Source organism: Halosimplex halophilum (assembly GCF_004698125.1).
Lineage (GTDB): Archaea > Halobacteriota > Halobacteria > Halobacteriales > Haloarculaceae > Halosimplex > Halosimplex halophilum.
Genome location: NZ_ML214297.1, coordinates 1,648,891 through 1,759,598, shown reverse-complemented (window position 1 = coordinate 1,759,598; position 110,708 = coordinate 1,648,891). Strand labels below are relative to the sequence as shown.

The window sequence follows — 110,708 nt, the reverse complement described above, 5'->3', positions numbered from 1 at the left end:
GGGCCTTGATGTCCTGCTCGCGGCTCTCGTCGTACTCGCCCAGTCCCATGAACCCCGGCCGCTCGTCGCGCCGGGCGAGGCTGGCCTTGGCCTCCGCGCGCGGGAGTTCGTAGCGCAGTTCCGCGAGTTCGACCTGCAGCTGGGCCTTGCGCGTCTGGGCGCGCTGGCCGAAGATCTCGAGGATGAGCCGGAACCGGTCGACCAGCTTGACGCCCTCGGGGAGTTCGTTGCCGATGTTGTACGTCTGGTAGGGGCCGAGCTGGTTGTCGAAGACGACGACCGTCGCATCCGTCTCGACGACCCGGCGCGCCAGCGTGGCGACCTTCCCCTCGCCGATGTGGGTCGCCGGGTCCTCCTTCCTGGTCTGGGTCACCTCGCCGACCACCTCGTAGCCGGCCGCGCGCGCGAGGTCGCGGATCTCCGTCGTGTCGGCCCGTCCGCTGTCGACGCGCTTGGCGACGACAGCCCGCCGTTCGGATCCTGTCTCCGTCACTCGCGCGTGGCTACGGCGCCCGCGTATTTAAACTCTGGTCGCTCGGGGCCGGCGAGCCGGCAGGTCTGACGACTCACCCGCTCAGACGGCCGATCTGCCGGGCGGCGGACACGTGGCCGACCGCGGTAAGCCGTGGCTACCCGCGCTGGCCGGCGGGCACAAGAGCCTTATCCCGCCGCCGTCACCGGGACGGATATGGTAGACATCGGCTTGCAACAGATCGGGCTGGAACTCGGCTCGGGCGCCGTGATCGGGGGGCTGATCGGGTTCACCGCCAAGAAGGTCGCGAAGATCATCGCCATCCTCGTGGGCCTCGAACTGGCGCTGTTCAAATTTCTGGAGTCGCAGGGCATCCTGATCGTGGACTGGGACCGCCTCTCGGCGGGGCTCGTCAACGCGAGCAGCGCCGCGACCGACGCCGCGACGGGGGGACAGCCGCCGGGGATCGTCGTGAGCCTGCTGTCGGTCATCCCGGTCAGCGCCGGCTTCACCGGCGGGTTCCTCGTCGGCTTCAAGAAAGGGTAACCGCACGGCCGTTTTTATCTCCGCCGGACCGAACGAAGCGTCGGACCGGGGAGCGACACTGCGGGAGTTACGGTGACGGGGTGATCGGCGTGGTATCGCCGCCTCCGCCGCCACCGTTTTCGCCGCCGCCGTCACCGCCGAAGCCGCCGTTACCGCCGCTCCCCCGGGGCACGTCCTCGTCCTTGTCGCCGGAGACGAGGAACTCCAGGAGGTTGCCGGCGAACCGCTCGTTGTCGAGGTCGTACAGCTCGGAGGACTTGAGGAACGAGGTGTCCGCGACCATCACGAAGTTGCCGTTCTGGGCCGCGACGGGGTACTGCCCGGCCTGCCGGCGTTCGAGCGTCCGCGTGCCCGAGAGGGCGCGCATCCGGATCTCCGGGGCGTCGCCGGTCCGGACGACGTAGCCGGCGGAGTCGAACGTGACGTTGGAGACGCCCTCCGTCAGCGCGCTCGACCCGTCCGGGCTGGCGATGATGCTCTCGTAGTTGTTGTCGTTGCCGCCGTCCTCGATGTTGTAGAGGCCCTCGGTACCCATCCGGAGCCCGAACGTCTGGGTCAGCTCCTGCGCGCCGAACCGGACCTCGGAGATCTGGGCGCTCAGGCCGCTGCCGACGGACAGCTGCGGCGGCTCGGCGAGCACCGCGATCCGGCCCCCGCCGTCGGCGTAGGCCTCCAGCCCGGCGATCTCGCCGTCGGAGAACGAGGCGGTCGGCTGGACGATCAGCACCGCGTCGTACGCCCGCAGCGTCGCGTTGTAGCTGCTCTCGCCGAACCCGCCGCCGTCGCCCGGCACGTCGGGGGTGAAGTCGACCTCGTGGCCCGCCCGCGCGAGCGCCTCGACGAGCGGGGCCAGGTCCGACTGCGAGTACCGGTTGCTGTGGCCGCTGTCGACGAGGATCCGCTTGCTCTCGCCGGAGCTATCGAGCGATATCTCGCCGTCCTCGGGCGCGCTGGTCGCCAGCACGTTCTCCGGGGCGAACTGGCCGGGGGCCTGTCCCTCGATCTCCTCGCCGTCGGCCGGTCCCGCGGAGCCGGACCCGCCGAGGGTCCCGACCAGGGCCGTGCCGGCGAGGATGACCGCGATCACGACGACGAAGACGCCGAGCGGCTTGAGTATCTCACTCGCTCTCATCGTTCACCTCCTGTGCGTCCTCGGTGACCGGGACGCCCCAGACCGCGTGGAACTGGTACGGTTCCTGGAACTGCGTGTCCTGTTCCCCGGCGCCGTCCACGTAGACGACGTTCCCGTCGACGCGCTCGACGTCCTTCGAGAGGACGATCGCACCGCCGGAGGGGCTGACGGGCGCGTTGTAGTCGACGTTGTACTGGTCGCCCTCGATGCCGTCGGCCCGCGTCGCCGCGAACTCGATGGCCGAGTTGAGGTCGCCCATCTCGTCGGCGAAGCCGTTCCGGACCGCGGTCGGGCCGATGTAGGCGTCGCCGTGTGCGACCTCGCTACGGCTCAGCGACAGGTTCTCGCCGCGGTGTTTCACGATCGTGTCGACGAAGGCGTTGTGGAGCGTCTCCATCTGCTCGCGCAGCTGGTCTTTCTCCGTCGTCGCCTTGTCGGGACCCGTCCGGAGGTAGGTCTTGCTCTGGGCCTCGGCCTGTTCGACCGTGCTCAGCGGCGCGCTGACGATGACGCCGATGGAGCCGACGGTCGAGCTGGGTTTGACGAAGATGTGGTCGGCGGGCGCGATCCCGAAGTAGCCGCCCGAGGCGGCCGTCCCCTCGACGTAGGCGACGACCGGCATCTGGGCGGCGGTCCGGTTGACCGCCAGGTAGAACTCCTCGCTCGACGCGACGGCGCCGCCGGGGCTGTCGATCCGCAACACGACCGCCTCGACGGAGTCGTTGGTTCTCGCCTCTCGGAGGTCTTCCTTGAGGTCGTTCACCGGGCCGGCGTCTGTCCCGGCCCGCAGCGTGACGACCGATACGGTCGACTCCCCCGAATCGCTCCCGGACGACTGGGTGGCGCTCCAGACGACCGGCGCGAGTACGGTGCCAATCAGGACGGCGACGACCACGACGATCACGTACAGCACCGTGGTCGTCCTGGTCGAGTCGGCTCTGTCCACCATGCACGTCGGGGAACGGACGACCCCCTCATCAAGGTTGGTCAATCTCAAATTCTGTTTGACATACCCGTCGGTCGTCCCCGGACCGCGGGGAGCCGCCCGCCGACCCCCGTTCCCGGCGGTAGCCGCGCCTTACCGGGATCGGCGACCCGGCGGGTGCCGCCACGCTCCGACCGGCCGTTCCGGGCGCCGCTACTCCTCGACCAGCCGCTCGGCGCGGTCGCGGTCTTCGGGCGTGTTGACGTTGACCCGCCGGCCGTCGAACGCGACCGTCTCGACGCGCCGGTCGGCGCGCAGGAAGAGGTCGATCGCGTCGGTCAGCTCGTACTCGCCCCGCTCGGAGGGCTGGACGAGGTGACAGGCGTGGAAGATGTCCGGCGAGAAGGCGAACAGCCCGGTCAGCACCCGCGTCGACGGCGGGTTCGACGGCTTCTCGACGACCGCGTCGAGGCGGCCGTCGTCGTCGGTGACGAACACGCCGGTATCGGCCGCCTCGTCCCGGGAGACCTCGTCGACGAGCAGCGTCGCGTCCACGCCGTCGGTCCGCTGGCGCTCGACCACCTCGTCGAAGTTCCCCGTCATCACGTTGTCGGCGTTGAACACCAGGAAGTCCTCGTCGACCTCGGTCTCGGCACGCAGGACGGCGTCGGCCAGCCCCTTCGGCTCGCGCTGGTGGACGTACGTGATCGGGACGCCGTCGAACTCGTCGCCGTAGTGGTCGATGATCGCCTCCTTCCGGTAGCCGACGACGACCACGAACTCCGTGACGCCCAGCTCGGCCAGCGCGTCGAGCCCGTGGGACAGCAACGGACGGTCGCCGACCGCGACGAGCGGCTTCGGTCGGTCCTCGGTGCGCGGCCGGAGCCGCGTCCCACGCCCGGCCGCCGGGATGACTGCTTTCATCTTGTCCGGGCCCACGCCGCCCGCCCACTAAACGCTGCCGCGAGAGAGTCAGAAGATGTCCTTGAGGTCTTCGAGTCGCCCGACCAGGTCGTCGATCCCGTCGTTCATCTCGTCGACGCGCTCGCCGAGGCCGTCGGCGGGGATCGCGCCGTTCGGCGTCGGCTCGATCAGCCCGTCGTCCTCCAGCATCCGCAGCGAGTAGCGCACCTTGTGTTCGGGCACGTCCGTCTCCTCGGCCAGCCGGACGATCCCGATCGGTCCCGACTCGATCACCGCCTCCAGGATCCGCAGGTCCCGTTCCTCCTTCTCGACCTGTTTGGTCAGTCGTTCCACCATGAAAGCCCACCGGGTCTATTCCCCCCGTCGGTAATAAATGTCGCAGATGCCGAATTCGGCTCCCGCACGGTCGACACGACTGCGGCCGCGCCCCCCCGCCCACGACCCTATTCGTCGCCGACCGGCGTCCGCCGCAGCTCGTCGATCTGGTCGCGCAGCCGGCCGAGTTCGCTCTCCAGTTCCTCTTGGCGGTCGATGAGCGCGCCGAGCTCCTCCGTGTTGACCGAGTAGTCGTGGTCCAGCGCGCTGTCCAGCGAGTCGGTCGTCGCCTGGACGAGATACGAGGCGAACTGCAGCACCTCCTCGGGCGAGCCCTGCGCGTCGAACAGCTCGACCGCCCCCGATTTCGGCGTGTAGCTCACCACGGGAACCTCCGCCTCCGCGTGGTAGGTCGTCGTCGCTTCCAGCTCCGTCACGGGGTTGCGCCGCTCGCGGGTCTGCTCGGTCCGGACGACCCCGAACGGCTCCGCGAGGGCGGGGTAGGTGTCGCCCAGGTCCCGGAGCACGTCCGCGGCCTCGACGCCCAGCTGGGACTCCACGTCGCCGTAGAACTGCTTCGAGCCCGACAGCGACAGCGCGACCGCGTAGAAGACGTGCTGGTTGTTCTCCGCCAGGTCGCGGATCCGCTCGCGGACGCCCTCGTGGTTGCCCTCCAGGGTCTCCCGCTCCAGGTCGTCGAGCAGCGCGCGGGTCCCCTCCTCGCGTTCGAGGAACTCCTCGACGAGCACCCGCGGCATCGCCTGACTGTCGATCTCGTCCATACCTGCCCATTCGCAGCCAGCCATATCGCTCTGGCGGACCTGCACACCCGCCGTCGCCGGGCCCCGGCGGCTACCACCCCTCGACGGTCCGCTGCGAGAGGACGTGCGCCGCGACGAAGGCCGCCGACGCCAGGAACACCCCGCTCGCCACTCCCGACAGGACGGGCTGGGGCACCCCCACCACGTCGCGGAGGACCCAGGCGACCGCGACGAACGTCGCGATCAGCGCGACCCCGACCAGCGCCCCGCCGCCCCGGGACCACTCCCCCACGCGCGCCGCGAGCGACGACTGCGCGACCGGCCCGAGGACCACCGCGGTTGCGACGAACCCGCCGGCCACCCACGGCCAGTCGAGCCCGGGCAGGGTCGTCAGGTTGCTCAGGAACAGCACCGCCCCGAGGATTCCCACGAGTACGTCCGTCCACGTCGGCGTCCGTTCGGGCAGCCAGCGACCGGGGACCGTGTCGGACTCCATACCTCGACGGAGACGGGCCCGCCACATAGTTCGTTCGACCGACAGGAACCCGGACCGCGACCGGTCTGCTCCCACCGGCGACGGCCGTGAAACCCCCGAATCGGCGCGCGCTGGAGCGCGCTTTCATGCGCGCGACCGTAGCCGCGCGAGGGATGAGCGACGCCAGGAGCGAATCGGTTGGGGAGGTATGTGGCTGTCTGCGGTGTTGTGCGGGGTGGGTGGTGCGGCCGCGATACTGTGCTGTCCTGGCGGACTGAAAGGGCGAGGCGCGCTCGCGCCGGGAGTCGCCTGAGCGGGCCACTATCCGCGCGGGCGGTGCGGAGAGCGCGGATATCCCGCTCAGCGACCGCGAGCGCGGCGAGGGCTTTCAGCGCCTGCTGTCCCCTGCAGTAGAGACTCCAGGTAGCGAGCGCGGTGAGGGCTTTCATCGCCTGCTGTCAGTTGTAGTCGCGGTCACTGCTGAGCGCGTCGAGGGCGTTCAGCGCTCACCGTCGAGTGCGGTCGAGTCGGATCGAGTGCGACAATCTCTTCCGGCACTTGAGATGGCGCGACCGCTGGCGAGTCGATATCGACAGAAGACGCCCGAGGCGGGATTTGAACCGGAATCAGACGTGCTCGCTCGTTGCACTCGCTGCGCGCGACTGATAGGGTTCAAATCCAGTACTGCTGCTCTCCGATTTCGAGAGAGACGCGGAGATGAAACTCCGCGTCGGTGAAATCGGAGAAGCGCCCGAGGCGGGATTTGAACCCGCGTCACGACCGTGACAGGGTCGTATGATGGGCCACTACACCACCCGGGCTACACTCACACCTGGGGGGAACACACGGAAAAGGCTTTCCAGTTACGACGGCGCCATCGCCCGATCCCGCCGCCTCGACCGTGCCAATACCTCCCGTACCCCAACACCTATCAGGGACTTCCGCGTATCCCTGGGCACGAACCGACAACGTCGCGGCCCCACGACGGTTGCTCGCGGTGCGAGTAGCCGTGCTCGGCCGACTTGGTAAGCGTTTTATAGCTCGCGGTTATAGGCGCCTGTAGTATCTCGTGACAGCAACTTCTCCCAGACAGGCCAACACATGGTAGACGTAAGCCAACACGAACTCGTTCCCGACCACACGGTCCTCGACGGCGAGGAGATCGAGGACGTGCTCGAGGAGTACAACGTCAAGAAAACCGACCTGCCGAAGATCAAGCGCACCGACCCCGCGCTGCGGGACCTGGAGGCCGACGTCGAGACGGGCGACGTGGTCCAGGTGACGCGGGACTCGCGGACGACCGACCGGGCAGTCGTATACCGACTCGTAGTGGAATAACATGGACATTCAGGACAGACGCGACATATCGCGCGAGTATTTCTCGAGGGAACGGCTCGCAGAACACCACTTCCGCTCGTTCAACGCGTTCCTCAACCGGGGGATGCAGGAGGTCGTCGACGAGAAGGCGACCATCGAGACGGACATCGGCGACAAGGAGGGCGAGGAGCCCGTCTACGTCGAGCTCGGGGACGTTCGGGTGGTCACGCCCCGCGTCCGGGAGGCCGACGGCTCCGAGGAGCTGCTCTACCCCCAGGAGGCCCGGCTGCGCAACATCACCTACGCCGCGCCCGTCTTCATGGAGATGGCGATCATCAAGGGCGGCGAGGAGGAGGAAGAGCGGGTCGTCGACCAGACCGAGACCAAGATCGGTCGCATGCCGGTCATGGTCGGCTCCGACAAGTGTAACATCGCCGGGTTCACGCGCGAGGAGCTGATCGACATCGGCGAGGACCCCGCCGATCCCGGCGGCTACTTCATCGTCAACGGCTCCGAGCGAGTGCTGATGACCAGCGAGGACCTCGCGCCGAACAAGATCCTCGCCGAGACCGACACGAAGTACGGCGACACCATCGAGGTCGCGAAGACCTTCTCCCAGCGCCGCGGCTACCGCGCCCTCGTGCTGGTCGAGCGCCAGCGCGACGGCCTGCTGGAAGTCTCGTTCCCGTCGGTCTCGGGCAGCATCAACTTCGTGACGCTCGTCCGGGCGCTCGGCCTGGAGAGCGACGAGGAGATCGTCCACCGCGTCTCCGAGGACCCGGAGATCGTGAAGTTCATGCTCGAAAATCTGGAGGCCGCGGAGGTCCAGACGACCGAGGAGGCCATCGAGGAGCTCGGCAAGCGCGTCGCCTCCGGCCAGGGCAAGAACTACCAGCTCAAGCGGGCCAACTACGTCATCGACCGCTACCTCCTGCCGCACCTCCACGAGGACGGCGTCGAGGAGGAGGACGTGCGCATCAACAAGGCGTACTACCTCTGTCGGATGGCCGAGGCGTGTTTCGAGCTCGCCCTCGACCGCCGCGAGGCCGACGACAAGGACCACTACGCCAACAAGCGCCTGAAGGTCTCGGGCGACCTGATGAAGGACCTGTTCCGGACGGCGCTGAACAAGCTCGCCCGGGACGTGAAGTACCAGCTGGAGCGCGCCAACATGCGCAACCGCCAGCTCTCGGTCTCGACGGTCGTGCGCTCGGACGTGCTGACCGAGCGGCTGGAACACCCCATCGCGACGGGCAACTGGGTCGGCGGCCGCTCGGGCGTGAGCCAGCTGGTCGACCGGACCGACTACATGGGGGTTCTCTCCCACCTGCGGCGGCTTCGGTCGCCGCTCAGCCGTTCGCAGCCGCACTTCGAGGCGCGGGACCTGCACGCGACCCAGTGGGGTCGCATCTGTCCCTCGGAGACGCCCGAGGGGCCGAACTGCGGCCTGGTGAAGAACTTCGCGCAGGCGATGGAGCTGTCACAGAACGTCGAGGACGAACAGGGACTGAAACAGGAACTGGCGGCGATGGGCGTCTCGGGCATCCCGGGCATCGAGTCCATCGACCAGCAGCCAGCGGACGACTAACATGAGCCAGCAAACACGAGAAGCCAAAGTCTACGTCAACGGGAGCCTGGTCGGGACACACCCCGACCCGCATCAGCTCGCAGACCAGATCCGACAGGCCCGCCGCAGGGGCGACGTGAGCGAGATGGTCAACGTCTCGGTCAAGGACCGCACGCGCGAGGTCATCGTCAACGCCGACGCCGGCCGCGCGCGCCGACCCCTGCTCGTCGTCGAGGACGGCGAGCCGCTCGCCTCCGACGAGGAGATCGAGGCGCTGAAGGACGGCGACCTCGAGTTCGAGGACCTCGTCGAACGGGGCTACATCGAGTTCATCGACGCCGAGGAGGAGGAGGACATCTACGTCGCGGTGAACGAGGACGAGCTGAACGAGGACCACACCCACCTCGAGGTCGACCCGCAGCTGATGTTCGGCATCGGCGCGGGGATGATCCCATACCCCGAGCACAACGCCTCGCCCCGGATTACGATGGGGTCGGGGATGATCAAGCAGTCGCTGGGCCTGCCCAGCGCGAACTACCGGATCCGGCCGGACACGCGCCAGCACCTCCTGCACTACCCGCAGCTGTCGCTGGTCAAGACCCAGACCACCGAGCAGATCGGCTACGACGACCGGCCGGCCGCGCAGAACTTCGTCGTCGCCGTGATGAGCTACGAGGGGTTCAACATCGAGGACGCCCTGGTCATGAACAAGGGGTCGGTCGACCGCGCGCTCGCCCGGTCGCACTTCTTCCGCACCTACGAGGGCGAGGAGCGGCGCTACCCCGGCGGTCAGGAGGACCGCTTCGAGATCCCCGACGAGGAGGTCCGGGGCGCCCGCGGCGAGGAGGCCTACACCCACCTCGACGAGGACGGCCTGGTCAACCCCGAGACGGAGGTCGACGAGAACGCCGTCCTGCTCGGGAAGACCTCGCCGCCCCGGTTCCTCGAGGAGCCCGACGACATGGGCGGGCTCTCCCCGCAGAAGCGCCGCGAGACGAGCGTGACGATGCGCTCGGGCGAATCGGGCGTCGTCGACACCGTGACGCTGATGGAGGGCGAGGACGGCTCGAAGCTCTCGAAGGTGTCGGTGCGCGACGAGCGCATCCCCGAGCTGGGCGACAAGTTCGCCTCCCGCCACGGCCAGAAGGGCGTCGTCGGCCACATCGCGCCCCAGGAGGACATGCCGTTCACCGAGGAGGGCGTCGTGCCGGACCTCATCCTCAACCCCCACGCGCTGCCCTCCCGGATGACCGTCGGGCACATCCTCGAGATGATCGGCGGCAAGGTCGGTTCGCTGGAGGGGCGGCGCGTCGACGGCACCGCCTTCACCGGCGAGGACGAGGACGAGCTCCGCGGCTCGCTGGAGGAGCGCGGCTTCAAGTCCAGCGGCAAGGAGGTCATGTACTCGGGCATCACGGGCGAGCAGATCGAGGCGGAGATCTTCGTCGGGACCATCTTCTACCAGAAGCTCTACCACATGGTCTCGAACAAGCTCCACGCCCGCTCGCGCGGGCCGGTGCAGGTGCTGACCCGCCAGCCCACCGAGGGGCGCGCCCGCGAGGGCGGCCTCCGTATCGGTGAGATGGAGCGCGACGTGTTCATCGGACACGGCGCGGCCATGACCCTGAAGGAGCGGCTGCTCGACGAGTCCGACCGCGAGTGGATCTACGTCTGCGGCGAGTGCGGCATGACGGCCGTCGAGAACGTCGAGCAACGGCGCGTCTACTGCCCCAACTGCGAGGAGGAGACGGAGGTCCACGAGGTGGAGATGAGCTACGCGTTCAAGCTCCTCCTCGACGAGATGAAGGCGCTGGGCATCGCGCCGCGCATCGAACTGGAGGACGCAGTCTAACATGTCAGTACAAGGAACACCACAGGAGATCGGCGAACTCAGCTTCGGGCTGATGGACCCCGAGGAGTACCGCGAGATGTCGGCCACGAAGGTCATCACGGCCGACACCTACGACGACGACGGCTTCCCCATCGACATGGGGCTGATGGACCCGCGGCTGGGCGTCATCGACCCCGGCCTGGAGTGCAAGACCTGCGGCAAGCACTCCGGCTCGTGTAACGGCCACTTCGGCCACATCGAGCTGGCCGCGCCGGTCATCCACGTCGGCTTCGCCAAGCTCATCCGCCGCCTGCTGCGGGGGACCTGCCGCGAGTGCTCGCGGCTGACCCCCGTCGACGGCCGCCGCGTCGCCGACGCCGAGGAGAAAGCGGAGGAGCGCAAGCGGGAGTACCGCGAGAAGCTCGACCGCGCGGGCGAGCTCAACGAGGACCTCTCGGACGTGCTCAAGTCGGCCATCCGCGAGTGCCGCAAGGTCGACTACTGTCCCTACTGCGGCGCCAAGCAGTTCGACATCAAACACGAGAAGCCGACCACCTACTACGAGATCATCGAGGTGCCCCACGGCGAGCTCTCCAAGCGCCTCGAACGCGCGATGGACCCGCCGGAGGGCGAGGCCGTCCGGCCGAGCGACATCGCCGAGGAGCTCGACGACGGCGACTTCGACGCCGAGCGCATCCGCGAGCTGCTCTCCGGCACCTACCGCCCGGACCGCAACGACATCGAGCGGCTGAAGAACCTCGGCCGCGCGCTGGGCCGGCTCAACGACCTCGACGAACTGGAGGAGGACGTGAGCTCCGCCGCCGAGTACCTGGTCGAGGAGGACATGGACAAGCTGATGCCCTCGGACATCCGCGACTGGTTCGAGGAGATCCCCGACGAGGACATCGAGGCGCTGGGGATCAACCCCGACCGCTCCCGGCCGGAGTGGATGATCCTCACCGTCCTGCCCGTGCCGCCGGTGACGGCCCGTCCCTCCATCACGCTCGACAACGGCCAGCGCTCCGAGGACGACCTGACCCACAAGCTGGTCGACATCATCCGCATCAACCAGCGGTTCATGGAGAACCGCGAGGCGGGCGCGCCCCAGCTGATCATCGAGGACCTCTGGGAGCTGCTGCAGTACCACGTCACCACCTTCATGGACAACGAGATCTCGGGGACCCCGCCGGCCCGGCACCGTTCGGGTCGCCCACTCAAGACGCTCTCCCAGCGCCTGAAGGGCAAGGAGGGCCGCTTCCGCGGGAGCCTCTCGGGGAAGCGCGTCAACTTCTCCGCCCGGACGGTCATCTCGCCGGACCCGACCCTCTCGCTCAACGAGGTCGGCGTCCCGGACCGCGTGGCGACGGAGATGACCCAGACGATGAACGTCAACGAGCGGAACCTGGACGAAGCGCGGCGCTACGTCGCCAACGGGCCCGAGGAGCACCCGGGCGCCAACTACGTCCGCCGCCACGACGGCCGCCGTCTCAAGGTCACCGAGAAGAACTGCGAGGAGCTCGCCGAGAAGGTCGAGCCCGGCTGGGAGGTCTCCCGGCACCTCATCGACGGCGACATCGTGATCTTCAACCGGCAGCCGTCGCTGCACCGGATGTCCATCATGGCCCACGAGGTGGTCGTGATGCCGTACAAGACGTTCCGGCTGAACACGACGGTCTGCCCTCCGTACAACGCCGACTTCGACGGCGACGAGATGAACATGCACGCGCTGCAAAACGAGGAGGCCCGCGCCGAGGCCCGCGTGCTGATGCGCGTCCAGGAGCAGATGCTCTCGCCGCGGTTCGGCGAGAACATCATCGGCGCGATCCAGGACCACATCACCGGCACGTACCTGCTGACCCACACGAACCCGCAGTTCAACGAGACGCAGGCGCTGGACCTGCTCCGGGCGACCCGCATCGACGAGCTGCCCGAGCCAGACGGCGTCGACGACGGGACGGAGTACTGGACCGGACGGACGCTGTTCTCGGAGCTGCTCCCGGACGACCTCGACGTCGAGTTCACCTCCTCGGCGGGCGACGAGGTCGTCATCGAGGACGGCCAGCTCCTGTCGGGCACCATCGACGAGGACGCGGTCGGCGGCTTCGGCGGCGAGGTCGTCGACACCATCGCCAAGCAGTACTCGAAGACCCGGGCGCGCATCTTCGTCAACGAGGTGTCGACGCTGGCGATGCGGTCGATCATGCACTTCGGCTTCTCGATCAGCATCGACGACGAGTCGATCCCCACGGAGGCCGAGGAGCAGATCGACGAGGCCATCGACGACGCCTACAGCCGCGTCCAGAAGCTCATCGAGACCTACGAGGCCGGCGAGCTGGAGTCGCTGCCCGGCCGGTCGGTCGACGAGACCCTGGAGATGAAGATCATGTCGACGCTCTCGAAGGCCCGCGACACGGCGGGCGACATCGCCGAGGACCACTTCGGCGACGACAACCCGGCGGTCGTCATGGCCGACTCCGGGGCCCGCGGCTCGATGCTGAACCTCACGCAGATGGCCGGCTGCGTCGGCCAGCAGGCGGTCCGCGGCGAGCGGATCAACCGCGGCTACGAGGACCGCACCCTCTCCCACTACAAGCCCGACGACCTCTCCGCGGAGGCCCACGGCTTCGTGGAACACTCGTACCGTAGCGGCCTCGAACCGCGGGAGTTCTTCTTCCACGCGATGGGCGGCCGCGAGGGGCTGGTCGACACGGCGGTCCGGACCTCGAAGTCCGGCTACCTCCAGCGCCGGCTGATCAACGCGCTCTCGGAGCTGGAGACGCAGTACGACGGCACCGTCCGGGACACCAGCGACACCATCGTCCAGTTCGAGTTCGGCGAGGACGGCACCTCCCCCGTGGAGGTCTCCTCGAACAGCGAGGGGCCGGCCGTCGACGTCGACGAGATCGCCGACCGCGTCGTCGACGCGGAGTTCGACTCCGAGACCGAGAAAGAGCGGTTCATCGGGCGCGAGCCCGAGCCGACGAACATCTCCGAGCACGCCGACGACTGGTGGATGGAAGCGGCCGGGGGTGACTGACCATGGAGGTCACCGAGGACGTGCGCGCGCTGGTCGAGGACACCGAGCTGCCGCGCCGGCTGAAAGACGAGGTGTACGACGCCGTCGAACAGCGGGGGGACCTGACGCTCGAACAGGTCGACGACATCGCCACGGCCGTCGAGAGCGAGTACGTCGACACCCGCGTCGACCCGCTGGACCCCGTCGGCACCGTCAGCGCCCAGTCCATCGGGGAGCCGGGCACCCAGATGACGATGAACACCTTCCACTACGCGGGGGTCGCGGAGATCGACGTGACCCAGGGGCTGCCCCGGCTCATCGAGCTGGTCGACGCCCGGAAGGAGCCGGACACCCCGATGATGACGATCCACCTCGAGGACGAGTACGCGGAGCGCCGCGAGCGCGCCCACGAGGTCGTCTGGGAGATCGAGTCGACGAAGATCCTCCAGCTGGGGGACGTGTCGACGAACGTCGCGGACATGCTCGTCCAGGTCGACCTCAACGAGGACACCCTGGAGGAGCGGTGGCCGACCGCCGACAACCTCGAGTCGGTCGTGGCCGACATCGCCTCGACCATCGAGTCGAAGCTCGGCGTCGAGGTCCAGACCCCGGCGCCGACGGTCGTCCAGTTCGGGCCCGACGAGCCCAGCTACCGCGAGCTGCTGCAACTGGTCGAGGAGCTGCGTGAGATCGTCTTCAAGGGGATCGAGGAGATCTCCCGGGTCGTCATCCGCAAGGAGGAGACCGACGAGGGCGAGGAGTTCGTCCTCTACACCGAGGGGTCGGCGCTGGGCGACGTGCTCGACCTCGAGGGCGTCGACGCCTCGCGGACGACGTGCAACAACATCCACGAGATCCACCGCAACCTCGGCATCGAGGCGGCCCGCGAGGCGATCATCAACGAGACGATGAACACGCTCGAAGAGCAGGGGCTCGACGACGTGAACATCCGCCACCTCATGCTCGTCGCGGACATCATGACCAACCGCGGGAGCATCGAGTCGATCGGTCGCCACGGCATCTCCGGGAACAAGGACTCCGTGCTCGCCCGCGCGGCGTTCGAGGTGACCGTGAACCACCTGCTCGACGCCGCCATCCACGGCGAGGTCGACGACCTCAACGGCGTCACGGAGAACGTCATCGTCGGCAAGCCGATCAAGCTGGGCACCGGCGACGTGGACCTGCGGATGGCCGCGGGCCGCGACGGCGCCGAAGAGGCCGACTGAGGACGAGACGGATGACCGTCACCCTCTCGGACGAGGCGATGCGGCTGATCGCGCTGTTCGAGGACGAGACCGGCGCGACCGCCCGCGACTGCGTCGTCGACGAGGAGTACGACCGGCTGGTCTTCCTCGTCGCCGCCGGCGAGATGGGCGAGGCCATCGGCCCGGGCGGCCAGCACGTCCAGGCCGTCGAGCAGCAGCTCGACCGCGAGATCAAGCTCGTCGAGGACGCGCCGACCGCCGAGGACTTCGTCGCCAGCGCGCTCGCCCCCGCGGCGGTCTACAACGTCACGATCAGCGAGAACGACGACCGGGTCGCCTACGCCGAGGTCGCCGACGAAGATCGGGGCGCCGCCATCGGCAAGGGCGGCCGCAACATCGACGCCGCCCGCGAACTCGCCGCCCGCCACTTCGACATCGACGAGATCGAACTGACGTAGGGCGGCGCTTCCCATCTCCCAACTCTTTCGGCCCCGTCTCCCGACTTCTCCAGCCCGCTCCAAATCGCGCTACCCGTTTCCCGATTTCTCGGGTCCGTCTACCGACGCCAGCGGCGTCACCCGCCCCGCGGGCTCCCGTCCGCTCAGCCGACAGCGGCCGGTCGTCGGCTCTCGGCGTTCGCCCCGTCGTCGGTGGCGTTGCCGACCCGGAGCGTCCAGACCGCGAAGTATTCGAGCTGGCCGTCGGCCCGGAGGTCCCGACTGCCGAGCTGGTCGCCGATGACGCGGCGCTGGTCGCGGTCGGTCCGCCACTGCGAGATCAGCAGCCAGACCTGTTCGCCCCGCGCGCGCCGCTCCGCGATGACTTCCCCGAGGGTGTCCGCCTCGCTCGCCTGGACGGCGGTGGCCGACTCCTCGCCGGCGACGTGGACGGCGGGGTAGAACCGCTCGGGCACGTCGCCGCCGACGACGACGATGTGCGGGTCGTCCCCGTGTCGCTCGACGCCCTCGACGGCGCCCTCCCACTGGGGGTTCTGCGGCGACCCGTGGAGCACGGCGACCGAGGCGGCCATCGCCAGCAGGAGCAGTCCGGCGACGGCGAAGCGGCCGGCGCCGATGTTCGTCCACCGGAGCTCGGCGATCCCGCGGGCGACGAGGAGGAACAGTCCGATCGACGCCGCGGCGGTGTACTTCGCGCGGTAGATCGGTTCGACCGTCAGCGAGACGGCGAACGGCACGACGACCGGCACGACGAGGACGAAAAGCAGGAAGGTCGCCCGCCGCGACGGGAGCAGTCGGTCGAGCCGTCCCGCGGGGTCCTCGGGGTCGGTGTCGCTGCGGAGTGCCCAGCCGCCGAGCACGAGCGAGGCGGCGATGAACCCGATCGCCCACGAGTCCCACAGCCAGCCGTACTCGTAGTAGCGGGCGACCGTGTCGACGAGCAGGCCCGGCTCGGGGACCGGGATCCAGGTCGGCGAGGCGCTGTCGAACGGCGGGTAGCCGAGCAGTCGCATCCCGAGGACCGCCAGGAACGGGCCGAGCAACAGGGCCGTGGCGGCCTGGAGGCCGACCCAGTTCCGGAGGAGTTCGACCCCCGTCGAGCGTTCGGTCCGGAGGACGTGGACCAGCAGGTAGCAGTTCTGGGCGAGGACCAGGAACAGCCCGAAGACGTGCGTGTAGCCGAGCAGCACCGTCGCGGCGACGTAGCCGGCGAGCGTCCGGCGCGAGCGGTCGCCGTCGAACACGATCCGGACGTACCAGTACAGCGAGGCGACCGCCAGCGCGGTGTACAGCGAGTACATCCGCGTGTCCTGCGAGAAGTAGAGGTGCATCCCCGACAGCGCCAGCATCGCCGCCCCGACGGTGGCGGTCTCGCGGTCGTAGAGGCGTCGGCCGAGCGCGAACAGCAGGGCGACGGCCGCGACGCCGAAGACGACCGACATCGAGCGGGTCGCGGCCTTGCTCGCGCCGAAGACGGCGGTCCACCCGCGGAGCAGGAGGTAGTACAGCGGCGGGTGGGGGTCCTCCAGGGGCAGCTCCGTCAGGATCGCCAGGGTCGACCGCTCGGTGGCGTACGTGATCGAGTACACCTCGTCCATCCAGAGGCTCTCGGCCGTCAGCGCGCGGAGACGGACCACCAGCGCGACGACGACCACCGCGCCCGGGAGCCCGACCGACTCCAGGTCGTCCACTCGCTCGGTCACACCGTCGGGGAGCGTCGACTCCACCGAATCTGTCACACCCATGACCCTACCGTTTTGTCGGAGGGTGATAAATTTTCGTTGAGATATCGTTCGAACCGACGGGACGAAACCGGCGACGTGGAGCCGTCGGAAACCGGGACGGGCGGGCCACGTGGGAGCGTCACAGGCGACGGGCCGAAAGAGGACGCTTAAGTACCTCCGTCGGGTATCCACGGCCACTATGGCGAACGGCAAATACGCCGCCCGCAAACTGAAGAAGGACCGCCAGCAACACCGGTGGTCCGACTCCGACTACGCGCGCCGCGAGCGGGGTCTCGGACAGAAGTCCGACCCGCTGGAGGGCGCGCCGCAGGGACGGGGCATCGTCCTGGAGAAGGTCGGCATCGAAGCGAAACAGCCCAACTCCGCGATCCGGAAGTGCGTCCGGGTCCAGCTCATCAAGAACGGGAAGCAGGTCACCGCGTTCTGTCCCGGTGACGGCGCCATCTCGTTCATCGACGAGCACGACGAGGTCACCATCGCCGGCATCGGCGGCGCGAAGGGCCGCGCGATGGGCGACCTCTCGGGGGTCAACTACAAGGTCGAGAAGGTCAACGGCGTCTCGATGATCGAACTCGTTCGCGGTAACGCGGAGAAACCGGTCCGATAACCATGAGTGCCGACGACGAAGCGCCCGAGCCGGACGCCCCGGCCGGGACGGACGACGAGGACGCGCCCGCCAAGCTGTTCGGCGAGTGGGAGGTCACCGACATCGAGTACTCCGACCCCTCGACCGAGCGCTACATCACGGTCACGCCCATCGCCCACACGATGGGTCGCCACGCCGGCAAGCAGTTCCAGAAGTCGGAGATCAGCATCGTCGAACGGCTGATCAACCGGCTCATGCAGACCGAGGAGAACACCGGCGACAAGCAGAAGGTCATGCGCATCACGCGCGACGCCTTCGACATCATCCACGAGCGCACCGACGAGAACCCCGTCCAGGTGCTCGTCTCCGCCGTGGAGAACGCCGCCCCGCGCGAGGAGACCGTCCGCCTGAAGTACGGTGGTATCTCGGTCCCGAAGGCCGTCGACGTCGCGCCCCAGCGCCGCGTCGACCAGGCCCTGAAGTTCATCGCCGAGGGCGTCTACAACGACTCGTTCAAGACGCCGACCGACGCCGAGGAGGCGCTGGCCAACCAGCTCGCCTCCGCCGCCAACGACGACGTCTCCGCCTACGCCGTCAACCAGAAGGAAGAGAAGGAACGCGTCGCCGCCGCCGCCCGGTAATCTCTCTCCGCTTTTCCGTCTTCGCTCGCCCGGGAGCCGCGGGTGCGTTCATGCGTCGGGTGTCTTCCCGCGTCAGTGTCCTCACGCGTCCGGGCGCTCGACCGTCGTCGCGAACTGTTCGGTCTCGGGGTCGGGGACGTGGCGAACCTCGGTGACGGTCGGCAGTTCGTCGGCGAAGACGACTTCTACCCGGTAGTGGATCCGCTGTGCGATGTCGAAGACGAACTCGTCGCCGTTGCGGACACTCCCGACGTCGACGCGGAGCACGCCTCCATCTGGAGCGAACTCGACGCGGCGAGCGCACCCCTCGTGATCCGACGGCCCGTCGTGGAACACGCCCTCGACCAGGACCCGCCGGTCGTCGGCGTCGTACTCGACGCTCGCCTCGTCGTCGACCGGCCACGGCCCGTCCCCGACCTCGTAGTCGCGCGTGAAACTCCACCGCCGGATCCCCGAGACGACCATGGCCGGGGCTTGGGCGGACCCGTCAATCAATCCCCGGTCGGCGTGCGGACTGTTTGCACACTGCGGCGACTGAACGCCCACAGTGTAGCGCCACGTCAAACAGCCACGGTGATCCGTGTTCACGAGTCCGCAAGACCGAACCGATCGGCGGTTCCACCGTCGGGCATGGTCCCGCTCCAGTCCGGCGGCTCCGCGGAACTGCTGACCGTCCTGCTGTTCGCGACCGTACTGTCGGTCCCTGTGGTGCTTCTCGTCGGCGCTTCCTGAAGCGCGCGCTTCGCCGGGGCCGGGAGATCGACGAACTGCAGGAGCGCGTCGAGGGGTTGGAGTCCGAACGGGAGTGAGCTTGAGCGCGATCGGTGGGTGATTTCGCGCGCTGGAGAAGCGACTGCAGGAGACAGCGGGCGATGAAAGCCCTCGCCGCGCTCGCGGTCGCTGAGCGACATATCCTCGCGGCCGAGAGCCGCTTCGGATAGGGGTCGCTCAGGCGACTACATAAACGCGAGCGCGTCTCGCCCTTTCAGTCCGCCAGGACTGCACGGCACCGCGGCCGCACCGCCCGCCCCGCACAGCACCGCAGACGGCCACGAGCCTCCCCAGCCGATTGCACTTCTCGGCCTGCGGCCTGCGATGGCTCATCCACCGTCAGAGACAAGCTCTGACGAGCCTTCTCTCACGAGTTCGAGAAGACTTCGCGCGGCTACGTCGCGCGCATGAAAGCGCGCGACAGCGCGCGCCACCGCAGACTCTCTCGTTCGGTCTCCGCTCAGATCCCCATCTCGTTGCGGAGAAAGAGGCCGGCGGACTTCAGGTAGGACGGGCGGGTGATCCGGTCGCGCTCGTCGTCGGTGAGCTCGAAGTCGAAAATTTCGATGTTCTGGCGGAGGTGCTCGCGGGAGGTCGTCTTGGGAATGGCGGCGACGTGCTCGAAGCCGGTGGCCCAGCGGAGCGCGACCTGGGCGGGCGTCTTGTCGTAGCGCTCGCCGATCTCGGCGAGGACGGGGTCGTCGATCATCCCGCCGTGGGCGAGCGGGCTGTAGGCCGTCAGCATCGTGTCGGCCTTCGCGCAGTACTCCCGGAGGGCGCCGTGGGGGTAGAAGGGGTGGAATCGCACCTGGTCGGCGAGGATGGGGATGGTCGACTTCTCGCGGGCGCGGCGCAGGCGCCAGCGCCGGAAGTTGCTGACGCCGGCGTGACGGATCAGGCCGTCGTCGCGCAGCTCGGCCATGCCGCGGGCGGTGTCGCGGAAGGAGACGAGGGGGTTCGGCCAGTGGAGCAGGAGCAGATCGACGTAGTCGGTGCCGAGGCGGTCGAGACTCTCCTCCGTGCTCTCGACCACGTCCGCCCGGCGGGCGTTGCCCGGCGTGACCTTCGTCGTGATCCACACGTCGTCGCGGTCCACGTCCGAGTCGGCGATCGCACGGCCCACCTGCTCCTCGTTGTCGTACATCTGGGCGGTGTCGACGTGGCGGTAGCCGAGTTCGAGCGCGGTCGAGACCGTCTCGTAACACTCCTCGCCGGTGAGTTGCCACGTTCCGAGGCCGACGGCTGGGACCTCGGCGCCCTGCACGGTGACGTGTTCCATGGGTCGACCGCGACCGGACGGGTGGTAAATCCCCCGCTCGCGGCGGCCGGGACCGGCTCCGATCCGGTTCCGGGTTCGGCTTCGACCTGGCCCCGAGCCGGGACCGAACGGGGTCGAAGTCGCGTAAACCAGTGTCTATTTATCGGTTGACGGGGCACGGAGAGGTATGGCACAGGAGTACGAGTCCGTCGAGCTGGTGGACGACGACACGGTTCGGAACCTGGCGGGGGCGGCGGTGCTGGCGGCGCTGACGGCGGCGCTCGCACAGCTGTCGATCCCGATCCCGAGCGTCGGGGTCCCGTTCTCGCTGCAGCCGTTCGGCCCCTTCTTCGCGGGGCTGCTGCTCGGGCCGCTGTGGGGCGGGTTCGCGATGGCGCTCTATCTGGTCGCGGGCGCGGCGGGCGCGCCGGTGTTCTCCAACGGCGCGGCGGGCATCGGCTACTTCGGCGGCCGGACCGGCGGATTCCTCGTGGGCTTCGCGCTGTCGGCGGTCGTCGTCGGCGCGGTCGCCCACCGCGGGATCGAACCGCGACCCGTCTCGGAGCTGTCCGTCGCGGTCGAACTCGCGGCGGTGGCCGCCGGGCTGGTCGTCGTCTACGCGGTCGGCCTCCCGTGGATGGCCGAGGTACTGGGCATCTCGATCGGCGCGGCCGCCGGGATCATGGCGCCGTTCGCCGTGCCGGACGTGGTGAAGGTGTTCGTCGCCGTCGCCGTCGTCGAGGGCGGCGCCGTCGCCCTCCGGGAATGATCGAGACCGAGGGGCTCGTCCACCGCTACGGCGGGGTCGCGGCCGTCGACGGCGTCTCGCTGTCGGTCGCCGACGGCGAGGCCGTCGCGGTCGTCGGCGCGAACGGTAGCGGGAAGACCACGCTGGTCAGACACTTCGACGCGCTGCTGGAGCCCGACGAGGGGACGGTCCGCGTCGACGGTCGGGACGTGACGGACGACCCCGTCTACGCCCGGACGCGCGTGGGGATGGTGTTCCAGAACCCCCGCGACCAGTTCGTCGCGGGGACGGTCGGGGCCGACGTGGCGTTCGGCCCGGAGAACCTCGGGCTCGACCGGGCGGCGATCGACCGCCGGGTCGACGAGGCGCTCGACGCAGTCGACATGAGCGGTCGCGGCGACGAGCGGATCGACCGCCTCTCCGGGGGCGAACAGGCGAGAGTCGCCATCGCGGGCGCGCTGGCGATGGAGCCCGCCCACCTCGTGCTGGACGAGCCGCTGGTCGGGCTCGACCGGTCGGCCCGCGAGTCGGTGCTCGCTCGCCTCGACGCGCTGTCGGCCGACGGGACCGGGCTCGTGGTGGTCACCCACGACCTGCGCGACGTGGTCGGGCTGGTCGACCGCGTGGCCGGGATGGCCGACGGGCGAGTCGTGCTGGACGAACCGACGCCGGCGGCGCTGGACCGGCTGGACGAGGTGGGCGTCCGCGACCCGCGATGCTGACCTACGAGCCGGGCGACTCGCTCGCCCACGGGCTCGACCCGCGGGCGAAACTCGCCGTCCAGTTCGGCCTCGCGGTCGCGGTGTTCGGCGACCCGACCGTGCGGGGCTTCGCGGTCGGCGGCGCGGTCGCGGTCGGCGCGCTCGCGGCCGGGCGGCTCTCCCCGCTGCGAGTCGTCCGCGCCTACTGGCCGGTCTTCCTGTTCCTCTCGGTCGGGCCGGTCGTCGGCGGCGTGGCCCTGGGCGAGCCGTGGTTCCGGGTCGGGCCGGCCGTCGAGTCGCTGCGGTCGGTCGCCCGGGTCGTCCCGGTGGTGTTCGCCAGCGCGGTCTACGTGCGGACGACGCCCGTCCGCGAGACGCGGGCGGCCATCCAGCTGACGGTCCCCGGGAAGGTCGGCCGGCTGTTCGGCGTCGGCGTCGGGCTGGTCTTCCGCTTTTTCCCGGTGGTCCTGCGCGACGTGCGGGCGACCCGGCGGGCGGTCCACGCGCGGGCCGGCGAGCGCCGGCCGCTCCGCGACCGGGTCGAGCGGATCCTGACCCGGAGCCTCCAGCGGTCCTTCCTGCGAGCCGACCGGCTGACGCTCGCGATGCGGGCGCGCTGTTTCGCCTGGAACCCGACGCTCCCCGCGCTGGCGCTCCGACGGCGCGACTACCTCGCGACCGCGCTGGGCGTCGCGCTCGTCGCCTGGCCCGCGGTCGCCCGCCTTCCCGGAAGATTCATTCCGGTCGCGTAATAGGACTCGGACATGGACCCCGACTCGACCGAGCGCGACGCGGCGGCCCCTCCCCGCTCGCGGCGCCGCTTTCTCGCCCTGACCGCCGCCGGCGTCGCCGGCCTGGCGGGCTGTTCGACCGAGACCGCGACGCCGACCGACGGCGGTGGGGACGGTTCCGGCGACGGGAGCGACGGCGGTGACGGCGGCGATAGCAGCGACGGCGGTGCGGACGGTAGCGACGGCTCGGACGGCGACACGAGCGACGGTTCGACCGGCGACACGCCCACGCCGGAGTCGGTCGGCGGCCGCCCGATCGAGGAGTGGTCGGGCTACGACCCCGAGTGGGAGGCGCCGACGAGTTCGCCGCTGGAGGCGTCCCTGGGGACGGAGGTCCTCGTCGAGAACCTGGAAGTCCCGTGGGACATCGCGTTCGCGCCCGACGGGGATATGTTCGTCACCGAGCGCGTCGGTCGCGTCCTGCGGTTCGACGGCGGGGACGTGCGCACCGTCGCCGAACCGGCCGGGGCCATCGACGCCGGCTCTATCGAACCGGGGTCGGACAAGCGACCCTGGTGGGTCAAGGGCGGCGAGGGCGGGACCCTCGGTATCGCCGTCCACCCTGCCTTCCCGAACCCCTCGCACATCTTCGTCTACTACACGTACACGAACGACGAGGGGACGAAGTACAACAAGGTGGCCGCCTTCGACGTCGAGTCGGAGGCCCCGGGCGAACCGGTCGGGACGGTCGTCGACGAGATTCCGGCGAACAACTACCACAACGGCGGGCGGATCACCTTCGGCCCGCGTAACTACCTCTGGGTCACCTGCGGCGACGGCGGCCAGCCCGAGGACGCCCAGGACCCCGGCAGCCTCGCCGGGAAGATCCTCCGCGTGACTCCCTCCGGGGACCCCGCACCGGACAACCCCGACCTGGGCGACGGCGCCGACCCGCGGGTGTTCACCTACGGCCACCGCAACCCCCAGGGGATCGTCTGGCTGCCCGACGGCACGCCGGTCGCCTCCGAACACGGTCCCTCGGGCCGCGACGAGATCAACCGGCTCGTCGCCGGCGACAACTACAGCTGGCCCGAGGTGTACGAGCCCGACAACTACCCCGGCAGCGGCTTCCACCCGCCGCTGTTCAACACCCGTGCCACGAGCTTCGCGCCGACGGGCTCGCTGTTCTACACCGGCGACGAAGTGCCCGCCCTGCGGAACCGGATGGTCACCGGCGGGCTCATCAGCCAGCAGCTGATCGTCACGACGCTGACCCCCGAGGGCGGCGAGCTCCCGCCGGCCGAGAACGCCTACGACCAGGTGACCGGCGACTGGGCGGACCAGGCCTACACCGCGACGGTCCACACGACGATGAAGAACGAACTCGGCCGGATCCGCCACGTCGAGCAGTCGCCAGACGGCGACATCTACGTCGTCACGTCCAACCGGGACGGCCGCGCGAAGGGGGAGTTCCCCCGCGAGCGCGACGACGTGCTCGTCCGGCTGACTCAGGAGTGACCCGGCCGGCTACAGCCACTCGCGCCCGACCACGTTCATCCCGCGCAACTCCGCCGGTGGGTAGATTTCGAGGATCCGGAGGATCGTATCGGCGACGTCGGCCGGGTCCCAGTCGTTGTCCGTGAAAAAGAGTACCCCCAGTACTCCGACTCGCCGTAGTGCGTCTCGAAATCGTCGTCGTAGGTCACGATCAGAGCGTCGTTCTCCAGCGAGTACTGCGCGAGCGCTCGGTCGGAGTCCCCTTTCCCGAGCCGGTCGTGGAAGTCGACGTGGTCGGCGTCGTAGCCGTCGCTCCGGAGCCGGTGACACACCTCGTGCTCCACGTTCTCGTCGAGGAGGACCGACACCGCCATTACTCGTCGGGCGGTGAGATAGTGGTCCGCTCCCGCGCCGACTCGATCGCCGCCTCGCGCTGTCGCTCGACCTCCGCCATCTCCTCGGGGTGGTCGTGGTAGTAGGCGAGCGCGTGGTACACGTCCGCGAGGTCGAGGCCGTGGCGGTCGGCGACCGTCTCCGGGCGGAGCCCTCGCCCGTGGACGCGCTCGTAGACGTGACGAACCGTGATCCGGCTGCCCTCGATGTGCGGTTCGTCGTGGACTTCGCGGACGATCCGCGACGACTGCTGTGCCATCTACGACGAACTAGGTCGCCGATCGTACTTGAACCTGCGGGCGAGCACTGTCGACCGCTTCGATCCAGCCCTGGGTCGTCGGGTGACGCTCCGTCCCCGGTCAGTCCGCGGCCCGCTCGCCGCCGGTCGCGTAGGCGCGGGTCACGTCGACCAGCGCCTTCCGGTACTCGCTGTCGTCGGGGTCGCGGGCGAGCGTCCGGAACTGGCGGGTGAACGCCGCCACGTCGATCTCCGGGGCGTCCTGTGCGGCCGCGTGCGCCAGGTCGTAGATCCGGTGGTCGTCGTCGACCAGGTCGTGCCGTTCGACCAGCCCGAGCGCGAAGGCGGCGTTGACCGCGGTGATGTCCGGGTCGGCGGCGGGAGTTAGCCGGTCCCACGCGGGCGGGTCCCGCGGTCGGTCCGCGACGGCGGCGGCGAGGCTGGATTCGAGGAAGGCCACGAGTTTGTCCGCCGGTGCGACCTCCAGCCACACGTCGTCGGCGTAGATGTCCTTCATATGGTTGGCGATCTGGTAGCAGTGGGTGAGCTTCCGGCGCTCGACCGACCGGCCGGCGAGCGCGAGGAAGATGACCTCCTCCATCGACTGGGTGTGGGAGGGGTGGTCCCGTTCGTAGTGGTGCATGTGGGCGAACTCGTGGAGCGCGAGTTCGCGGGCCATCGCCGACGTGGCCGCCTGCCGGGAGATGACGAACAGGTGGCCCTCCTCGTCGTGGCTCACGCGCGTCCGTTCGTCGGGGTCCTCGCGTATCTCGACGGTGACCGGCCGCTTCAGCGTCCGTTCGGTCTCGAACAGGTCGCGCGCCCCGAGAATCGGACCCTCCGGGCCGGGGCCGCGCACTCGCACGTCCATACGCTCTCTCCCAGGGTTTCCCCGAGTATTACTCTTGCGGGCGTTTGGCACGGTTCGGCCTCCGCCGGAGCGGGCGGAGAACTCGGGGACTCGACCGGTGTCCGCGTGCCGGCGGTTGCCGCACGCGAATGGAAACAGCACCCTTTTGACGCCCCCATTGATAGAGTGCCGTATAATGGGCCGACGTAAGAAAATCGTACAGGAATGTGAGACGCTGATGGACAAGCCGGAGAACATCCGGAACATCGCCATCGCTGCTCACGTCGACCACGGGAAGACGACGCTGACAGACAACCTGCTCGCCGGCGCGGGCATGATCTCCGACGACACCGCGGGCGAGCAGCTCGCGATGGACACCGAGGAGGACGAGCAGGAGCGCGGCATCACCATCGACGCCGCCAACGTCTCGATGACCCACGAGTACGAGGGCACCAACCACCTCATCAACCTCATCGACACGCCGGGCCACGTCGACTTCGGCGGCGACGTGACCCGCGCGATGCGCGCCGTCGACGGCGCGCTCGTCGTCGTGGACGCCGTCGAGGGCGCGATGCCCCAGACCGAGACCGTCCTCCGGCAGGCGCTGCGCGAGGGCGTCAAGCCGACCCTGTTCATCAACAAGGTCGACCGCCTCATCTCCGAGCTCCAGGAGGGGCCCGAGGAGATGCAGGAGCGCCTGCTCTCGGTGATCCGCGACGTGAACGAGCTCATCCGCGGGATGACCGAGGAGATGGACGACATCGACGAGGACTGGACGGTCTCCGTCGAGGAGGGGACCGTCGGCTTCGGCTCGGCGCTGTACAAGTGGGGCGTCTCGATGCCCTCGATGCAGCGGACGGGCATGGACTTCGGCGAGATCATGGAGCTCGAACGCGCGGACAAGCGCCAGGAGCTCCACGAGCGGACGCCGCTGGCCGACGTGGTGCTCGACATGGTCTGCGAGCACTTCCCGAACCCCATCGACGCCCAGCCCCGCCGCATTCCGCGCATCTGGCGCGGCGACGCCGACTCCGACGTGGCCGAGTCGATGCAGCTGGTCGACGAGGACGGCGAGGTCGTCCTGATGGTCACCGACATCGGGATCGACCCCCACGCCGGCGAGATCGCCGCCGGCCGCGTCTTCTCGGGCACCCTCGAGAAGGGCCAGGAGCTGTACGTCTCCGGGACCGCCGGGACCAACCGCGTCCAGTCGGTCGGCATCTACATGGGCGGCGAGCGCGAGGAGGTCGACCGCGTCCCCGCCGGGAACATCGCCGCCGTCACCGGCCTCAAGGACGCCATCGCCGGCTCGACCGTCTCCTCGGTCGAGATGACCCCCTTCGAGTCCATCGAGCACATCTCGGAGCCGGTCATCACGAAGTCCGTCGAGGCCCAGAACATGGACGACCTGCCGAAGCTCATCGAGACGCTCCAGCAGGTCGCCAAGGAGGACCCGACCATCCAGATCGAGATCAACGAGGACACCGGCGAACACCTCATCTCCGGGCAGGGCGAGCTCCACCTCGAAGTGATCGGCCAGCGCATCGAGCGCAACCAGGGCATCCCGATCAACACCGGCGAACCGATCGTCGTCTTCCGCGAGGCGCCCCAGACCGACTCCCGGGAGGTCGAGGGCATCTCCCCGAACCGTCACAACCGCTTCTACATCACCGTGACGCCGCTCGACGAGGACATCGTCGAGGCCATCCAGCACGGCGAGGCCTCCATGGACATGCCCGAGCTGGAACGCCGCGAGGCGCTCCAGGAGGCCGGCATGGACAAGGACACTTCCCAGAACGTCGAGCACATCCACAACACGAACGTCATCATCGACGACACGAAGGGTATCCAGCACCTCAACGAGACGATGGAGCTGGTCCTCGAAGGGATGGAGGAGGCGCTCAACGACGGCCCGCTGGCCGCCGAGCCGGTCCAGGGCTCGCTCATCCGCCTCCACGACGCGCGGCTCCACGAGGACGCCATCCACCGCGGCCCGGCGCAGGTCATCCCGGCGACCCGCCAGGCCATCCACAACGCCCTCATCGACGCCGAGGTGCGCCTGCTGGAGCCGATCCAGGAGGTCCGCATCGACGTGCCCAACGACCACATGGGCGCCGCGTCCGGCGAGATCCAGGGTCGTCGTGGCCGCGTCGACGACATGTACCAGGAAGGCGACCTGATGGTCGTCGAGGGCGTCGCGCCCGTCGACGAGATGATCGGCTTCTCCTCCGACATCCGGAGCGCCACCGAGGGTCGCGCCTCCTGGAACACCGAGAACGCCGGCTTCCAGGTCATGGCCGACAACCTCCAGCGCGAGACCATCATGGAGATCCGCGAGCGCAAGGGCATGAAGCAGGAACTGCCCGAGAGTATCGACTACTTCTAAACCATCTTTTTCGCGGAGGGGTGGGCAAACCGCGCCCACCCCTCCGCCAAAAACATGGGTGAAAAAGGCCGCCTCCGCGGGGCTTCGCCCCGCTTCGGCGGATGAACCGCGCGCCTGCGGCGCGCGGACGTTCTTCCGCCTCTCCGCTCTCTCCGTCTCTTCCGTGCACTCGACGACTCGCCGCAGAAGCGGACCGCAGTCGGCGACTTACGGATCTTTCTCGCGGGCCTTCGAGGCCGCGGTGTTCACCGGATCTCTCACCTGGCTCTCGTCGACCCTGTCAGTGCGCTTGCTGACCGCCTTCGCGATCCTGTCGTCGTGTCTCTCCGCGAGGCCGAGGAGTTTCTTCAGCTTCGAGAGCGCGCCCGTGCCTCCGGGACGGCGCTCGCGGTCGAAGCGGATTTCGCGAACGGGCGAGGAACCGTCGGGGGTCACTCGACCAGGTCGCGATAGATCGCCCGGTAGTCGTCGCTCCCGTCGACGCGCTCGTCGAAGCGCACGTCGCCGTCGGCGAGGACGGTCAGTCGGTCGAGCGACGGGCCGAAGGCGTCGAGGTGGTGCGTCGAGACGACCACCGTCCGGTCGTCCCCGCAGTAGTCGGCGACGAACGCCACTACTCTGTCCCTGGCCGCGTCGTCGAGTTCGTCCAGCGGTTCGTCGAGCAGGACGAACGGGGGGCGGCGGACGAACGCCAGCGCCACGTCGAGCAGGCGCTGGTAGCCGCCCGAGAGTTCGCCCGCGACGCGGTCGCGCACCTCGTCCAGCCCCAGCTCCGAGCGAACGGTGGCGAGCCAGTCGTCGCCGGCTCCGCCCATGGCGGCGAACACGCGCAGGTTCTCGTCGACGGTCAGGTCGGGGTAGACGCTGGGGGTCTGGAACCCGCAGCCGATCCGGCACTCCGGGCGGGTGATCGTCCCCGAGGTCGGCCGGTCGAGACCGAGCACGAGCGACAGCAGCGTGGACTTGCCCGAGCCGTTCGGACCGGCCAGCGCGTGCAGGTCGCCGGCCTCGATCTGCAAGTCGACGCCCGCGAGCGCCGTGACACCGTCGTAGTGTCTGGCCACGCCGTCGATGCGGATCTCGCGGGCGGAGTCGCGGTCGGCCCCCTCGCCGCCGTCACCCATCGCGACCCCCCCGTTCGTAGGCGACGACGCTCGCCGCGAGCCAGCAGACCGCCGCCGCGGCGACGCCGCCGAGCAGGAGCAGCCGGTCGGTGAACAGCCCCGGCGACAGACCCTTCAGGACGAGCGCGCGGACGACGACCGTCGCGTGGTAGACGGGGCTCCAGCCCGCGATAGCTCGGCGGACCGCCGAGAAGAACCCGGTCGGGTAGACGGGGTTCGAGAAGGCGACGACCGCCCCCAGCAGCGCGACGTTGGCGAACCGGCCGGCGACGGAGAAACGGGTGGCGAAGGAGACGCCGAGGCTCACCGCGACGAGGGCGGTGCCGACCAGCCCGAGGACGCCGAGCGCCGCCGGGTCGGCGAGCGCGACTCGATATCCGAGCGCGACGCCGGCCACCCCCATGCTCGCGAGCGCGGCGGCGCCGAGCGCGCCGAACAGCGCGGCCTTCGCGGCGAGCAGCGCCCACAGCGACGACTCGACGCGCACGCGGTCGAACACGCGCCGCTCGCGGGCGAGGTGGTAGGGGACGTAGGTGAACGCGTATATCGCCAGCAGGTAGACTAGGCCGGTCGTGAAGAGGAACTCCGGGAGCGTCCGCTCGGCGCCGAGGACCCGCCGCTCGACGGTGACGGTCGACGGGAACACGCCCGCCCGCTCGCGGAGCGTCCCCGTCACCGCCCGCGAGGGCTCGACGTAGGTCACCATCCCGCCGTCGACCGCCAGCGAGAGCGTGACGTTCGCGCCCGACTCGTAGAGGCCGTGGCCGACGGTGAGGACGCCGTAGACCCGCTCCCGGTGGAGCGCGGTCGTCGCCGACTCGGGCGAGTCGAACTGTCTGGGCGCGGAGACCGTCCGCGCGAGCCCGGCGACGGCCTGTAGCTCGTCCTCGGTCACGGCGTCGTCGGCGGGCGCGACCGCGACCGGCACGTCCTGCGGGACGGTCCGGTCGAACGACGCGGTGGCGACGCCGAACAGGGCGGGCGCCAGCAGGAAGACGACGGCGACGGCTCGCCAGTTGCGGCGGAGCCAGAACAGTTCCTTCTCGAGGAGCGGTGCGGCCATTCGGGAATAGCGAGACGGGGGGCCGTCTTAAGCGCTCTGTGCCGCGGCCGCCGCCGTGGTCGTCCCCGACGCGACGCCGGTCGCCGCGCCGCCCTGGCCGCCGGTCAGGATGTCCGCGTACCAGCGGATGAGCGTCTCGGCGGTCTCGATGTCCGTCTGCCGCGAGACGGTGACCGTCGTGCCGTCACGGGTCACCTCGGTCGCGCGGAGTTCGGACTCGAGCGTCTCGTTCTGGATGGCGCCCGCCTGGATGGAGACGAACCCCTGCGCGAGGTCCTTCACGTCCCGGGCGGTGTCCGTCGAGTTCGTCATGATGCGCGACTCCATGCCGAGGGTCTCGCCGTCCTCGCCGATGTAGTAGGTCCCCGAGGTGATGTGGAGGTCGTTGTACGCCTCCGCGTACGCGGTGACGTTCAGGCCGGTCGACTGGCCCATCGTCCGGTTGATCTGCGTGACGTTGACGTTCTGGGAGGTCTGGGCGTACCGGAGGTAGCCGTCGCGGGTGCTGTCGAACGCGCTGCGGAGGTCGCCGTCGACGGGGTCGGCGTCGCCGACCTCCACGTCGACGGCGTCGGCGACGGCCTGCTCCGTGCCGAAGACGTACTCGCCGTCACCGAGGACCGCGACCCACTGGTCGGGCTCGGGCGGTCCGAACGTCGTGACGTTCTCCTCCTCGCGCGGTTCGGGCTTGTAGACGGTCACGCCGTCGACGGTCGTGTTGCGGTACGACCGGTTGGTGTCCGCCTCGACCGCGTCGACCACGTCGGACTTCGCCCAGTCGGCCTCGACGATGGTGCCCTGGTAGGGCGGCGACGTGAAGTTCGCCTGGCGCTGGCTGTAGAGGATGACCTGTTCGGCCGCGCGCGGGTCGAGGCCGGTCTCGTTCTCGACCTCGTCGAGCGCGCCCGTCAGGTTCGCCGGAACCATCTCGACCGGCGACGGGGCGGTCTCCATCCCGTCGTCCATCGCCTCGTCGTCGGCGGGCGCCGACTGGTTCATCGAGCCGGCGGTGGCGTTGTAGCCGGTCGCGTAGAGCCGTTCGGCCGTGTCGGACTCGATGACGCTCGCGTCGAAGACGGCGACGCTGTCGACGCCGTCGGGGACCGACTCCAGGAGGGCGGAGTCCCGCGAGTCCGTGATCCCGTCGATCGCGCCCATCTGTGCCGCGGCGACGCCGCCGACCGCGAGGAACGCGACGACGACGACCGCCTTGGCCGCTGTACTACTCAGTGTGCCTGTCGGTATGGAGGGCATTCCATCGTTGCCTACACGGACATGTCAGTAATAAGTATCGGTCGGCCGCGAGCGGCGACACACTCGTCCGCGACGGCCCGCGGCGGCCCGCGGCGGCCGGCTGCGACCGGCGGGGGCGACGGACGGCCGAAATGGAGACGGACGGACGGCCGAAATGGAGACGGACGGACGGCCGAAATGGCGACGGACGGACGGCCGAAATGGCGACGGACGGACGGCCGGAATGGGCGACGGACGGACGACCGGAATGGCCGGATTGATATAGCCGCCCCCTGTGACGTTCCCCTAATGAGCGCACGCGAGCGCACCGGGGAGGTGATCGGGCGATGAGCGACTCGACCGACGAGGTACGCGCGTACACAGTTCGGCTCGAACTCGTCGACGAGCCGGGCGAGCTCCTGCGGGCGCTGGGCCCGATCGCCGACAACGGCGGGAACCTCCTCTCGATCTTCCACGAGCGGGGCAACCTCACGCCGCGCGGGCACATCCCCGTCGAGGTCGACCTGGAGGCGACCCCCGAGCGGTTCGACGAGATCGTCGACGCGCTCCGCGGCGCCGGCATCAACGTCATCCAGGCCGGCGCGCAACACTACAGCGAGTCGGTGACGATCGTCCTCTCGGGGCACATCGTCGACAGCGACCTCTCCCACACCCTCTCGCGCATCCGCGAGACGACGGAGGCGACGGTGACCGACCTCTCGCTGTCGGCCCCGGAGGGGACCGACGACGTGTCGAGCGCGCGCCTGCGGCTGGCCACCGAGGAGGGGGAGACGGAGTCGACCCTGGCGGCGCTGCGCGAGATCGCCGCCGAGAAGGACCTTCGGCTGGTCGAGCCGCTCACGGCGGGTGATGCGGCGTGAGACTCGCCGTGCTGGGCGCCGGCGCCGTCGGCGCCTCGGTCGCGGAGCTGGCCGCCGACTACGGCCACACCGTCACCGCGCTGGCCGACTCCTCGTCGGCCGCCGTCGACCCCGAGGGGATCGACGTGGCGACCGCCCTGGAGTCCAAGCGGACCGACGGCGTCGTCGGGAGCGACGACCCCGGGGACGCGCTGGACGGCGCGTACGACGTTCTCGTCGAGGCGACGCCGACGACGCTGGGCGACGCCCAACCGGGCTTCGGCCACGTCCGGACGGCCCTGGAGCGGGACCGCCACGTCGTCCTCGCCAACAAGGGCCCCGTCGCCGAGCGCTACGGGGAGGTGCGCGAACTCGAACGGGCGAGCGAGGGGCAGGTGCTGTTCGAGGCGACCGTCGGCGGCGCGATGCCCGTGCTGTCGACCATCGCCGACTTCGACCCCGACCACATCACGGCCGCCCGCGGCGTCCTCAACGGGACGGCGAACTTCATCCTCACGCGGATGGCCGCCGAGGGGCTCGACTACGAACACGTCCTCGCGGAGGCCCAGGACCTCGGCGTCGCCGAGGCCGACCCGGCCTTCGACGTGGAGGGGACCGACGCGGCGCTGAAATGCGTCATCGTCGCGAACGTCCTCGCGGGCGACGAGCGCGAGTACACCCTCGACGACGCCGAGGTGCAGGGCATCGAGGAGATCCCGGGCAGCGCGCTCGACCTGGCGACCGAGGACGGCCGCACCGTCCGACTCATCGGTGAGGTCACGTCGGACGGCGAGGTGCGCGTCGGCCCGCGACTGGTCCCCGCGAACGGCACGCTCGCCGTGACGGGCACCGAGAACATCGTCCAGCTGGAGACCGAACACGCCGGCCGGCTCAACATCTCCGGGCGCGGCGCGGGCGGGCCCGAGACGGCGAGCGCGGTGCTGGCCGACGTTGGCCGGCTGGACGGCGACTGACCGCCCCCGGCGACCCGTTCTCCGCGCTCTCGCCGACCGTCAACCGCCACTGTCTCCGTCCCGGCCGCCGACCGCCGCCTGTCCGTCGCGATCCCCGGCGGGAGGGCGCGCGTCGCGGTCCGTGGGAGCGGTTGGCAAATCGCAAGACGGCACCGGGATCGCGTGGAGTCGCTATCGAAATGGTTTTAACACTAACCGCCAAAGGATTCCCACATAGCGCCTCTGCGCGTGAGATACAATGAGTGAGGACAAACCGCACCAGAACCTGGCCATCATCGGCCACGTAGACCACGGGAAGAGCACACTGGTCGGGCGACTGCTGTACGAGACCGGCAGCGTCCCCGAGCACGTCATCGAGCAGCACAAGGAGGAAGCCGAGGAGAAGGGCAAGGGCGGCTTCGAGTTCGCCTACGTCATGGACAACCTCGCCGAGGAGCGCGAGCGCGGCGTCACCATCGACATCGCCCACCAGGAGTTCGACACCGACGAGTACTTCTTCACCATCGTCGACTGTCCGGGCCACCGCGACTTCGTCAAGAACATGATCACGGGCGCGTCCCAGGCGGACAACGCCGTGCTCGTGGTCGCCGCCGACGACGGCGTCCAGCCCCAGACCCAGGAGCACGTCTTCCTGGCCCGCACGCTGGGCATCGGCGAGATGATCGTCGCCGTCAACAAGATGGACCTGGCCGACTACGAGGAGGGCCGCTACCACGAGGTCGTCGACGAGGTCGAGGACCTGCTCAACCAGGTCCGCTTCGACACCGAAGACGCGAAGTTCATCCCGGTCTCGGCGTTCGAGGGCGACAACGTCGCCGAGCGCTCCGAGAACATGGACTGGTACGACGACGAGATCCTCCTGGAGGCCCTCAACAGCCTGCCCGAGCCGGAGCCGCCGACGGACGCGCCGCTCCGACTCCCCATCCAGGACGTCTACACCATCTCCGGCATCGGGACCGTCCCGGTCGGACGCGTCGAGACGGGCATGCTCAACACGGGCGACAACGTGAGCTTCCAGCCCTCCGACGTGGGCGGCGAGGTCAAGACCATCGAGATGCACCACGAGGAGGTCCCGCAGGCCGGCCCCGGCGACAACGTCGGGTTCAACGTCCGCGGCATCGGCCAGGACGACATCCGCCGCGGTGACGTCTGTGGCCCCGCCGACGACCCGCCGTCGGTCGCCGAGACCTTCCAGGCCCGCATCGTCGTGATGCAGCACCCGTCGGTCATCACCGCCGGCTACACCCCGGTCTTCCACGCCCACACGGCGCAGGTCGCGTGTACCATCGAGTCCATCGACCAGAAGATCGACCCCGCGACGGGCGAGGCCGAGGAGGAGAACCCGGACTTCATCCAGAACGGCGACGCCGCGGTCGTCACCATCCGCCCGCAGAAGCCGCTCAGCATCGAGTCGGCCAACGACATCCCCGAACTGGGCAGCTTCGCCATCCGCGACATGGGTCAGACCATCGCGGCCGGGCAGGTCATGCAGGTCAACGAGCGCGAGTAACTCATGCAGCAAGCACGCGTCAGGCTGGCCGGCACCAGCCCCGAAGACCTCGACTCGATCTGCGGCGAGGTCCGCGACATCGCCAACAAGACCGGCGTCGAGCTGTCGGGGCCGATCCCGCTGCCGACCAAGACGCTCGAGGTCCCCACCCGCAAGTCCCCCGACGGCGAGGGGACGGCGACGTGGGAACACTGGGAGATGCGCGTCCACAAGCGGCTCATCGACATCGACGCCGACGAACGCGCGCTGCGCCAGCTGATGCGGATCCAGGTCCCGAACGACGTCTCCATCGAGATCGTCCTCGAGGACTAGAGGGGTCGACGGCCCCGCCGTCGCAGTCACCCGGTCGCCACGCGGCGCCACCGTGTGACTGATTCCCGAAGCCGCTCTCACGCGCAGGACTTATCCCCTCTGCGCTGCGAGCGATACACGCGGGCTCGTAGATCAGTGGCAGATCGCTTCCTTCGCAAGGAAGAGGCCCGGGGTTCAAATCCCCGCGAGTCCACTACACCGTTTCTTCCCCGCGAACTATCCGGTTAGTCGCCGGTATTGCGGTTCTCGCGGGAACTTTCTCGCACAGGGGTGACGAGATGATCAGCAGCTCAGACGAACTATGCGTTGCGGTCGATCCAGTCGCAGAACGCATCGAAGTCCTCCGCACCCGCATCACTGGCAACATCCCGAAGCGTTCCGATCCTGAGTTCGTCGTGGAGTGGGACCGTGACCTGTCGTTTGTCGTCCTCGTTGGTTGGATGCTCGTAGTAGAGTTGCGCGTGGTCGCCGACCGTTCGGCGCCATTCGAAATCGCCCACGTTGACGAGCACCTTCGCCACTTCCATACCGGAGAACGTCCGCCGACCCATTTACTGCAGAAACTCCGGCGGCTCTTCGTTGCCGGTGGTGTTGTCTTCCGGGTCGATACCCAGTTCCCTGAGTTCCTCGTCAGTCGGTTCACGGCCGATCTCTCCCTTGTGGAGTGCGACGGCCTCGTCAAGCATCTCCAGCGCGTGTTCCCGCGTCTCACCTTGGGTAGTCACGCCGGTCTCGACGTCGGTGATGACCCAGCCGTCACCCTCGCGCCACATCCGGATCTCGTCTTCGTGGTCGAGATCGCCGTCGCGCGTGGAACTAGCCATGTGAGTGACGGTAACGCGCACTGCCGAATAAGCGTTCGGGGACCCAGGTCCGTTCCGAATGTTCGGTCCGATGACTGCTCCGAGGACGTTCAGGGACCGATCCGTTCCGCAAATTGCGATCCTCCTGCCCCGCGAGTCCACTACCGACTTTTTCCGGACTGGGTTTCCTCGCGAGCCGGAGGCTCACGGACGGTCCGCGCCCGGAACAACGGGGCGACCTCAGGACCCCGATCCGGGTTGCCGGTTCGCTTCCGAGTACGTTCCACCCGCTTGTCACACCCGCCGTTCGGTCCCACGCGGTCGCTTCCCTCGGCTACCGACCGCGGGACCGCCGATCCCTCGAATGACCATGATTCTTATATAAATTTTCGGCCCGTTCCCGAACCGCCGGACCGGAGCGCACGCCGCCGCCGTCTGCCCGGTCATATAAGAACAATTATACACATGGATCCGCACTCGCAGTCGACGGGGATCGGGGACGGACCGCCCCGATCTCCAGCCGAAACCCCCGATCGCTTCCACTGCAGATCCGCCCGCTATCACTCGGTTCGCGTCGGTTCGGAACTACTTTCACTTCGGTCCACCTACGTTTAAGAGGGATTCGCCGTATGACACGGAACGCGCGGTTACATCGCCGGAGAGGCACGTAGCGACGCGACCTCTCGAAGTTCGAACACATGAATCGAGCGACGAATACCCGCAAACCAAAGCGTTATTTGGGACCCAAACAAACAAGATTTCCGTCACAGATGATAGGTATGAGGCCACAGCGGACACGCTCTCGATCCGGCGCCGGTATCGTTCGTGGGAGGGGCGCGACACATGAGTAGCGGCGATCTCGGGGTCGACGACATCGACCTGCCGATCAAGCGCACCGAGGGGGAGACACTGGAGGAGCGGCTCACGGGGAACGCGTACCACAACATTCTGCCCGCGCGCTATCTCCGCAAGGACGCCGACGGGGAACTGATCGAGGAGCAGGAGGATCTCTTCGACCGCGTCGCGAAGAACATCGCACTGGCCGAGGCCGTCTACGAGGCCGAGAAACGCGACGTGGAGGTCACGGTCACGCCCGACCAGCTCAAGCCCGACCACCCGCGCCGCGACGAGCTGGCCGCGGAGGTCTTCGGCACGGGGACGACGGCCGACGACGACGCCGAGACGACCCTCGACCAGTACAACGTCAACAAGTTCGCCTACGAGACGGTCGTCCCGGAGCTGCCCGAGGGGGTACGCGAGCACGTCGAGGAGACCGCCGACGAGTTCCAGCGGCTGATGGAGGACCTGTCCTTCATGCCGAACTCGCCGACGCTGATGAACGCCGGCGACGAACTCCAGCAGCTGTCGGCCTGTTTCGTCGACTCGCCGGAGGACGACATCGACGACATCCACCAGACCGCCAAGGAGGCCGCGCAGGTCTTCCAGAGCGGCGGCGGCATGGGCTACGCCTTCTGGCGGCTGCGGCCCTACGGCGACGCGGTCGGCTCCACGGGGGGTATCGCGTCGGGGCCGATCACGTTCATGCGGACGTTCGACCAGATGTGCGAGACCATCGCGCAGGGCGGCGCCCGGCGGGGCGCGCAGATGGGCGTCATGCGCGTCTCGCACCCGGACGTGATCCAGTTCATCCACGCCAAGAACAAGGACGTATCCCTGGCGCACACGCTCCGGCTGAACGACCCGGACGACTTCACGCACAACTCCTTCGCGGACGCCCTGGAGGAGGCCCGCGAGCTCATCGACGAGGACGGCAAGGTGCCGAAACACCTCCGCAACGCCGTCGAGGGCCACCTCTCGAACTTCAACATCTCCGTGGGGATCACCGACGACTTCATGGACGCGGTGAAAAACGACGAGGAGTTCACGTTCACCAACCCGCGGACCGAGGAACCCCACGTCGCCACCGAGGAGACGAAGGAGCTGTACGAGATGTTCGACCTCGGCGAGTACGTCGAGGTCGGCGAGGTGCTGTCGGTCCCCGCCCGGAAGGTCTGGGAGCGCATCGTCGACGGCGCCCACGAGAACGGCGAACCGGGCGTCATCTACCTCGAACGCGTCAACAAGGAACACTCCTTCGACGTGGAGGAACACCCCGACCACCGCATCCTCGCGACGAACCCCTGCGGCGAGCAGCCCCTGGAGGAGTACGAGGCCTGTAACCTCGGTCACATCAACCTCTCGACGCTCGCGGCGAAGGACGCGCCGGACTGGCGCGTCTGGTCGGCCGAACACGCCGACGAGTACGACTCGCTGGAGGACGCCGTCGACGCGTTCCTGCAGGAGGCCATCGACTTCGAGGCGTTCGACCACCGCATCGAGATGGGGACGCGCTTCCTCGAGAACGTGGTCACGATGTCGGACTTCCCGGTCCCGAAGATCGAGGAGACCGTCCGGGAGATGCGCAAGATCGGCCTCGGCATCATGGGCCTGGCGCAGCTGTACATCCAGCTCGGCATGCAGTACGGCGACGACGTGTCCAACGAGGTCGCCCGCCAGCTGATGCGCCACATCAACCACGAGTCGAAGTGGGCCAGCCACGAGCTCGCCCAGGACCGTGGCACCTTCGAGGAGTGGGACAACTCGAAGTTCGCGAACCCCACCGAGTACCGCGAGTGGTTCGAGAAGCAGACCGGCCTCGACGCCGACGAGTGGGCCGACGGCTTCGCGCTGCGCAACCACAACACGACGACCATCGCGCCGACGGGCACCACCTCGATGGTCGGCAACACCACCGGCGGCTGCGAGCCCATCTACAACGTCGCCTACTACAAGAACGTCTCCGACGACGTGCAGGGCGACGAGATGCTCGTCGAGTTCGACGACTACTTCCTCCGCGTGCTGGAGGAGAACGATCTGGACATCGACGCCGTCAAGGAGGAGGCCCAGGAGCAGATGGCCGCAAACGAGTTCGACGGCGTCGACGGCCTCTCGACGGTCCCCGACGCGGTCGGCGAGCTGTTCGTCACGACGGGTGACCTCTCCGCGAAGGAACACGCGGGGATCCAGGTCGCCTGCCAGGAGGGCGTCGACTCCGCCATCTCGAAGACGGTCAACGCGCCCAATGACTCCACCGTCGAGGACGCACAGGAGGTCTTCGAGTACATCTACGACCACGGCGGCAAGGGCGTCACCTACTACCGCGACGGCACCCGCAGCAAGCAGGTGCTGACGACGCGCGCCCAGAACACGGAGTTCGCCGACATGGACGCCGAGGAGGTCGTCGCCCAGATCGAGGAGGTCTTCGGCGGCTTCGACGCCTTCCTCGAGGAGGACGCGGTCCAGGCGGCCATCGAGACCGAGACCGAGGAGATCCTCGGCGCCGCCGACGGCGAGCGGCCCGACTACGCACAGAAGCGCTCGCGGCCGGACGTGCTCCACGGCGTCACCCAGCGCATCGACACCGGCTACGGGAAACTCTACGTCAACATCAACGAGGACCCCGAGGCCGAGCGCCCCTTCGAGCTGTTCGCCAACATCGGCAACTCCGGCGGCTTCACCGCCTCCTTCACGGAGGCGCTGGCCAAGACCATCTCGACGGCGCTGCGCGCGGGCGTCGACCCCCGCGAGATCGCCGACGAGCTCCAGGGCATCCGGTCGCCGAAGGTCGCCTGGGACAAGGGCGAGCAGATCCAGTCCATCCCGGACGCCATCGGCACGGCCCTGCGGCGCTACCTCGACGACGAGATCGACAAGGGCTACCCCCAGCAGCAGACGCTGGAGGAGACCGCCGAGGAGCGCGACGCGCGCCGCGCCGCCGAGAGCGCGGGCGAGGACGACAGCAACCCCAACCAGGACGTGGGGGCCGTCGAGCCGGAGACGGACGGCGGCGCCTCCGTCTCGATGGGCGCCGGACCCGGCAGCGACGCGGGCGAGCCCGGCTCCGAGGCCGGACAGGCCGCCGGGGGCGACCAGCAGGAGCTGATCGACGCCGGCGAGAGCCCGGAGTGTCCGGAGTGCTCGTCGATGTCGCTGTACTACTCCGAGGGCTGCAAGACCTGCGAGTCCTGCGGCTGGTCGGAGTGTTGAGGTAGATGGACGAGGCCCCCGCGCTGTCGCGGGGCCTCCGCTGGCTGCGGACCGTTCCGACGACTCTCTCCCTCTGTGCTCTCTTCGTCTTCGTCTTCGCCGCCGAGTGGTACGTCTGGGAGCGGTTCGGGTACGCGACGTTCGTCGCGCTGTTCGTCGCGACGCCCGAGCCCTCCGTCGGGTGGCTGCTCGCGCCGCTGGCGCACCTGCCGACGGACCCGCGCCACCTCGTCTCGAGCGTCGTCCAGTTGCTCCTGTTCGGCGGCGTCGTCGAGCGCCGGCTGGGTCGCCGGCGCTTCCTCGCGCTCGCCGCCGTCGCCGGTCTGGCGACGACGGGCGCGCAGGTCGCCTGGTACGTCGCGCTCGGCGCGTCGGGCCGCGTGGCCGGGACGCTCGGCGCCAGCGGGGTCGTCCTCGCGATGACGGCGCTGGTCGTCGTCGACAGCGTCCGCTACCGGGCCGCGACGGGCGGCTGGCACGGCGAGTTCACCCCGCTGTGGGTCCTCTTCGGGGCCGCCATCGCCGGCCAGGCCGTCTTCGGCCTGCTGGCGCTCGCGGCCGGGACCGCGCAGGTCGGCGTCGTCGGCCACCTGACCGGCGTGGTGATCGGTCTCGGTGTCGGCCTCGCTCGCCCGACCGGGGCCGTCCTGCTGTCGGGCGACTAGTCGGTCCGTCGACCGGCGCGACCGCGAGAACAAGACTCAAGCGCCCCTCGTCCGATCGTCGGGTATGAGCGACGCCGGCGGCCGGCCCTGTCCGGTCTGCGAGCGGCCGATGACCCACCGCCACTGCAAGTACGTCTGCCCGGAACACGGCGTGGTCTACGACTGCGCGGACACCTTCTACTGAACGTCGACGCCGAGGTCGTAGCGCTCGCGGACCAGCCGGTAGGTCGGCCCGGCGAGCAGGAGTCCGGAGACGGCCGTCGCGCCGGCGACCAGCGCGATCCCCTGGTCCAGCCCCTCGACCGAGAGCGTGTGCATCGACGCGCCGGCGACGACGGCGCCGACGATCCACGGCGTCTCGCCGACGAGCGTCCCCGCCAGGTACGTCCGCGGGGAGATATCCGAGAGCCCGGCGGCCGAGGAGATCACGTCCGAGGGGATCGGGGCCAGCCGCGCGGCCACGAGCCCGCGGAAGCCGCCGGTCGCCGCGACCACGCGGTCGCCGACGCCGGCGGTCCGCCCGAGGATCCCCTCGTCGGTCCGGAACCGACGGGCGACCAGGAACGGCGTCGCCGTGGAGACGGCGAGCCCCGCGGCGGCGACGGGGATCCCGACCGCCACGCCGTAGACGTACCCGACCGTCAGCGAGAGCAGGCTGACCGGCCACAGGACCAGCGGCCGGGCGACGTAGAGGACGGCGAGCACGGCGAGAAAGCGCCAGGGGTCCCCCGAGAGCGCGACGAGCGACTCCAGCACCGCGGCCGGCGAGAAGACCACGGCACCGGCCGCGAGCGCGACGGCCAGGGTCGCGAACCCCCCAAGCTGCCGGCGCGTCGCTCGACTGACTGCCATCGTTCGCCGTCCAGTCCCCGCCGGCACAAGTCTTGTGGTCGACGCACACCGCGGGCGCTCGCGGCCGGACCCGGAAACGCTTAGGTCCCCTGGGACCCCACCGGCGAGCGTGGACGACCGCGTCGAACTCGGCGTCGAACTGCTCGCCAACCTCGAACACGCCGAGCTGTCGCTGGCCGAGGCCGTCGACCGCATCGAGACGGTGACCAGCGACCCGGCGGTCACCCGCGAGATCCTCGAAACCGCCGAGCGCCGGGGGATCATCGACCGCGAGGGCGACACCGTCGTCCCGACGACCGGCGACTACGTCAGCTTCGAGGGCGGCGACGTGGTCAGCAAGGACGGGGAGTTCACCTGCCAGCGCTGCGGCGCCGGCATCACCACCGGCTACTTCATCGAGTTCGACGCCGGCGAACACGGACCCTTCGGTTCCTCGTGCATCAGGAAGGTCACCGGCCGCGAGGACTGACCGACTTCAGGTCCGTCGGAGCGTCGTGCGCCACTCGGGGGCTGCCGGGCTACTCGGAGTCCTGCTGGACCAGTCGCTTGAGCGCGCGGTGCTGGCGCTTGAGCAGTTCGTTCTGCCGGTCGACGGCGTCGGTCAGCTCCTCCAGCCGCTCGGCCATCGCCTCGAACTCCTCGCGGGTGATCGGCGCGGGCTCGACCTCCCCGCCGGTCCCGCTCGCCGACGCCGCGGACGCGCCCGCGGTCGAGGTGCCGCCCGACTCGGTAGCCGTGGTGTCCGCGGTGTCGTCGACGGTGCGGTCGGCGGTGTCGTCGACCGTGGTGTCCGCCGTGTCGTCGACGGTGCGGTCGGCCGACGCGTCCGCGCCCGCTGTCGAGTCGGCCGTCCCGTCGGTCGCGCTCGTCCGACCAGCGGTATCGTCCGTCCCGCCCCGGCGGTCGGTCGTCCCCGCGGTGTCGGCCTGCTGGGTGTCCGACCGACGGGTGTCCGCCTGCTGTGTCTCTCCCCGTCCGGTGTCGGCCTGCTGCGCATCGGGCTGCCGGTCGGCCGTCGCCTCCGTTTCGGTCTCCCGGTCCTCACTCCCGCCGGAGCCCGCTCCGGAGCGGGCGACCGGCTCGCTGGACCCGCCGGTCGCCGGGTCGGCGGTGTCGCCTCCCGCATCGGCCGTCTGGCCGTCCGCGGCGTCGGCGGCCCGACCGGTCGCCGGGTCGTCGGACCGGCCGCCGGGCTGGCCCTCCGGCTGGCCGCCCGGCTGTCGCGGGGGCTGTCCCGCCCCCGGGTCGTCGGCGAGTCGCTCCTCGCCCTCGACGGACTCGGCGAGGTCCGCCTCGTCGCTGACCAGCGGGTCGAAGTCGTCGCCGAACGAGAAGCCGTCTCCGGTGTCCTCGTCCGCGGGTTCGACGCCGCCCGCGTCCGTCTCCGGCCCGACGACGCGATTGAGTTCCTCGACGTTCGCCACGTCGTAGTAGTCGAACAGCGCCCCTTCGAGCGTCTGGCGGACGACGGGCGCCTTGTCGTTGGGCACCTTGATGCGCTGGGGACGACCCTCGACCGAGAGCGCGATGCTCGTTGCGACGCTGGCGCGCTCGAACTCGAGACCGGTCACGTCGTCGTAGGCGTAGACCTCGTAGTCCTCGGACCAGACCTGGCTACCGATGTGTTTGATCAGCCGCCCCTCGGCGATGATGAGCGTGAGTTCGCTGAACCGGTAGACGCCGGCCAGCGACTCGCGGTCCCCGATGACGCCGTCGAGCCTGAGCACGCCCTCGAGGAACAGTTCGAGCACCTTCTCGCCGCGGTTGGCCGGGACCGTGAACGACTCGGTGCCGTCGATGTACTGCATCGTGAACTTCGTCTTGCGGCGCCCCTCCGAGACCGCCAGCTGCTCGATGTCGTGGGAGTACTCCTCGACCGTCTCGTCGCTGAGCAGGCCTTCGCCGCGGTAGACGAGCGTTCGCGTCGGTGTGAGACAGACCGCGTCCTCGTCGCCGAGCGAGACGCCGGCCTGGATCTCCTCGCCGTCGAGTGCCCCCTTGACGAGGTCCGGGATGTCCATGCGTGAGGTGTACCCGTCCGAGTGTATAAATCCGGGGGTGGGCAGTCTCCCGACCGTCCGACTCCGCGCCCGCCGAACGATCACTGAAACGACGGGACGGCGGGCGGTCGCCGGCGGAGATGAGAAGGTTAAAGGCCGACACCACAGTATCGACGAGTGCGCCCGGGTGGCTTAGCTGGACATAGCGCCGCACTCATAGGGTTTCCTTGCGCGGCAGCCGGCATGCCCCCACGAGGCCCGTCAGCCTCGGACCTGGGACATGCGGAGATCGAGGGTTCGGAGCCCTCCCCGGGCATCCATATTTCACGTTCCCGAGTCGTAACTCTCTGGCCGGGAGAACACGGAAGGATCGCGAAGAACCGCCGCTCAGGCGTCGCCGGGGAACTCCTGGAAGAGCGTCTCGAAGTCCTCGGCCTCGCCGAGGTCCGAGACCGTCCGGTCCGCCTCCTGCCGGAGGTCCTCGACCGCCGATTCGAGCCGCTCGTACTCCTCGCTGTCCTGGAGTTCGACGAAGTCCTTCTCGGCTTCGAGCGTCGCCTTCTTCGAGGCGAGCGAGAAGAACTCCTGCATGCGCTCGTCGTAGTCCTCGCGGTCCAGCATCCGCTCGGCCGCCCCGTGGAGGTCGTCGAGCATCACCGGCTTGGTCAGGTAGTCGTCGAACGGCATCTCGACGATGTCGAAGTCGGGGTCCACGGCGGTCACCATCACGACGCGGCAGTCGATCCGCCGCTCGCGCAGGGCCTCGAGCACCTCGTCGCCGTTCATCTCCGGCATCTGGCGGTCGAGGAAGACGATGTCGACCGCCTCGTCTGCCTGCTCGAGCGCCTCGTGGGGCCCGTACGCTGTCCTGACCTCGTACTCCTCGGCCAGCCAGGTCGAGTACAGGTCCGCGATGTCGCGCTCGTCGTCCACGACGAGTACGGTTTCGTCTCCTGAATTGCGCGTTGTCATCGTGAGTCCCGTGGTTCGAACGGACGGATTACCGGTAATCCGATGAACCAGCGCATAAAACCATCCCACTGATTATCATGTGTGAAAACAGGGCGGACCGGCGAGCCTGTCCATCGACGGCGTTATGTCGGCGAGCGCCCTGGTACCCGGCGGATGGACCACACGTCGGACGACCCGCGGCGGATCCGGACGCTGGCGGTGACCGCGGAGGACGTGGTCGCCGCGCTGGAGGCCCGGGCACAGCGCGACCGGCCGGTCGTGCTGCGGGCGACGCCGCCGTTCAGCGGGCGGATGCGCGCTCGGCTGCACGTCGAGACCGGCGAGTACGACGAGTCGCCGGCACCGCTGCACGTCGACCCGGTGGCGCTGCTCGACGACGCGGCCCCGACCTACCCGCGGCCCGCCGACACGGAGGACCGGCTCCGGGCGGACCCCGACACCGAGTACACCGTCGAACGCCACCACGACCGCCACGAGGACGCCGTGGCGACCTGGCGGGAGACGGTCACCGACCACGTCCGCGACACCGCGACCGTCGAGACCCCCCACGGTCCACATGAGGTCGAGGTCTCCCTGCTCGGCTGAACCCCCGACCGAAGGCGTACGTTTGGCAACTGATCGCACAGTACTCGTCAACTGATCGACGAGAACGACGCAGCGCGCTCGATAAAACGTCTCGCCGTCTCTCGGGCGTCGATGAAACGAAATCGGGGTTCGTAAAACATCCACTACGTGCGGGGCGTTCGTCTGAAACGTTGTGAAATGACCGGAAGCCTCGGACGGTTATAAGGTAATGCCGGGCTATGGTGAAAGTACGAGGGTTCCCCGCATGTCAAGTCGCTCGTCCGACCTCACGCCATCGCTCGACACGGCCGACATCGCCGTCCCCGACGTCGGCAGGAGCGTCGTCGCGCCGATCACCGGCGCCGCCTTCTGGGCGGCCGTCGCGCTCCCCTTCCTCCACCTGCCGCTGTTGCTGGCGACCGGGCTGTCCGCCGAGCCGTACACCGACGCGTTCCTCGCCCTGCTGGCGCTGAACGTCGTCGCGCTGCTCGTCGGCCACCCCCACTACCGCGACTGAACCGCCGACCGCCGGGCCCCGCCGGGCCCCCTCCACCCCGGCGACGCCGACCGAGGTCCCCGGACCGCGCTTCGCCCGACCGCCTATCGACGTTCTCGGCGCCGTCCATCGCCGCCGGCCAGCGCCGCTCTCAGCCGCGGGATCTCCCTGCGGAGCGCCCGACGTTTGATCAGGACGAACCCGACGAAGATACAGCAGAATCCCGCCGCGGTCCAGGCGTCGACCACCTCCTCGAGGAGGAGGAACCCGGTGACTGCGGCGAACAGCGGCGCGACGTAGGAGACGAGGTTGATCTCGACGGGGCCGAGCCGCTCCAGCAGGTCGAAGTAGACGAGGAAGCCGACGGCGCTGGCCCCGACCGAGAGGTACGCCAGCGACCACAGCGCCGTCGGCGACCACGTGATCGCCGCGAACGACTCGCCGAGCCCGAGGCTGACGAGGTGCATGAGGCCGGCGCCGCCGAGCATCGACCACGCCTCCATCGTCTCGATCTCGACGCCGGCGTCGATGTAGGTGGTGAGAACGCTCCCCAGCGCGAAGGATAGCGCCGCGGCGAACACCAGCAGCTGCGGGAGCGTCTCGCTGCTCAGCAGCGTCGCCGGATCCGGCTGGGCGACGGCGACGACACCGACCAGCCCGAGCAGGATACCGACGACGCCGACGGCCGACAGCCGCTCGTCGGGGAGCAGCCCGCGGGCGAACACCGTCGTCAGCACGGGCGAGAGGCTGACGATGACCGCGGCGGCGGCGCTGGTCGTCCCCTGCTCGCCGACGAACAGGAACGCGTGGTAGGCGGCGATCATCAGCGCCGCGCCGACGGCGACGGTCGCCCACTCGTCGCGGCCCCGCGGGCACGGGTTGTCGGCCCGGACGGCCGCGTAGCCGAGCATCACGACGCCGGCCACGTCGTAGCGCAGCGCCGCGAACAGGACCGGCGGGAACGCAGCGAGCCCGGCCTTGATCGCCACGAACGCCGACCCCCACAGCGCCGACAGCACCAGAAAGAGTCCGAGGTTCCGGTACGTGGACACGCCCCGAGGTTCGGACGGCCGACCCTGAACCTTTCGGGTTCCGTCCCGCTCGCCCGGCCGAGGATGCCCGTCGGAGCGGGCGAACGGGCGACGACGGCGCGCCGGGTCGGTAGACCGACGGAAACCGGGCGACCGGGGTGGGACCGACCCCCGAAGCCCCCCTACGTTTAAATTACCGCATCACCAAGGCATCGTATGGCCGCATACGGCCGGCCGACGCTTCGGGACCTGTTCGACGAGGCACCGACGCCCCACATCGCACACCCGCCGCGGACACACCACCGGGACTTCTATCTCGCCACCGACGGCTCCTACCGGGCCGCCGGCGGCACCGCGCCGGGCGACGACGCCCGCGAGTTCACCGGCGGGCTCGGCGTCGTCATCGAGACGCGCGACGGCGAGCGCGTCGCGCGGCTGTCGGTGCCCGACCGCGCCCCCGACAACAACGTCGCCGAGTACCGGGCGCTGCACCTCGGCCTCGACGTGCTCGCCGCCCGCTCGCCAGCCGACGCGAGCGTGGGCGTGCTCATCGACCACGACACCCTCGCCGAGAACGTCAACGCCAGGGTCCTGACCGAGCGCGACCCCGAGCTGGAGCCGACCCACTCGGTGACCCACCCGCCCGCCATCGGCCTCCACTGGCGGGGCATCAGCTCCCGGCTGCGCGACTTCGCGGAGATCCGCGCCGCCCGCATCGACAGCGGGTACAACCCCGCCCACCCGCTCGCCAACGCCCCCGACGAGTACGCCCACGTCAACGGCGAACCCGACCGCTGTCTGCTCCCCGACGACCCCACCACGGCCGGCGACGACCGCTACCCGCCGCCCTCCAGGGCCGACCGCGGCAGCGCGAGCGACTAGTCGCGGTCGTCACCGTCGTCGTACAGCTTGTCGACCGACCGCTCCCAGCTGTGTCGGGCCAGTCCGCCGTAGCCGGCGAACCGCCCGAGGTACTGCTCGCGCGGGATCGGTCCCCACCAGTCGCCGTCGGCCGCGCGGAGGTGCCGGACCCACTTCCCCGTCAGGACCGCCCAGAGGACCGCGAAGACGACCGGCCAGACCGCTCCGTTCGGGCGCGGGACCGTGATACCGAGTGCGAGCAGTCCCTTCCAGAGCGCGAACGCCCCGACGAACAGCACCGCGAACACGAAGGAGCCGGACAGCAGATACTGGTAGGCCCGCGTCGGCCAGCCGGAGATGTCGACCGTCTTGTCCATCGCTCTACCCGGGTCGACGCGGATCGCACACGTATGTTTTGTGTCGAGCGGGGCGGTCGGAGGGAGGCTCGGATCCCGGTCGGGGCGCTGCCCCGCGACGGCCGATCACCGAAGACATTTATCGCACCGTTGACGACTGTCGACCATGGTCTCCCGACGGCGCTTCCTCCGAGGCGCAGCGGTCCCGCTTTCCGCGATTCCGCTCGCCGGCTGTCCCGGACGAGTCGCCAGTCCCGGCACCGGGACGGCCGGTGAGTCGGACCGCGGGGACCCGAACGGAGACGGGACAGGCGGACCGCCGACCACCCAGTACCAGTACGACGCGGCGAACACGGGCGTCGTCGACACCGCGGCACCGGACTCGCCCGGGCGGCGCTGGCGGACGCGCCTCGACCCTGCCGAGGGCGGCGTGGCCGTCGCGGGCGACACGGTCGTCGTCGCCGCCAGGGACGTGGTCGCCCTCGACCGCGACGACGGCGAGCAGCGCTGGAGTGCCGACGTGGGAAACAGCCTCGCCGCTCCGCCGACGGCGACGGCCGAGACGGCGTACGTCCCGACGTGGAACGGCGCGGGCGGCACCGAACGGGGTGTCGTCGCCGTCGACCTCGCCGACGGGAGCGAGCGGTGGCGAGCGGCCCCGTGGACCGAAGTCAGCGCACCGCTGACGCTGGCCGACGGGACGCTGTACGCCGGCAACGGACTCGACGAGACCGAGGTGACCGCTATCGACGCCGACGACGGGAGCGAACTGTGGCGCTTCGAGGCGGGCGAACACGCCTCGACCGCCGCCGTCGCCGACGGGACGGCCTTCGTCTGCGGCGGCCAGCGCGGCGTCGCCTACGCGCTGGACGCGGAGAGCGGCGAACAGCTGTGGCGCTTCGAGGCCAGCGACGAGGTGTGGGCCGCGCCGACGGTCCAAAACGGCGCCGTCTACGTCGGCGCCCGCGACGGGCGCGTGTCGGCGCTCGACCCCGCGAACGGCGACGAACTGTGGCACGTCGACACGGGAGACCCCATCAGACACTCCGTCGCGGCCACGGACGAGGCCGTCTACGTCCCCACCGAGCAGTCGCTCGTCGCGCTGGACCCGGACGGCGACCGCCGCTGGTCCGGCTCGCTCGGCTACGACGGCCGCGCGCCGACCGTCACCCGCGAGGGGGTCGTCTGTACCGACCGGGAACGGCTGTACTGTTTCGACACCGACGGGACCGAACGCTGGCGGTTCGACGTCCGCGACCGACCCATCGCCGACGCGACCTACGGCGGGGTCCGCAGCCCGCCGGTCGTCGTCGACGGGACCGTCTACTTCGTCTCGTTCGCCGGCGACGTGTACGCGCTCGCAGAGGAGTAGCCCCGGGCCGGTCCGATGAACCGGCGGCCCCGGCGCCGGACGCCTACTCCTCGTCTTCCTGCTGCTGGGCGTCCACCACGGCGGCTGCGCCCAGGTTGACGATGTCGCTACCACCTTTTTCTCGTCGGATTTCCCCGTTCGCTCCGCTCACTGCGGGAATCGCTCCTCGAAAAAGATGGGGCAAAAAGCCGCCCTCACTCCCCTCGGGCGGTGAACCGGCGGCCCCGGCGCCGGACGCCTACTCCTCGTCTTCCTGCTGCTGGGCGTCCACCACGGCGGCTGCGCCGAGGTTGACGATGTCCTTGACCTCGTCGCCGCGCTGGAGGACGTGGACGGGCTTGTCCATGCCGACCAGCATCGGGCCGATGGCGTCGGCGCCGCCGAGCCGCTGGAGCAGCTTGTAGCCGATGTTGCCGGCCTCGAGGTTCGGGAACACCAGCACGTTCGCCGGGTCCTCCAGGTCGGCGAAGTCGTAGGTGCCGTTGAGGATGTCCTCGACGACGGCGGTGTCGGCCTGCATCTCCCCGTCGACCGGGAAGTCGACCTCGGGGTCGTCGTGGAGGTCGCTCACGGCGTCGCGGAGCTTCGCGGTCCCCTCCGTCTCGACGCTGCCGAAGTTCGAATAGGAGAGCAGCGCCGCCCGCGGTTCGATGTTGAAATCGCGGGCGAGGCTGGCGGTGTGTTTGGTGATCTCCGAGAGCACGTCCGCCTCGGGGTCGAGGTTGACCGTCGCGTCCGCGCAGAAGACGACCTGGTTCTTGAACGTCAGCATGTAGACGCCGGCCGCGTAGTCGGCGTCGGGCGCCGTGCCGATGACCTCCAGCGGCGGGCGCAGGGCCGAGGGGTAGTGGTGCGTGAGCCCGGTCAGCATCGCGTCGGCGTCGTCCTGTTCGACCATCACGCTGGCGAGGTAGTTGGTGTCGTTCTCGACGAGTTCGGCGGCCTCGCTGCGGGTGATGCCCTTTCGCTGGCGGAGCTCGTGGAGCCGCTCGGCGTACTCCTCGTAGTCGCCGTTCTCGGGGTCGACGATCTCCGGATCGAACTCCAGCCCCAGGTCGGCCCGGGTGTCCTCGATCTCCTCGCGCTCGCCGATGAGGACCGGCTCGGCGATGCCCTGCTCCTGCAGCTGGAAGGCCGCGCGGATCATCTTCTCGTTGGCGCCCTCCGCGAGGGCGAGCCGCTTGGGGTCGCTCTGGGCCTTGTTCAGCACCACGCGCATCATCTCGCGGGACTTGCCCAGCCGGGCCTCCAGGCGCTCGACGTACTCGTCGAGGTCGAGTTCGCGGCGGGCGGCGCCCGAGTCCATGGCCGCCTCGGCGACGGCGGGCGCGACCTCGAAGAGGACGCGCGGGTCGACGGGCTTGGGGATGATGTACTCCGGGCCGAACTGCAGCGGCTGGTCGCCGTAGGCCTTGACGACCTCGTCGGGCACGTCCTTGCGGGCGAGCTCGGCCAGCGCCTCCGACGCGGCGCGTTTCATCTCCTCGTTGATCTCCCTCGCCCGGGCGTCCAGCGCGCCGCGGAAGATGAACGGGAACCCGAGGACGTTGTTCACCTGGTTGGGGTAGTCCGAGCGACCGGTCCCCATGATGACCGTGTCCTCGCGGGCGGCCTTGGCCGACTCGTAGTCGATCTCGGGGTCGGGGTTGGCCATCGCGAAGATGACCGGGTTCTCGTTCATCGACCGGACCATCTCCTGGTCGACGATCCCGCCGATCGACAGGCCGACGAACACGTCGGCGTCGTCCATCGCGTCCGCCAGGTCGCCCTCGGGCACGTCGCGGGCGAACTCCCGCTTGTACTCGTTGACATCGCCGGCCTCGGCGCGCTCCTCGGTGATGATCCCCGAGGAGTCGCACATCAGGATGTTCTCCTTCTTCGCGCCCAGCGAGACGTAGAAGCGGGCGGTCGCGATGGCGCTGGCGCCGGCGCCGGAGAAGACGATCCGCATGTCCTCGAGGCTCTTGCCCGTGAGTTCGGCGGCGTTGATCAGCGCGGCGCCCGAGATGATGGCGGTGCCGTGCTGGTCGTCGTGGAAGACGGGGATGTCCATCCGCTCGCGGAGCTCCTGCTCCATCGTGAAACACTCCGGCGCGCTGATGTCCTCGAGGTTGATCCCGCCGAAGGTCGGCTCCATCGCCGCGACGGCGTCGATAAACGCCTGGGTGTCCGTCTCGTCGAGCTCGACGTCGAACACGTCGATGTCGGCGAACCGCTTGAAGAGGACGCCCTTGCCCTCCATGACGGGCTTGGAGGCCTGGGCGCCGATGTCGCCGAGGCCGAGGACCGCCGAGCCGTTGGAGATGACCCCGACCATGTTGCCCTTCGCCGTGTACTCGTAGGCGTCGGCCGGGTTCTCGTCGATCTCCAGGCAGGGCGCCGCCACGCCGGGCGAGTACGCCAGCTGCAGGTCCCGCTGGGTGTTCGTCGGCTTGGTCGTCGCGATCTCCAGCTTGCCGGGCGGTTCCGTCCGGTGATACTCCAGTGCGTCCTCGTCGAGTCCCATACGCGATCCGCGAACGGCGCGGCCAAAAACTTTCGCGTTTGGCCAAATGACGGGTAGTTGTTCGCTGTTCGTCGAAGCTCCGATCGGCCGATTCTCACCGTCGAACGGCCCTGCGGAGACGCTCGCGGGGCAGGGGACCGTTCCGTGTCGGGGAACGCACCCGACGGGGCGTTCACCGGGTGCGAGCCGGTCGGACCGCGCCGTCGCAGTGGCGGCTCCGACTCCGGGGGGCTCCCACCCGGGGACGGTTCCGGTCCGGCCTCGACTCCGGTGGCAGGTCCGGTTCCAGCCCCGGGGCGGTCGCTCGCCGGGCGCCGGCGACGAAATGGGGGGAGTAAAGTCCGTGGGGACCGAAGCGGCGCGCATGACCCGTCGCCTCCGGACCCTCGCGGGCGTCACGACGGCGCTGACGTTCGTCCTCATCCTGCTCGGCCTGCACACCGGCTCGACCGGCGGCGGCCTCTCCTGCGGGACCCGGTGGCCGCTGTGCAACGGCTGGATGGGACTCTTTCCGGCCAACTGGGCGAGCTTCTTCGAGTGGTTCCACCGCTTCGTCGCGATGGTCGTCGGTTTCCTGTTGCTGGGCTGGCTCTACGGCGTCTGGCGCCGGCAGGACGACCGCCGCGTCCGCTACGCCGTCACCGCTGCCATCGCCATCCTCCCCGCTCAGATCGTCCTCGGCGGCGTGACCACCACCGCTGGCGGCATGTTCCCCCGCGGGTTCAACCCCGCCATCCAGACGGCTCACTTCACCACCGCGACCGTCATCTTCGCCCTGCTCGTCTACGCGACCGCCCGGCTGTTCGGCGCGCCCGGTTCGTACGCCGTCCGGTCGGTCGTCGGCCTCGGCGGCGGCCTCGTCTCGCTCGTCGCCGTCTTCGAGTTCGTCGCCGTCTTCGACCACCCGCCGACGAACCTCGTCGCCTACTACGCCGCCTCCTTCGCCCTGCTTGCGGTCCTCGTCGCGCTGCTGACCTGGAGCGAGGCCGCGGTCGACCCCGCGAACCTCCTGCGGTTCCGCTCGGTGGCCGCCCTCGCGACCGCGCTGCTGTACGTCGCCATGGTGTTGAGCCGCCAGAAGTGGGGCCTCCCCGACGGCGTCGGCGAGGCCGCGACGCTCCTGCTGGCGCTCGCCGTCGCCGCCCTCGCCGTCCTCGCCAACCGCGTCGTCGTCGACACCGGCGGGTTCGGGGCCCAGCGCGCCGACTGACGACCCGGTGCCCCGTTCGCGACCGTACCGATCGTAAACACCCTCTCAGAGTAGCGCACGGACGGGGAGTCGTGGCGCCACTCGGGTCCGTCTCCGCGTGGTCTCGCGAAGACTGTAGCAGTCACGAGCGGTCCCCGTCTCGGTCTCGACGCCGGCGCCAGCCGCTCGCGACGAGCGCGACGACCCCTCCGAGGAGCCCGAACCCTGGACCCGTCCCGTCGGTGGTCTCGGTCGGCGACGGAGACGGGACGGCCGTCGCCGTGGGTGTCGGTGCCGGTGCGGTCGTCGGGTTCGCCGTGGTCGTGGCAGGTTCCGTAGCCGCCGGTGAAGACGTGGCAGTGGATGCGGTCGTGGCCATCTCCGCTGGCGTCGACGTGGCGAGGGCTGGCCTGACCGTGAACCGCTCGCGCAGGAGGACGCGACCGTCGGTAGCGACTTCCAGCGTCGCGGTGGTGTTCGGCGCGACCCCGCTCGCGTCGAGCGTCGCCGTGGCCGACGTGATGACCGTGTCGTTGGCCAGTTCGGCGTTGTAGGCGTCAGACGAGGGACCGTCGCCGAACACGTCGGTCGCCGCGGTCGCGTTCGACAGCGGCGGGCCGCCGTCGGAGCGGTTCACGACCCTGACGGTCACGGGCGCGCCCGCGTCCAGGGTGGTGAGCGCGACGAGCCGCTGGTCGGACTGTGCCCGGACCGTCCGGTTCCACCCCCTGGGCAGCTCGAAGACGGTCTCCGCATCGTCGTCGGTGAACGCGACGACGGGCTTCAGTTTACGCCAACTCCTGTGATCCCCGTACGTGAGGTCGAAGACACTCGCGTTCCCGAAAAACCGGGCGGACTTGCCGTCGATGGTCACGTTCAACGCGTAGGGCCCAAGTCCGTCGAGCGCCCGCGAGAGGTCCCTGTCCGGCTGCCAGTCGACTCGCCTCTCTTCGTACGGACGGGTCGATCCGTACCGGAGGTTCGTCGGATCGGCGACGACGTAGTACGTGTCGGCGTCCCGGTCACTGTAGACGGTCGTCGCACTGGTCCGGTTGAAGAGGAGCACCGATATGGGTCTCATCGGTCCCGGACTGGACGCGGCCTCCAGTCTGAAGGCGTCGTCCGCGCCGTAGACCACGTCGAGAAAGCGCGCCGTCTCGTTGGGTCCGCTGGCGTTCGCGAGGCGGTCGGCCATGCCCGGCATCCGCAACTCCAGGACGAGGGTCCCGTTCACCGGCACCCGTCGGTCCCGGTGGAGACTCCCGTCGGCCATGGCCCGCTCGACGTCCGCACGCGAGGAGAACGCCTCGTGCAGCGGCCGCTCGTCGCTCAGGCCCGGATACGGCGACGGGTCGCTGCTCCAGACCCGCAGGTCCGTCACCGTCACGTTCGTCGAGGCTGTTCCGACACTGGGCTCGTCGGTCGAGGCCGCCGGCGGGGACAGACCGCCGGTCGCGGCCACGGGACTGACCACGAGCGTCAGCACGGCACAGACGGCGATCGCGTCGGAGAGACCGCGCTCGGAGGGCATCGCCCGGGTCGTCAACGCGGTGCGGCAAATCCCTTGTGGCCGCACGTCACGGGACCACCTCGCCGACCGAACCGTCGTCGACACCGGGGGCTTCGGCGCCCGGCGCGCCGACTGACGCGGCGCCGCAAAGCATTTGCTGTCGGCCTGCCGACGTTTCCGTATGACCCTCCGCCCCATCGTCGCCCTGAACCTCGCCGTCCTCGTCGCCGGCCCGGTGCTGTTCGCCGCAGTCTGGCGGTTCCGTGGCGGGGTGGCCGCGTGGAAGCGCCCGCTGGCCGCCGGGACGTACCTCGTTGCCCTCTCGGCCACCGTCCTCGAACTGACCGACGCGACCGCGGTCGCGTCGTACCCGCGGCTGGCCCTCGCCCTCGACGTGGGAGCGGGAGTCGCGGCGCTGGCCGGGATCGTCCTCATCGGGCGCTGCTGGCGGATGCGACGGTCGGACGGGTCCGAGTCGGCCGCCTGAGACCTACATGAAGTCCGTGAGACCCGCCTGGTCGTCGTCCTCGGCGTCCTCCGGGTCGTCCGCGTCGGCCGCGTCCTCGTCGCCGGCGTCCGCGTCCGCGGCTGCGGCCCCGTCTTCCGCGAGCGAGGCCTGGGCCGGTTCGTCCTCCACGTCTTCGTCGTCGCTTTCGGCGTCGGGTGACTCGCCGCCGCCGCCGGCGTGGGCGTCGTCGAACGCGCCGCCGGCGTTCTCGACGGCTCGTTCCTCCCGAAGGCGCTCGGCGTCCTCGACGATCGACTGGACCTTGTTGGTGTCCTCGCCGCTGCCGGTGACGAAGGAGACGTGCTCGGTGTCGAGCTCGTACTTCGCGGCCATCGCGACGGTCAGCTCGCGGTTCTTGCAGTGGTGGGTCATCACCGAGAGGTGCGGGAGGATCTCCCGGCGGGCGGTCGACATGCTGACGCCGCCGGCCTCGGCGATCCGCCGGGCGACGTAGTCGCGCTTGTTGCGGGTGCCCCGCGAGCGGCCGAGCTTCGACCAGTAGCTCGGCGGGCCGTAGCGGGTCCACCCGCCCTTGGGCTCGCGGCGGGCGGCCGCCACGCCGGCGGTCATGTTGTCGGTCGCGTAGCGCCAGAACGTGTAGTTCTGCGTGGCGCGCACGCGACCGAGCCAGCGGTCGGCGTTCGAGAGGAAGTCGTAGGCGACCGCCAGCTCCTCGCCCTCGTAGTCCTTGGGCATGTTGTCCTCGATCCAGTTGATCAGGTCGTCCGGCGTCTCGTCGACGTCGTAGGAAGCCTTCAGCGCCTCCTCCGCGCCGGCCTCCTTGATCACGGTATCGAGGTAGTCGAAGACGCCCTCCGTCCGGTCGCGCTCGCCGGTGACCACGTCGTCGGCGCCGATGCGGTCCCGCCCCTCGGCCATCGCCTGGAGGTCCTTGATCGCGCCCCGCAGGTCGCCGCTGTTCATCTCGGCGATCTGGTCGAGCGCTTCGTCGTCGTACTCGACGTCCTCCTTGCGACAGAGGTCCCGGAGAACGGGGACGATAGAGCGCTTGGACACGTCGCGGAACTCGATCTCCCGGCAGGCGTTGCGCAGGCCCGACGACATCTCGTAGAAGTCGTTGGCGATGAGGATCATCGGCTGGCTGGCCTCCTTGACCAGCGAGGTGATCGCCGCCGACCCGCCGCGGTCGACGTTGCCGTGGAGGTTGTCGGCCTCGTCCAAAATGACGACCCGGCGGCCGGCCTCGCCGGCGGTGAGCGTCCCCGACTTCGCGGCCTCGCCGGCGACCCGCTCGATCACGTCCTTGGTCCGCGAGTCCGAGGCGTTGAGTTCGATGGTCGCCCACCCCTTGTCGCTGGCCAGGGCGTGGGCCGCGGAGGTCTTGCCGATCCCCGGCGACCCGTGGAGCACGACCGCCTCCCGGTGGTCCTCCCAGGTGTCGGCCCACTCCTGCAGGGCGTCGCGGGCCTTGTCGTTGCCGCGGATCTCGTCGAGCGACGAGGGCCGGTACTTCTCCGTCCAGTCCATTGGGAGAGCGAAGGCGTGTGAGGGGGTTAGTGGTTTCGGAGCTACCGCCACTGGTCCAGCCACACGAGTTCACCGTGCAGTTCCTCGGGCGGATAGTGAGCGAAGACGCGTTCGAGCGTTCTACGGGCCGATCGTCACTTCGCGGGTTCCGGCGGGGAGAGCGACTCCTCGCGGAGCGTCGCGGCGGCCGATTCCTGTGCAGCCCGCACCTCGCGCATCTCCTCCGGGTGTTCGTGGTAGTACGCCAGCGCCGAATACACCTCGCCGAGCGAGATATCGAGCTGGTCCGCCACGTCGACGGGCGGATGGTCCCCCTCCACGACCAGCTCGTAGACGTGCAGGACGCTGACCCGAGTGCCCTCGATTCGAGGGTCACCGCCGAGGACGCCTTCGGTTCGAACGATATCGGCCATCACCACGGCCTACTACCCGTTCGGATATAAACCGCCGGCTGCGACTCGACGAAGGACACGCGTCCGCCGGCGCGCCGGTTTTCCGGCCGCGGGCCCAACGGGCGACATGGTCACGTTCGGCGGCGCGCGCGAGTTCGGGACCCGCGTGTATCGGGACTTCTCGGAGAAGAACGTGACGTTCATGGCCGCCGGGCTGGCGTACAACGCCTTCGTCTCGCTGGCGCCGCTGTTGCTCCTTTTGTTCGTCGTGCTCTCGGTCGTCGGCGGCGGGCTGGAACAGCGGGTCGTCGAGGCCGCCGAGGCCTGGCTCCCCGGGCCCATCGCCGACATCGTCGCGCAGCTGTTCGCGGGCGACGCCGCGACCGGCGGCGCGTCGGTCGTCGGGCTCGTCGTCCTCATGTGGGGGGCGCTGAAGATCTTCCGCGGGCTCGACACCGCGTTCTCGGAGATCTACGAGACCGAGTCGGACAACGGCTTCACGGACAAACTGCGGGACGGCGTCGTCGTCATGGGGGCGCTGGTCGTCGCCGTCCTCGCGACGGTCGGCGTCAGCGCGGCGTTCTCCGTCTTCTCGGATACCGTCCCGTTTCTCGGACTGGCGACGCCGCTGGTGCTGGTCGCCGGGCTGGTCCTCGCCTTCTTCCCGATGTACTACGTCTTCCCGGACACGGACCTCGGCTGGGAGGACGTGCTGCCGGGGACTGTGTTCGCCGCCGTCGGCTGGGCGGCCTTCCAGAGCCTCTTCCAGGTGTACCTCGCCTTCAGCGACCCCGGGTCGAGCAGCTTCTTCGGCGGCGTCATCGTCGTCGTCACGTACCTCTACTTCACGGCGCTGGTGCTTCTGCTCGGTGCGGTGATAAACGCCGTCCGGGGCGGCCACGCCTCGGGGCGGCCCGGCGGCGTCGGCCGGAGCGCGGGCGGCTTCGAGCGGAAGCGCCGAGAATCGCTGGATCGGGGGGAACTCGACGCCTACCTGCGCGGGCTGGACGAGCAGCTCACCGCCCGCTACGAGGCCGCGCGGGCCGACCCCGACCGGGAGCGCCGACCGAAACCGAGCGGCGAGGTCGACCTCCTGGAGTACGCGGCGGGCGACGGCGACGAGCGCCGGTGGACGGTCGAGCTGAGCTGGCCGGCGCCGAACGGCGAGTCCGGCGACGACCGCCTCGGTGACGACCGGTCCGCCGCCGGTCGACCCAGCGGCGACGGCCCCGGCGGTCGCCCGGACCGGGCGGACGACTGAGCGCCGGTCGGCGTCGACTAGCGGTTCGGCGCTCGGTGGTGCGGCGTCGGCCGGCCTTCAGCGGTCGTCGACGGCGATCCGCCCGCGGAGTTCGTGTTCCGACGCGGGACTGACCGTGATACCGGCCTCGTCGAACCGTCGTCTGACTCGCCGGGCGAACGCGGACCTGGCCTCGAACACTTCGGACTGGCGGGCGTCTTCGAGCCAGAAGTGGGCGCGCAGGCGGACCACCCCGTCGCCGAGTTCGTCGACGAACGCCGTCGGTTCCGGCCGGTCGGCGACGCCGTCGAGGCCGCGGGCGGCGGATTCGAGGATCGCGGTCGCCCGGTCGGGGTCGTCGCCGTAGTCGATACCGATCCGCTGGACGACGCGGTAGCGGTCGCGGCCGAACGGGCGGGTGATCGCCCCGCCCGTCAGGACGGTGTTGGGGACGGTCACCAGCGCGCCGTCCGGGCTCTCGACGCGGGTGACCCGGAGCGTGACCGCCTCGACGGTGCCCTCGCCGCCCTCCCACTCGATGTAGTTGCCGACGCTGAACTCGGGGTCGAACACGAGCACGAGGCCGCTGACCAGCGAGCCGACGACCGTCTGGGCGGCGACGCCGACCGCGAGCGTCGCCGCCGCGACGACCAGCGCCGAACTCGTGAGGACGGTCGTGAGCCCGGCCATCCCGGCGCCGACGACGGCCGCGACGACGATGACGACCACGCGGACGTAGCGGGTGATAGCGTCCTGGACCGTGGGGTTGCCGCGGTTGCGGCGCCGGACCGCGCGGCTGACCGCCGGTTCGACGAGGAACCACCCGACGATGACGACGACGGCCGCCCCGAGGAGGAACCACGCGGCGCGGACGACCGCCGGCGCGAGTTCGACGAGTTCCTCCGGGCCGACCCCCGGCGTCGGTGTCGGCGTTCCGGGCGTCGGCGTCTCGGCCTGGCGAGGTGCGGACGCGGCGGGCGCGACCATGGCGGGCCCCCCGTGCGCCACGCCCAAAGGTAGCCGCCGCGTACCGCGGTTCGACCGCGAAACTCCCGCGGCGCAGGTGGTCGTACGAGCGGTCCGCGGGCCGCCGGGCCGACCGGTCGTCCGGGGCCCGGTCGCCCCAGAAAGCATTTTCCGCGGGCCCCTGACGGTGGGGGTGTATGGTAGACACGGATGCGAAACGAGCGGCCGGTCGCGGGCTGGCAGGGGGAATCGCCGCCTGGATACTCGGGTACCTCGTCGTGTACGTGCTACACGGCACCAACATCGAGAACTCGCTGGGGTCGCAGATCCTGGAGTTCCTGACCGGCGACGCCGTGACGTGGAAGCTCGTCGGCTGGCTGTTCTTCAACGCGCACAACGTCACCGTTACCGTCCCGGGATTCCTCGGCGAGAGCGCCTGGAACTTCGTCGCACAGTCCGATGAGGCGGCGCTGACCGCCTTGTTCGTCCTCCCGCCGGCCCTGCTGATCCTGGCCGGGTTCGCGGCGGCCTGGAACGCGGCGGACGCGCCGACGACCGCGGCGCGGAACGGCGCGGCGGTCGTGCTCGGATACCTCCCGCTGTCGGTCGCCGGCGCCGTCCTGTTCACGATCGGGAGCGAGGACGCCACCGCCGGACCGACGCTGGTGACCGCCGTCCTGCTCGCCGGGGCGGTCTACCCGCTGCTGTTCGGTGCGGTCGGCGGGCTCGCCGGCGGACACCTCTCGGCCGACTAGGGGCGGGCCGTCCGCAGTGCCGGTGACCGACCGCGGAGCCGATGGCCGGCCGTCGACGGTGTCGGCGACGGAGGGGGCGCGTTCACCGGTTCGACACGCTTTTGTCGTCAGTCGTCGATACTCGGGCAAATGGGAGAGCGCCGCGAACTGGCGGAGAAGATCGCGGGCGAGATCGCGCTGAGCGACGACCCCGGCGGCACCCTCCGGAAGTGGCGCACCGACTTCGAGGTCGCCCAGACGGAGCTGGCCGACGAACTTGGCGTCTCGCCCTCGGTGGTGTCGGACTACGAGAGCGGCCGCCGCGAGAGCCCGGGCATCGGCGTCGTCAAGCGCACCGTCGAGGCGCTGCTGGACATCGACGAACGTCGCGGCGGCAGCCACATCCGCCAGCACGCTCGCGTCCTCTCGGCCGGGTTCGACGCCGATATCGTCCACGACCTCCGGGAGTACTCGGCCGCCGTCCCGATCGACGACTTCTACGAGGCCATCGGCGCCACCGAGATCGTCTCCGGCGCCCAGGAGAGCGTCGCCGGCCACACCGTCATCGACAGCATCCAGGCCATCTCGCGGCTGTCCTCCGAGGAGTTCTACCGCCTCTACGGCCAGTCGACCAACCGCGCGCTGGTCTTCACCAACGTCACCAGCGGCGAGGGCGCCATGGTCGCGCTCCGCGTGCTGAACCCGACGCCCAACGCCGTCGTCCTGCAGGGCCTGGACGACGAGAGCGTCTGGGAGCACGCCGGCGACCTCGCCCGCATGGACGGCTACTCGCTGGCCGCCTGTCCGACCGATCTCGACGAGATGCTCGCTCGCGTGCGCGAGCTGCCGTAGCGCGGGCGTTCGGACGGACTGGTGTGACAGCCAACCACACGACGGAGGAACGCTGAAGGGGCTCGCCGGAGTCCTCGCAGGCATGAGCGGACCGGTCTTCATGGCGGCCGAGCGGGTGACGTTTCACCCGGTCGAGGAGGCGGACCTGGAGTTCTTCCGCGACCTGATCAACCACCCCGAGGTGCGCGAGGGGCTGGCGGCGACGCGGCCGCGCAACATGGCCGACGAGCGCGAGTGGTTCGAGTCGCTCGGCGAGGACGGCGTCCAGTTCTGCCTGCGGGTCGACGGCGAGCGCGTCGGCACGGTCAGCTTCCGGCAGTTCAGCGAGGAGTGGGGGACGACCGAACTCGCCTACTTCTTCCACCCGGACCACTGGGGGAACGGCTACGCGACCGAGGCCGTTCGACGGATGACGACCTACGGCTTCGAACAGCGCCGCCTCGGCAAGGTCTGGGCGCGAGTCCTGGCGTTCAACGACGCCTCGGCGCGCGTGCTGGAGAAGGCCGGTTTCGAGCACGAGGCCACACTCCGGGGACAGGCGTTCGCTCGCGGTGAACGCGTCGACGTGGAACGGTACGGCGCGCTCGCCGACGAGTGGGAGGGGTGACCGGTGGCCGGACCGGTATTCCTCCGCGGCGACGGCGTGACCCTCCACTCCCCCGAGGACGAGGACGCCGAGTTCTGCGCGGATCTGGTCAACGACCCGCGCGTCCGTCACGGGCTCTCGGTCGCGCGGCCGAACGGGCCGACGAGGAGCGCGAGTTCCGGGTCGAGAGCGACGAGGACGATCGGGTCGGCGCCGTCGACCTCGTGGACATCGACGAGCAGTTCGGGACGGCCGAGGTCGGCTACTTCTTCGCGCCCGATGCGTGGGGCAACGGGTACGCGACGGCGGCCGTCGAGCGCGTCGTCGACTACGCCTTCGAGGAGTTGCGCCTCCACCGCGTCCACGCCCGCGTCTTCGCGTTCAACGAGGGGTCGGCCCGGGTGCTGGAGAAGGTCGGCTTCGAGCGCGAGGGCGTCCTCCGGGAGGCCGCGTACATGCACGGCGAGTACGTCGACGAACTCCGCTACGGCCTGCTCGAACCGGAGCGGTGAGTCGCCGCCGCGTCAGCGCCGCCCGATGTCCGGGTACTCGTAGCCGTCCGAGTCCGTCCCCGTCTCGGTCCCGGCCCCCGACTCCGCCTCGGTCGCGGTCGCGCTTTCGGTCCCCTCGTCGGTCGACCGGACGACCGACCCGTCGGGCCGGAGCACCCACCACACGTCGTTCGCGCCCTGGCCGTTCGCGTCGCCGGGGTCCTCGTCGCTGGCGAAGTAGTACAGCGGCCACCCGTCCGCCGCGACCTGCAGGGAGCCGTCCTCCCGCTCGAAGGTCGTCAGCTCCGCCGACACGTCCGGCCCCGCCGTCACCGCCGACTCGTCGTCGACGGTCAGCGGCGGCCACGCCCCGGCGCACCCGTCGTAGCACGTGCTCGCCCCCTCGCCCTGCGTGTCCGAGTCGAAGTTGTACAGCGTCATCCCCTCGGGCCCGACCAGTATCTCCCCGAGGTCCTCGTGGGAGCGGACCCGAACGAGCGCCGGCGAGTCGCCGCCCGGTTCCGTCCCCTGTCCGGGCGTCCCGGTCGACGCGTCCGTCGTCGCTGTCGACGCCTCGTCGGCGTCGTCCGCTTCCCCGTCGGTGTCGTCCGCTTCCCCAGGAGTGTCCGTTCCGTCGCTCTCGCCGGTACAGCCGGCGATGGCGGCGGTCGATACCGCTGCGGCCAGCATCTCCCGTCTCGTGGGTCGCATAGCCGTCCTACTCGGATCGGACAGTTGATGCTTTTCCGGACTTGCTCCGGAATCTCTCCGGGGTGCAACCGGGCTCGCTCCGAAGTCGTCGACCGTCGAATCGCTACAGCCCGAGTTCCCGCCCGAGGACGAGTCGCTGGATCTCGCTGGTCCCCTCGCCGATCTCCATGAGCTTCGCGTCGCGGAAGAAGCGCTGTGGCGCGAAGTCCGTGGTGTAGCCGTAGCCGCCGAGCACCTGCACGGCGTCCTCGGCGACCTCGCGGGCGATCTCGGAGGCGTCGAGCTTCGCCATCGAGGAGAGACGCGTCACGTCCTCGCCCTCGTCGTACGCGACGGCCGCCTTGTGGGTCAGCAGCCGCGCCCGCTCGATCTTGCGGTCCATCGCGACGAGCATGTCCCGGACGGCGTCGAACTCGCCGATGGGCTGGCCGAACTGCTCGCGCTCCTTCGCGTACTCCAGGGCGGCCTCGAAGGCCCCCTGCGCGAGCCCCACTGAGAGGGCGGCGATGGAGATGCGGCCGCCGTCGAGCGTCTTCTTCGTCTGGTCCCAGCCGTCGCCCGGTTCGCCGAGCAACCGGTCCTCGGGGACTCGGAGGTCCGACAGCCGGAGTTCGCAGGTCGGCGAGGCGTTCAGGCCCATCTTGTCCCACACCGTCGTCACCTCGAAGCCGTCGTCCTCGGGGTCCACGACGAACGTCGAGATGCCGTCGTAGCCCGCGCCCGGCTCAGTCACGGCCTTGACGAGCACCGAGCCCGCGACGTTGGCGTTCGTGATGAACTGCTTCGTCCCGTTCAGCACCCACTCGTCGCCGTCCCTCTCCGCGGTGGTGTCCATGTCCGAGGCGTCCGACCCCGATCCGGGCTCGGTCAGCGCCCACGCGCCCAGGCGCTCGCCGGTCGCGAGCGGTTCGAGCCACCGCTCCTTCTGGGCCTCCGTCCCGAACAGCTCGATGGGTTTGCTCCCCAGCGAGACGTGGGCGGCGTAGGAGAGGCCGATCGACCCCGACACCCGCCCCAGCTCCTCCGTGACGAGGGCGTACATCAGCTGGTCGCCGCCGAGGCCGCCGTACTCCTCGGAGACGGGGACGCCCATCACGTCCAGGTCCGCGAGCTCGTCGAACACCTCCGCCGGGAACCGGTGGTCGTCCTCGATCTCCTGGGCGATGGGCTCGATCTCCTCGTCGCAGAAGTCCCGCACCGTCTCGCGGATCATCCGGTGCTCGTCCGGGAGGGTGAAGTCCATACGCAAATATTGCCGGCGGCGAGAATAAAGGCTGTGTCGGCCGGGTTCGATATCCGTTCGGTGCCGGTGGCGGCTGTCGCGGTGCGGTCGGCGCGCGCTGTCGCGAGTCCCGCCACTCCGTGAGCGAGCGCGAACCAGCCAACAGCTCACTCGCTCCGTCGCTCGCGGATGGCGTCGGCGAGCGAGTCGGGGTCGTCCAGCCGCTCGACCACCCGCAACTCGTCGCCGACCGCGACCTCGCCGCCCTCCACGACGTCGGCGCAGATACCGCCGCGCTCCTCGGAGAGCGCCTCCGCGAGGTCCTCCTCCCCGGCCACTTCCTCGACGTGGGCGCAGGGCGGCCGTCGACGGGTCCCCTCGAAGACGGCCCCGCCGACGGAGAACCGGGTGTCGAGCAGCTCGACCACGTCGCGGTCGACCACCAGGTTCCGGCGGTGGCGCCCGTCGGAGAGGTCGATGTCGTACCGCTCGCGGACCGTCTCCAGCGCCGCGCTGTCGACGAGCGTGACCTGGCACACGTCGTACGGCGAGTAGTAGCCCCGGCCGCGGCAGTAGCGGTCCCCGCGCAGGCCGCCGTCGGCGAGAGCCCGGACGGTCTCCCGGGCCTCCATCGGTGCGCCGCCCTCGGGTGCGGTCCAGATCTGTCGGACGCTCGGCATGGCCGCGCTCGGGGCCGAGCGAGCAAAACGGTTCGGGCCGGCGGCCGGCGGCCACCGCGGAAGTACAGTCGCCACCGCGTCGCCGTCACTCCCCCTCGAAGGTGTGGCCGTCGTCGACCGGCGGGGCGCCGACGCCGATCACGCGGGCCGGCCCGCCGGCGTCGTCGGCGACGTGGGCCCGGTGGGGGCTCCCCGGCTCGGCGACGAAGAACTGGTCGGCCGCGACGCGGTAGGTCTCGTCGGGCGTCTCGACGCTGAGCGTCCCCGATATCACGTAGAACGCCTCCTCCTGTTCGTCGTGGTAGTGCATCCCCGAGAGGGGGATCTCCTCCCCCGGTTCGACGGCGTAGGTCCGCAGCCCGAGCCGCTCCATCCCCGCGGCCTCGCTGACGTAGCGCATCTCGGACGGTCGGTCCGGTTCCGGTTCCAGGTCCGCCGGGTCGACGACGTGGTAGCCCACGGATCGAGCGTCGGCCGGCGGGATCGTAAACGTTCGCCAGCCGGCCCGTGGAGCGACGGTTCGGGTAGTGACGATTCGGGGAGCGCCGATCCCCCGTGAGGGCCCCCGCGGAAGTGGCGTCGGAGTAACATCTATGAGTCCGCGACGGCTAGGACCGGACATGCAGCCCAGACCCGACTGGTCCCTCCGGGTTCGGATGCTCGCGGCGATGGCCGGGATGGCCGCCCTCTACGCCGCGTTCGTCGGCGTCGCCGCGTGGTGGGCGACCGACGCCCTCGGGAGCGCCGGGCTCTTCCTCGTCGTCGGCGTCGCGGGCGTGCTCGTCGCCCTCCAGTACAGGTACGCCCCCGACGCCGCGCTCAGGGCGCTCGACGCCGACCGCGTGAGCGAAGCCGAGTACCCCGACCTCCACGCACGCGTGAGTCGCCTCGCCAGCCAGGCGGGCGTCCCCGAGCCCGACGTGGCCGTCTCGCCGCAGTCCCAGCCCAACGCGTTCGCGACCGCGAAGGGCCGCGACGACGCCGTGGTCGCGGTCACCGAGGGGCTGCTCGACACGCTCCAGGGCGAGGAGCTCGACGCCGTGCTCGCCCACGAGATCGCCCACGTGAAACACCGCGACGCGCTCGTGATGTCGGTCGTCACGTTCCTCGTGACCGTCGCCGCGATGGTCGTGCGGAACTTCTGGTGGTTCGGCGACGGCGGGGGCGACGCCGGCGGCGGCGACGGCGGGATGCCCTGGCTCTGGGCGTTCGTCGCCGTCTCCGCGGTCGCGTGGCTCGGCGGCTACCTCGTCTCGCGAGCCATCTCCCGGCACCGCGAGTACGCCGCCGACCGCGGCGCCGCCGTCATCACCGGCAAGCCCGCGGCGATGGCCGGGGCCATCGAGACCATCTCCGCGGAGATGGCCGCGACGCCCGAGCGGGACCTGCGCGACCACGCCGAGCTGAACGCGCTGTTCATCGTCCCGGCGGAGGCGAAATCGCGGCTCGTGAAGGCCATGGAGACCCATCCCGACCCCGAGAAGCGCGTCGAGCGGCTCTCGGAACTGGCCGGCGAGTTCGAGGGGCGCTGAGGCGGCGGTCCCCGGAGCGAGCGGTCGACCGCTCCGAGTCGCCGAATGGAAACGCCTTTGGCCCGGACAGTCGCATTTCGGGGTATGAGCAACGGGGACGACGAAGCGGCCGACGACGCCGAGGAGGCCGCCGACGAGCAAGCCGACGCGGGCGAGGCCGAGGAGACGGCGCTGTCGGCCGACACGCTCGCCCAGCGCCTCGACGACGCCGAGGAGTCGCTGGAGGCCGCCGAGACCGAGGCCGACCTCGACGAGGTCGAGGAACAGCTGAACGAGATCGAGGCCGACCTAGAGGCGGCCGACCTGCCCGAGCCCGACGAGGACGACGAGGACGCGGAGGACCCGGCGGCCGAACTCGAAGACCGCATCGCGGACCTGCGCGACCAGCTCGAGGACCAGCGCGGTCCCTACGCCGACGACGTGGTCGCCGCCCTCGAAGAGGCCCAGTCGACGATCACCGACACCCGCTGGACCGAGGACGGTCGCCCCGACGTGGTCACCGCGGTCCAGTCGTATCTCGGCACCACGGCCGAGCAGCTCGACACCGAACTCTCGGCCGAGAGCGACGACCCCGAGGACCTGGCCGACGCCGTCGACCAGGCCGCCCAGGTCGTCGAGGGCAGCGCGCTCGACCCCGACGAGGACGCCGAGACCATCGCCGCCCTGCTGGACGGGGCCGAGACCCTGCAGGACGACCTGAAGGCCGCCGAGGAGTGGGACGATCTGACGGTCCGCGAGCAGCTGGACGCCGAGGGGTTCTACGACGTGCTCGAGTCGGGCAACCGCAAGGACTTCCCCGCCGAGTGGAACGCGGTGAAGGTCTACGAGGAGCTCGGCGAGGTCGAGCCCATCGTCAAGGCCCTGGAGACGTTCGACTCCGACTTCATGGAGGAGAACGTCCTCGACACGCTCTGGCGGATGGGGCCCGAAGAAGCGTACGACGCCGTCCACCAGCGCGCCCAGAAGCGCAACAAGCGGCCCGTCGAGATCCTCGGGAAGATCGGCGACGATGACGCCGCGGAGACGCTCCACGACTTCATCGACGGCGACGGCGACGCCGCCCTCCAGAAGGTCACGCTGCGCGCGCTCGGCGAGATCGGCAGCGAGGACTCGGTCGAACCGGTCGCCCAGCGCCTCGACGCCGACAACTACGAGATCCGCTCGGCCGCGGCCCGCTCGCTCGGCCTGCTCGGCGACACCCGCGCCATCGAACCGCTCGCCGACGTGCTGGAGAACGACGAGGCCAACGAGGTCCGGGCCAGCGCCGCGTGGGCGCTCAACCAGATCGGCACCGAACGGGCGCTCGACGTGCTCGCCGACTACACCGACGACCGCGCCTACCTCGTCCAGTCCGAGGCCGAGAAGGCCGTCTGAGTCTCCGTCCCTGTCCGGCGGCCTTCGGTTCGCGTCGTGAACTGCGTCGCTGTTTCCGGTCGATCCGACGTTGGAGACACGCGGATGCCCCCGACTGTTCTCGACAGCGGACGTACTCGACAGCGGGCGTACTCGACAGCGAGTGATGAAAGCCCTCGGCGCGCTCGCGGTCGCTGAACGGGATATCCGCCCTCTCCGCACCGCCCGCTCACGGCAGAGCCGTTCGCTTCGAGGCGCTGCGCGCCTCGCACCGCGCGGATAGTGCCCGCTCAGGCGACGCCCGGCGCGAGCGCGCCTCGCCCGTTCAGTCCGCCAGGACAGCACAGCACCGCAACAGCACCGCCACCGCACAGCACCGCAGACGGCCACGAGCCTCCCCAGCCGATTCGCGACACGCGAGTCGCGAATCCCTCGCGCGATTATGTCGCGGCACGGAGGCCGCGACAGCGCGCGCCGACGTGGACAGGTCGACGAGCGAACCGAACGGTGGAGAGCGGATCGACGCCCTGCACTGGTACAGTCGCTCCCGCTACTCGGCGACGGCGTCGGCGCACTCCCGCAGGAGGCCGTCGATGATCTCGGGCGTCGTCGGGTGGTAGGCGCGGTCGGGCACCTCGCGCACGTCGAGTTCCATCTCGACGACGACCTGCATCGTCTTGGCCATCACGTCGGCGTGGTAGTGCAGGCCCTGCCAGCCCAGCACCGTCGCCGACTCGCGGTCGACGACGAGCTTGGCGACGCCCTCCGGAGCGTCCTTGGCCTCGAACACGCCGTCGTCGCTGGCCCGCCGCTTCGCGACGGCCACGTCGTAGCCCGCCTCGCGTGCCTCGCGTTCGGTCATGCCGACGCGGGCGTAGGGGTAGACGCCCAGCCCGGAGAAGATGACGTGATGGGTGACGTTCTCGTAGGCCTCCAGGGGTTCGCCGCGTTCGCGCCGGAGGATGTTCTCGGCGGCGGTGAACCCCTGCTCCTTGGCGACGTGGAGGATCGGCTCCTTGCCGTTGGCGTCGCCGACGACGAACACGCGGTCGTCGTCGCGGGCCTGCATGGTGTCGAGGACCCAGTCCGGCCCCCGCTCCAGCGCCGAGTTCTTCAGTCCCAGCCGGCCGAGACACGGCCGCCGGCCGGTGAACAGGTAGAGCTCGTCGGCCTCGACGACCTCGTCGTCGCCGTCGGCGCCTTCGAGGTACAGCCGGACGCCGCCGTCCTCGGTGGGTTCGACGCGCTTCTCGTAACACTCGGTGGGGATCCGCACGTCGAAGGCCTCGCGGTAGAGGTCGAGGACCGCGTCGCCGAAGTCGGGGTCCGCCTCGTCGATGGGCCGCTCGTCGTGCTCGACGACGGTCACGTCGGTCCCGCCGACCTCGCTGAGGTACGGGACCATCTCCAGCCCGATGTAGCCCAGCCCCATCACGACCGCCGAGTCGGGGAGCTCGGTGGCGTCGAGGAGATCCGCGCTCGTCTGGTGGGGCACGTCGTCGATGCCGGGCAGGTCGGGGATGTTGACCGCCGAGCCCGTCGCGATCACCACGTAGTCGCCGGTGATCTCGCGGCCGCCGGCGACGACCGTGTGGTCGTCGACGAACCGCGCGGTGTCGTGGACGAAGGTCGCGTCGTCGCGCTCGGCGATCTCGTGGATCGACTCGCGGCGGTGCTCGGCCCACCCGAGCGTGTGGTCGTCCTTGCGCTCGATGGTGCGGTCGAGGTCGACCTCGTGTGGGTCGCCGAGCAGCCGCTCGTCGTGGCGGGCCCGGAAGCGGTGGGCGCCGGCCGACAGCACCTCCTTGGAGGGCATACAGCCCCGCAGGATGCAGAGGCCGCCGCCGGGTTCGCCGTCGTCGATCAGCGTGAGTTCCACGTCGGGTTCGTCGGCGAGCGAGTTCGCGACCGCCGCGCCGGCGCTGCCGTAGGCGCCGACGATGACCACGTGAACCATACCAGCCCATTGACCGACCAGCGGTAAAGCGTTCGGGGGGCCGTGCGTGACAGACGGGAGCGCCGGCGCCGGGGCGACCGCCGCCGCGGTCAGTCCTCGACCGGCGACTCCGGCGTGGGGTTGCTGCCGCGGCCGTACAGCAACTTGGCCGCGCGCGAGCGGTTGACGACGCGGTCCCACAGCACCAGCGTCGACGGGAGGACGACGATCGAGGCGAGGTAGGCGTAGACGACCGACAGCGCGGTCAGCAGGCCGAAGACGCCGATCGCGGGGTTGAGCGCGAACACGAGCATCCCCATGCCGGAGACGGTGGTGAGCATGCTCCCGGTGAGCGCCCCGCCGGTGCCCCGGATCGCCCTGTCGAGGGCCGTCTCGATGTCGTGGTCCTCGAACTCGTCGGCGAAGCGGTGGACGACGTGGACGGAGTAGTCGATGCCGAGCCCGATCGTCAGCGAGAGGATCACGCCGTTGATCGCGTTGAAGTCGATGCCGAGGTAGCGCATCGACGCGACGACGAACGTCACCGTCACCGCGATCGGGACGACGTTGGCGACGCCGAGCGACGGCCGCCCCTCCAGGACGCCGTAGACGACGATCAGGAACACGGAGGCGCCGACGAGCGTGATCAGCAGGCTCGTGACCACCGTGCTGAGGATCAGCTCGGAGGCCTCCTCGAAGATGACGGCGTTACCGGTCGGCGTGGCGTCCAGAGAGGTCTCGGCGGCGATCGCCTCGGCGTCGGCCGCCACCTCGCCGTTGGTCGCGTCGGCGTCGACGGAGTAGGTGACGAGCGTGCTCCGGCGGTCGTCGGCGAGGACGCCGCCCACGCCGCTCCCCGGCGCCGACTCCAGGGAGTCGTAGACCGCGCCGAGGTTCTGCTCGGGGATGCCGTCGGCGTCGGGGTCGTTGCGGGCCACCAGATCGGCGAACGCCGGGTCCCGGTCGGCGTACGAGCGGACGACCGTGACGACCGACTGGCTCTCGGCGTGGCGGCCGTCCCGGAGGATCGTGGGCGGCGGGTCGTCGCCCATCCGGTAGACCTGGTCGAGCGCCGCGTCGCGGCTCATCCGCGTCTCGACGTACAGCAGGACCGAACTGCTCTGTGGGAAGTTGTCCTCGACGTAGTTGGTCTTCGAGACGTAGCTGTACTCCGGCGGGCTGAACGGTCCGGGCAGGTCCCGCTGCCACTCGGGGATCTCCTCGTACTCCGGCGGCAGGAAGTCGTCCTCGCTGAAGCCGGTGCCGACGCCGGTGGCGTAGACGCCCGCGCCCGTGCCGGCGACGAGGACGACGAGCATGAACAGCGCCGGCGCCCGCTGGGCGATGGCGACGCCGCCGCCGAGCGCGCGACCGAGCAGCGACCCCTCCGAGCCAAGCGGGCGCTCGCTCATCGTCGGGATCGGGTACCGCGCGCGCAGCCGGTCGATCTTGACCTTCGCGGCCGGGAGGAAGATCCCGAAGATCAGGAAGGTGAAACAGATGCCGACGGCGGCGACGAAGCCGAAGTCGCGGATCGGCGCGAGCGCGCTCGGCAGGTTCGACAGGAAGCCGATGACGGTCGTCCCCATCACGATGAAGAAGGCGACCAGCAGCTGGTCGGTGGTGACCTCCATCGCCGTGCCGACGGGCTGGTCGCGCTCGCGCTCCTCGCGGTAGCGGTTGACGGCGTGGATCCCGAAGTCGATGCCGACCGCGATGAGCAGCGGCGGCACCGCCACGAGCAGCGGGTTGAACGCGATGCCGGCCAGCCCGAGGAAGCCGAACGTCCACAGCAGCGTCAGCAGGATGGCCACGACGCCAAGGATCAGGTCGACCAGGTCGCGGTAGGCGACGACCAGGAAGCCGACGATGAGGACGAACGCCGCCGGGAGCACGAGCGCCAGCGACGACCCGATCGTGTTGGGCGCGCTCCCGACGGTGTCGATGTCGCCGGCCACGCTGCCGACCACCCGCTCGACGCGCTCCTCGCGGGCGTCGACGTCGCGGTCGTGGGTCACGGACGCCTGGGCCGACCGCGCGGCCGCGCTCTGCGTGTCGAAGTCCTCGCTGACCTGCGACCGGAACCCGGGCGTCTCCGCCGCCCGCCGGACCGCCCGGTCGATCTCGGTGGCCGTGGCCGCCTCGACGGCGTCGATCTGCGCCTCGACCGTCGTCGCCGCCGGGTCGAGCTGCTGTGCGACGGTCCGGGCGGGGCTGGAGACGCCCGTCACGCGCAGGCCGTCGTGGTCCTGCAGCCGCTCCTGGGCCCGCAACATCCGCAGCATGCTCGTCCGCGAGAGGACGTTCTGCTCGCGCTGGAGCAGCTGCGTGGTCGTCGAGCTCTCCCCGAACGGGGTACCGAAGTCACGCTGGATGTCCTGGAACGCCTCGAAGGAATCGAGGTCCTCGACGAACTGGTTGCTCCCGCTCTCGGTCTCGACGTTGCCGAGACCGCCGAGGAAGACCGCGGTCACGAGGAGGAAGGCGAGGCTGATCCGCCCCGGGTAGGAGGCGATGGCGTCGCCGACCTCGTCGGTGAACCACTCGAAGACCATCTACCTGTACCACAGGTAGCCGCCGACCAGGGCGAGGGCGACGACGACCGCGGCGAGGACGGGCACCGGCAGCCCGCCGCCGCTGTCCTCGGGCTCGGTCACGTCGACCGCGACGGTGTAGCCGCTGTCGAGGGTCGTGTCGCCGTCGGCGTCGTCGTACTGGAAGTCCAGCTCGACGGGGTAGGACTTCGCCAGCGCGTCCGAGCCGGCGCTGACCTCGAAGGTGAACGTCTCGGACTCGCCGGCCGGGATCTCGCCGGCGTAGGCCTCGCTGTCGTCGACGGTGATCGGGTCGTCGGCGTAGATGGCCGCCGACACGTCGCTGACGGGGTCGTCGCCGACGTTGGTGACGCTCACTTCGAGGACGCGCCCGGCGCCGCGCTCGACGGTCCCGTTGGCGACCGACACGTCGAAGGTGTCCCGTTGCTCGCGGACGCGCTGGCGGGTGTCGAAGCTCTCGGCCTCGCGGCGCTCGTCGTCGGCGTTCCGGTAGGTCGGCCGCAGCGTGAACTGCCTCGGCCCGGCCTCGGCAGCCTCGCTGATCTCCACGTCGAAGGTGAACGCCTTCGACTGGTTGACCCGCAGGTTGCCGACGGAGTACTCGCGTTCGAGCGGCGAGACGTTCTGACCCTCGGACTCGAAGACGACCACGACGCTGTCGGCCCGCGCGTCGCCGACGTTGGTGATCGTCCCCGACAGCGTCCCCTCCTCGCCGACCCGCAGCGACGAGCTCAGGTTGCTCGCCGCGAACTCGTACTCGACCTCGGGGTCGGGGCGGACGCCGAACTGCAGCGTCCCGGACTCGCCGGGGTCGCCCTCCCCGTCCTCGTAGCCGACCGAGGCCTGCAGGGAGTAGCTGCGTGACTCGGCCTCCGGCGTCGCGGTCGCCTCGACGGTGATCTCGCGGGTCTCGTTCGCCGCCCAGGCGCCGACGTACTCGCTGGCGGAGGTCGACCCGCCGAAGGTGAGCGCGGGGCTGGTCGAGGTGAACGACACCGAGGCGTCGCGCACGTCGACCGGCCCGTCGTTGCGGACGGTGAGGGTCACGGGCCCGTCGTCGTCGACGGCGAGGTCGCTCTCGCTGTCGACGATCGTGAACGTCTGCTCGGGCGCCGGCGTGACGCCCAGCGAGAGGCTGTTGGACTGCAGCGGCGTGCTGTCCTCGTCCTCGTAGTTGACCGTGGCGCCGAAGGCGTACTGCTGCTGGCTCGCCGTCCCCGCGGCGCTGACGCGGTAGGAGACGGTCCGCGTCTCGCCGGGCGCCCAGGCGCCGCCGACGTAGCGGGTCGACGACGACGAGGCGCCGAACGTCAGGTCGGCGTTCTGCGAGGTGAGCGCGACCGAGGCGTTGCGGGCGACCGCCGTCCCGGTGTTGCGCACCGTCACGTCGACGGTGCCGGTGGCGCCGATGCGGGCCGTCGACTCCACGTCGGTCACGCGGAACTGCGCGGCCTCCTCGATCGTCACGTCCACCGTGAAGTTCTTCGTCGTGCTCGTGCGGTTGTACTCGCTCGTCTGGGGGTCGACCGACTGCGTGTAGTTGTACGAGACGTTGATCGGCAGCTCGTAGGTGCCGGGCTGTGCCGACCGGTCGACGTCGATCCGGAACTCGACCGGCGCGGAGGAGCCGTCGGCCAGGCGCGCGACCGCGCGCTCGTTGGTGTTGACCGTCAGCGGCGCGTCGTGCTCGCCGACGCTCGCCCGGACGGCGCGGGCGGTGGTCACCTCCTGTTCGAGCCCCGGGTTCGACAGCGACCCGTTCGTGACGTTGCCGTCGTTCAGCAGGACGACCCGCAGCGCGGTCTGTGTCCCGGGGGCGAAGTCGGTGTCCGGCACCGACACGTCGATCCCGGGGTTGCCGGTGACGTTGTCCTGCTGCTGTCGCTGCTGGGCCGGCGTCGTCGTTCCGTCCGCCGGTCCGGCCGCCCCCGTCGGACCGGGCGCGTCGGCCGAACCGGGCGGCTCCGCCGACGGCGCGTCCACTCCATCGGCGCCGACATCGTGGTCAGTGACCGCGCCGGCGACCGGCGACGCGGCGAACAACAGTGCGACTGCGGCGACTATCAGGACCTGTGTCCGTTGCATGGGTTCTCGTTTTCCACCCACCGTGCCGCGGGGACCAACGACGGCGACGCAGGTGTCGTCGCGTGGTTGCCGCCCGAACCCCGTCAATCATTGTAAACAGGAAGGAACTTTCCGTGAGTTTCCCCCGCCCGAACCGACCACAGCCGCCCGACCGGCGGTCAGTATCAGATCCATTGGTAACATTTAACAAGGTATAGGGCGTAGCTACCGATAGCGTCGAACCGACAGACAGCGACGGAACGTAGACCACAACAATGGCAACCAACGAAACTCGCTCCGAGACGAGCCGCTACGACGAACTCGAGATCGCGAACGGCGACATCGTGATCTACGACGTCGACAACCACCGGGCGTGGATCCAGTCGGACGAGACAGTAACCGGCGACGAGATAGCCTGAACCGCTCGGAGCGGCCCCGCTGCCCCGCCGAGGCGGCGGACCGTCCTCGCACCGTCCCCGCGTCGATCTTTTTCCGCATCCGCCGGGCAGCCGCGCCACCGGCGGTGCCCCGGGGCGACCCCTACCCGCCGTCGCGGCCGGGGGCGCCGTCGTCATCGCGACCGGCGGAGTCATCGTCGTACCCGGTCGAACGGTCGCCGTCGTCGCGGTCGGCCGCGCGGCCGCCGTCGGTCGGGCGGTCGCCGGTCGCGTCGGGGTCGGCGAACTCGTCGGCGGTGGCGCCGCCGTCGTCGCCGACCTGCGCCTGGAGGCGGGCGATCTCCGTCTCCAGTTCCCGGATGCGCTCGTCGTAGTCGTCGTCCGAGCGCAGCCACAGCGCGCCGACGACCGCGATGAGCACCAGCGGGAGACCGAACACGACCACCGCCACCACGAGGATGACGAACAGTTCGATGCCGCCGGGCATCCCCATCTGGGCGAGCATACCCGCGGGTACGTCCGTACGCGCGAAAACCCTTCCGACGTGACACTCCCGCGGTCGCGCGGCCGCCCGTCGGGCATCCCACCGAGGTCCGTCCGGACGGTCGCCGCTCAGAAGTCGGAGATCGACGTCTGCAGGCCGGCGACGAGGTTGGACTTCCGGCGGAGCCGCCCGAGGGGGACCGGGACCGCCGGGAGCACGGCGTCGAGCGCGTCGCGGAAGCTCTCGGCCACGCCGTGTTCCCCGTCGAAGGCGTGGCGGACCCCCTCGCGGACCTGCCAGACGCCGACCGGCGCCCAGTACTCGTCGGTGACCTCCCGCAGCACGAGGGCCTTGGCCTGCCGGTCGCGCTCGTGGAGGTGCTCCAGCACCGCCAGCCGCGAGGCGTAGTAGGCGCCGGCGGTCTCCTCGACGTAGCCCGTTCGGCCCTCCCAGCCCTCGTGGGCGCTGGCGAGGTAGTAGTCGTCGGCCGCGGGGTTCCAGACGCTCTCGGGCGCCTTCATCTCGACGAGTTCGAACTCCCACTGGCCCGGGGCGAGGATCACCCAGTAGCGGTTGCCCATGTACTCGTTCGTCCAGACCGAGACCTCGTCGACGGTGTCGCTGTGCTGGAGTCCGCCGCGCAGGTACTTCCCGACGGTGTCGTCGACGGCGGTGATCGACCACCGCGTCGGGACGAGCCTGCGCTCGTGCCCCTGGCCCAGCGCGCCGGCCGAGAGGATCGTGTTGATGTCGTACACGTCGAACCCGCGGCGGTAGAGGTAGGTCATCGCCCCCTCGGCGGCCCAGTCGTCGTCCTCCAGGGTCTTCTCGACCGGCCGCGGCACGTGGGGGTTCTCCGCCAGGTCGGCGTTCGTTGCGCGGGCGCGCGGGCCCGTCGGCGTCGAGATGTCGTCCAGCGAGAGGTCGATGTCCGGCGTCCCGTCGAGGCCGACCTCCACGTCGACGGGGTGGTCGGCGATGGCCACCTCCCTCTGGGTGCCGACGAACCCGTCCCACACGTCCGACACGTCCACTTTGGCCGACCGCGTGGAGTTGAGCATCCCCGTCCGCCGCTGGAGCACGTCGTCGATCCCGTAGCCCTGCTGGTACCACTCGCCGCTGGTCGCGAAGTCGGCGGCGTCGGCGTCGCCGCCCATCGGCGAGAGCACGCCCGTCGAGACGTTCGGGTAGCCCGACCGTCCGACGAACACCTCTGGAGCCGTGGACCCGAACATCGAGTCGCCCTGCACCGCCTGCTGGAACTCCCGCTCGACGCCGTCGAGGTACTCGGTGATCTCGTAGGACTTCTCCTCGGCCAGCCGGCGCTTCTCGGCCGCCTCGTCGCGCTGGAAGTCCTCGATGAAGTCGTCGAGGCGCATGCCCGCCATTCGCCCGACCCTACCGTCCCCACGGGCTTGAATGGGTCGGTGCCGGCGCCCGCGACCGGGGCGGGACCGACCGACCGCGGCGGCCGGTCGACCGCCGGTGGGTCGCAGGCTGTCGGCCGGTCGTCTACCGGTCGCTGGTCGAGCGCGCCCCCGTCCGTCAGCCGTCGGCCGCCTTCCCGGTCGGTGCGCGCTCGGCCACGTCGTCGGGCGCGAGCCCGAACCTGGCCAGCCGCGACTCGACGGTCGGGTGGTCGGCCGTCACGCGTTCCAGCCGGGTCCGGCCCGCGCCGAACGGGGAGCGGCCGGCGACGGCGTCGTCGGCGTGGCCGAGCAGTCCGACGGCGTAGAGCCCGGTGCAGAAGTCGGCCGCGCTCGTCGCCCGGACGGCCACGTCGTCGGCGTGGTACTCCTCCAGCCGGTTCGCGCGGGCCGCGAGCGCCCCGACGACGAGGACGGTCCCGGCGCTGGCGAGGACGTACAGCAGGCGGTTGAACTCGTTCGAGCGGGCGACGCCGGCGGCGAGGAAGGCGCCGCCGCAGAGCGCGGCGACCGTCGGCGGGAGGTGCCGCAGGGCCACGAGCCAGCAGGCCGCCAGGCCGACGGCGTGGGTGGCGCCCTCGCGGACCGGAACCCGGCGGACGTGGCCCAGCGAGAGGTGGGCGAGTTCGTGGGCGACGACCGCCCGGAGCGCCGCGTCGTCGAGGCGCTCGGCCAGCGGCGCCGAGACGACGACGGCCGCGCGGTCGCCGTCGCCGAGGACCGACACGCCGCCGGCGCTCTCGCGGTCGACGACCACCGACGGCGTCGCCACGCCCAGGTCGGCGGCCACCCCGGCGACGGTCCGGCGCAGGCGGGGCGGCGCCTCGTCGGCCAGTTCGAGCCCGCGAAAGAGGCCGTCGGTGACGACCCGGCCGACGGCGAACTCCAGCCCGAAGCTCGCGAGCGCGAGCGCCGCGACCGCCGCCGGCGCCATCCCGGCCGCGTGGCAGGCGACCAGCGCCGCGGCCAGGACGGCGAGCAGGAGCGCGTCGACCAGCCGGTGGGCCGCGGGCAACCCCACTTCGCGGGCGAGTCTGCGCGTCGGCGACACGATACCGGTCGTTCGGCCCGCCGGGGCAAAAGGAGTCGGTGCGGGGGTGATGTCAGCCCTGCGGCGAGCGGATCCGAACCCATATGGCCGCCGGCCGGCGAGGTGGGGACGATGCCGACAGTCGAGTGCGACGCGGCGGTGGCCCGCGAGCGGCTGGAAGAGGCGGGCGTGGAGGTCGAGCCGGGCAACACCGACCACGAGCGCTGGCGCGCCGAGCGCGGCGACGCGACGGCGGTCGCCTACGACGACAAGGTCGTGATCCAGGGGGCCAACCCCGCGGACCTGGAGGGGTTGATCCGCGAAGGGGGCGGCCGCGCGCACGTCTACTTCGACGGCGCCTGCCGCGGCAACCCCGGCCCCTCGGCGGTGGGCTGGGTCGTCGTCAGCGGCGACGGGATCGTCGCCGAGGGCGGCCACACCATCGGCCGCGCCACGAACAACCAGGCCGAGTACGAGGCGCTCATCGAGGGGCTGCGCGTGGCGAGCGACTACGGGTTCGACGAGGTCGACGTGCGGGGCGACTCCGAGCTGATCGTCAAGCAGGTCCGCGGGGAGTGGGACACCAACGACCCCGACCTCCGGGAGTACCGGGTCACCGTCCGGGAGCTGTTGACCGGCTTCGAGGAGTGGTCGCTCGAACACGTTCCGCGGGAGATAAACGACCGCGCCGACGAACTCGCCAACGAGGCGCTCGACGAGGCCTGACCGGGCCCCACGAGCCGGATACCCACAATGCCCGACGAGACACCCGACCCCAGCGAAGCGCCGGACGTACTGGCCGACGAGGAGAGCGACCCCGACGACCTCCCGCCCGAACCGGTCGTCGACGAGGCCGAGCGGCTCACGAGACTCGCCAGGGAGGCCGCCGTCGACGCGGAGGCGGCGGCCTACCGGCGCGACCGCGACGAGCGGCTCGCCGACCACGACTACACCGCCCGCGTCCGCGAGGACGAGACCCGCGATGTGCTCGTGCTCCACCCCGAGGAGTGGGTCGAGGACGGCGAGATCCGGACCGAGCGGATCGAGGACATCGACCGCGGGATCGAGGTCCCCCTGTCGGGCCCCGGCGAGGGCGACGACTGGGCGGAGATCGACGAGTACAACCGCGATGTCGTCGCCGACGTGCGCGCGGACCACGGCGAGGACCACGCGGCCAACGTCGCGGCGCTCGCCGACTTCATGGGCAACCACTACGCCAAGCCGATCCACGACGCGACGGCCGACGAGCTACGGGAGTTCCTCGAGGACTACTACAGGCGCAACGCGTGGCCGACGGCTGCCCAGCGCGCGGTCGTCGAAAAATCGGTACGCGTCGCGTTCGCGGTCGCGGACGAGCGCTGTCCGCTGGAGTAGCTTACTCCTGGACGGCGTCGACGAGCTCGCGGAGGTCGTCGGCGCGGTCCTCGCTCGTGACGAGCTTCGAGAACTCCCAGGAGAGCTGGTCGAGCACCGTCTCGTAGCCCTCGTCGGTCAGGGCGTACTGGTTGGTGCGCTTGTCGAGCTCGCTCTTCTCGACCAGGCCCATCTCGACGAGGTCGTCGAGGTTGGGGTAGAGCCGGCCGTGGTTGACCTCGTCGTCGTAGTAGTCCTCGAGTTCACGTTTGATAGCCAGTCCGTACCGGGGCTCCTCCCCGAGGATGACGAGGATGTTCTGCTGGAACGCGGTCAGTTCGCGTGCGATTCCGGGGCTGTCAGTCACCGATTGTGCCTCTGACATGGTTAGTGGAATGTCATCTGGCTATTTAACACTTGTTAACTTTCTTCCGTTATCCGTGAGGATACCCCCCGCGTCAGCCGCTTATCTGGATGATATCACCGAATGATAATCCTACCGCTACCCGAGAGTTCGTCCGGATCCTGGCGGCGGGCGGACGAAACGGAAAGGCCTTTGCCGGCGCCAGGCGGACTCGCGGGTGATGTCGAACCTCTGGGAAGACCTCGAGACGGGGCCGAACCCGCCCGAGGAGATCTACGCAGTCGTCGAGTGCCTCAAAGGCGAGCGCAACAAGTACGAGTACGACAAGGACATCCCCGGCGTCGTCCTCGACCGCGTGCTCCACAGCAACGTCCACTACCCCTCCGACTACGGGTTCATCCCGCAGTCCTATTACGACGACGAGGACCCCTTCGACGTGCTCGTCCTCGTCGAGGACCAGACGTTCCCCGGCTGCGTCATCGAGGCCCGCCCCGTCGCCCTGATGAAGATGGACGACGACGGCGAGCAGGACGACAAGGTCATCGCCGTCCCCAGCGAGGACCCCCGCTGGGACCACATCGAGGACCTCGAAGACATCCCCCAGCAGACCCTCGACGAGATCGACGAGTTCTTCGCGACCTACAAGAACCTCGAGGAGGGCAAGGAGGTCGAGACGCTGGGCTGGGAGGACCGCCAGTCCGCCTACGACGCCATCGAGCACGCCCAGGACCTCTACGACGAAGAGTTCGCCTGACGCGCCAGCCGGTTTTCGCGGTCAGCCGTCGATCCGCTCGGCCAGCCCCACGTAGCGGTCGATGTAGGACTCGGCCCACTCGCGGACGACCGGGTCGTCCGTCTCGAGGACCGCTTCCGGGCGCCCGTCCGTACCTCCCGAGAAGAGCGTCACCGTCTCGTCCATCACGCTCACGGGCAGTTCGAACGGCTCGGGCGTCAGGTACAGGGCGACCCTGTCGGCGGCGGCGACCGCCTCGTGGGCGGCCGCGTACTGGTCCTCGGACTCGGCGGTCTCCAGCGACGCCGGGGTGAGGACGATCTCGATCTCGACCTCCTCGCCGGCTTCGACGCGGTCGGCGATCTGTTCGACGCTGCGGCGCTCGACGCCGGGGGCGAGTTCGCGGATCCGCGAGGCCCCGCGCCGGAGTTCCAGCGTCCGGTCGAGCGGGGCGTAGGAGCCGCCGGGCGTCGCCGCCGTCACCTCGGCGTCGGCGAGCCGCGCGAGGTCGAAGTCGACGACGCCCGCCGGGACCGCCGCGAGGAACGAGGCGACCGGCGCCACGGCGTCCAGCCCGTCGACGGCCGCGGCGTACTGGTCGTGGACGTGCGCGCCGAGCGCGGTGAGGCGGTAGCCGTCGTCGGTCTCGCGGAGGTAGCCGCGGTCGGAGAGTTCGTTCACGACGCGCAACACCGTCCGCCGCGACGCGTCGACGGCCGACTCCAGGTCGTAGCGGTCGCGGGCGGCGCCGTCGGACAGCGCCGCCAGCACCCCCACGCGGTTCTCGGACTGGGAGAGAAACGCCAGGGCGTCGCGCGGACCGTCCCCAGACTCGTCGGAATCCGGGTGCATCGTCTCCTACACTCGACGCCAGCGGCAAAAACGCCCCGACCCGCGGGGACGCGCGGCTGTCGACGCCGCGAGGGGGGAGAGGGACGCTTCGGGGCGCGCGCCCGTCCGGACTGACAGGGCCGCGGCCGCCGGACCGCCGACCGCGCCCGTCCGCGCCAACCCGGACCCGTTCGGCCCAGCGTCCACCCACCCGAGCCGGCTGTCAGAGGCTGTCGGTCGTGCGGCCCCGTCGGTCGCGAGCACCGCGGTCGCCGGTCGTCCGGTCCGGCGGCCCCGGTCGCCTGTCGTCCGATCGATCCGTGCGGTGGGTAATAGTGTCACGCGCCGTCGGGACGACACGCCGTGTCGTGGGGCGGCCCGCCGGCCGGGGCGCGTAAAGCGTTTAATCGCGGGACTGCGGGCCGATATGAACGGTCGTGAAACGACCTGAAGCGGGGTGAACTCACGTACGAGGTCGGCCCCCTATATGGCCCGTCGGGTCCAAGTCGTACCCGTCCGAGGTGACCCCGATGCAGAACTCAGACCCTCCCTCCGCGGAAGCGTTGCGCGAACAGGTCTCGGCCGTCTCCGAACGGTACGTCGCCGTCGAGTGCGACGGCGAGACGGTCGTCTTCGACACCAGCGAACCCGACGGCTGGATCGTCTCCGACGGCGCCGTCGACCGCGAGGCGATGCGCTGAGCCGTCGAGACCGTCGCTCCGTTCGCCCGGGCGGCCCACCGGACGAGGTCCGCCCCCCGCCGATATGCCTCCCGCGCATCCGACCCCGCTCGACCCATGAATTATGAGCATGGGTAATTACTTGGGGGCGGCGCCCGTACGTCGACGTGTATGGCGACCAGAACACCGACGACCGGGATGGCGCACATGACGGTCGTGCCCGAGAACTTCGCGGCCGGCGACGATCCCGAGGATCGCGGCGAGCGCGACGAGGCGGCGGTCGACCGGCCGGTCGGCGACGGTGCGGAGTAACGGCGGCGAGCGGCGGCTGAGCGCGTCACCGACGCCCCCCGAGCCTGTCCGCGAAAAGAAGCTTCTTGTGCCCCACCGCGGTATCCGGAGGCATGGGACTGTTCGACCGCATCCGCGGCGGCGACGACGAGCCGCGGGTCGCTTTCTTCGGCATCGACGGCGTGCCGTATAGCCTCATCGCCGACAACCGGGAGAAGTTCCCGAACCTCTCGCGGCTCATCGACGAGGGGTCGGCCGGCGCCATCGACAGCATCGTGCCGCCCGAGTCCTCGGCGTGCTGGCCCGCGCTGACCTCCGGGAAGAACCCCGGCGAGACCGGCGTCTACGGCTTCCAGGACCGCGAGAACGGCTCCTACGAGACGTACGTCCCGATGCGCCGGGACGTCCAGACCAGGCGCGTCTGGGACCGCGTCCAGGAGGCCGGCCGCGACGCCACCGTGATGAACGTCGTCACCACGTTCCCGCCCCAGCGCGACGTCCAGCGGATGGTCTCGGGCTTCCTCTCGCCGGGCGTCGAGAAGTCCGCCTACCCCGACGAGTTCCGCGACTACCTCCAGTCGATCGACTACCGCATCGACACCAACGCCAGCCTCGGCCACACCGACAAGGGCGAGTTCATGGAGGACGCCCACGCGACGCTCGACGCCCGCCAGGAGGCGTTCAGACACTACGTCGAGGAGGACGACTGGGACCTCTTTTTCGGCGTCTTCATGGCGACCGACCGGGTCAACCACTTCCTGTTCCGGGACTACGAGGAGGACGGCGAATACAAGGAGGAGTTCGTCGAGTTCTACGAGAAGGTCGACGAGTACCTCGGCGAACTGCGCGACCTGCTGCCCGACGACGTGACGATGATGGTCGCCTCCGACCACGGGTTCACCTCCCTCGACTACGAGGTCAACTGCAACGCCTGGCTCCGCGAGAACGGCTGGCTCTCCTACGAACAGGACAGCGACTACACGTTCCAGCTGGGCGCCTGGCTCCGCGAGGGCGACCGCCTGGAGTTCGACGCCGACTACGCCGGCGACCTCGACGAGCTGGTCGACCCCGCGACGCTGGCCGCCGAGTTCGAGGACGGCCGCCTGGTCGCCGACGACGAGGAGGCCCGCGACGAGGCCGTCGCCGCCATCCACGATGCCACGCCGGCCGTGGTCGACGAGGGCGACGAGCGCGCCGTCCTCGTCGACGCCGACGACGTGGACGTGGACACCCACGTCGTCGAGACCGACGACGGCGAGGACGAACAGTTCCACGTCGAGGCGGACCTGGTCCGCGCCGAGGGCGACGCCTACCCGCAGGACGGGTCCGTCGTCGCGCTCACCGAGGACGCCCGCGAGTACGTCCTCGAGACGCTCTCCGACGTGACCCCCAAGTCCCTGGGGGCCGACAAGGCCGACTCCACCCAGCTCCTCGAAAACGTGTCCGTCGACGACTCCGACGGCGGGTTCCGGATCTCCGTCACCGCCGCGGAGGGCGTCGACCTCGGGACGGACCTGGACCCCGACCGCGAAGTGCTGGAGTACACCCACACCGAACTCCCGGACATCGCCGACGACGCGGAGGCCTACTCGCTGATCCCCGGTCGCTTCTACCTCAACCTCGAGGGCCGCGAACCCCGCGGGAGCGTCCCGGAAGACGAGTACGAGGAAGTCCGCGCCGAACTCAAGGAGGAGCTCGAAGCGCTGGAGGGGCCGAACGGCGAGCCCGTCGCCGACCGCGTCGTCACCAAGGAGGACGCCTTCCGCGGCGACCACGACGACATCGCGCCGGACCTGACCATCGTCCCGAACCACGGCTTCGACCTGAAGGCCGGCTTCAAGGGCCGCAAGGACCCCTTCGTCGAGTTCGCGGCCCGCAACGGCATGCACAGCTTCGACAACGCCACGCTGCTGATCGACGACGAGGAGGCCCGCATCTCCGACGTGGATCTCTTCGACATCGCGCCGACCATCCTCGACCTGATGGACATCGACTACGAGCGCGGCGAGTTCGACGGCTCCTCGCTCGTCTGAGCCGAGTCGCGGCGCTCCCGGGACTGGCTGACTGCTTTTGCCCCCGTTCGACTGGGTGTTTATGTATCGTCCCCCGCCGTAGCCGCGCCGTCCGGGAATTTTCAGACCCCGGGAACGCGCTCCCGTTTATATGCACTCTCGCCCGCAAGCTGCACATGTGAGGTGACGACCATGGCAACCAACACGGCGAACCCGCTGGGCGAGGAGTTCGCGTTCGACATCGGCGGCCCGGTCGCGAAGTACTGGGTCGCGGTGCTCAGAGTCATCGTCGGCTGGTGGTTCCTCCACGCCGGCGTGACGAAACTCATCGAGGACGGGCTGGCCTACGGCTACGGGCCGGCGTACATGCGGGGCATGACCGGCACGGCGCTGGGTCCCATCCCGGTGTGGATGGGCGAGAACCTCGCGTGGCTCATCAGGCCGGGCGTCCCGCTGTTCGAGACGCTCATCGGCCTCGGGATCATGTTCGGCGTCCTCACCCGGCTGGCCGCCTTCGGCGGGGCCGTCTTCATGACCCTGTTCTGGGTCGGCAACGCCGGCTACGGCAACGGGCTCGTGACGGGCGACTTCATGGGCCTGCTGCTGTTCGTGACCCTGGCCGCGCTGGCCGCCGGCCGCTACTACGGCGGCGACGCGCTCATCGAGCAGACCGGGTTCGTCGAACGGCACCCGAAGCTCAAGTACATCCTCGGCTGACGAGGTGAGACCAATGAAGGACACTATCATCACCACGGTCGACAGAGCGGCGATGGCACTCGGTGCCGGGCTGATCCTGCTGGGGGTCGTCGGCCTCGGCATCGTCGAGATACTCGCGGGGCCGCCCTACGGCGCGGCGCCCGTGACCAACGACGCCGGCGAAGTGATCGCGACGCCGATGGTCGACGCCAACCTCAGGGTCCTCCTGGTCGTCGCCGGCCTGGCCGTCCTGCTGCTCTGGCAGGTCTACCGCATGGCCGCCGTGCCCGGCGGCGAGCCCGACACCCGGCAGGTCGAGATGACCGCGGACTAGCTCCCCCGTCCCCCGCTCGGTTTCTGTGCGACCCCTCCGCGCTTCCCGTTCACGTTTCCGCGTGACCTCTCGGCGCCGACCGGCGGCCGCGCCGGACCGTCGGACGCGCGTCTGACGGGTCGTTATGGTCTCTCACGGAGAAGGTCGCGTATGGCAAGCCTGACCGAAGTGTACGAGGGGCACCTGCGAACGGTGACGACCTCTCGTCGGTTCTACGCCGGGGCGACGCTCTTCGGGGCGGGCGCGGCGATGGTCGTCGCGAGCATCGTCGTCGCGACGACGGACGTCGGGGCGACGCTGGGGCTCGACCGCATCGCGGCGCGCACGCTCGCCGGCACGCTCGCCGGCCTCGGCCTCCCGGCCACGTTCCTCGGCGTGTTCGCCGTCCTCCCGGCCGGGCGGGCGACCCGCGCGGCCTCGGTCATCGGCGCCAGCGTCGCCGTCCTCGGCGTCGCCCTGTTCCGGGTCGCCTACCCAGACCAGTGGTTCGGCGCCGGCGACCCGCTCGGGCTCGCGGCCGTCGTCGTCTACTTCGCCGGCGCGCTGGTGTCGCTCACCTGCCTGTTCGCCGGCCTCGCCACGTTCAAGACCCGCAACGACCCCGGCGGCACCGCCCGCATGGAGATCACCGAGGAGGGCAACATCCGCCTCGTCGACGACGCCGAGCCCGCCGGCGGCTTCGGCTCCGTCGGCCTGTTCGGCGCGGAGCCCCAGGGCGAGGTCCGCACCCAGACCAACCGCGACCAGCCGCCGAGTTCCGAGCCGACCGGCCACGGCCGGGACGCCGAGATCCTCGCCGACGCCGGGGACGGCCGGTCGGGTTCCGCCGGCCAGTCCGGCGCCGCCGCCGACGGCGGCTCCGCGACCGTCGAGAACGGCGCGGAGGCCGGTCCTCAGGACGGCGAGTTCACCGACGCCGAGTTCGTCGAGGCCGCGAGCGAGCGCGGCCGTCCCGACGCCTACTGCGGCAACTGCGCCCACTTCGAGTACGTCAAGGTCGACGGGAAGATCACTCCCTACTGCGGCCTCGACGACGAGCTCATGGAGGACATGGACGCCTGCGACGAGTGGTCCGAGGCGAACTAGACGTATCCGGCCGGCACGCGAATCCGCGGTGTCTCGTCGATTTTCCGTATCGCTCCCGTCCGACGGCGCCGGGTCGGGCGTCACCCGAACGCGACGACCGAGGCGACGCCGACCGCGAGCATCACGAGTCCGAGCGCGACCGCGAGGACCGCGCCGCCCCAGTTGCCGAGGCGGTACGCCAGCGAGTGGTCCCGATCGAAGTCCTCCCGGTCGAAGACGTCGGCGAGGCCGAGGACGAAGACGAACGTCGCCCCGAGCGCGATCCCGCCCGTCGCCGGCGAACCGGCGAGCGCCAGGCCGGCGGCGGCCGCGACGCTCCCGGCCAGTCCCAGCCCGAAGCCGACCGCGTAGACGGTGCGGACGCCCGTCGTCACACTGAACCGACAGTACGGCGATCGGGCGGATGTATCTGTCGGCCGGTCGCCCCGCCGTCGCGCCGGGCATCCGATACCGCGAAACGGGGGATTTTTCAGTCGGTGGCCCGCTACGGCGGGTATGAAGTTCTGCGACGAATGCGGCTCGATGATGAAAACCGAGGGGGACACCTGGGTCTGTGGCAGCTGCGGCTACGAGGAGCGGCGCGACGAGGCCGAGGAGGCCGAGACCGCCGTCACGACGCAGGGCCAGGAGGAGACCGAGGTCATCGACACCTCCGAGGTGGACGCCGAGGACATGGGCGCGACCACGGAGATCCGGTGTCCCGAGTGCGGGAACGACCGCGCGTTCTGGGAGATGAAACAGATCCGCGCGGCCGACGAGAGCGAGACGCGCTTTTTCACCTGCACCGAGTGCGAGCACAAGTGGCGCGAGGACGACCACTGAAGTACGCCCGGTTCTGAGAGGCCGACGTGCCGCGCGCTCCCGACGACGCCGACGAGGTACCCGCTCCGGCCGTCCCCGTCGACCGCCTCGACGGGGCCTGGGAGCGCGTCGAGGATACCACCGAGACGCTGTTCGGCGTCGAGGGCGCCGACGTGCGCGGCCGCACGGTCGTCTACGAGGACACCGCCCTCCGCGCGGCCGTCCGCGCGGCGACCGGCGGCGCCGTCGACCAGTCCTGGCGCTTTTTCTTCGCCACGCGGCTCGCCTTCCGCCCGCCGCTGGCGCCGGGCATCGGTCCCGCGATGGTGCTCCCGTCGGTGAAGACCGAGGCCGTCCGGCGGTTCGCCGACGACCTGGCCGACCGCGGCGTCGTCGGCGTCGAGCGGGGCCGCCGCGAGCGGATCCGAACCGGGGACCGCTCGCGGGTCGCGCTCCGGCAGGTGACCGGCGAGGTGCCGCTGCCCGACGGCGATCCCGTCCCGGTCGAGGGCTGGGTCGGCGCCTGGGCCGACGGCGACATCCGCCTCGCCGGCGGGGCCTACCCCCGCTCGTCGCTCGCCGGCCGGTTTCCGGACGCCGCGGACCCGGCGCTCGACGGGTCGGTCGACGACTACCGGGGGGCCCTGTTCGACCTCGTGCGAGCCGTCGGCTGACCGGCGGGTCGAAACGGAGAACCGCCGAAGAGGGGGCGCTACACCCGCCGCGCGAAGGTGAGGTAGCCGGTGTGGCCGACGCCCGCGGTCGACGGCCGCGAGCCGCGGTCGTCGAAGTCCATCTCACGCTGGATCGTCTCCAGCGTCTCGACCTCGCCGAGCCCGACCGCCTCGGCGGCCGAGACGGCCTCGCGGGTCGCCTCGACGAACGGCGAGTACACCGCGACGTAACCGCCGTCCCGGAGCAGGTTGGGCGTCCGCTCGACCATCGTCGGCGCGTCCTCGGTGTCCAGCGTCACTGCGTCGTACCGGCCCAGATCGCCCAGCTGGTCGGTCACGTCGCCGGTCCGCACGTCCACGCGGTCGGCCACGCCCGCCAGTTCCATGTTCTCGCGGGCCACTTCGGCGAACTCCGGGTCCCGTTCGTAGGTCGTCACCGACGCGCCGCAGCGGCCGAGGTACGCCGCCAGCACGCCCGTTCCGGTGCCGGCGTCGAGCACGTCGTCCGCGCCGGAGATCCCGGTGTGGCCCACGATGAGCCCGATGTCGCGGGGCATCATCGGCGCGCCGGTCCGCTCGAAGTGGTTGAAGAGATCCGGTCCGCGCAGCTTCCGCGCGGTGAACGGCTCGCCGATGTGGGTCTCGACGACCTCGCCCGGTTCCACGTCCTCGGGCACCTCCAGCACGCCGAGGTCGCACTCCAGCGTCTCGCCCGGCGCGAGCAGGTACTCGCGGCCCTCCGCCTCGTGGACGAACAGCAGGCTCACTCTAACCGCTCGATGGCCGCCGCCAGGTCGCCGTTCGTCTCCTCCAGCGCTTCGCGGGCCGAGTCCTCGCTCGCGCCCGCTCGCGTTGCGACCAGTTCAACGTCCTCGTCGGGGATCTCCGCTGCTCCGCCGTCCTCGCTCTCCTCGATGGCCGGTTCGTCGTCGCTCCCGCTGTCGCCCTCGCCGCGCTCGCGGGACTCCGGCTCGCCGACGATGGTGTAGGTCTGCTGGCCCTGGGCGTCCATCCGCTGGACCTCCGCGTCGGTGAAGACCAGTTCCTCGTCGGGCGTCCGGATGACGACCTCCTCGGCGTCGAGGTCGGTCATGTCGATGCCCATCTGCTTCATCATCTGCTGCATCTTGCGGTCGTTCATGCCGCCGCCTCCTGGGAACATACCCCCACGTCCGTCGCCCGGCGCAAAAAACCTGACCAACCGGCGGCACCGCCTGCGAGGCGGACGGCGCGGTCCCCGAGCGAACGACGCGGGCGAGCGGTCGGCTCCGCTCGGGGACCTACCCCGGCGACGCGGCCCGCCGGGGCGAAGTCCCGGGTCCCCGAGGGCGGACCGGGGTCAGCGCATCTGCTCGACCTGGGCCTCGAGGTCCACCGAGAGGTCGAGCGCCTGCTCGGGCAGCAGCTGCTCCCGCTTGTCGCCGACGGTGAGCGTCACGACGCGGGTCTCTTCGATCCCGACGCCCGCGGCCGCCGTCGCCAGGTCCTCCCCGCACTGCGGACAGAACTGCTCGGACCCGTTCAGCTCCGTACCACACGACGGACAGGCGTCCGCGCCGCCCTCGCCGTCCACCGTCTTGTCGATCCCCCACCCGATCTCGGTGGGGCCCGGATCGACCGGCCCGACGATCTCCTCGGCCTTCGCCTCCAGGTCCGAGGCCAGGGCCGCCGCCTCGTCGGGCGAGTATCTCCCCTCGATATCTGCGGCTTTGATGACGATCTCGTCGCCGTCACGGTCGATCAGAACCATACGTGCCCCGATGAGAACGACGAGTCACAAAGTCTAGCCTCTCGGATCATGTTACCGGAACCGAACTGTGCCCGGCTGACGTGTGACAGACCCCGGGCCGTCCCGAGCGAGTCACTCCCCGCCCGAATCGCTCGCCTCCGCACCGTCCCGCACGAACACGGCCATCCCGGTCTCGAAGTCGTCCATGCCCTCGCCGCTCAGTTCGGCGCGGCCGACGGCGAGCACGTCGCCGCGCTCGTGGGTGACGAGCACCTCGTCGCCCGGCCGGATCGCCGGGTCGGCCGCGCGTACGAACTTGGCGAAGGCGTTGCGCCCCTCGCGGACGAACGGCTCGCTCTCGTCGCCGACGACGACGCGATAGGCGCCGTCGGCGAGCCCGTCGTTCAGCCGCCGCCCGCCGGCGACGCCCAGCGTGAACCGGCCGTCGGTCGCGTAGGTGACCAGCCGCCCCTCGTCGGCGATCACCTGCCGGGGCCGTCCGGAACTGGTGTGGGTCACCTCCGGGTCCCCGCCGCCGAACAGCGCCCGCCCGGCGCCGCGACCCCACTGGTAGTCGGCCACCCGCGTCAGCATCGCCCGGTCCTCGTCGTCCATCGCCCGGCAGTTCGCCCCTGCGCGTCTTGTATCTGTCTCACTCCCCCGACGGTGTCCCTCTGACCGGCCGTGTCCCGTGGTACCATACATCGAAACATCCCGAATCTATCACGATCGATCGTCCTTGTGTGACGGGGTTTCAGGAGAATTTATACGGATCGATTACCAACCTGCGCTCGTTATGACAGAGACAGATTCGCGGAAGATCGCGTTCGGGGTCGTGCTGCTGGCGATCAGCACGGTCCTCATCTTCGGGCCGGGGGCGCTCAGCGTCAGCCTGCCCGTCGCCGCCATCGCCGTCGGGACGCTCGGTCTCGCCGCCGGCGCGCTGCTGGTCGGGACCGCGGACCCGGGCCGCCCGGTCTGAACGAGCCCCGCCGAACGCCGCCGTAACGACCCCAGCTGTGGCCTTCTCTCCCTCTGCTCGTCACCGCGTAGCGTCGCGCCCGTCGGTGAACCGTAGTGCATCTTTAACTATCTACGATCCGATTATAAGAACGAATACATGTCGAGTGAACCGTCCAGTCCGGACGCGATGGTCCAGTGGTATCGAGACCGGATCGCGGAACCGACGACGAACGACGAGGTGTACGGCTACTGGGTGTTCGTGTTCGGGATCCTGCTGGGGATCCTCGGCATCCTGCTGTTCCTGACGAGCGACGTGACGACGGCGACGACGACCGGGAAGGCCGGGATCGCGCTGGCGGCCGTCTCGCTCGTCCTGCTGATGATCGGGCCGGTGATCCGGCTGCCGCTCCAGCGGGCGGCCAACCTGGTCTCCTACGCCGGCGGGTTCGTCGCCCTGCTCGGCGTCGCCGGGTTCATGGTCGCCTACCCCGGCTGGCGGGACTCCGGGCTCGCCGTGCCGGTCATCTCGCTGTTCGCGTTCGGGCTCGTACTGATCGCCGTCGGCGCGGCGCTGGTCCCGGTCATCGGCGGGACGCGACGGGTCCCGGCCGCCGAGGGCGACGCGACCGCTGCTGAGCCGGCGGCGTCGACGGCCGCCGAGTCGGACCCCGCGACCGACCCCGACGACCCCGGGGAGACGACCGCCGCCGCGGCGACCGAGGAACCGGAGCCGGAGCCGGTCGCGGAGACGGCCGAGAGCAAGGCCCGGTTCGAGGTGTTCGAGGACCGCGGCGGCAAGTGGCGGTGGCGGCTGCGCCACCGCAACGGCAACATCATCGCCGACAGCGCCCAGGGCTACAGCTCCCGCCAGAAGGCCGAGCAGGGCCTGGAGAGCGTCCGCACGAACGCGGCCGGCGCGGCCGCCGTCCGCGAGGAGGTCGAGGTCGAACCCGAGGAGGAGCCGGCCGACGCGCCGTACCCGCCGGGCGAGAGCCAGGGCACATTCGAGGTGTACGAGGACGCCGCCGGGGAGTACCGCTGGCGGCTCGTCCACCGCAACGGCAACATCGTCGCCGACGGCGGCGAGGGCTACGCCGACCGCGACGCGGTCGAGGACGCCGTCGAGCGGGTCCGCGAGTACGTCGGCGAGGCCGACTACCTGCGGGTCGACCCGACGGCCTTCGAGGTGTACCGCGACGCCGCCGACGAGTGGCGCTGGCGGCTCATCCACCGCAACGGCGAGATCCTCGCCGACGGCGGCGAGGGCTACGCCTCGCGCACCAACGCCCAGGACGGCGTCGAGCGGGTCCGCGAGACCGCCGCCGACCGCGACGCCTTCGAGGTCTTCGAGGACGCGGCCGGGGAGTACCGCTGGCGGCTCGTCGCGAGCAACGACGAGATCATCGCCGACGGCGGCCAGGGCTTCGCCTCCGAGCGCGGCGCCCGCGACTCGATCGAGCGGGTCCGCGAGTACGTCGACGAGGCGACCGCGCTGGACTACAGCGACGCCGCCTTCGAGGTGTTCGAGGACTCGGCCGGGGAGTTCCGCTGGCGGCTGCGCCACGAGAACGGACAGATCCTCGGCGACAGCGGCCAGGGCTACGCCTCGCGGACGGGCGCCATCGAGGGCCTGCGGAGCGTCAAGCGCAACGCGCCCAACGCCGACCTGACGGACCTGCAGGCGAGCGACGAGTCGGATGCGGACGCGAGCGACGACGCGGACGACGACGAGGAGTAGACCGCACTACCCGTTTTTTCGAGCGCCACCGTACACGGAGCGCCGGCAGGTCCGTTCAGAGCAGGAACCGGTCGGTGTCCTCGCTCATGTCGGTGAACTCGTCGGCGGCGGCGACCAGTTCCTCGGCGGTCGACTCCTGGAAGGCCATCACTTCGGTCCGGACGCCCTCGTGGCGGAGGTGCGAACACAGCCGCGAGAAGTCGCCGTCCCCGGTCGCGAGGACGACGGTGTCGACGTGGTTGGCGAGCGTCACGGCGTCGAGGCTCATCCCCACGTCCCAGTCGGCCTTCTTCGAGCCGTCGCCGAAGGTCTTGATGTCCTTGATGCGGGTCTCGAAGCCGATGTCGACCAGGGCGTCGAAGAAGGACTCCTCTTCGGGGGCGTCGGCGCGGATGACGTAGGCGACGGCGCGGGTCAGCTGGCGGTCGGCGACGGCGGCGTCGAGCAGCTCGGCGTAGTCGATGTTGCGCGTGTAGAGGCTGCGAGCGGTGTGATAGAGGTTCTGCGCGTCGGCGAGCACCGCGACGCGCTGTCCCGGGTGGACGTTTTCCATGCCGGTTGCTGGCGCGCCCGCCCGGATAGCTCTTTGGCTCCGTTCGAGCCCCGGTGCCGCCCCGTTCAGGTCCAGGCCGTCAGACACTCCAGCGAGCAGAAGGGCAGGTCCACCGTCGCGTTCGCTCCCCCGTCGGTCCTGGCCTCCTCGTCGTCGCCGTCGTCGCCGTCGACGTGTGCCCGGAGCGTGTACGCTGGTTCCCCGTCCGCCCGACAGTTCGCACACTTCATGTGAACCACTCACACTCGAATCCCCGTTGTTATTCACCGTATAACGGGGCGCTCAGCTGCGAAGTCGCCGTCGAGCGGGACCGGACCGACTCGGGCCCGATTCCCCTCTCGACGCTCCGTCCGGGCCCGGCTCCCGCCGACCGGGGTCGCCGGACTTTACCGCCGGGAGCGCCCACGCTCTCGCATGACGCGACACGCGCTGTTCGTCGGCGGCACCCGCTTCATCGGCCGCCGCGCCGTCCGCGAGTTCCGCGACGCCGGCTACGACGTGACCGTCTTCCACCGCGGCGAACACGAGAGCCCGTTCGCCGACGACGGGGCGGTCGACCACCTGCGGGGCGACCGCACCGACGACGGCGACCTCGCCGACGCGGCGGCCCGCGACCCCGACGTGGTCGTCGACCTCGTCGCGTACCAGCCCCGAGACGTACGAGCCGCCGCCCGCGCCTTCGACGACGTCGACGCCTACGTCTACGTCTCCAGCGGTGCCGCCTACGGCGCCGAGGACGTGCCCAAGCGGGAGGACGAGACGCCGCTCGAACCCTGTACCGAGCAGCAGGCGACCGACGACTCCCAGGAGAGCTACGGCGCGCGCAAGGCCGAGGGCGACCGCGCCGTCTTCGCCGCCGCCGAAGACGGTGTGAACGCGATGAGCGTCCGCCCCTGCGTCGTCTACGGTCCCCACGACTACACCCGGCGGTTCGACTACTGGGTCCAGCGCGTGGCGAACTACGACCGCGTGCTCGTCCCCGGCGACGGCACCAACCTCTGGCACCGCGTGGGCGTCGAGAACGTCGCCCGCGCGCTCCGGGTGGTCGCCGAGGAGGGGACGCCCGGCGAGGCGTACAACGTCGGCGACTGGCGGCTCCAGACCCTCCGGGAGACCGTCGAGACCGTCGCCGACGCGCTCGATACGGAGGTCGAAGTCGTCACCGCGGGCGAGCGCGAACTCGCCGCGGGCGGGCTGGAACCGGGCGACTTCCCGCTGTATCGCGACCCGCCGCACGTGCTGGACACGAACAAACTGCGCTCGCTCGGGTGGGAACCCCAGTCGCCGAGGGAAGCGGTCGCCGAGACCGTCGAGGCGACGCCGGAGCGGGAGGCCGACGAAGCCCAGGAGGGGCCCGACCGTGAGACGGAGGAACGGGTGCTGGGCGTGCTGGACACGCTGTGAAGGAGGGGGTCAGACCCCGCCGGTCCCGGCCAGGAACGCGACCGCGTCCCTGGCGACGACGAACGCCGCGTAGGCCAGCGCCGGCGGGAACAGCGACTCCGTCCGCTCGTAGGCGTAGGCACTGACCCCCACGAGGCCGACCTCCGCGAGGCCGAGCGCCGCGCCGGCGACACCGTCGAGTCCGGTAACCCACTGGAAGAGCGCACCGGCGGCGAACATCGCGAGCGGGAGCGCCGAAAGCGCCGACAGCCACGTGCGGTCGAACGCGTCGGCGGCGTACACCGGCAGCGCGATGCTGGCGACCAGCAGTAGCGTCACGGCCGCGACTCGCAGCGGGAGCCCCCCGGAGACCAGCCCCGTCGGCCCGACTGTCCCGACCAGCAGCGTCGTCAGCCCGATGGTCACAGCCGGACTCGCGGCCGACCGGAGGGTTCGCTGGACGAGCGCGTGCGTGACGAGCACGTATGCGGGGAGCCCGACGAACAGGCCCAGCGCCGTGACGACCCCGGTCGTGAACGGGTCAGCACCGGAGGCGAAGGACCTGCCCGTCAGCGTCGCCAGGTCCGTCCCGGTCGCCCCGGCGAGCAGCTGGACGGCCGCGACGGCCGCGACGGGCGCCAGTACGGCGGCGGCGACCACCGGAAGATCTGCCCGGCCGGGCAGTCCCAGCGGGACCGGACGGCCCCTGACGCGGGCGTAGCCGACGGTGAATACGACCGTGCCCGCGACGACGACCAGCGAGTTCGTCAGCGCGGTGGCGGCCAGGCTGCCGAGCCCGGTCTCCGCGAGCGCGCCGGGACGGACGACCGACCTGAGGGCGCCCGCGACGGGCCACAGCGCGTGGATCCAGAGGACGAACGCCCCGAAGGCGGCGACTGCGATCGCGGCCTCCCGTGCGAGCGGGCGGCGCTCGATCGGAGCCGGCAGCTGTGTGGGGACCATATCAGCGTACGTGATCGTCAACTGGAATAAATACCCCGGTCACTCGACCGTTCGATCGCCGGCCGAAGCCGGGAGTCACCCCGTCAGTGAGCGACCAGCGAGCGGCCGTGGTCGCGCCGTGTCGCCGGCTCCGGGACACGACACGGCGGCGAGCGACGGCAAGCGTTTTAGCGGCCCACCGCGCAAATCCCGGTATGTTCGACAAGTCGACGTGGATACGGCTGCCGCGCAACGTCGTGGTGGGCCACGGCGTGCTCGACGACGCCGCGGCGGCCGTCGAGGAGTTGCGCCTCCACGGCGACCCGCTGGTGGTCACCAGCCCGACGCCCGCCGAGGTGGCCGGCGACCGGGTCGTCGCGGGCTTCGCCGACGCGGGGTTCGACCCGCGGGTGGTCCGCATCGAGGAGGCCACCTTCGGCGCCGTCGAGGAGGTCATCGAGGTCGCCGCCAGCGACGACGTGGGTTACCTCGTCGGCGTCGGCGGCGGCAAGGTCATCGACGTGACCAAGATGGCCGGCGAGGAGGTCGGCAAGGGCTTCGTCTCGGTCCCCACCGCCGCCAGCCACGACGGCATCGTCTCGGGACGAGCCTCGATCCCGGAGGGCGACACCCGCCACAGCGTCGCCGCCGAGCCGCCGCTGGCCGTCGTCGCCGACACCGAGATCCTGGCCGACGCGCCGTGGGAACTCACCACCGCGGGCTGTGCCGACATCATCTCCAACTTTACCGCTGTTCGGGACTGGGAGCTCGCCCACCGGCTGAAGAACGTCCGCTACCACGAGTACGCCGGCGCGCTCTCGCGGATGACCGCCGAGATGCTCGTCGAAAACGCCGACTCCATCCGGCCGGAACTGGAGGAGTCGGCCTGGATCGTCACGAAGGCGCTGGTTTCCTCCGGCGTCGCCATGTCCATCGCCGGCTCCTCGCGCCCCGCGTCGGGCGCCGAACACCTGATCTCCCACCAGCTCGACCGCATCGCGCCCGAGCCCGCGCTCCACGGCCACCAGGTCGGCGTCGCCTCGATCATGACCGAGTACCTCCACTCGGGCGCGAAGGGCCAGTGGACGGACATCCGCGACGCCCTCGCCAGCATCGACGCGCCGACGACCGCCGAGGGACTGGGGATCGACGACGAGACCGTCATCGAGGCGCTGACCACGGCGCACGAGATTCGGGATCGGTACACCATCCTCGGCGACGGCATGAGCGAGGACGCCGCGCGCGAGGCTGCGAGCGTCACCGGCGTTATCTGATTCCGGAACTGCTCGGTCCATCGTCTTCCGTCGTAGTTCGAACGCCACGGCAACCGCGAACGCCACGGCGATCGCCGACCCCACAGCGACCGCCAATCCCACGGCGACCGCCAATCCCACAGCGACCGCAAACAGCGTGAAAGCCCCGACCCGTTCGGCTCCCGGGGCTCGCTGTCTCCGGAAATCGGAGATTTCCGGGATGACGAGAGAGCGAAGCTCTCTCGAACCACGCTCCTCGGCCTTCGGCCTGCGGTGTCTGAGGGCTACGCCCTCAGATTAGCGGGACCGGAGGTCCCGCGTCACTTACTTCGCCCGGGTTCGCCGAACGGGTCGCCCCTTTCAGTCCCACCCGCACAGACTGCCCGGCCAGCCGACGCGGGTGGGACTGAAAGGGGCCGTCCGCTTCGGGAAGACGGGCGACGCAAGCACTGCAACGAGCGCAGCGAGTGAAGCGCGCAGCGAGCGCCTCGACCGAAGCGGACGGGGGCTTTCACGCTGTTTGTGGCCGTCGCCGTCCCTTCGGTCGGGGTGCTGTCGTCTCCGCCTACCTGTCCACTGCCACCGATCCCCACACCCCCGAAAACGATTTATCTGCCGAAACGAGTACAACAGATAATGACGCGGCACCGCGTGCCCGCCGCGGCGGTTTCGATTATCGCCCCGTCAGGGGCGTAGTACCTACTTTCTCGGGGCACGACGGTTCGGCACCTGGGCGACACCAGTCTCGTCGGCGCGCAGTCGCGCCAGCGTGTCGCTCCCGCGAGCCCGCTCGTGCCGTGAGTCACGTTCCGAACGCGGCGGCCGAGCCCTCGATGTGAGTCTCCGGCCGCCAGCACCGCACGCCGACCGACACGACGAGAGACATCCATGCCGGAACGACTACCGGACCACTACGACCCGAACGCGGTCGAACAGCACGTCAAAGACCACTGGACGGACGCCGACGCCTTCCCGGGCGTCGACGCGCCGGCGGAGACCAGTCACGCCTACGAGTACGCGAAGCGCCGCGCCGCGGAGCGGGGCGCCGAGAACCACGAAGAGCCGTTCTACTTCCTCGACGGGCCGCCCTTTACCAGCGGGCGGATGCACGTCGGCAACGCCTGGGGGAAGATCCTCAAGGACGCGCTGCTGCGCTATCACCGCATGCAGGGCCGCCCCGTCCTCGCCCGACCGGGCTACGACACCCATGGCCTCCCGGTCGAGGTGAACGTCGAGCAAGAGCACGAGTTCGAGACGAAGGACGCGGTCGAAGCGTACGGCGTCGACCGGTTCGTCGACGAGTGTCGGGCGTTCGTCGAGGACCAGCGCGCCGTCATGGACGAGGAGTTCCGCGACCTGGCGGTGTGGATGGACTGGGACGACGCCTACCAGACGATGGACGCGGAGTACGTCGACACGGTGTGGGACGCCTTCGCAGCACTGTACGACCGGGGACTCGTCGAACGGGGCGACCAGGTGGTCAACACCTGTCCGCGCTGCGAGACGGCGGTCTCGGACTCTCGGCTGGAGTACGCCGACCGGACCGTCGACGCGGTGTCCGTCGGCTTCCCCCTGGCCGACACCGGCCGGGACGGCACCCTCGTCGCCTGGACGACGACCCCGTGGACGCTGGTCGGCAACCAGTTCGTCGCCGTCGACGCCGACGGGGAGTACGCCGCCGTGGAAGTCGCCGACGGCGCGCTCGCCGACCGGGCCGCAGACGGCCCCCTCTACGTCGCCGCCGAACGCGTTCCCGCGGTGATGGACGCGCTGGGCGTCGCCGACGGGGACTACGAGGTAGCCGAGACCCTCCGGGGAAGCGACCTCGTCGGGGCGACGTATCGCCACCCCCTCGCGGACCGACTCCCAGACCACCCGACGCCGGAAGGAACGGTCGCCCACGCCGACTACGTCGAGACGGGCGGTGACGGCACCGGGCTCGTCCACTCCGCGCCCGGGTTCGGCCACGAGGACTTCGAACGGGCCCGCGAGTCGGATCTGGACCTGCCCGTCTACTCCCCCGTGGACCTCGACGGCCGGTTCACCGACGAGGCGGGGCCGTTCGCGGGCCTGGCCGTCCACGGCGAGGGCCGCGCGGCGGTCGCCGACGCGCTCCGTGAGGCCGGCGCACTCCTCGCCACCGAGCGGTTCACCCACGAGTACCCGCAGTGCCCGCGGTGTGACACCGACGTGGTGATGCGCGCCGCCGAGCAGTGGCTCGTCCGCGTCACCGACCTGAAGGACGACCTGCTCGACGCCGTGGACGACACCGAGTGGTACCCCGCAGAGGCGCGCGACGGCCGCTTCCGCAACACCGTCGCGGCGGCGCCCGACTGGAACGTCTCCCGCCAGCGCTACTGGGGGAGTCCCCTGCCGGTCTGGCACTGCGAGGACTGCGGCCGCGACACCGTCGTCTCCTCGCGGGCCGACCTGGCCGACCGCGCCGGGCTGGACGAGGTACCGGACGATCCACACCGTCCGGTCGTCGACGAGGTGACCGTCCCCTGCCCCGACTGCGGCGGCGAGGCCGAGCGCGTCGCGGACGTGCTCGACGTGTGGTTCGACTCCGCCGTGGCCTCGTGGGCGAGCCTGCGCGAGCGCCCGAGCGAGAACCCCCGTCCCGACGACTGGCCCGCCGACCTCGTGGTCGAGGGCAACGACCAGACCCGCGGCTGGTTCCTGATGCAGCTGTACCTCGGCGTCGCGTTCGCCGACCGGGCGCCCTACGAGGAGGTGCTGATGCACGGCTGGGCGCTGCTGGACGGCGAGGGGATGTCGAAGTCCCGCGGGCACGTTCTCCGGCCGCCCGAGGTCGCCGAGGCCCACGGCCGCGACGCCCTTCGGGCGCACCTGCTCGGCCACGAACAGCAGGGCCAGGACGTGACGATGACCTCCGAGATGACGGGCGTCGAGACGACCCGCGAGCGGTTCGACGTGGTGTGGAACGTCGCCCGCTTCGCCGCGATGTTCATGGCCGAGGACGACTACCGGCCCGCGGTCGAACTCGCCGCCGCCCCCGAGGACCGCCGGGTGCTCGATCGGTGGGTCCTCGCGCGCCTGCGCGAGGTGACCGAGCGGGCGACCGCGGGCTTCGAGGAGCGCGAGCCGAACGCCGCGCTCGATGCGGTCCTGGACTTTCTGGTCGAGGACGTGTCCCGCTACTACGTCCAGACGGTCCGCGACCGGGTGTGGACGCCCGACTCGACCGCGGACAGGCGAGCCGCCTACGACACGCTCGGGACCGTGCTGGGCGTTTGCGTCCGGCTGCTGGCGCCGTTCGCGCCGCACCTCGCCGAGCGGCTCTACCGGGCGCTCGACGGGCCCGCCGACGCGGGCGAGCCGACCGTCCACGCGACGGCCTGGCCGGACGCCGACGCGCTCGACCTGCCCGACCGTCCGGAACTGGTCGAGCGAGTCGAGGCGCTCCGGGCGGTCGAGGGGGCCGTGGCGACCGCCCGCCAGGAGATGGGCCGCAAGCACCGCTGGCCGGTCGCCGGGGTCGTCATCGAGACCGACGACGAGACGGTCGCCGCGGCGGTCGACGCTCACCGCGAGTTGCTGGCCGAGCGGGCGAACGCCGAGTCCGTCGAGGTGACCGACCGCTACCCCGCCCGCGAGCGCGTGGTCGCCCCGGAGATGGACGCGCTCGGACCGGCCTTCCGGGACGACGCGGCGGCGGTCGCCGACGCCGTCGAGGGGCGGCCGGCCGACGAGCTGCCGCTGACCGTCACCGTCGACGGGACCGACCACGAAGTGACCGCCGAACTGGTGTCGGTCGTCGAGCGTGTCCCCGACGGCGTACGGCGGGTCCCGTTCGACGGTGGGGCTGTCTACGTGGACGAGTCGCTCCCGGAGCGCCTCCGCAGGGAGGGGCTGGCGCGTGACGTGACTCGGCGCGCCCAGGAGATGCGCGCCGACCTCGAGCTGGCCGTCGACGAGCGGGTCCGGCTGGCGGTCCGCACCGACGACGAAGCGGTGGCCGCGGCGCTGGCGGACCACGCCGACGACCTGCGTCGCGCTGTCCGGGTTGAGGACCTGACGGTCTCCGCCGACGGCGCTGTCGACGGCTACGCCCACACCCGCGAGTGGACGGTCGACGGCGCGGCGGTGACGCTGGCGATGGACCCGACGGCGGTCTCGCGAGGCTGAGGGATCGATGGACCGCGGAAGGATGGGATAGGATGGGTTTCGCCGTAGGCGGGGAACGGGAGCGTGTGACCGTGCCGCGCCCCCGGCATCATCGAGTGACTCGTCGCGGGGCATAAAGGGCCGTCAGACTCCGGGCTGACGACCGGCAGACGCCGCCCGGTTTCGTGTGAAACCGCCGTCAGGCGAGGGGATCGATCCGCCCCGAAGCAGCGTCGACCGGCACCGATTCGACGCCCGGATCGCCCCTTCACAGGCGGCCGCGACCGGCGGTTCGCTTCCGCGAGCCCCGTCACTTTATGTGGTTATATACCTATTACTCTCTGTATACCCTTCCTGGATAATAATCTAACTCAATACCCCTGGTTTCCTGAACGATTCCGTTTTATTTTTATCAGAAGTCGACGACCGTTCACACATGGGATCCGACGTCAACCCCTTCGAGAGCCTGCAGGAACAGATCGACGAGGCCGCGGAGTACCTCGACGTGGACGAGGGCATGCTCGAGCGCCTGAAGAACCCCGAGCGCATCCTCGAGACGAACCTCTCGGTCGAGATGGACGACGGGTCGATCGAGGTCTTCCGCGCCTACCGCTCGCAGTTCAACGGCGACCGCGGGCCCTACAAGGGCGGCATCCGCTACCACCCGCAGGTCTCCCGCGACGAGGTCAAGGCGCTGTCCGGCTGGATGGTCTACAAGACCGCGACGGTCGGCATCCCGCTGGGCGGCGGGAAGGGCGGCATCGTCATCGACCCCGACGACTACTCCGAGGACGAACTCGAACGCATCACGCGCGCCTTCGCGAAGGAACTGACGCCGATCATCGGCGAGGACCGCGACGTGCCCGCGCCCGACGTGAACACGGGCCAGCGCGAGATGAACTGGATCAAGGACACCTACGAGACCCTGGAGAACACGACGGAGCCGGGCGTCATCACCGGCAAGGACATCTCCAGCGGCGGGTCTGCGGGCCGCGTCGAGGCGACGGGCCGCTCGACGGTCATCGCCGCCCGCGAGGCGTTCGACTACCTCGACAAGGAAGTCGAGGGCGCGACCGTCGCCGTCCAGGGCTACGGCAACGCGGGCTGGCTCTCCGCGAAGCTCATCGACGAGATGGGCGCGAACGTCGTCGCCGTCTCCGACTCCAGCGGCGGGGTCTACAGCGAGGACGGCCTCGATCCGGTCGCCGCCAAGGACCACAAGCGCGAGACCGGTAGCGTCGTCGGCTACCACGAGGCCGACGAGGAGGTCTCCAACGACGAGCTGCTCCAGCTCGACGTCGACCTGCTGATCCCCGCGGCGCTGGAGAACGCCATCGACGAGGAGATCGCCGAGGGCGTCCAGGCCGACGTGATCTCCGAGGCCGCCAACGGCCCGATCACGCCCAAGGGCGACGACGTGCTCGAGGACAAGGACGTCATCATCGTGCCGGACATCCTCGCCAACGCCGGCGGCGTGACGGTGTCGTACTTCGAGTGGGTCCAGAATCGCCAGCGCTTCTACTGGGACGAGGAGCGCGTCAACGAGGAACTGGAGGACATCACCGTCGAACAGTTCTGGAACCTCGTCGACGCCTACGAGGAACACGACCTGCCGAGCCTCCGCGTCGCCGCCTACGTCGTCGCGATCCGGCGCGTCCTCGACGCAGCCGAACAGGCCGGCACCTGGCCGTAAGTCGCCACCTCACGGCCGTCAACTTCGGTCGCTCCCGTCACGTTTTAATCCCACTTTTTGATCGTCCGTATCGTTTTATCGCTCTCTAACTACCTTTATACCGCCTTGTGCCGTCGATCGGAATAGCTACGATCAGGTATCGATACTATCCTGTTCGTTCGTGAGGTAATACACCTTCAAAGGCCCTAATACCCCTTAGTGTGGATATAACGGTCATATAGTCTATCAGGCAAACCGTTTTATCGGGGTACCGGGAAGGGACGGGACACATGAGCTCGTTCTCTCGCGACGACGGGGACCGCCGACTGGCGGACCCGACCGACGTACGGTCTAACTGCGGCGTCGGGGTCGTGATGGACCTCGACGGCGACGGCGGGCACTGGGTGCTCGCGGACGGACTGGAGCTGCTCGAGAACCTCGAACACCGCGGCACCACGGGCGCCGAGGAGGCGACCGGCGACGGCGCCGGCGTCATGATCCAGACGCCCCACGACTTCTTCGCCGACGAGGTGGACGCGGACCTGACACCCGGCGAGTACGCCGTCGGGTCGCTGTTCCTCCCGAAGGACGACGACGAGGCTCGCGCGGAACTGAAGGGGGTCGTCGAGGACCAGTTCGCCGCGGAGGGGCTCGACGTGGCCGCCTGGCGGACCGTCCCGACGGACAACGCCGACCTCGGACAGACGGCGCTGGACTCCGAGCCCGAGGTCGTCCAGGCCTTCGTCGAGTCCGCCGAGGGACTGACCGGCGACGACTTCGACCGGCAGCTCTACACGGCGCGGCGAGTGCTCGAAACCCACGTCGAGGAGACCGAGCCCGCGGGCCACGAGCGCTTCTACGTCGTCTCGCTGGACACCGACACCGTCGTCTACAAGGGCCTGCTGAAGGGCGAGCAGGTCGCCGACTACTACCCGGACCTGACCGACGAGCGCGTCGACACGACGTTCGCGATGGTCCACGCCCGCTTCTCGACGAACACGCTGGGCGCGTGGCACCTCGCCCACCCCTACCGCGGCATCATCCACAACGGCGAGTTCAACACCATCCAGGGCAACATCAACTGGATGCGCGCGCGGGAGACGGACCTCGACTCCGACGCCTTCGACGACGTGGACAAGCTCAAGCCGATCATCGACGACCCCGAGCAGTCCGACACCGCCAGCGTCGACAACGCGCTGGAACTCCTGATGCTCGAAGGCCGCGACCTCCCCCACGCCCTGCGGATGCTCATCCCCGAGGCCTGGCGCGGCGAGGCCAACGACGTGAGCGGCGCCCGCCGCGACTGGTACGACTACCACGCCTCGCTGGTCGAACCGTGGGACGGCCCCGCCCTCGTGGCGGCGACCGACGGCGACCGCGTCGGCGCCGTCCTCGACCGCAACGGCCTGCGGCCCTGCCGCTACGACGTGACCACCGACAACACGCTCGTCATGGCCAGCGAGGCGGGCGCGCTGGACACCGACCCCGCCGACATCGAGGAGCGCGGGCGCCTCCAGCCCGGGCAGCTGTTCCTCGCCGACCCCGAGGAGGGCCGGGTCATCCCCGACGAGGAGGTCTTCGACGACCTCACCGACGAGCAGTACGGCGAGTGGGTCGCCGAGGAACAGGTCGACCTCGCCGACGTGGTCGACCAGCCGGACAACCTCCCCCAGCACGACTTCGACGAGCTGCGGGCCTACCAGGCCCAGTACGGCTACACCTACGACGAGGTCGACCACCTCATCGAGCCGATGGCCGAGAAGGGCAAGGACCCCGTCGGGTCGATGGGCGACGACACCCCCCTCTCGGTGCTCTCGCAGTTCAACCGCCCCCTCTTTACCTACTTCAAGCAGCTGTTCGCGCAGGTCACCAACCCGCCGCTGGACTACATCCGCGAGGAGCTGGTCACCTCGCTGGAGTCGCGGCTGGGCTACCAGCGCAACCTGCTCGACGAGTCGTCCGAGCACGCCCGCCAGCTCGTGCTCGACTCGCCGATCCTCACCGACCAGCAGACCGGGGCGATCCGCGACCTCGACGCGAACGGCATGTCCTCGACGGTGGTCGACATCACCTACGACCCCGACGCGACGGACCTGCGCGAGGCCGTCGAGGACGCCCGCGAGGCGGCCACCGAGGCCGCCCGCGACCACGACGTGCTGGTCCTCTCGGACCGCGCGGCCGGCGAGGACCGCGTCGCCGTCCCGAGCCTGCTGGCCGTGGGCGGGGTCCACCACCACCTCGTCCGCAACGGCCTGCGCAACCACGTCGGGCTCGTCCTCGAATCGGGCGACCCCCGGACCGTCCACCACATCGCCACGCTCGTCGGCTACGGCGCGGGCGCGGTCAACCCCTATCTCGCCTACCAGACCATCGAGGACCTGGTCGCGGGACCGGACGGCGCCGAACTCTCCACCGCGATCGACGCCTACGTCAACGCCCTGGAGGACGGCCTCCTGAAGACGATGGCAAAGATGGGTATCTCGACGGTCGAGAGCTACCAGGGCGCCCAGATCTTCGAGGCCGTCGGCCTCTCCTCCGACTTCGTCGCCGAGTACTTCGAGGGGACCGCCAACAGGACCGAGGGCATCGGCATCGAGGAGATCGAGGAGGACCTCCTCGACCGCCACGAGGTCGCCTGGGGCGAGGACCCGGACCTGGAACGCCAGGGCGAGTTCGAGAACCGCTCGGGCGGCATCCACCACCAGTGGAACCCCTCCACCGTGGGCAAGGTCCAGCAGGCCGTTCGAACGGGGGACTACGAGCGCTACAAGGAGTTCGCGAGCGAGATCAACGACCAGAACGAGCAACTGCAGACGCTGCGGGGGCTGCTGGAGTTCGACTCGGACCGCGACCCGGTCCCGATCGAGGAGGTCGAGCCCGTCGAGGAGATCGTCGAGCGCTTCGAGACGGCGGCGATGAGCCTCGGGTCGCTGTCGCCGGAGATGCACGAGAACAACGCCATCGCGATGAACCGGCTGGGCGCGACCGCCAACACCGGCGAGGGCGGCGAGCCCCCCGAGCGGTTCGACACCGAGAAGAACTGCTCGACCAAGCAGGTCGCCTCCGGTCGCTTCGGGGTCACCAGCCACTACCTCGCCTCGGCCGACGAGCTGCAGATCAAGATGGCCCAGGGCTCCAAGCCCGGCGAGGGCGGCCACCTCCCCGGCAAGAAGGTCAACGAGATGATCGCCCACGTCCGCTACGCGACGCCGGGCGTCGGGCTCATCTCGCCGCCGCCGCTGCACGACATCTACTCCATCGAGGACCTCAAGCAGCTCATCCACGACCTGAAGGCGAGCAACCCCGACGCCGACGTGAACGTCAAGCTCGTCGCCGAGGACGGCATCGGCACCATCGCCGCCGGCGTCGCCAAGGCCAACGCCGACAAGGTCCACATCTCCGGCCACGACGGCGGCACCGGCGCCTCCCCGAAGACCTCCATCAAGTCCGCGGGCCTCCCGTGGGAACTGGGTCTCGCGGAGGCAAACCAGATGCTCCGCGCGACGGGCCTGCGCTCGCGCATCGAGGTCACCACCGACGGCGGCATGAAGACGGGCCGCGACGTGGCCGTCGCCACGCTCCTCGGCGCCGAGGGGTACGCCTTCGGCACCGCGTCGATGGTCACCTCCGGCTGCGTGATGGCCCGGCAGTGCCACGAGAACACCTGTCCGGTCGGCGTCGCCACGCAAAACGAGAAGCTCCGCGAGCGGTTCCCGGGCGAGCCCCAGCACGTCATCAACTACATGACCTTCGTCGCCCAGGAGCTGCGGGAGATCATGGCCGAACTCGGCTTCACCAGCGTCGACGAGATGGTCGGCCGCCCCGAGGTGCTCGCCCAGCGGACGGACGTGAGCCAGCCCAAGGCGAAGAAGGTCGACCTGTCGGGGGTCATCGCCGAGCCCGCGGGCGACGACGACCGCTACAAGACCCGCGAGCAGACCCACGAGGTGAGCGAGTCGCTCGACTGGGAGCTCATCGAGGAAGCCGAGCCCGCCATCGACGCCGGCGAGCCGGTCGCCATCTCGACGGAGGTGGACAACACCAACCGCGCCGTCGGCGCGACGCTCTCGAACGAGATCTCCAGCGAGTACGGCGGCGAGGGGCTGCCCGACGACACCGTCGACGTCCGCCTGGAGGGGACCGCCGGCCAGAGCTTCGGCGCGTTCCTCCAGCAGGGGATCACGATGGATCTCGTCGGCACCGCCAACGACTACGTCGGCAAGGGGCTCTCGGGCGGGAAGCTGGTCGTCCGCACCCCCGAGAACGCCAACTACGCGGCCGAGGAGAACGTCGTCATCGGCAACGTCGCGCTGTACGGCGCGACCCAGGGGGAGGCCTACGTCAACGGCGTCGCCGGCGAGCGCTTCGCGGTCCGCAACTCCGGCGTCAAAGGGGTCGTCGAGGGCGTCGGCGACCACGGCTGCGAGTACATGACCGGCGGCGCCATCGTCGTGCTGGGCGAGACGGGCAAGAACTTCGCGGCCGGCATGTCGGGCGGCGTCGCCTACGTCTACGACCCCGACGGCGAGTTCGCCCGGAAGGCCAACACCGGGATGGTCTCGGTCGAGCCGGCGCTGGACGAACTCGACCGCGGGATGGTCACCCGGCTGGTCGAGAACCACGCCGAGTACACCGATTCGGACCGCGCCGCCGAGCTGCTGGCCGACTGGGACGACGAGCTTGACAACTTCACGAAGGTAATGCCCGACGCCTACGCCGAGATCATCGAGGAGCGCGAGGGCGACGACGTGCGCACGGAACTGCCCGAGCCGGCCGCCCCCGCCTCGGAGTCGGGCGCCGCCAGCCACGGACAGGCCGACGACTGAGCGCGTTCGCCCCGCTCGCGGTCGCGTCCTGCCGCCCGATACGGCCCGTTCGACCGCCGGCGGCTGCGGAATACCTGCGTACGGCCGCCACCGACTGACCCGGTAGTGGCGTCGAAGCGGCGGAACGATACCCGAGTCGTCACGCGAACCTCGCTGCGAGCGGAAGGCCTATTAGCGTCGATAGACTGTGGATACGTCAATGAGCCGATCGGACCGCGGACCGGGGCAGCCGCGTGCGATGATCCACCGGCGGATCCTCGACGTGGCCGAATCGGACCCGGACGCGTCGATGGCGGCGATCGCCGAGGAGGTCAGCGGCGCGTCGCCGGGCCTCGTCGAGCGCGTCCTCGACGAGTACGGCGACCCCGGTCGCGATTCCGAACCGGAGACCGAGAAATCCATGAACGCCGCGAACCCCTCACCACCCGAGACGGAGCCCGGGACCGACGCGGACAGTTCGAACGACGACACCGGCGAGTCGCCCGCCGACGCGGACAACTCCCCGACCGACTCCGAGGGATCGACCGTCGACGCGGACGACTCCCCGACCGAGCCGGAGGAGTCGCCTCCCGAACTGGCGGGATCGACGGCCGACGCTTCGCACGACGCGGGCGACGATCCACCGGCGGCGGCCGACCTCTCGGAGAGACAGCGCCGGACCCTCCGAGCGCTGTACGAGCGCCCCGGGGCTTCGCAGGGGGACCTGGCGGAGGAGCTGGACGTGACCCGGGCGACGGTGAGCCGCCGCCTCAACGCGATCCCGGGCTTCGAGTGGGGCGAGCGCCGCGCGTTCGCCGAGGCGGTCTTCGGTGACGGGGCCGGCGGCGAGTCCGACGACGGGGCCGCCGACGCGACGACCCGCGAGACGACGCCGGGCGACGCGGTGAACACCGACGAGGGGTCGGCGACGAGCGGGACCGACGCCGGCGAGCGGGAATCGGGAACGGGGCCGGGGCCGGGCGACCCGGGAGCGGGCGACCCGGGGGCGGACGACGCGCTCGAAGGCGAACTCGCCGACCTCGAAGCGCGCGTCGAGGCGGTCGAGTCGCGGGTGAGCGCGACCGGGGACGCCGACGGCGAGGGCGCCGCGGCCGCGCTCCCGCCGGAGCTCGCCCACAAGGTCGTCCACGCCTGCATGGAGTCCGACCGCGTGACCGAGGACGAGGAGCTGGAGATTCTGCGGGCGTTCATGGAGTGAGCCGCGTCGGTCGCCCTCCGCAACGAATAAGTCCCTCGCCGGCGCTCTCTCACACATGACCACGCTCGCGCTCGCGGTATCGCGGACTGCCGAGCCGGGCGTGTCGGTCGCTTCTCCGAAACGCAAACGGTCGTGAGCGGCTCCCGGCGAGCGTGGCGCACTCGTCGCGGGCCGGCCCCCGACCGTCCGCACCGAACTGATCCCGGACAGCATATCATCCACCGACGCGAACACCGACCAATGACACTCCAGTTCCGCGGCGTGTACCCCGCCATGTGCACGCCGTTCGACGACGACGGCAGTATCGACTTCGAGACACTCCGATCGGACGCCCGGCGCCTGGAGGCCGCGGGCGTCGACGGCCTCGTCCCCTGCGGCTCGACGGGCGAGTCCGCGACGATGACCCACGACGAACACATCGAGGTCGTCGAGGCGGTCGTCGACGCCGTCGACGACGTGCCCGTCATCGCCGGCTCCGGCTCGAACAACACCCGCGAGGCGCTGTCGCTCTCCCGGCGGTCCGCCGACGCCGGCGCCGACGCGCTCCTGCTCATCTCGCCGTACTACAACAAGCCGGAACAGCGCGGCCTCGTCGAGCACTACGAGCGCATCGCCGACGAGATCGACCTGCCGCAGATCGTCTACAACGTCCCCTCCCGCACGGGGCGTAACATCGAGCCCGAGACGGTCGCCGAGCTCGCAGAGCACCCGAACATCCAGGGCTACAAGGCCGCCAGCGGCGACATGGGGCAGATCAGCGAGATCGTCGAGCGGACCCGCGACACCGACCTCGACGTGCTCTCGGGCGACGACGGGATGACGCTGCCGATGCTCTCGGTCGGCGGCACGGGCGCGATCAGCGTCGCCGCCAACGTCGAACCCGAGCGGACCTGCGCGATGGTCGGCGCGGCGCTGGCCGGCGATTACGAGCGCGCCCGGGAGATCCACCACCGGCTCGGGCCCCTCTTCCGCGAGCTGTTCGTCGAGACCAATCCCATCCCGGTCAAGGAAGCCATGCAGATCCGCGGGTACGGGCCGGCGCGGATGCGCTCGCCGCTGACGCGGCTCTCCGAGGAGTACCGGGACGACCTGCAGGCGGTGCTGGACGACCTGGAATCCGAAACCTTCGATTACGAGGACGACTACGCCGAGATCGAACGATGAGCACGCGGGTCGCGGTCAACGGCGCAGCCGGACGCATGGGTCGGACGGTCATCGAGACGGCGGGCGAGCGCGACGACGTGGAGGTCGTCGTCGGCTTCCACAGGACCGACGCCGGCGAAATCGACGGCGTCCCGGTCGTCGACTCGGGCGGAGCGGCCGACGCGCTCGCCGAGCACGACCCCGACGTCGTCGTCGACTTCTCGCTGCCGGACGCGACGCTCGGGATCGTCGACGCCTGCGTCGAGGCGGACGTGGGCCTCGTCGTCGGCACGACCGGCTTCGACGACGCGGGGTTCGACGCGCTGGAGGCGGCAAGTGACGAAGTCCCCGTCCTCAAGGCGACGAACTTCTCGCGGGGCATCCAGGTGCTCCTCCGGACCGTCCGGGAAGCCGTCGGCGCGCTCGACGGCTACGATCTGGAACTGACGGAGACCCACCACAACGACAAGGTCGACGCGCCCTCCGGGACGGCGAATACCATCCTCGAAACGGTCCAGGAGCAGCGCGACGTGGAACCGGTCTACGGCCGGGAGGGCCACGCCCCGCGTGACGAGGACGAGATCGGCGTGTTCGCCCGGCGAGCGGGCGACATCCGCGGCGAACACGAACTGGTCCTCGCCGGCAACGACGAGGTGGTCTCGCTGTCCCACCGCGCCGAGGACCGCGGGGTCTTCGCCGCGGGCGCGCTCGACGCGGCGGTCTGGCTGGCCGACCGGGGCGACGGCTGGCACGAGTTCGACGACGTGATCGACGACTGAGCGGTGGACCGGCGGTCGTGCCGGCCCGGCCGAGACCGCGGGTGCTATTATCCCGGAGCGGGAATCCGGAGCCAATGAGTCTCCAAGCCGATATCGAGGACCTCTGGGCGAAGAAGCAGGACGGACTGACCGCCGCGGACGCGACCGACGACCACCTCGCGGTGCTCGACGACTTCCTCGCCGCGCTGGAGGCCGGCGACGTGCGGGCCGCCGAGAAGTCCGGCGGCGAGTGGGAGGCCAACGAGTGGGTCAAGCAGGGCATCCTCCTGAACTTCGGCCTGCGCGAGACCGAGGCCCGCGAGTACGGCGACGTGGCCTACCACGACGTGCTCCCGCTGCGCGAGACCGCGGACCTGGCCGAGCGCGGCACGCGCAACACGCCCGACGGGACGGTCATCCGCCGCGGCGCCTACGTGGGCAGCGACGCCATCCTGATGTCCCCGGCGTTCGTCAACATCGGCGCCCACGTCGGCGACGGGACGCTGGTCGACTCCTGCGACACCGTGGGTTCCTGTGCGCAGATCGGGTCGGACGTGAAACTCGGCGCGAACACGCTCATCGGCGGCGTCCTCGAACCGGTCGAGGACGCGCCGGTCATCGTCGAGGACGGCGTCTCGCTGGGCGCGGGCTGTCGCGTCACCTCCGGGTTCGTCGTCGGCGAGAACTCCGTCGTCGGCGAGAACACCCTGCTCACCCCGCGGATCCCCGTCTACGACCTCGTCGAGGAGGAAGTGCTGTACGGCGAACTCCCGCCGGAGCGCCGCGCCTTTACCCGCTTCGTCGAGTCGTCGGTCTCGGACCACGACCTCATCGACGGCGGCGCGTACAAGCCGGCGGTCGTCGCCACGAGCGTCGAAGAGGAGACGCTCGAAGCCACGGAGCGCGAGGACGCGCTGCGGGAGTAAGGGACGGTTGACAGTCGTCTGCTGCGGCGTCGGCGCCGACACCGGCAACGTCCGCCCGGTCCCGGGCGTCGACGCCGAGGGCCGCTTCGAGTACGTCCCCATCCCGGAGAAGGGCGCGACCGCCGAGACGGCCACGTACGGCTCGCTCGACCGGCGCCACGGGGAGGGAACGTTCGCCGACCTGCTCGACGGGATCCGCCCGGGCAGCGACGGCGAGTGGATCACCGACCCGGGGGCGGTCCGCGAGCAACCGGTCCACCGCGACCCCGACCTGGCGGCGCTCACCTACGGCGAGCACCGGCCGGGGTACGTGGCGAAGCTGCGCGAGCTGGAGCCCGGCGACATCGTCGCGTTCTACGGCGGCTTCCCGGGACCTGACAGCGACTACAAGCACCGGTACCTGTTCGGCTACTTCACGGTCGCCGAGCCGCCGGTCGTGCTCGACCCGGCGATGGATCGGGCCGACGTGGAGGCGGTCCTCGCCGAACACCCCGACAACGCCCACGCCAAGCGCTTCGCCGGTCACGGGGACCTGTACTACCACGACCCGGAATTTACCGACCGGCCGCGGCCGGTGGTGATCGTCCCCGGCGAGGCGCCCGGCGGGCTGCTCGACCGGGCGATACGGCTGAGCGACCGGCGACGGGGGCCGAACTACTATATGAGCGACGACGTGGCGGGCGCGCTGTCGCCGGCGTCGGCGACCGAGCGCGGGACCCACCTCGGCGGGTTCAAACCGGCCGTCCGCTGTGACGTCACTGCCGAGGCGTTCCGCGCGTTCGTCCGCGAGCGGTCCTGAGCGCCGCGCCCCGGTCGACAGCCGGTCGACACAGGGCGACGTTACTCGGACTCACGGGCGATTAACAATCCGTGCATCGGCCGGGTGGCCGCCATGGAGCGCCTGGCGACGCCGATGCCCGCGGTCGCAGTCGTCGCCGTGGTCGTCGGAGGTGCCGTCCTCGCGGGAGTCGCTCTCCCGACCGGGATTGTCCCGCCCTCCGCCGTCGACGGGCACCCGGCCGCGTCGGCCCCGGCGGCTGCCGACGACCCGCCGTCCGTGCTCGCGGGGAACGACCAGGACGACGAGGACGAGGAAGAGGGTGAGGACGACGAGGACGAGGAAGAGGGTGAGGACGACGAGGACGAGGAAGAGGGTGAGGACGACGAGGACGAGGAAGAGGGTGAGGACGACGAGGACGAGGA

Annotated in this window: 109 protein-coding genes, 3 tRNA genes and 2 pseudogenes (1 of these 114 running past the window's edge); 62 read left to right on the top strand and 52 right to left on the bottom strand. The window is 70.2% G+C overall.

Annotated features, from left to right (window positions below):
• On the bottom strand, positions 1-493 hold the 5' end (the start) of the coding sequence (gene hflX / locus E3328_RS08860; RefSeq protein ID WP_135364207.1) for a GTPase HflX. It extends 818 nt beyond the left edge of the window; the window shows 493 of its 1,311 coding nt (coding positions 1-493); it begins with the start codon at positions 491-493; the stop codon falls past the left edge of the window.
• Between the two features lie 195 nt (positions 494-688).
• Between hflX and E3328_RS08855 the strand changes: the two genes are divergently transcribed.
• Positions 689-1,018: an FUN14 domain-containing protein gene (locus tag E3328_RS08855; protein ID WP_135364206.1), complete on the top strand. Its 330-nt coding sequence runs from the start codon at positions 689-691 to the stop codon at positions 1,016-1,018.
• A gap of 67 nt (positions 1,019-1,085) precedes the next feature.
• Here the strand turns inward: E3328_RS08855 and E3328_RS08850 are convergent, their stop codons facing one another.
• The 7 genes from E3328_RS08850 to E3328_RS08820 form a co-directional block, all read right to left on the bottom strand.
• Positions 1,086-2,150 carry a DUF4350 domain-containing protein gene (locus tag E3328_RS08850; RefSeq protein WP_135364205.1) on the bottom strand — a complete coding sequence of 355 codons (1,065 nt, stop codon included), beginning with the start codon at positions 2,148-2,150 and terminating at the stop codon, positions 1,086-1,088.
• A complete protein-coding gene (locus tag E3328_RS08845) occupies positions 2,137-3,099 on the bottom strand; it encodes a S49 family peptidase (RefSeq protein WP_135364204.1) in 963 nt (320 codons plus the stop codon). Before E3328_RS08845 ends, E3328_RS08850 begins: the two co-directional genes overlap by 14 nt.
• Before the next feature lie 189 nt (positions 3,100-3,288).
• Positions 3,289-3,999: a sugar phosphate nucleotidyltransferase gene (locus E3328_RS08840; RefSeq protein WP_135364203.1), complete on the bottom strand. Its 711-nt coding sequence runs from the start codon at positions 3,997-3,999 to the stop codon at positions 3,289-3,291.
• Between the two features lie 48 nt (positions 4,000-4,047).
• A complete protein-coding gene (locus tag E3328_RS08835) occupies positions 4,048-4,335 on the bottom strand; it encodes a winged helix-turn-helix transcriptional regulator (RefSeq protein ID WP_135364202.1) in 288 nt (95 codons plus the stop codon).
• 107 nt (positions 4,336-4,442) lie between these two features.
• Positions 4,443-5,096, bottom strand: coding sequence for a hypothetical protein (locus E3328_RS08830; RefSeq protein WP_135364201.1), 654 nt, complete (start codon positions 5,094-5,096; stop codon positions 4,443-4,445).
• A gap of 70 nt (positions 5,097-5,166) precedes the next feature.
• Positions 5,167-5,571 (bottom strand): hypothetical protein, encoded by a 405-nt coding sequence (locus E3328_RS08825; protein ID WP_135364200.1) that lies wholly within the window; start codon positions 5,569-5,571, stop codon positions 5,167-5,169.
• A 727-nt stretch (positions 5,572-6,298) separates the two neighbouring features.
• A tRNA-Asp gene (locus E3328_RS08820) sits at positions 6,299-6,371 on the bottom strand.
• Positions 6,372-6,651: 280 nt separating this feature from the next.
• On the opposite strand from E3328_RS08820, the gene E3328_RS08815 reads away from it, so the two are divergent.
• The 6 genes from E3328_RS08815 to E3328_RS08790 are packed head-to-tail and all read left to right on the top strand — an operon-like array spanning position 6,652 to position 14,944.
• On the top strand, positions 6,652-6,888 hold the full coding sequence (locus E3328_RS08815; protein ID WP_135364199.1) for a DNA-directed RNA polymerase subunit H: 237 nt from the start codon (positions 6,652-6,654) through the stop codon (positions 6,886-6,888).
• 1 nt (position 6,889) lies between these two features.
• Entirely contained in the window at positions 6,890-8,455 is a 1,566-nt protein-coding gene (locus tag E3328_RS08810; protein ID WP_135364198.1) for a DNA-directed RNA polymerase subunit B'', read from the top strand.
• Between the two features lies 1 nt (position 8,456).
• Positions 8,457-10,286, top strand: coding sequence for a DNA-directed RNA polymerase subunit B (gene rpoB / locus E3328_RS08805; RefSeq protein ID WP_135364197.1), 1,830 nt, complete (start codon positions 8,457-8,459; stop codon positions 10,284-10,286).
• Between the two features lies 1 nt (position 10,287).
• Entirely contained in the window at positions 10,288-13,302 is a 3,015-nt protein-coding gene (locus E3328_RS08800; RefSeq protein ID WP_135364196.1) for a DNA-directed RNA polymerase subunit A', read from the top strand.
• 2 nt (positions 13,303-13,304) lie between these two features.
• A complete protein-coding gene (rpoA2, locus tag E3328_RS08795) occupies positions 13,305-14,507 on the top strand; it encodes a DNA-directed RNA polymerase subunit A'' (RefSeq protein ID WP_135364195.1) in 1,203 nt (400 codons plus the stop codon).
• A gap of 11 nt (positions 14,508-14,518) precedes the next feature.
• The gene (locus E3328_RS08790; RefSeq protein ID WP_135364194.1) at positions 14,519-14,944 is read left to right on the top strand and encodes a NusA-like transcription termination signal-binding factor; all 426 of its coding nucleotides are present in this window, start codon (positions 14,519-14,521) and stop codon (positions 14,942-14,944) included.
• Between the two features lie 143 nt (positions 14,945-15,087).
• Here the strand turns inward: E3328_RS08790 and E3328_RS08785 are convergent, their stop codons facing one another.
• Positions 15,088-16,689, bottom strand: a complete 1,602-nt coding sequence (locus tag E3328_RS08785) for a glycosyltransferase family 39 protein (RefSeq protein WP_135364193.1) — start codon at positions 16,687-16,689, stop codon at positions 15,088-15,090.
• Positions 16,690-16,867: 178 nt separating this feature from the next.
• Here E3328_RS08785 and E3328_RS08780 point away from each other — a divergent pair, with 178 nt between their 5' ends.
• Together E3328_RS08780 and E3328_RS08775 are read left to right on the top strand one after the other, a co-directional pair.
• Positions 16,868-17,296 (top strand): 30S ribosomal protein S12, encoded by a 429-nt coding sequence (locus E3328_RS08780; protein WP_006885266.1) that lies wholly within the window; start codon positions 16,868-16,870, stop codon positions 17,294-17,296.
• 2 nt (positions 17,297-17,298) lie between these two features.
• Positions 17,299-17,916, top strand: a complete 618-nt coding sequence (locus E3328_RS08775; protein WP_135364192.1) for a 30S ribosomal protein S7 — start codon at positions 17,299-17,301, stop codon at positions 17,914-17,916.
• A gap of 81 nt (positions 17,917-17,997) precedes the next feature.
• On the opposite strand, the gene E3328_RS08770 is transcribed toward E3328_RS08775, so the two are convergent.
• The 3 genes from E3328_RS08770 to E3328_RS08760 form a co-directional block, all read right to left on the bottom strand.
• Positions 17,998-18,381, bottom strand: a complete 384-nt coding sequence (locus E3328_RS08770) for a hypothetical protein (protein ID WP_135364191.1) — start codon at positions 18,379-18,381, stop codon at positions 17,998-18,000.
• A 119-nt stretch (positions 18,382-18,500) separates the two neighbouring features.
• Complete coding sequence (locus E3328_RS08765) at positions 18,501-18,827, bottom strand: hypothetical protein (protein ID WP_135364190.1); 327 nt, start codon at positions 18,825-18,827, stop codon at positions 18,501-18,503.
• 320 nt (positions 18,828-19,147) lie between these two features.
• Positions 19,148-19,966 carry an aldo/keto reductase gene (locus tag E3328_RS08760; RefSeq protein ID WP_135364189.1) on the bottom strand — a complete coding sequence of 273 codons (819 nt, stop codon included), beginning with the start codon at positions 19,964-19,966 and terminating at the stop codon, positions 19,148-19,150.
• A gap of 166 nt (positions 19,967-20,132) precedes the next feature.
• On the opposite strand from E3328_RS08760, the gene E3328_RS08755 reads away from it, so the two are divergent.
• From E3328_RS08755 to E3328_RS08740, 4 genes are read left to right on the top strand one after another with little or no spacing between them, the layout of a single operon-like run.
• A complete protein-coding gene (locus E3328_RS08755) occupies positions 20,133-20,714 on the top strand; it encodes a biotin transporter BioY (RefSeq protein WP_135364188.1) in 582 nt (193 codons plus the stop codon).
• Entirely contained in the window at positions 20,711-21,415 is a 705-nt protein-coding gene (locus E3328_RS08750; protein WP_135364187.1) for an energy-coupling factor ABC transporter ATP-binding protein, read from the top strand. Before E3328_RS08755 ends, E3328_RS08750 begins: the two co-directional genes overlap by 4 nt.
• Positions 21,409-22,146 carry an energy-coupling factor transporter transmembrane component T family protein gene (locus E3328_RS08745; RefSeq protein WP_135364186.1) on the top strand — a complete coding sequence of 246 codons (738 nt, stop codon included), beginning with the start codon at positions 21,409-21,411 and terminating at the stop codon, positions 22,144-22,146. Before E3328_RS08750 ends, E3328_RS08745 begins: the two co-directional genes overlap by 7 nt.
• A 12-nt stretch (positions 22,147-22,158) precedes the next feature.
• Entirely contained in the window at positions 22,159-23,643 is a 1,485-nt protein-coding gene (locus E3328_RS08740) for a PQQ-dependent sugar dehydrogenase (RefSeq protein WP_135364185.1), read from the top strand.
• Positions 23,644-23,678: 35 nt separating this feature from the next.
• On the opposite strand, the gene E3328_RS08735 is transcribed toward E3328_RS08740, so the two are convergent.
• From E3328_RS08735 to E3328_RS08725, 3 genes are all read right to left on the bottom strand, one after another.
• Entirely contained in the window at positions 23,679-23,996 is a 318-nt protein-coding gene (locus tag E3328_RS08735) for a DUF5615 family PIN-like protein (protein ID WP_135364184.1), read from the bottom strand.
• Entirely contained in the window at positions 23,996-24,274 is a 279-nt protein-coding gene (locus tag E3328_RS08730) for a DUF433 domain-containing protein (protein ID WP_135364183.1), read from the bottom strand. The genes E3328_RS08735 and E3328_RS08730 overlap by 1 nt, the downstream gene beginning before the upstream one ends.
• A 100-nt stretch (positions 24,275-24,374) precedes the next feature.
• Positions 24,375-25,124 (bottom strand): DUF5781 family protein, encoded by a 750-nt coding sequence (locus E3328_RS08725; protein ID WP_135364182.1) that lies wholly within the window; start codon positions 25,122-25,124, stop codon positions 24,375-24,377.
• Between the two features lie 175 nt (positions 25,125-25,299).
• Between E3328_RS08725 and E3328_RS08720 the strand changes: the two genes are divergently transcribed.
• Complete coding sequence (locus tag E3328_RS08720) at positions 25,300-27,489, top strand: elongation factor EF-2 (RefSeq protein ID WP_135364181.1); 2,190 nt, start codon at positions 25,300-25,302, stop codon at positions 27,487-27,489.
• Positions 27,490-27,696: 207 nt separating this feature from the next.
• Here E3328_RS08720 and E3328_RS08715 read toward each other — a convergent pair whose 3' ends face one another.
• From E3328_RS08715 to E3328_RS08700, 4 genes are read right to left on the bottom strand one after another with little or no spacing between them, the layout of a single operon-like run.
• Positions 27,697-27,924 carry a hypothetical protein gene (locus E3328_RS08715; RefSeq protein ID WP_135364180.1) on the bottom strand — a complete coding sequence of 76 codons (228 nt, stop codon included), beginning with the start codon at positions 27,922-27,924 and terminating at the stop codon, positions 27,697-27,699.
• Positions 27,921-28,613: an ATP-binding cassette domain-containing protein gene (locus tag E3328_RS08710; RefSeq protein ID WP_135364179.1), complete on the bottom strand. Its 693-nt coding sequence runs from the start codon at positions 28,611-28,613 to the stop codon at positions 27,921-27,923. The genes E3328_RS08715 and E3328_RS08710 overlap by 4 nt, the downstream gene beginning before the upstream one ends.
• A complete protein-coding gene (locus E3328_RS08705) occupies positions 28,606-29,676 on the bottom strand; it encodes an ABC transporter permease (protein WP_135364178.1) in 1,071 nt (356 codons plus the stop codon). Before E3328_RS08705 ends, E3328_RS08710 begins: the two co-directional genes overlap by 8 nt.
• A 27-nt stretch (positions 29,677-29,703) precedes the next feature.
• Positions 29,704-30,930 (bottom strand): hypothetical protein, encoded by a 1,227-nt coding sequence (locus tag E3328_RS08700; protein WP_135364177.1) that lies wholly within the window; start codon positions 30,928-30,930, stop codon positions 29,704-29,706.
• Between the two features lie 326 nt (positions 30,931-31,256).
• Here E3328_RS08700 and E3328_RS08695 point away from each other — a divergent pair, with 326 nt between their 5' ends.
• The 5 genes from E3328_RS08695 (at position 31,257) to E3328_RS08675 (ending at position 34,758) form a co-directional block, all read left to right on the top strand.
• On the top strand, positions 31,257-31,790 hold the full coding sequence (locus E3328_RS08695; RefSeq protein WP_135364176.1) for an amino acid-binding protein: 534 nt from the start codon (positions 31,257-31,259) through the stop codon (positions 31,788-31,790).
• Positions 31,787-32,743 (top strand): homoserine dehydrogenase, encoded by a 957-nt coding sequence (locus E3328_RS08690; RefSeq protein ID WP_135364175.1) that lies wholly within the window; start codon positions 31,787-31,789, stop codon positions 32,741-32,743. Before E3328_RS08695 ends, E3328_RS08690 begins: the two co-directional genes overlap by 4 nt.
• 238 nt (positions 32,744-32,981) lie before the next feature.
• Positions 32,982-34,253 (top strand): translation elongation factor EF-1 subunit alpha, encoded by a 1,272-nt coding sequence (gene tuf / locus E3328_RS08685; RefSeq protein ID WP_135364174.1) that lies wholly within the window; start codon positions 32,982-32,984, stop codon positions 34,251-34,253.
• A 3-nt stretch (positions 34,254-34,256) separates the two neighbouring features.
• On the top strand, positions 34,257-34,565 hold the full coding sequence (rpsJ, locus tag E3328_RS08680; protein WP_135364173.1) for a 30S ribosomal protein S10: 309 nt from the start codon (positions 34,257-34,259) through the stop codon (positions 34,563-34,565).
• Between the two features lie 121 nt (positions 34,566-34,686).
• Positions 34,687-34,758, top strand: a tRNA-Ala gene (locus E3328_RS08675).
• A 106-nt stretch (positions 34,759-34,864) separates the two neighbouring features.
• Here the strand turns inward: E3328_RS08675 and E3328_RS08670 are convergent.
• Positions 34,865-35,116: a type II toxin-antitoxin system HicA family toxin gene (locus tag E3328_RS08670; protein WP_135364172.1), complete on the bottom strand. Its 252-nt coding sequence runs from the start codon at positions 35,114-35,116 to the stop codon at positions 34,865-34,867.
• Positions 35,117-35,389, bottom strand: coding sequence for a type II toxin-antitoxin system HicB family antitoxin (locus E3328_RS08665; protein ID WP_135364171.1), 273 nt, complete (start codon positions 35,387-35,389; stop codon positions 35,117-35,119).
• Positions 35,390-36,211: 822 nt separating this feature from the next.
• On the opposite strand from E3328_RS08665, the gene E3328_RS08660 reads away from it, so the two are divergent.
• From E3328_RS08660 to E3328_RS22810, 3 genes are all read left to right on the top strand, one after another.
• Complete coding sequence (locus E3328_RS08660; RefSeq protein WP_135364170.1) at positions 36,212-39,415, top strand: adenosylcobalamin-dependent ribonucleoside-diphosphate reductase; 3,204 nt, start codon at positions 36,212-36,214, stop codon at positions 39,413-39,415.
• Between the two features lie 5 nt (positions 39,416-39,420).
• Positions 39,421-40,080, top strand: a complete 660-nt coding sequence (locus E3328_RS08655; protein ID WP_135364169.1) for a rhomboid family intramembrane serine protease — start codon at positions 39,421-39,423, stop codon at positions 40,078-40,080.
• A gap of 64 nt (positions 40,081-40,144) precedes the next feature.
• On the top strand, positions 40,145-40,264 hold the full coding sequence (locus E3328_RS22810; RefSeq protein ID WP_342775079.1) for an HVO_2523 family zinc finger protein: 120 nt from the start codon (positions 40,145-40,147) through the stop codon (positions 40,262-40,264).
• On the opposite strand, the gene E3328_RS08650 is transcribed toward E3328_RS22810, so the two are convergent.
• A complete protein-coding gene (locus E3328_RS08650; RefSeq protein ID WP_167837347.1) occupies positions 40,258-40,932 on the bottom strand; it encodes a TVP38/TMEM64 family protein in 675 nt (224 codons plus the stop codon). The genes E3328_RS22810 and E3328_RS08650 overlap by 7 nt on opposite strands.
• Positions 40,933-41,041: 109 nt before the next feature.
• On the opposite strand from E3328_RS08650, the gene E3328_RS08645 reads away from it, so the two are divergent.
• Positions 41,042-41,401 (top strand): DUF5830 family protein, encoded by a 360-nt coding sequence (locus E3328_RS08645; RefSeq protein WP_135364167.1) that lies wholly within the window; start codon positions 41,042-41,044, stop codon positions 41,399-41,401.
• A 49-nt stretch (positions 41,402-41,450) separates the two neighbouring features.
• On the opposite strand, the gene E3328_RS08640 is transcribed toward E3328_RS08645, so the two are convergent.
• The gene (locus E3328_RS08640) at positions 41,451-42,953 is read right to left on the bottom strand and encodes a DUF7115 domain-containing protein (RefSeq protein WP_135364166.1); all 1,503 of its coding nucleotides are present in this window, start codon (positions 42,951-42,953) and stop codon (positions 41,451-41,453) included.
• Positions 42,954-43,113: 160 nt separating this feature from the next.
• On the opposite strand from E3328_RS08640, the gene E3328_RS08635 reads away from it, so the two are divergent.
• Positions 43,114-43,248 (top strand) — tRNA-Met (locus tag E3328_RS08635).
• 71 nt (positions 43,249-43,319) lie between these two features.
• Here the strand turns inward: E3328_RS08635 and E3328_RS08630 are convergent.
• Positions 43,320-43,904, bottom strand: a complete 585-nt coding sequence (locus E3328_RS08630) for a response regulator transcription factor (RefSeq protein WP_135364165.1) — start codon at positions 43,902-43,904, stop codon at positions 43,320-43,322.
• A gap of 153 nt (positions 43,905-44,057) precedes the next feature.
• Between E3328_RS08630 and E3328_RS08625 the strand changes: the two genes are divergently transcribed.
• Both E3328_RS08625 and E3328_RS08620 read left to right on the top strand, forming a co-directional pair.
• Positions 44,058-44,489 (top strand): DUF8009 family protein, encoded by a 432-nt coding sequence (locus tag E3328_RS08625; RefSeq protein ID WP_135364164.1) that lies wholly within the window; start codon positions 44,058-44,060, stop codon positions 44,487-44,489.
• A 244-nt stretch (positions 44,490-44,733) separates the two neighbouring features.
• Positions 44,734-44,985, top strand: a complete 252-nt coding sequence (locus tag E3328_RS08620; RefSeq protein WP_135364163.1) for a DUF8028 family protein — start codon at positions 44,734-44,736, stop codon at positions 44,983-44,985.
• A gap of 83 nt (positions 44,986-45,068) precedes the next feature.
• Here the strand turns inward: E3328_RS08620 and E3328_RS08615 are convergent, their stop codons facing one another.
• The gene (locus tag E3328_RS08615) at positions 45,069-46,016 is read right to left on the bottom strand and encodes a DMT family transporter (RefSeq protein ID WP_135364162.1); all 948 of its coding nucleotides are present in this window, start codon (positions 46,014-46,016) and stop codon (positions 45,069-45,071) included.
• A gap of 195 nt (positions 46,017-46,211) precedes the next feature.
• Here E3328_RS08615 and E3328_RS08610 point away from each other — a divergent pair, with 195 nt between their 5' ends.
• Positions 46,212-46,877, top strand: coding sequence for a ribonuclease H family protein (locus tag E3328_RS08610; RefSeq protein WP_135364161.1), 666 nt, complete (start codon positions 46,212-46,214; stop codon positions 46,875-46,877).
• Here E3328_RS08610 and E3328_RS08605 read toward each other — a convergent pair.
• The gene (locus E3328_RS08605) at positions 46,874-47,233 is read right to left on the bottom strand and encodes a hypothetical protein (protein WP_135364160.1); all 360 of its coding nucleotides are present in this window, start codon (positions 47,231-47,233) and stop codon (positions 46,874-46,876) included. The genes E3328_RS08610 and E3328_RS08605 overlap by 4 nt on opposite strands.
• Before the next feature lie 145 nt (positions 47,234-47,378).
• On the opposite strand from E3328_RS08605, the gene E3328_RS08600 reads away from it, so the two are divergent.
• Positions 47,379-48,584, top strand: a complete 1,206-nt coding sequence (locus E3328_RS08600; RefSeq protein ID WP_135364159.1) for an outer membrane protein assembly factor BamB family protein — start codon at positions 47,379-47,381, stop codon at positions 48,582-48,584.
• Between the two features lie 238 nt (positions 48,585-48,822).
• Here E3328_RS08600 and E3328_RS08595 read toward each other — a convergent pair whose 3' ends face one another.
• Positions 48,823-51,090: an NADP-dependent malic enzyme gene (locus E3328_RS08595; protein ID WP_135364158.1), complete on the bottom strand. Its 2,268-nt coding sequence runs from the start codon at positions 51,088-51,090 to the stop codon at positions 48,823-48,825.
• A gap of 364 nt (positions 51,091-51,454) precedes the next feature.
• On the opposite strand from E3328_RS08595, the gene E3328_RS08590 reads away from it, so the two are divergent.
• Complete coding sequence (locus E3328_RS08590; protein ID WP_135364157.1) at positions 51,455-52,300, top strand: COX15/CtaA family protein; 846 nt, start codon at positions 51,455-51,457, stop codon at positions 52,298-52,300.
• 121 nt (positions 52,301-52,421) lie between these two features.
• Here E3328_RS08590 and E3328_RS08585 read toward each other — a convergent pair whose 3' ends face one another.
• Positions 52,422-53,810 carry a hypothetical protein gene (locus E3328_RS08585; protein ID WP_135364156.1) on the bottom strand — a complete coding sequence of 463 codons (1,389 nt, stop codon included), beginning with the start codon at positions 53,808-53,810 and terminating at the stop codon, positions 52,422-52,424.
• 160 nt (positions 53,811-53,970) lie between these two features.
• On the opposite strand from E3328_RS08585, the gene E3328_RS08580 reads away from it, so the two are divergent.
• Positions 53,971-54,276: a hypothetical protein gene (locus E3328_RS08580; RefSeq protein WP_135364155.1), complete on the top strand. Its 306-nt coding sequence runs from the start codon at positions 53,971-53,973 to the stop codon at positions 54,274-54,276.
• A 3-nt stretch (positions 54,277-54,279) separates the two neighbouring features.
• Here the strand turns inward: E3328_RS08580 and E3328_RS08575 are convergent, their stop codons facing one another.
• Both E3328_RS08575 and E3328_RS08570 read right to left on the bottom strand, forming a co-directional pair.
• Positions 54,280-55,785 carry a replication factor C large subunit gene (locus tag E3328_RS08575; RefSeq protein ID WP_135364154.1) on the bottom strand — a complete coding sequence of 502 codons (1,506 nt, stop codon included), beginning with the start codon at positions 55,783-55,785 and terminating at the stop codon, positions 54,280-54,282.
• Between the two features lie 134 nt (positions 55,786-55,919).
• Positions 55,920-56,198: a DUF433 domain-containing protein gene (locus E3328_RS08570; RefSeq protein ID WP_135364153.1), complete on the bottom strand. Its 279-nt coding sequence runs from the start codon at positions 56,196-56,198 to the stop codon at positions 55,920-55,922.
• Positions 56,199-56,304: 106 nt separating this feature from the next.
• Between E3328_RS08570 and E3328_RS08565 the strand changes: the two genes are divergently transcribed.
• Positions 56,305-57,438, top strand: coding sequence for a YihY/virulence factor BrkB family protein (locus E3328_RS08565; RefSeq protein WP_246022938.1), 1,134 nt, complete (start codon positions 56,305-56,307; stop codon positions 57,436-57,438).
• A gap of 57 nt (positions 57,439-57,495) precedes the next feature.
• Here E3328_RS08565 and E3328_RS08560 read toward each other — a convergent pair whose 3' ends face one another.
• Positions 57,496-58,404 carry a mechanosensitive ion channel family protein gene (locus E3328_RS08560; protein ID WP_135364152.1) on the bottom strand — a complete coding sequence of 303 codons (909 nt, stop codon included), beginning with the start codon at positions 58,402-58,404 and terminating at the stop codon, positions 57,496-57,498.
• Positions 58,405-58,580: 176 nt separating this feature from the next.
• On the opposite strand from E3328_RS08560, the gene E3328_RS08555 reads away from it, so the two are divergent.
• The 4 genes from E3328_RS08555 (at position 58,581) to E3328_RS08540 (ending at position 61,067) form a co-directional block, all read left to right on the top strand.
• Positions 58,581-59,138 carry a DUF7978 family protein gene (locus E3328_RS08555; RefSeq protein ID WP_135364151.1) on the top strand — a complete coding sequence of 186 codons (558 nt, stop codon included), beginning with the start codon at positions 58,581-58,583 and terminating at the stop codon, positions 59,136-59,138.
• Between the two features lie 129 nt (positions 59,139-59,267).
• The gene (locus E3328_RS08550) at positions 59,268-59,969 is read left to right on the top strand and encodes a helix-turn-helix domain-containing protein (protein ID WP_135364150.1); all 702 of its coding nucleotides are present in this window, start codon (positions 59,268-59,270) and stop codon (positions 59,967-59,969) included.
• An 82-nt stretch (positions 59,970-60,051) separates the two neighbouring features.
• Positions 60,052-60,576: a GNAT family N-acetyltransferase gene (locus tag E3328_RS08545; protein WP_135364149.1), complete on the top strand. Its 525-nt coding sequence runs from the start codon at positions 60,052-60,054 to the stop codon at positions 60,574-60,576.
• Positions 60,564-61,067: a GNAT family N-acetyltransferase gene (locus E3328_RS08540; RefSeq protein WP_342775078.1), complete on the top strand. Its 504-nt coding sequence runs from the start codon at positions 60,564-60,566 to the stop codon at positions 61,065-61,067. The genes E3328_RS08545 and E3328_RS08540 overlap by 13 nt, the downstream gene beginning before the upstream one ends.
• Positions 61,068-61,079: 12 nt before the next feature.
• On the opposite strand, the gene E3328_RS08535 is transcribed toward E3328_RS08540, so the two are convergent.
• The 4 genes from E3328_RS08535 to E3328_RS08520 form a co-directional block, all read right to left on the bottom strand.
• The gene (locus E3328_RS08535) at positions 61,080-61,757 is read right to left on the bottom strand and encodes a COG4315 family predicted lipoprotein (protein ID WP_135364148.1); all 678 of its coding nucleotides are present in this window, start codon (positions 61,755-61,757) and stop codon (positions 61,080-61,082) included.
• A gap of 103 nt (positions 61,758-61,860) precedes the next feature.
• Positions 61,861-63,000, bottom strand: coding sequence for an acyl-CoA dehydrogenase family protein (locus E3328_RS08530; protein ID WP_135364147.1), 1,140 nt, complete (start codon positions 62,998-63,000; stop codon positions 61,861-61,863).
• Positions 63,001-63,146: 146 nt separating this feature from the next.
• Positions 63,147-63,659 carry an MOSC domain-containing protein gene (locus tag E3328_RS08525; protein ID WP_135364146.1) on the bottom strand — a complete coding sequence of 171 codons (513 nt, stop codon included), beginning with the start codon at positions 63,657-63,659 and terminating at the stop codon, positions 63,147-63,149.
• A gap of 85 nt (positions 63,660-63,744) precedes the next feature.
• Positions 63,745-64,119: a cupin domain-containing protein gene (locus E3328_RS08520; RefSeq protein WP_135364145.1), complete on the bottom strand. Its 375-nt coding sequence runs from the start codon at positions 64,117-64,119 to the stop codon at positions 63,745-63,747.
• 160 nt (positions 64,120-64,279) lie between these two features.
• Between E3328_RS08520 and E3328_RS08515 the strand changes: the two genes are divergently transcribed.
• Positions 64,280-65,191 carry a M48 family metalloprotease gene (locus E3328_RS08515; RefSeq protein WP_135364144.1) on the top strand — a complete coding sequence of 304 codons (912 nt, stop codon included), beginning with the start codon at positions 64,280-64,282 and terminating at the stop codon, positions 65,189-65,191.
• An 84-nt stretch (positions 65,192-65,275) separates the two neighbouring features.
• The gene (locus E3328_RS08510) at positions 65,276-66,565 is read left to right on the top strand and encodes a HEAT repeat domain-containing protein (protein WP_135364143.1); all 1,290 of its coding nucleotides are present in this window, start codon (positions 65,276-65,278) and stop codon (positions 66,563-66,565) included.
• A 529-nt stretch (positions 66,566-67,094) separates the two neighbouring features.
• Here the strand turns inward: E3328_RS08510 and E3328_RS08505 are convergent.
• From E3328_RS08505 to E3328_RS08495, 3 genes are all read right to left on the bottom strand, one after another.
• Entirely contained in the window at positions 67,095-68,501 is a 1,407-nt protein-coding gene (locus tag E3328_RS08505) for a dihydrolipoyl dehydrogenase family protein (RefSeq protein ID WP_135364142.1), read from the bottom strand.
• Between the two features lie 89 nt (positions 68,502-68,590).
• Complete coding sequence (locus E3328_RS08500) at positions 68,591-71,035, bottom strand: efflux RND transporter permease subunit (protein WP_135364141.1); 2,445 nt, start codon at positions 71,033-71,035, stop codon at positions 68,591-68,593.
• A complete protein-coding gene (locus E3328_RS08495; RefSeq protein WP_135364140.1) occupies positions 71,036-73,120 on the bottom strand; it encodes a COG1361 S-layer family protein in 2,085 nt (694 codons plus the stop codon). It abuts the gene before it with no gap.
• Positions 73,121-73,374: 254 nt separating this feature from the next.
• On the opposite strand from E3328_RS08495, the gene E3328_RS21925 reads away from it, so the two are divergent.
• Complete coding sequence (locus tag E3328_RS21925) at positions 73,375-73,518, top strand: DUF7331 family protein (protein WP_167837346.1); 144 nt, start codon at positions 73,375-73,377, stop codon at positions 73,516-73,518.
• Positions 73,519-73,639: 121 nt separating this feature from the next.
• Here E3328_RS21925 and E3328_RS22355 read toward each other — a convergent pair whose 3' ends face one another.
• The 3 genes from E3328_RS22355 to E3328_RS08480 form a co-directional block, all read right to left on the bottom strand.
• Entirely contained in the window at positions 73,640-74,002 is a 363-nt protein-coding gene (locus E3328_RS22355; protein ID WP_209452144.1) for a hypothetical protein, read from the bottom strand.
• A gap of 107 nt (positions 74,003-74,109) precedes the next feature.
• A complete protein-coding gene (gene nreA / locus E3328_RS08485) occupies positions 74,110-75,360 on the bottom strand; it encodes a DNA repair protein NreA (RefSeq protein WP_135364708.1) in 1,251 nt (416 codons plus the stop codon).
• Between the two features lie 166 nt (positions 75,361-75,526).
• Positions 75,527-76,459 (bottom strand): M48 family metallopeptidase, encoded by a 933-nt coding sequence (locus E3328_RS08480; protein WP_135364139.1) that lies wholly within the window; start codon positions 76,457-76,459, stop codon positions 75,527-75,529.
• Positions 76,460-76,570: 111 nt separating this feature from the next.
• On the opposite strand from E3328_RS08480, the gene rnhA reads away from it, so the two are divergent.
• Positions 76,571-77,164 carry a ribonuclease HI gene (gene rnhA / locus E3328_RS08475; protein ID WP_135364138.1) on the top strand — a complete coding sequence of 198 codons (594 nt, stop codon included), beginning with the start codon at positions 76,571-76,573 and terminating at the stop codon, positions 77,162-77,164.
• A 27-nt stretch (positions 77,165-77,191) separates the two neighbouring features.
• The gene (locus tag E3328_RS08470) at positions 77,192-77,812 is read left to right on the top strand and encodes a DUF7108 family protein (protein WP_246022936.1); all 621 of its coding nucleotides are present in this window, start codon (positions 77,192-77,194) and stop codon (positions 77,810-77,812) included.
• A 1-nt stretch (position 77,813) separates the two neighbouring features.
• Here the strand turns inward: E3328_RS08470 and E3328_RS08465 are convergent, their stop codons facing one another.
• Positions 77,814-78,176 (bottom strand): PadR family transcriptional regulator, encoded by a 363-nt coding sequence (locus E3328_RS08465; protein ID WP_135364137.1) that lies wholly within the window; start codon positions 78,174-78,176, stop codon positions 77,814-77,816.
• Between the two features lie 199 nt (positions 78,177-78,375).
• Here E3328_RS08465 and E3328_RS08460 point away from each other — a divergent pair, with 199 nt between their 5' ends.
• Positions 78,376-78,909 carry an inorganic diphosphatase gene (locus E3328_RS08460; RefSeq protein ID WP_135364136.1) on the top strand — a complete coding sequence of 178 codons (534 nt, stop codon included), beginning with the start codon at positions 78,376-78,378 and terminating at the stop codon, positions 78,907-78,909.
• A gap of 21 nt (positions 78,910-78,930) precedes the next feature.
• Here the strand turns inward: E3328_RS08460 and E3328_RS08455 are convergent, their stop codons facing one another.
• The gene (locus tag E3328_RS08455) at positions 78,931-79,740 is read right to left on the bottom strand and encodes a helix-turn-helix transcriptional regulator (RefSeq protein ID WP_135364135.1); all 810 of its coding nucleotides are present in this window, start codon (positions 79,738-79,740) and stop codon (positions 78,931-78,933) included.
• A gap of 509 nt (positions 79,741-80,249) precedes the next feature.
• Here E3328_RS08455 and E3328_RS21920 point away from each other — a divergent pair.
• The 7 genes and pseudogenes from E3328_RS21920 (at position 80,250) to E3328_RS08430 (ending at position 84,818) form a co-directional block, all read left to right on the top strand.
• Positions 80,250-80,420, top strand: coding sequence for a DUF7331 family protein (locus tag E3328_RS21920; RefSeq protein ID WP_167837345.1), 171 nt, complete (start codon positions 80,250-80,252; stop codon positions 80,418-80,420).
• A gap of 150 nt (positions 80,421-80,570) precedes the next feature.
• Positions 80,571-80,711 (top strand): hypothetical protein, encoded by a 141-nt coding sequence (locus E3328_RS21915; RefSeq protein WP_167837344.1) that lies wholly within the window; start codon positions 80,571-80,573, stop codon positions 80,709-80,711.
• A 92-nt stretch (positions 80,712-80,803) separates the two neighbouring features.
• Positions 80,804-81,847: pseudogene (locus E3328_RS08450) on the top strand (alkaline phosphatase family protein); the annotation flags it as partial.
• A gap of 390 nt (positions 81,848-82,237) precedes the next feature.
• Positions 82,238-82,723: pseudogene (locus E3328_RS22520) on the top strand (alkaline phosphatase family protein); the annotation flags it as partial.
• A gap of 171 nt (positions 82,724-82,894) precedes the next feature.
• Positions 82,895-83,419 carry a DoxX family protein gene (locus E3328_RS08440; protein ID WP_135364134.1) on the top strand — a complete coding sequence of 175 codons (525 nt, stop codon included), beginning with the start codon at positions 82,895-82,897 and terminating at the stop codon, positions 83,417-83,419.
• A 13-nt stretch (positions 83,420-83,432) separates the two neighbouring features.
• On the top strand, positions 83,433-83,732 hold the full coding sequence (locus tag E3328_RS08435) for a hypothetical protein (RefSeq protein ID WP_135364133.1): 300 nt from the start codon (positions 83,433-83,435) through the stop codon (positions 83,730-83,732).
• Between the two features lie 150 nt (positions 83,733-83,882).
• Positions 83,883-84,818 carry a cell division protein CdpA domain-containing protein gene (locus E3328_RS08430; protein WP_135364132.1) on the top strand — a complete coding sequence of 312 codons (936 nt, stop codon included), beginning with the start codon at positions 83,883-83,885 and terminating at the stop codon, positions 84,816-84,818.
• A gap of 80 nt (positions 84,819-84,898) precedes the next feature.
• Here E3328_RS08430 and E3328_RS08425 read toward each other — a convergent pair whose 3' ends face one another.
• On the bottom strand, positions 84,899-85,192 hold the full coding sequence (locus E3328_RS08425; RefSeq protein ID WP_135364131.1) for a hypothetical protein: 294 nt from the start codon (positions 85,190-85,192) through the stop codon (positions 84,899-84,901).
• A 121-nt stretch (positions 85,193-85,313) separates the two neighbouring features.
• Between E3328_RS08425 and E3328_RS08420 the strand changes: the two genes are divergently transcribed.
• Together E3328_RS08420 and E3328_RS08415 are read left to right on the top strand one after the other, a co-directional pair.
• A complete protein-coding gene (locus E3328_RS08420; RefSeq protein ID WP_135364130.1) occupies positions 85,314-85,640 on the top strand; it encodes a transcription factor S in 327 nt (108 codons plus the stop codon).
• A gap of 26 nt (positions 85,641-85,666) precedes the next feature.
• Entirely contained in the window at positions 85,667-86,293 is a 627-nt protein-coding gene (locus E3328_RS08415; protein ID WP_135364129.1) for a DUF6517 family protein, read from the top strand.
• A gap of 38 nt (positions 86,294-86,331) precedes the next feature.
• Here E3328_RS08415 and E3328_RS08410 read toward each other — a convergent pair whose 3' ends face one another.
• The 4 genes from E3328_RS08410 to E3328_RS08395 all read right to left on the bottom strand — a co-directional run bounded on the left by E3328_RS08410 (position 86,332) and on the right by E3328_RS08395 (position 88,637).
• Positions 86,332-87,060 carry a methyltransferase domain-containing protein gene (locus E3328_RS08410; RefSeq protein WP_135364128.1) on the bottom strand — a complete coding sequence of 243 codons (729 nt, stop codon included), beginning with the start codon at positions 87,058-87,060 and terminating at the stop codon, positions 86,332-86,334.
• Complete coding sequence (locus tag E3328_RS08405) at positions 87,057-87,455, bottom strand: nascent polypeptide-associated complex protein (protein WP_135364127.1); 399 nt, start codon at positions 87,453-87,455, stop codon at positions 87,057-87,059. The genes E3328_RS08410 and E3328_RS08405 overlap by 4 nt, the downstream gene beginning before the upstream one ends.
• Before the next feature lie 177 nt (positions 87,456-87,632).
• The gene (locus E3328_RS08400; protein WP_135364126.1) at positions 87,633-88,043 is read right to left on the bottom strand and encodes a zinc ribbon domain-containing protein; all 411 of its coding nucleotides are present in this window, start codon (positions 88,041-88,043) and stop codon (positions 87,633-87,635) included.
• Between the two features lie 111 nt (positions 88,044-88,154).
• A complete protein-coding gene (locus E3328_RS08395; protein ID WP_135364125.1) occupies positions 88,155-88,637 on the bottom strand; it encodes a PUA domain-containing protein in 483 nt (160 codons plus the stop codon).
• Positions 88,638-88,818: 181 nt separating this feature from the next.
• On the opposite strand from E3328_RS08395, the gene E3328_RS08390 reads away from it, so the two are divergent.
• On the top strand, positions 88,819-89,004 hold the full coding sequence (locus E3328_RS08390; RefSeq protein WP_135364124.1) for a hypothetical protein: 186 nt from the start codon (positions 88,819-88,821) through the stop codon (positions 89,002-89,004).
• 138 nt (positions 89,005-89,142) lie between these two features.
• The gene (locus tag E3328_RS08385; protein ID WP_167837343.1) at positions 89,143-90,723 is read left to right on the top strand and encodes an HVO_2922 family protein; all 1,581 of its coding nucleotides are present in this window, start codon (positions 89,143-89,145) and stop codon (positions 90,721-90,723) included.
• Between the two features lie 55 nt (positions 90,724-90,778).
• On the opposite strand, the gene E3328_RS08380 is transcribed toward E3328_RS08385, so the two are convergent.
• Both E3328_RS08380 and E3328_RS21910 read right to left on the bottom strand, forming a co-directional pair.
• Complete coding sequence (locus tag E3328_RS08380; RefSeq protein ID WP_135364123.1) at positions 90,779-91,276, bottom strand: LabA-like NYN domain-containing protein; 498 nt, start codon at positions 91,274-91,276, stop codon at positions 90,779-90,781.
• Between the two features lie 65 nt (positions 91,277-91,341).
• Positions 91,342-91,506 carry a hypothetical protein gene (locus E3328_RS21910; RefSeq protein WP_167837342.1) on the bottom strand — a complete coding sequence of 55 codons (165 nt, stop codon included), beginning with the start codon at positions 91,504-91,506 and terminating at the stop codon, positions 91,342-91,344.
• A gap of 184 nt (positions 91,507-91,690) precedes the next feature.
• Between E3328_RS21910 and E3328_RS08375 the strand changes: the two genes are divergently transcribed.
• On the top strand, positions 91,691-92,680 hold the full coding sequence (locus tag E3328_RS08375; RefSeq protein ID WP_135364122.1) for an NAD-dependent epimerase/dehydratase family protein: 990 nt from the start codon (positions 91,691-91,693) through the stop codon (positions 92,678-92,680).
• Between the two features lie 9 nt (positions 92,681-92,689).
• On the opposite strand, the gene E3328_RS08370 is transcribed toward E3328_RS08375, so the two are convergent.
• Positions 92,690-93,622 (bottom strand): hypothetical protein, encoded by a 933-nt coding sequence (locus tag E3328_RS08370; RefSeq protein WP_135364121.1) that lies wholly within the window; start codon positions 93,620-93,622, stop codon positions 92,690-92,692.
• Positions 93,623-93,816: 194 nt separating this feature from the next.
• Between E3328_RS08370 and E3328_RS08365 the strand changes: the two genes are divergently transcribed.
• The 9 genes from E3328_RS08365 to E3328_RS08325 all read left to right on the top strand — a co-directional run bounded on the left by E3328_RS08365 (position 93,817) and on the right by E3328_RS08325 (position 110,304).
• Positions 93,817-94,875: an NAD(P)-dependent glycerol-1-phosphate dehydrogenase gene (locus E3328_RS08365; protein WP_135364120.1), complete on the top strand. Its 1,059-nt coding sequence runs from the start codon at positions 93,817-93,819 to the stop codon at positions 94,873-94,875.
• An 867-nt stretch (positions 94,876-95,742) separates the two neighbouring features.
• Positions 95,743-99,003: an isoleucine--tRNA ligase gene (gene ileS / locus E3328_RS08360; RefSeq protein WP_135364119.1), complete on the top strand. Its 3,261-nt coding sequence runs from the start codon at positions 95,743-95,745 to the stop codon at positions 99,001-99,003.
• A 415-nt stretch (positions 99,004-99,418) separates the two neighbouring features.
• The gene (locus tag E3328_RS08355) at positions 99,419-100,675 is read left to right on the top strand and encodes a Glu/Leu/Phe/Val family dehydrogenase (protein WP_135364118.1); all 1,257 of its coding nucleotides are present in this window, start codon (positions 99,419-99,421) and stop codon (positions 100,673-100,675) included.
• A gap of 269 nt (positions 100,676-100,944) precedes the next feature.
• Positions 100,945-105,480 (top strand): glutamate synthase large subunit, encoded by a 4,536-nt coding sequence (gene gltB, locus E3328_RS08350; RefSeq protein ID WP_135364117.1) that lies wholly within the window; start codon positions 100,945-100,947, stop codon positions 105,478-105,480.
• Positions 105,481-105,679: 199 nt separating this feature from the next.
• Positions 105,680-106,678, top strand: coding sequence for a MarR family transcriptional regulator (locus tag E3328_RS08345; protein ID WP_135364116.1), 999 nt, complete (start codon positions 105,680-105,682; stop codon positions 106,676-106,678).
• A gap of 240 nt (positions 106,679-106,918) precedes the next feature.
• Positions 106,919-107,842 carry a 4-hydroxy-tetrahydrodipicolinate synthase gene (gene dapA / locus E3328_RS08340; RefSeq protein WP_135364115.1) on the top strand — a complete coding sequence of 308 codons (924 nt, stop codon included), beginning with the start codon at positions 106,919-106,921 and terminating at the stop codon, positions 107,840-107,842.
• Positions 107,839-108,600, top strand: a complete 762-nt coding sequence (gene dapB / locus E3328_RS08335) for a 4-hydroxy-tetrahydrodipicolinate reductase (protein ID WP_135364114.1) — start codon at positions 107,839-107,841, stop codon at positions 108,598-108,600. Before dapA ends, dapB begins: the two co-directional genes overlap by 4 nt.
• Before the next feature lie 74 nt (positions 108,601-108,674).
• A complete protein-coding gene (locus E3328_RS08330) occupies positions 108,675-109,505 on the top strand; it encodes a 2,3,4,5-tetrahydropyridine-2,6-dicarboxylate N-succinyltransferase (protein WP_135364113.1) in 831 nt (276 codons plus the stop codon).
• A gap of 7 nt (positions 109,506-109,512) precedes the next feature.
• A complete protein-coding gene (locus E3328_RS08325) occupies positions 109,513-110,304 on the top strand; it encodes an Nmad3 family putative nucleotide modification protein (RefSeq protein WP_135364112.1) in 792 nt (263 codons plus the stop codon).
• A gap of 51 nt (positions 110,305-110,355) precedes the next feature.
• On the opposite strand, the gene E3328_RS22350 is transcribed toward E3328_RS08325, so the two are convergent.
• Positions 110,356-110,708: hypothetical protein (locus tag E3328_RS22350; RefSeq protein WP_209452143.1), on the bottom strand; the 353-nt coding region annotated here is incomplete at its 5' end.

Excerpts from the sequence above, each read along its gene's own strand:
- E3328_RS08855 (WP_135364206.1), top strand. The coding sequence starts at position 689 with ATGGTAGACATCGGCTTGCAACAGATCGGGCTGGAACTCGGCTCGGGC.
- E3328_RS08850 (WP_135364205.1), bottom strand. The coding sequence starts at position 2,150 with ATGAGAGCGAGTGAGATACTCAAGCCGCTCGGCGTCTTCGTCGTCGTG.
- E3328_RS08845 (WP_135364204.1), bottom strand. The coding sequence starts at position 3,099 with ATGGTGGACAGAGCCGACTCGACCAGGACGACCACGGTGCTGTACGTG.
- E3328_RS08840 (WP_135364203.1), bottom strand. The coding sequence starts at position 3,999 with ATGAAAGCAGTCATCCCGGCGGCCGGGCGTGGGACGCGGCTCCGGCCG.
- E3328_RS08835 (WP_135364202.1), bottom strand. The coding sequence starts at position 4,335 with ATGGTGGAACGACTGACCAAACAGGTCGAGAAGGAGGAACGGGACCTG.
- E3328_RS08830 (WP_135364201.1), bottom strand. The coding sequence starts at position 5,096 with ATGGACGAGATCGACAGTCAGGCGATGCCGCGGGTGCTCGTCGAGGAG.
- E3328_RS08825 (WP_135364200.1), bottom strand. The coding sequence starts at position 5,571 with ATGGAGTCCGACACGGTCCCCGGTCGCTGGCTGCCCGAACGGACGCCG.
- E3328_RS08815 (WP_135364199.1), top strand. The coding sequence starts at position 6,652 with ATGGTAGACGTAAGCCAACACGAACTCGTTCCCGACCACACGGTCCTC.
- E3328_RS08810 (WP_135364198.1), top strand. The coding sequence starts at position 6,890 with ATGGACATTCAGGACAGACGCGACATATCGCGCGAGTATTTCTCGAGG.
- rpoB (WP_135364197.1), top strand. The coding sequence starts at position 8,457 with ATGAGCCAGCAAACACGAGAAGCCAAAGTCTACGTCAACGGGAGCCTG.
- E3328_RS08800 (WP_135364196.1), top strand. The coding sequence starts at position 10,288 with ATGTCAGTACAAGGAACACCACAGGAGATCGGCGAACTCAGCTTCGGG.
- rpoA2 (WP_135364195.1), top strand. The coding sequence starts at position 13,305 with ATGGAGGTCACCGAGGACGTGCGCGCGCTGGTCGAGGACACCGAGCTG.
- E3328_RS08790 (WP_135364194.1), top strand. The coding sequence starts at position 14,519 with ATGACCGTCACCCTCTCGGACGAGGCGATGCGGCTGATCGCGCTGTTC.
- E3328_RS08785 (WP_135364193.1), bottom strand. The coding sequence starts at position 16,689 with ATGGGTGTGACAGATTCGGTGGAGTCGACGCTCCCCGACGGTGTGACC.
- E3328_RS08780 (WP_006885266.1), top strand. The coding sequence starts at position 16,868 with ATGGCGAACGGCAAATACGCCGCCCGCAAACTGAAGAAGGACCGCCAG.
- E3328_RS08775 (WP_135364192.1), top strand. The coding sequence starts at position 17,299 with ATGAGTGCCGACGACGAAGCGCCCGAGCCGGACGCCCCGGCCGGGACG.
- E3328_RS08770 (WP_135364191.1), bottom strand. The coding sequence starts at position 18,381 with ATGGTCGTCTCGGGGATCCGGCGGTGGAGTTTCACGCGCGACTACGAG.
- E3328_RS08765 (WP_135364190.1), bottom strand. The coding sequence starts at position 18,827 with ATGTCGCTCAGCGACCGCGAGCGCGGCGAGGGCTTTCATCGCCCGCTG.
- E3328_RS08760 (WP_135364189.1), bottom strand. The coding sequence starts at position 19,966 with ATGGAACACGTCACCGTGCAGGGCGCCGAGGTCCCAGCCGTCGGCCTC.
- E3328_RS08755 (WP_135364188.1), top strand. The coding sequence starts at position 20,133 with ATGGCACAGGAGTACGAGTCCGTCGAGCTGGTGGACGACGACACGGTT.
- E3328_RS08750 (WP_135364187.1), top strand. The coding sequence starts at position 20,711 with ATGATCGAGACCGAGGGGCTCGTCCACCGCTACGGCGGGGTCGCGGCC.
- E3328_RS08745 (WP_135364186.1), top strand. The coding sequence starts at position 21,409 with ATGCTGACCTACGAGCCGGGCGACTCGCTCGCCCACGGGCTCGACCCG.
- E3328_RS08740 (WP_135364185.1), top strand. The coding sequence starts at position 22,159 with ATGGACCCCGACTCGACCGAGCGCGACGCGGCGGCCCCTCCCCGCTCG.
- E3328_RS08735 (WP_135364184.1), bottom strand. The coding sequence starts at position 23,996 with ATGGCGGTGTCGGTCCTCCTCGACGAGAACGTGGAGCACGAGGTGTGT.
- E3328_RS08730 (WP_135364183.1), bottom strand. The coding sequence starts at position 24,274 with ATGGCACAGCAGTCGTCGCGGATCGTCCGCGAAGTCCACGACGAACCG.
- E3328_RS08725 (WP_135364182.1), bottom strand. The coding sequence starts at position 25,124 with ATGGACGTGCGAGTGCGCGGCCCCGGCCCGGAGGGTCCGATTCTCGGG.
- E3328_RS08720 (WP_135364181.1), top strand. The coding sequence starts at position 25,300 with ATGGGCCGACGTAAGAAAATCGTACAGGAATGTGAGACGCTGATGGAC.
- E3328_RS08710 (WP_135364179.1), bottom strand. The coding sequence starts at position 28,613 with ATGGGTGACGGCGGCGAGGGGGCCGACCGCGACTCCGCCCGCGAGATC.
- E3328_RS08705 (WP_135364178.1), bottom strand. The coding sequence starts at position 29,676 with ATGGCCGCACCGCTCCTCGAGAAGGAACTGTTCTGGCTCCGCCGCAAC.
- E3328_RS08700 (WP_135364177.1), bottom strand. The coding sequence starts at position 30,930 with ATGCCCTCCATACCGACAGGCACACTGAGTAGTACAGCGGCCAAGGCG.
- E3328_RS08695 (WP_135364176.1), top strand. The coding sequence starts at position 31,257 with ATGAGCGACTCGACCGACGAGGTACGCGCGTACACAGTTCGGCTCGAA.
- tuf (WP_135364174.1), top strand. The coding sequence starts at position 32,982 with ATGAGTGAGGACAAACCGCACCAGAACCTGGCCATCATCGGCCACGTA.
- rpsJ (WP_135364173.1), top strand. The coding sequence starts at position 34,257 with ATGCAGCAAGCACGCGTCAGGCTGGCCGGCACCAGCCCCGAAGACCTC.
- E3328_RS08670 (WP_135364172.1), bottom strand. The coding sequence starts at position 35,116 with ATGGGTCGGCGGACGTTCTCCGGTATGGAAGTGGCGAAGGTGCTCGTC.
- E3328_RS08665 (WP_135364171.1), bottom strand. The coding sequence starts at position 35,389 with ATGGCTAGTTCCACGCGCGACGGCGATCTCGACCACGAAGACGAGATC.
- E3328_RS08660 (WP_135364170.1), top strand. The coding sequence starts at position 36,212 with ATGAGTAGCGGCGATCTCGGGGTCGACGACATCGACCTGCCGATCAAG.
- E3328_RS08655 (WP_135364169.1), top strand. The coding sequence starts at position 39,421 with ATGGACGAGGCCCCCGCGCTGTCGCGGGGCCTCCGCTGGCTGCGGACC.
- E3328_RS22810 (WP_342775079.1), top strand. The coding sequence starts at position 40,145 with ATGAGCGACGCCGGCGGCCGGCCCTGTCCGGTCTGCGAGCGGCCGATG.
- E3328_RS08650 (WP_167837347.1), bottom strand. The coding sequence starts at position 40,932 with ATGGCAGTCAGTCGAGCGACGCGCCGGCAGCTTGGGGGGTTCGCGACC.
- E3328_RS08640 (WP_135364166.1), bottom strand. The coding sequence starts at position 42,953 with ATGGACATCCCGGACCTCGTCAAGGGGGCACTCGACGGCGAGGAGATC.
- E3328_RS08630 (WP_135364165.1), bottom strand. The coding sequence starts at position 43,904 with ATGACAACGCGCAATTCAGGAGACGAAACCGTACTCGTCGTGGACGAC.
- E3328_RS08625 (WP_135364164.1), top strand. The coding sequence starts at position 44,058 with ATGGACCACACGTCGGACGACCCGCGGCGGATCCGGACGCTGGCGGTG.
- E3328_RS08620 (WP_135364163.1), top strand. The coding sequence starts at position 44,734 with ATGTCAAGTCGCTCGTCCGACCTCACGCCATCGCTCGACACGGCCGAC.
- E3328_RS08610 (WP_135364161.1), top strand. The coding sequence starts at position 46,212 with ATGGCCGCATACGGCCGGCCGACGCTTCGGGACCTGTTCGACGAGGCA.
- E3328_RS08605 (WP_135364160.1), bottom strand. The coding sequence starts at position 47,233 with ATGGACAAGACGGTCGACATCTCCGGCTGGCCGACGCGGGCCTACCAG.
- E3328_RS08600 (WP_135364159.1), top strand. The coding sequence starts at position 47,379 with ATGGTCTCCCGACGGCGCTTCCTCCGAGGCGCAGCGGTCCCGCTTTCC.
- E3328_RS08595 (WP_135364158.1), bottom strand. The coding sequence starts at position 51,090 with ATGGGACTCGACGAGGACGCACTGGAGTATCACCGGACGGAACCGCCC.
- E3328_RS08590 (WP_135364157.1), top strand. The coding sequence starts at position 51,455 with ATGACCCGTCGCCTCCGGACCCTCGCGGGCGTCACGACGGCGCTGACG.
- E3328_RS08585 (WP_135364156.1), bottom strand. The coding sequence starts at position 53,810 with ATGCCCTCCGAGCGCGGTCTCTCCGACGCGATCGCCGTCTGTGCCGTG.
- E3328_RS08580 (WP_135364155.1), top strand. The coding sequence starts at position 53,971 with ATGACCCTCCGCCCCATCGTCGCCCTGAACCTCGCCGTCCTCGTCGCC.
- E3328_RS08575 (WP_135364154.1), bottom strand. The coding sequence starts at position 55,785 with ATGGACTGGACGGAGAAGTACCGGCCCTCGTCGCTCGACGAGATCCGC.
- E3328_RS08570 (WP_135364153.1), bottom strand. The coding sequence starts at position 56,198 with ATGGCCGATATCGTTCGAACCGAAGGCGTCCTCGGCGGTGACCCTCGA.
- E3328_RS08565 (WP_246022938.1), top strand. The coding sequence starts at position 56,305 with ATGGTCACGTTCGGCGGCGCGCGCGAGTTCGGGACCCGCGTGTATCGG.
- E3328_RS08560 (WP_135364152.1), bottom strand. The coding sequence starts at position 58,404 with ATGGTCGCGCCCGCCGCGTCCGCACCTCGCCAGGCCGAGACGCCGACG.
- E3328_RS08555 (WP_135364151.1), top strand. The coding sequence starts at position 58,581 with ATGGTAGACACGGATGCGAAACGAGCGGCCGGTCGCGGGCTGGCAGGG.
- E3328_RS08550 (WP_135364150.1), top strand. The coding sequence starts at position 59,268 with ATGGGAGAGCGCCGCGAACTGGCGGAGAAGATCGCGGGCGAGATCGCG.
- E3328_RS08545 (WP_135364149.1), top strand. The coding sequence starts at position 60,052 with ATGAGCGGACCGGTCTTCATGGCGGCCGAGCGGGTGACGTTTCACCCG.
- E3328_RS08535 (WP_135364148.1), bottom strand. The coding sequence starts at position 61,757 with ATGCGACCCACGAGACGGGAGATGCTGGCCGCAGCGGTATCGACCGCC.
- E3328_RS08530 (WP_135364147.1), bottom strand. The coding sequence starts at position 63,000 with ATGGACTTCACCCTCCCGGACGAGCACCGGATGATCCGCGAGACGGTG.
- E3328_RS08525 (WP_135364146.1), bottom strand. The coding sequence starts at position 63,659 with ATGCCGAGCGTCCGACAGATCTGGACCGCACCCGAGGGCGGCGCACCG.
- E3328_RS08515 (WP_135364144.1), top strand. The coding sequence starts at position 64,280 with ATGCAGCCCAGACCCGACTGGTCCCTCCGGGTTCGGATGCTCGCGGCG.
- E3328_RS08510 (WP_135364143.1), top strand. The coding sequence starts at position 65,276 with ATGAGCAACGGGGACGACGAAGCGGCCGACGACGCCGAGGAGGCCGCC.
- E3328_RS08505 (WP_135364142.1), bottom strand. The coding sequence starts at position 68,501 with ATGGTTCACGTGGTCATCGTCGGCGCCTACGGCAGCGCCGGCGCGGCG.
- E3328_RS08500 (WP_135364141.1), bottom strand. The coding sequence starts at position 71,035 with ATGGTCTTCGAGTGGTTCACCGACGAGGTCGGCGACGCCATCGCCTCC.
- E3328_RS08495 (WP_135364140.1), bottom strand. The coding sequence starts at position 73,120 with ATGCAACGGACACAGGTCCTGATAGTCGCCGCAGTCGCACTGTTGTTC.
- E3328_RS21925 (WP_167837346.1), top strand. The coding sequence starts at position 73,375 with ATGGCAACCAACGAAACTCGCTCCGAGACGAGCCGCTACGACGAACTC.
- E3328_RS22355 (WP_209452144.1), bottom strand. The coding sequence starts at position 74,002 with ATGCTCGCCCAGATGGGGATGCCCGGCGGCATCGAACTGTTCGTCATC.
- nreA (WP_135364708.1), bottom strand. The coding sequence starts at position 75,360 with ATGCGCCTCGACGACTTCATCGAGGACTTCCAGCGCGACGAGGCGGCC.
- rnhA (WP_135364138.1), top strand. The coding sequence starts at position 76,571 with ATGCCGACAGTCGAGTGCGACGCGGCGGTGGCCCGCGAGCGGCTGGAA.
- E3328_RS08470 (WP_246022936.1), top strand. The coding sequence starts at position 77,192 with ATGCCCGACGAGACACCCGACCCCAGCGAAGCGCCGGACGTACTGGCC.
- E3328_RS08465 (WP_135364137.1), bottom strand. The coding sequence starts at position 78,176 with ATGTCAGAGGCACAATCGGTGACTGACAGCCCCGGAATCGCACGCGAA.
- E3328_RS08460 (WP_135364136.1), top strand. The coding sequence starts at position 78,376 with ATGTCGAACCTCTGGGAAGACCTCGAGACGGGGCCGAACCCGCCCGAG.
- E3328_RS08455 (WP_135364135.1), bottom strand. The coding sequence starts at position 79,740 with ATGCACCCGGATTCCGACGAGTCTGGGGACGGTCCGCGCGACGCCCTG.
- E3328_RS21920 (WP_167837345.1), top strand. The coding sequence starts at position 80,250 with ATGCAGAACTCAGACCCTCCCTCCGCGGAAGCGTTGCGCGAACAGGTC.
- E3328_RS21915 (WP_167837344.1), top strand. The coding sequence starts at position 80,571 with ATGGCGACCAGAACACCGACGACCGGGATGGCGCACATGACGGTCGTG.
- E3328_RS08440 (WP_135364134.1), top strand. The coding sequence starts at position 82,895 with ATGGCAACCAACACGGCGAACCCGCTGGGCGAGGAGTTCGCGTTCGAC.
- E3328_RS08435 (WP_135364133.1), top strand. The coding sequence starts at position 83,433 with ATGAAGGACACTATCATCACCACGGTCGACAGAGCGGCGATGGCACTC.
- E3328_RS08430 (WP_135364132.1), top strand. The coding sequence starts at position 83,883 with ATGGCAAGCCTGACCGAAGTGTACGAGGGGCACCTGCGAACGGTGACG.
- E3328_RS08420 (WP_135364130.1), top strand. The coding sequence starts at position 85,314 with ATGAAGTTCTGCGACGAATGCGGCTCGATGATGAAAACCGAGGGGGAC.
- E3328_RS08405 (WP_135364127.1), bottom strand. The coding sequence starts at position 87,455 with ATGTTCCCAGGAGGCGGCGGCATGAACGACCGCAAGATGCAGCAGATG.
- E3328_RS08400 (WP_135364126.1), bottom strand. The coding sequence starts at position 88,043 with ATGGTTCTGATCGACCGTGACGGCGACGAGATCGTCATCAAAGCCGCA.
- E3328_RS08395 (WP_135364125.1), bottom strand. The coding sequence starts at position 88,637 with ATGGACGACGAGGACCGGGCGATGCTGACGCGGGTGGCCGACTACCAG.
- E3328_RS08390 (WP_135364124.1), top strand. The coding sequence starts at position 88,819 with ATGACAGAGACAGATTCGCGGAAGATCGCGTTCGGGGTCGTGCTGCTG.
- E3328_RS08385 (WP_167837343.1), top strand. The coding sequence starts at position 89,143 with ATGTCGAGTGAACCGTCCAGTCCGGACGCGATGGTCCAGTGGTATCGA.
- E3328_RS08380 (WP_135364123.1), bottom strand. The coding sequence starts at position 91,276 with ATGGAAAACGTCCACCCGGGACAGCGCGTCGCGGTGCTCGCCGACGCG.
- E3328_RS21910 (WP_167837342.1), bottom strand. The coding sequence starts at position 91,506 with ATGAAGTGTGCGAACTGTCGGGCGGACGGGGAACCAGCGTACACGCTC.
- E3328_RS08375 (WP_135364122.1), top strand. The coding sequence starts at position 91,691 with ATGACGCGACACGCGCTGTTCGTCGGCGGCACCCGCTTCATCGGCCGC.
- E3328_RS08370 (WP_135364121.1), bottom strand. The coding sequence starts at position 93,622 with ATGGTCCCCACACAGCTGCCGGCTCCGATCGAGCGCCGCCCGCTCGCA.
- E3328_RS08365 (WP_135364120.1), top strand. The coding sequence starts at position 93,817 with ATGTTCGACAAGTCGACGTGGATACGGCTGCCGCGCAACGTCGTGGTG.
- ileS (WP_135364119.1), top strand. The coding sequence starts at position 95,743 with ATGCCGGAACGACTACCGGACCACTACGACCCGAACGCGGTCGAACAG.
- E3328_RS08355 (WP_135364118.1), top strand. The coding sequence starts at position 99,419 with ATGGGATCCGACGTCAACCCCTTCGAGAGCCTGCAGGAACAGATCGAC.
- gltB (WP_135364117.1), top strand. The coding sequence starts at position 100,945 with ATGAGCTCGTTCTCTCGCGACGACGGGGACCGCCGACTGGCGGACCCG.
- E3328_RS08345 (WP_135364116.1), top strand. The coding sequence starts at position 105,680 with ATGAGCCGATCGGACCGCGGACCGGGGCAGCCGCGTGCGATGATCCAC.
- dapA (WP_135364115.1), top strand. The coding sequence starts at position 106,919 with ATGACACTCCAGTTCCGCGGCGTGTACCCCGCCATGTGCACGCCGTTC.
- dapB (WP_135364114.1), top strand. The coding sequence starts at position 107,839 with ATGAGCACGCGGGTCGCGGTCAACGGCGCAGCCGGACGCATGGGTCGG.
- E3328_RS08330 (WP_135364113.1), top strand. The coding sequence starts at position 108,675 with ATGAGTCTCCAAGCCGATATCGAGGACCTCTGGGCGAAGAAGCAGGAC.